The following is an 88,364-nucleotide window of genomic DNA, read 5'->3' as shown; positions in this document are numbered from 1 at the left end:
CCTATTCGAACCATTTAATATATTCTTCTGGACATTCCTTTATTTCTTGGTCAAATGATATCCAGCCGATTCAACAGCAGAAGTGATTTCCTCTTCCGTAGCACTTGTAGTCTGTACGGTCAACAATTTGTCTTGGGAGGCAAAGTCAACAGACCAATCGGTCACGCCATCCACCTTATCCAAAAATGGTTTTACGGTATTGGCACACCCACTGCACTTAATATTTGATTTGAATTGTAATGTACTCATGTTCATCGATTTTAAATTAGAAAATTACTATAGTTTAATCGTTTTAAGCCTCAAACTGTTCAATACGACCGATACACTGCTAAAAGCCATAGCGGCACCAGCTATCATCGGATCTAACAAAAATCCATTGATCGGATACAGCAGCCCTGCAGCTATAGGAATTCCAATGATATTGTATATAAAGGCCCAAAAAAGATTTTGCCTTATACCTATAACGGTCTTATGGGAGAGCTTCAACGCTTTGGGAATGGCATTTAAATCAGAGGTGATCAAGGTCATTTTCGCGACATCCATGGCAATGTCGGACCCTTTGCCCATCGCGATACTGACATCTGCTTGGGCAAGTGCCTGCGAATCATTGATACCATCGCCCACCATGGCGACCACCTTTCCACTTTCTTGAAGCCTTTTCACAAAATCAGCTTTCTCTGATGGGAGTACTTCGGCTTCATAGCTTTTGATACCCACCTGTTGTGATACGGCTTCGGCGGTCATCTTGTTATCACCGGTCATCATGTAAACTTCCATACCATTCCCCTGCATTTCCCGTATGGCTTCCTTTGAGGATTCCTTTATACTATCCATAATGGTCAAAATCGCCTTCACCTTGCCTCCACCGCCAAAGTATATGACCGTTTTGGCCTCCTGCTCTAACCCTTCGACCATGTGCCCCAGGTTGTCATCCATGGCGATTCCTTTTTCGACCATCAACTTATGATTGCCCACAAGGTATAGGGTTCCATCCAATGCCTCAGCGCGAACACCTTTTCCTGTAATACTATTGAAGTTCAAAATTTCGACCGGATTTACCTTTCTATTTTTTAAAAAGGAGACCACGGCTTCAGCCAAGGGATGTTCGGACTGTCCTTCCATGGCATATAAAATTTGCTCCAGGGCCCTGTGATCGGTCACATGGTCCGCAAAGACCATATCGGTCACCACAGGCTTTCCTTCAGTTATGGTACCCGTTTTATCCAGGACAATGGCATTCACTTTGTAACCCAACTCCAGGCTTTCCGCATCTTTGATGAGAATATTGTGGTCGGCCCCCTTGCCGATTCCCACCATGATGGCCGTGGGGGTTGCCAAACCCAGCGCACAGGGACAAGCTATTACCAATACGGCAACTGCGGTCAACAGTGCATGGGTAAAAGCGTCCTCACCTCCCAGGAACATCCAGGTGATAAATGTCACCAGTGAAATCGTCATTACCACGGGAACAAAAATACCGGCAATCCTGTCCACCAATTTTTGTACGGGCGCCTTGCTCCCCTGTGCTTCCTGCACCATCTTGATGATCTGGGACAAAAGGGTCTCCCCTCCCACCCGGTCAGCTACAAACTGAAAGCTTCCTTTTTGGTTTACGGTACCGGCAAAAACTTTTTCATCCTTTGTCTTTTCTACAGGGACGGGTTCGCCCGTGATCATACTTTCATCAACATAGGAACTTCCTTTGGACACCGTTCCATCCACAGGGATTTTCTCTCCCGGTCTGACCAAAATCGTTTGACCTACCTTGACCGAAGAAATAGGGATTTCCCTTTCCTCCCCATCTGCTATCACCTTTAAGGTCTTGGGCTGCAACCCTATCAATTTCTTTATGGCGGAGGATGTATTTGATTTCGCCTTTTCTTCCAATAATTTCCCCAATGAAATAAAGGTGATGATCACTGTGGCCGCCTCATAATATACATGGGGTTCCATGCCTTTACTGAGCCAAAATTCAGGAAAAAAGGTATTGAATGCACTGAACAAAAAGGCAATGCCCGTACTGAGTGCGACCAAGGTATCCATATTGGCCTTACCGAATCTGGCCTGTTTGAGGGCATTTATGAAAAAACTTCGGCCAAACCAGAACAGGATAGGAACGGCAAGTACCAACGAAATCCACCTACCCAGGACCCAATCCATAAAAAACATCCCCAGAAGGAAAATGGGAAGTGTCAAAATAGCGGACCAAAGGGTTCGCTTTTTTATGGATACATAATGCTTTTTCGAAAGCTCTTCCTGTACTTCGGTAGGATCCTCGGCATCCACAATTATATCATAACCGATTTGACGTACCGCATTTTGAAGATCGCTTAGGTCCATAGCACTGTCATACTCCACAAGGACCGTACTATTGGCAAAGTTGACACTGGCATTGTAGACCCCTTCCGTATGGCCCAGCATGGATTCCACGCTGGATGCACAGGCAGCACAGGTCATTCCAGTGACCGGGAAAGATTTTTTTGACACCGTCTTCGCTTTCCTTTCGGTGTCCTCAATAATATCGATTGCATCCATTTTCTACTCCGATTTGTATGGTACAAATTTCAGAATAGACCTAAAATGCACTGTTACGTTATTTACTGAAAGAGTTGTAGAATTTTCCGAAAAATCAACCTTTACCTTTCTTCGTCAAGTACTTAACCTTAATTGGTGAGTGGTTTTTAGAATTCGGCAACATCTATGAGATCAGGTTCGCCCACGTCAATCTTTTTTGGAGAATTTGCCCCGATCAGTTTAGAATATATTCGATAGGACAAACCATTGTAGTGAACTTGGGGCAAAACGAAAGCATTGGTAGTAAGTAATCGCCTCTCATTCGGCCAGATTCTTTGTTTCTTCGCTAAGCGATCCCTCGAATTTAGGAATAGGCCGCTTTTCTTTCCCAGCTTCGGTTTCCACTATTCCATTTTCCTTGATGTCGTTTATCAACCATTGCATTTCCATTATCTCCCTGCGTTGTGCCTTGATAATTTCATTGGCAAGCTCCCGTACCCTGACATCTTTTATTTGAGAACGTTCACTGGTCAAAATAGCAATGGAATGATGGGGTATCATTCCTTCCATGTAGTCGACCCCTGATACGGTAACCTGACTCCTGACCAGCCATATCCCACCTGCAATCAACAAAACACCCAAGGCTAATATTGACATGTTCTTGCGTCGGTCTTTATACATCTGTAGCATATATAGCAGCATAATAATGATCATCGATCCCCCCATGATCAAAGTCATGAAAAATCTAGTCTCACTATACCAAAAGTGATCAATGATTTGATATGAGTGGGTGTACATTAAAAAAAACATGGCGACCATTGAAGTACCAATCATCGCAAAAAACTTTAAATAATTATTGGATTTCCTTTGACTATCTTCCATTGTGCAAATTTTATCTGGTTATTGTGATTATTCCTTGACTTTCGAGTATTGTATTGTTCCATTCCAATTATAGGCCTGACAATTTACCTGTCCCAGTTATCGTATATCGGTTTAATTGGCTTTGTTCATCGCTTGTATTTTATATTGACCCCCCTTATTTTCCAATGCCTTTTGTAGATTTTCAAGGGGGACCTCAAATTGCGACTCCACTGTAGCTTCTGCGTTTTTTAGATTGACCGCTACATCGGCTACACCGGCCACATTGAAAAGAGCTTCTTCAACGTGCCCCCTACAGCCATCACAAGTCATTCCTTCTATTTGGTATCTTCTTTTCATGTTGTGATCATTTTTTATTTTAACAATTTTACACCTAGAATCAACAATGTTGGTTCCAACACGTATGGGAAAAGTAACATTTTCTGTATAGGGGCGTTGTTTGAAAAAAACAAACCTTGACCCATTTGCGAAGAAAGGTGTTTTTTAAATAGCGTTTAGGAGGCTGGTTCCTTGGGAAGGTATTGCGCCCTTAATGGTTGAGGTTAAATATCATCAAGCGATATTCTATTTTGAATGGCACTTTTCTTAAATTGTGTAGGTGTCATTCCAGTTACTTTTTTAAATTGGTTGCTTAAATAGGCAACGCTGCTATAGTCCAATTGAAACGCTATTTCCTTTAAGCCCAATTCGTCATAAACAAGAAACTCTTTGATCTTTTCAATCTTTTGGTTGATGATATATTGCTCCAAGGTAATGCTTTCCACCGCGGAAAACAGCGAACTAAGATACTTATAGTCAAGATGCAATCCATCGGAAAGGTATTCGGGCCATTTGACCTTTTCCATGGGTCCGGTGTAATGTATCGCCTCAATCACTAGGTTTTTGATCTGTTCTATCAACTGACCCTTACGATCGTTGATGATCGTAAATCCAATTTTCTCAAGTCGTTCGTTGAGACCTTCCCGTTTTTCAGGCGTGATTTTCCCATTGAGGGTGATTTCACCCAACGACACATTCATATAGGGAATGCCCTCATCGTCCAAAATACCTTTGACGGCCATGATGCATCTCGGACAGACCATGTTTTTGATGTACAACACATCTTTCGATTTACTGGACCCAACTTCCATATCATGCAGTGAATTTCCACAGGGCCTTCAAAAAAATGACGACCACTGCCAATATAACGATCAATATCAAGGCCAATATGCCAAGGATTTTCATTCTTTTTTCCTTTCTATTCTTGGCCGGGTCCCGTTTCCTTTTCGCCAGCCCCCTTTTTTTCTTTCGTCTTTGCCTCCTAAGTTCGCTCATTTTTCCAAAAATGATTCAACTGGTTCAATGGTCAACTATTTGCTCCTCACAGGAGTCCTTTGCCAAATAAGTTTGAACTATCGCCTTTTCCATAATTTTCTGATTGTTGGCGAGCTGACATACCACAACAAGAATCCGCTCAAAACGGTAATCAATCCCATCAGGGAAAAAATCCGTAAAACCATGGTGTTAAAATCGTCCCGTCCCTCATAGTCCATGGTATGGGTCATCCACAAAAAATCGAACCATCTCCAGGACCGATGTCTTACATGTTGAAACGACCCATCGGTCTCTGAGACATACGCTTTAAGGTTTTCATCCGTTTCATAGGTGATCACATAGGCCGGTAATGGACGTCCACGATACTCGTGCTGCCCACCTGTTTGGGTGAGTCTTTCAACACTTTTGACCTTAAGTTCGGGCAACATATAGTGTGAAGCAACGGCCAAGGCCTGTTGTTCATCGATACCCTTTTTGATCTCCCCCGTTTGTGCATCCATCAAAACCCCACCATTGATCCAATAATAGGGACTCCCCCCTATATTTCTCATTTCCAAAGATTTGATTTTAACGTTCCCGTGTCCATTGGGAGCAATTAAATTCCCAAATTCTGACTGGTCCGGATGCTCCTTGATGAATTGATCTCCATGGATCTCGTCAATGTCCGTCCAACTAAAATATAGTCCACTGATGGTCCACATTAGGAACTGGATCCCAATAAATAGGCCAAGATATCTATGTATCTTTCTGACCTTCATCGATGTTTTTCTTCCGACCATTAGTTCTTCCCGTTGTTCCGTGAGGAGTTATGCATCTTTACAATTTTCCAATCCCCATCCGTTTTTTTAAGGATGGTGGTGGCAACCCCTTTTCTGCTGATCGTTTTGCCCTCACCTCCATTTTCCGATTTTAGGCCAATGGTATAGACATAGCTTTCCGTAGTAAAGGCAAAGGGTAGCTCCACCTTCACTTCAATGGTATAATCCGAGAACCTAAAACTGTTGAAATGTCCAAGTTCTGGACCTATATGATGGTCGTGATAATGTTGATAGGTGCCTTCCACGCCCCCGGATTCAAAAACTTCGGAATCTTCCGCAAAAAGCTCCAAGGTACCTTCCGTGGTCAAGTTTTGCAGTGCTTCTTTATAGCTTTCCAATATCCTCAGCACAGCGGCCCTGTCCTGGTCTAGGTTTTCCTTGTTAGGGTTTGTTTGGCCAAAGCTTGTCCCTGTGAGAAATACGGCCATTAGAAAAATCTGTAAAGTAATACGTTTCATTGGTTTGTTTTAGCATTGTTTAGGTTAGTATTTATTGTATGATAAAGGCTCCCAGGGCAATCGAAATGACGATCCCATACAGGATATGGGCCAACCATTTTTTTAAAATGGCCTTTTTCGACTGGACAGGTCCATTGTCACGACAACAATCTTTCATCTTCTTTTCCATTAGTGCCTGACAAGGGAAGGGAACGATTAACTAACTAACTCACCAACCAATCAACTTTGGGTGTTCCCCTCCCTTTCAGGACTTTATTTCCTTATTCATAGTAACCGGACATGACCAACAACAATAGCAATATCGTTTGTCCCGGTTTTAGGGTGATTTCCATGTCATTTTCAATTATCCAATTCTTCCATTAGATCATTTACCAAGGTCAATATCCGTTCTTTCTCTTCCACCGATAATTTTGCATCCTTATGGATCAGGGTATAGGAAGATAGGGGCATCTTATCGTCTTCGATCTGACTTGCGATGGACTTTAGTTTGCTCCTTTTTCTTCGATCCGAATAGTCGCCCCATTCATTGAAATTGAGTTCTTCCTTTCCCTCTTTTATGTGTTCTTCCAAAAACCAGGCGATGGGTTGGACCTTATTGTACCACGGGTATTGGGTGTTGTTACTGTGGCAATCATAGCAAGATACCCGCAAATCGTGTTCGATATCCTTGGCAACCTGGTTCACCGACATGAAGTCCGTATCGGGAACCACATCGCTCAAGTTGGGATCTGTGGGCACAAACTGGATGCCCACAAATCCCAACAGCACTACCAATACTATGATTTTCAGTACTTTCATTTAATTGATTTCCTTTTGCACCTTACCACAGGTCAACATCTTACTTCCAAAAAATGGATTCTGGATTTCGCTGCTTGCGCTGAGCCACGTTCCTCCTTGGTTGTTGTTGTACATGGGGCAGAATTGTTGGTACAAGGTTTTGGAAGTCCCGGTTATGGCAATAAAATCGACCATATCCTTGCCCAGTCCCTCAAAGTGTTCCCGTTGGTGACCGATATCACTTTTGGCGATATGCTCCCCATGTTCCTTGGCCACTTCAATGATATCGGACAGCTCCTTCTGTTGCTGTTCATCGTATCCGCTGATATCAAAGCTGCCCAAGGCACTGGCCAAGGCTTGGCCCGATTTGGCCGCTTCATCCTTATTGTCCGCCACCAGGGCATCCTTCAGTTGGAGGTAGCTATCGATCACAGATGTGCCCTGTGCATCGGACGAACCCATATCATGGTCCATGGTCCCGTGGTCCATTTCCCCCGCAGAGCTCTCATGGTGATGGCCCTCTTCCGTTCCCATCTCCATATGGGCTCCTTCCTTGTCATTTGTTTCCTTCTTACCGTCCTTACAGGAAATCACGGTAATGGTCAAAAGCGCAATGGCAATTGTACTTAATGTAACTGTTGTTCTTTTCATTGTAATTGATTTTAAGATTAATTCCTCATTTTGATTGCCCAGGGTCGGCATATTTGTATTATCCCCCATTATTGTTGCTATTTTAATTTTTTCATCTAATTTTCCATTTCTCCCACGCAGGCACTCTACCCTTATTCTTCCTCGACCGTACGCTTTTTCCCCAAAAACAATCGTTCCCCGAAAAAAATAAGCACCATCAATACCAGGGCAACAATGACCACCAAAAGATCACTACCGGCCTTTGACCAAATAAAGGCGCCCAACACCAGTACATCCAGCACAAGGGCCGTAATGAGGATAATGGGATTTGCACCGATTTCCTTTCGTAGATTGTTTAGGACCCCCCAATGGATCCCGATATCCATGATCAAATAAAAGATGGCCCCCAATGCAGCGATCCGGCTCAGATCGAACAACATGGTGAGCCCTATGGCAATCACCACGGTATACACCAACATATGTTTCTGTATGTCCCCGGGAATCCCAAAATGTCGATGTGGTATCAATTCCTTTTCAGTGAGCATGGTGGTCATCCGGGAAACGGCAAAAATGCTGGCAACGACCCCGGAAACGGTGGATATGATCGCCAGACCAACGGTGAACCAGACCCCATATTTTCCAAAAGCGGGTCTGGATGCCTCGGCCAGCGAATAGTCCTTGGCCGCAATGATTTCCTGGATGGAAAGATTGGAAGAGACCGCAAATGCCACCATGAGATAGACCAGGGTACATATCACCAAAGAAATGACAATGGCCCGTCCCACGTTACGTTTGGGATCGACGATCTCATCCCCACTATTGGTAATGGTGGTAAAACCCTTATAGGCCAATATCGACAGTGCCAATGCCCCCAAATAATCCACCAGGGAATGCTCGGTCAAGGACTGGGAAGGAACGACCTGATCAAAGGTAAATCCAGCTGCCCAAAGGCCACCAATGGCAAAAACCGCTATCCCGCCGATTTTTAGTATGGCCATGACCAAGGACGATCCCCCGATAGCTTTGTTTCCCATCACATTGACAATAAAGGCTGTGATCAACAACAATACCCCAAGGATCGGGGGCCAGAATCCTTTCGACTCCACATCAAAAAGCTCCAATACGTAGGTCCCGAACGTCCGGGCCACCAAACTCTCATTGATGACCATGGAAAGGGCCATCAGCAGTGCACCGGTAGCGGTCCAGGCCGTTTTACCGTAAACCTTTTTGAGGTACATGCCAATGCCCCCGGCAGAGGGGTAGGTATTGGACATTTTGACATAGGTGTAGGAACTGAAACCTGAGATGACTGCCCCGATTAAAAAAGCAAAGGGAAACCATTGGCCGGAGAGTTCGGCAACCTGACCCAAGAGCGCAAAAATTCCCGCACCGATCATCACACCGGTTCCCAAAGCAATGGTATTGGTCAGACTCAGGCTATTTTTTTTGTATTCTGCCATTTAAAAACGGGCTAGCAGGCCTCCGCCCCAACCATATCGGTTGTTGTAATTGGCCTGGATTGAAAAATTACGTGAAAGGATATAGGAGGCCCCTACCAGCCATTGGGTCTCACTTTCATAGGATGAATTCCCCAAATCGTTGACCCATCCAAAATCGGCCCGAAATTCATATTCCCCCTCGAGGAAAATCCTGGGAAAAAGCAATAGTTCCCTATCCAACCTTATTCTTGGACGCAGCTGGTGGTCCATACTCACATCCATATTAAAGCGGTATGGGGTAAAATACTTGACCCCTATCAGTCCCACTGTATTGAAACGGTCATAGGAATCAGGGATGGAGGTTTCCGTGTTTACCCCTGCATAGACCCGTACCCAGTCATTGAGATACCTGTTATAATTGACTTCCACCTCGGCATTTTGGTCGTAGTCAAATTCTGCCCGTACCCCAAATTCATTCCTGATATTACTTGAAACAAGGAAGAGTTCATTAAAATTGGAACCCAATCTGGCAGCACCCCAAGCATAATAATGGTCAGTTTCATCTACCAACTTTTGAACAGGAAAATCCTTCATCCTCAGATCCCTTGGGGTATCATAACTGAAAACCCTGGCCATGCCCCCCATCATGTGGTAGAGGATATGACAGTGGAAAAACCAATCCCCGTACTCTTCATTATAAAATTCGATGACCACTTTCTGCATGGGCGGCACATTGACCGTATGTTTCAAGGGTGACTTTTCACCATTCTCATTGATGACCCTGAAATAATGCCCATGGAGGTGCATCGGATGGTGCATCATGGTCAGGTTGTTGAGGGTGATCCGGGTTACTTCCCCACCTTTGATCTTGATCTTATCGGTTTCTGAAAGTGGCACACCGTTCATACTCCAGATATACCGTTGCATATTTCCCGTCAGGTTCAACAGAATGTCATTGACGGGCAGATCGGCATTATAGGTAGTACTTTCCTTTGCTTTTAAGAAGTCATAGTTGAAATACGTTTTACGGGTATCGTAATCAAAAGCTGAAGTGTCTTTCTGCATCATTGGCATAGTCTGAACCATAGGGTTTTCCATCTTGTCCTTATGTCCGGTGGATTTCATTGACGTTGAATCCTTTTCCATTCCTGCCATATCCCCCATCTTTTTATCCATCTCCATGTGCCTATGATCTTCATTCGCATTCATAGGCCTTTTATCATCCATCTTCGCAATGGGTTTATCCTTTTGACCGCTCATTTCGGTCTTATCCATCGACATCCCATTGTGCATACCCATATCCATGCTGCCATCCTTCATGTCCATCTGCATCCCATACTTTTGCATCAAATATTCGGGTGTATTTTTCTTCTTGTTGCCGGCCATTGCCGGAGCTCCCATTTTCATGTCCATTTGGGCCATTTGTTTCATCATCGCCACTTTGTCGGGCCTATCGATGGTCGTTGCGGGAAAAAGCGTTCCCTGCCCTAAATGCAACGAGGTATGCCCGGAGCCGTCCTGTGCCGTGGCCGTTACCTCCAAAGTGCCTTCAGGAACGGTCACGATGACATCATAGGTCTCGGCAATGCCAAAAAGAAAACGACTTTTGGAAACAGGCTCCACATCGACACCATCCCCGGAAACCACCATGGGGTTACCGCCACCGAAATCCATCCAATAATAGGTGGAGGCAGAGGCATTGACGAACCGGAGCCGCACTTTTTCCCCTGGTTTGAAATCAGGGTATTCGGCCAATGTTTTCCCATTGGTCAAAAATGCGGGGTAGTAGATATCCGCAATATCCGCTCCTTCCATACGATCTCGCCAAAATTTGAGTTGTGCACCTAGTGCACCTTCCTTGATGACCCTGCTCAAGGGCACCGCGGTCCCTTTTTTGACCTGGTACCACTCGTTTCCCCGTTTAAGGTTTCGGAGCACGTTCATGGCCTTTTCGTTCGTCCAATCGGAGAGCACCACGACCAAATCCTTATCGTAGTCCAACGTCTTTTCCTTGGGATGGATCAGTATCGAGCCATACACCCCCTTTTGCTCTTGCAGCATGGTGTGGGAATGGTACCAATAGGTACCTGATTGGTTGATCGGAATCCGATATTGGAAAGTTGTGCCAGGTTCTATGGGCGGTGTGGTCAAATAGGGAACCCCGTCATAAAAATTGGGCAAGATCAATCCATGCCAGTGTACGGAGGTTTCCACATCCATCTTATTGGTCACGTTGATCAGGGCGAAGTCACCCTCGTTGAATTCCAAGACCGGTCCCGGAATACTCCCATTGATGGTCATTGCATCGGCAGTGACCCCACCGAGGGTCAATTTGTTCTGTTCCAGTACAAGATTGTATTCCCGAACGGGTCTACCTTCCTCTTTTCTGTCCTCACCATTTGTCCCCACTTGCCCAAAAACATGGGTCGTCAAGGCAGTTAGGACAAAAAACAAGATTTTAGATTTCAATATTTTCATCATTCATTCATTTACATTTGTTCAATTACATTTCATCGGTGATTTCACCGCAGGTCAACATAGCCTCTCCGAAATAGGGATTTTTGATCTCTTTGGTCGTACTCAACCAATAGGCACCTTTGTTGTTATCGGCCATCGGGCAAAACTGTTCGTATATCTTTTGATCGACCCCAAAAAGCTTGACACCTTTGGATAGATGGGCGGACAGATGTTTAAAATGATCGCGTTGGGCTTTGATATCCGATATCTTTGAAATGGAATTCGCCGAATTGGAGATTTCCTTCGATATCGTCATCCAATGGCCGTGCGCCTTTTTGTCCGTCAATTGTTTCATATCCACATGTTCCAAGGCCGACAACACTTTTTTTGCAGCGGCATTGGACTTGGCGGCATTATCATTGACAAGCGCATCCTTTAACTCCAAGTAGGCGCTCAACACCTGTTTTAATTGGTTTTTAAAAGTCGCTGTCGCCGTCATTCGCTGGTTCATATCAGAATGGTCTGTTTTGTTTTCCAAGCCGGGATCCCCCATATCCATTTCCGAATGATCGCTACCGCCTGTACCCTTGTCATCCCCCATCTTCATGCCTCCGTGGTTATGTCCCGTCATGGCGGGCCCACCTTCAGGATTCATCATGCTCGGTTTCCCGGCCAATTGGGCCGCCGCGTCGATACTAAAGGTCCCGTTTACCGCGATCTCATCCCCTTCTTGCAGCCCCTCCTTGACAATGAAACCATTTCCCAACGATGGTCCCAAGGTGACATCGCGCAACACAAAATTCACCCCATTGGACGTGGTATTCTTGATGTATACCACAGAACGTTCCCCGGTCCACATCACTGCCGACTTAGGAATGGTTATCGCTTCTGATGCAATGGGCTGTTTTGCTTTTACGGTTCCGGAAGCGAACATTTCCGGCTTTAACCTTAAACCGGCGTTCCCGATCTCGATTCTGGCCTTGGCAACCCTAGTCATGGGATTGATCACCGGGTCGATATAGGAAATCCTGCCTTTGAAGTTTTCGCCCGGGAGCGAGGGTATGGTAAAGACCACTTCATCGCCTTTTCTTACCCAGGGCATGTCGGACTCATAAATATCGAACAGTACCCAAACGCTGTTCAGGTTGGCAATTTGATATAATGCCTTGCCCTTGTTGACATAGTCGCCAAGGTTTACCATTTTTTCGGTAACGTAGCCTGAAACATCGGCATGTATCGGCAATTCCTCCTTAACGGTCCCGGATTGAAGTATCTGTGCGATTTGGTTGTCGGAAAGCTTCCAGTTTTTTAATTTTTCCTTGGCGGCATTAAAAAACTGCGGTTGGGTGTCCGCCACCTTTCTTGCTTCAAAAAGTTCCTCTTGTGCAGTGACCAGGTCAGGGGAATAAATATAGGCGATGATCTGCCCCTGCTTGATGTACTCCCCTGTAAAATTGACCATTAGCCGTTCCACCCTCCCGGGAATATGGGAAGATTGGGAATAGATCGATCGTTCATCCGCTTCCACCGCTCATTTCAAGTATATCGGCAAAATCACAGGGACAAAGCTCACCTTCCTCGTTCAACCAGAAAAGTATCTTTAACCGAGTTTCGTTACCGGCCAGGGCTAGCACTTTGCTGATTTCGACAATTGTCTCTGAGTTTGTTCCCAAGGTTTCGCGACAACGTATTAGCTGCTTTTGGTCGGCCTCGTCGCGTGCTCAACTTAATTCAAGTGCCATAGTATTGTTTTTGAAAAAAATATAATTATTTAAGCAAATACTAAAATAATATTCTCCACCATTGCTCTTCCAAAATTACACTTTACTTAAATACATTCTACCCGATATTAAATCAAAGTAGCTATGTAAAATATTTTATTAAAAATAGGTGCTGAATCCAAAATACCATGTGGCCGTTCTTGAGGCAGGATTGTTGAGAATATCCTGTTGCCACTGGTATCTGTAGTTGATCCTTAGAACGGTCTGTGGTGCGGGCCTAAAGCTTATTGCAGGTGTAATTGCGAATAAATCATCCCCAACATTCGTATTGGTCTGGGCAAACCTGCCAATGTTGTAGTCCACATAATCCGTTCTGAGCGACAGGTTGAGTACGGCATTTTCCCAGTCCAATACTTCGGTCTTTAGTACCGGTTGGACAATATCCACAAAAAAACCAACTTGCCGATCACCAAACTGCTGGGTAAAAGTGTCCGGAACATCGACCCATATGTAGGCCATTTCACCGATAAACCTTGTCCCCGTTTTTTTAATGGCAGTATTTAAATCCAGGGCAAGAACATCTACCCTCCCTGATTGTGTATCAACCTGAAGCCCGTCAACTTCTTTCCTATTGTAGGCCCCACCCATATAAGAAATGCCCAATTCCCCTAATTTTCTATGCTTAATGGCCAACTTTCCATTGAGGAGCGCATTTCCGCTAAAATTCTCCTCGAATCGCGAGGAATTCTCCTTGACCGAAGCCAAAAATGTTCTTTCTCCCTCTTTATCTATAATGCTTGTATCAAAGCCATTGGTGAGGTATGCTTCATAGCCCAAGGTCCAAGCTTCCTTATATGCCTTTCCATATATCCCAAATCCGGCATTGGAGAAAGTGGCGGGCAACAAATTGGTGCTGACATCTGGCCGCTCGACAAACTCCCATTTTGGTCCGTCGTGATTTTGATTAAAGGAACCTATTGGATTCAGTACGATGCCTCCCCTAAGGTTCAACAAGGGGTGCAAAGCAATGTCCATGGAGGCGAATTCAATGGCAATTTCCTCTGTCCCGTTTTCAAATTCCAATTCGGTCAAAAACTTAATGCGCTTTGAAATAGAAGCCGAGACAAAAAGGGTCAATCTTCGGGCCTGAAAAGAAAGCCCCTCGGACAATCCGTCCTCAATACTGTAGATTGAGTTCGCCTCTAGATAACCGCCCAGATTGACTGGAAATTTATCGAAAGTTAGAAAAGGACGGTCATAAACCGCATCCATATTCATCGATTCCTTAATACTGTCCCTGTCGCTAGTTTGCGAGCTAAGGGTTAAAACGTAAATGTTCATTAAAGCAAGGGCTGCATATATTTTACGAACCATGCACATAGATATTTTCATTATCGGCGGTTGTTTCAAATGATTTTAGGTTTTCTTCGGCCGGCCCTTCTAAAACCCTGCCTGAACGGTCGAACTCACTGCCATGACATGGACAGTTGAATATGCCGCCGCCAATGTTGAGTTCACAGCCCCTATGGGTACATTGCATCAAACTGGCCAGATAATTACTGTTTTGTGTTTTGAATATTCCGATGGGGTATCGCATGGAATCGCTCTGGATGACCACAAAATCACGTTCAATCTGCTTTCCCCCTTTCACCTGTTGAAACTCCCCCTTTGAAACTCGTAGCACTCCCCCTTCTTCAACGAAGGATGCATAATACAGGCCTGCGCAACTACCGAGTAAAGCGGAGGAAGCTGGCAGGACTGCTATCAGATATCCAAATTGTTTAATAAAATCTTTTCTATGCACTTATAGGGAATTAATGAATTTTATCAGTTGTGATTTTTCTTTTGGGGTCAGGGACAAATACTGGGCTTTTGAATTATCGGCCTCACCGCCGTGCAATTCAATGGCCTCCTCAATACTCGAAGCCCTTCCATCATGTAACAACAAATCCGAGTAGGGATGAAATTCCTTAAAGGATAACGATTCAATTGGGGAAAATCCTGTGGTCAACGTGGGTGTGTGACAGACAGCACATTGTACCGATTCAAAGAGTTCTTTTCCAGCAATGACATCGGGGTCTGTTTGATTTCTGGGAATTGGTGCTTTTAAGGTTTTAAGGTAGAAAACGACATCGTTCAAGGTTTGGGTACTAATTTCAAGATCCTCTTCAAGTCCACTGAACGGGTCAATGGGGTCATAAAGAGATGTAATCCCTATGTCCTGGTTATATGCGCTGACGCTTTGGTGCAACAAATCATAACTACCCGCTTTCTTTCCAAACCTGAAGATATAATTGTTGCCCTGGGGAACACTATTATTCCGAATCTTGGTGAATTCAGGAGGAATATTGTAGTGAGGTCTTCCACTAATACCGTCTTGATTTGCATCAGAAGGGTCTGCGAGAGCCAAAATATTCGCGTCAGGGACAGCATCCAACAAACCCAATCCCGTTACCGCCGGAGCGACCAAAATGGAAAATGGGAAGCCTTCAGGCACGGTCTCCGGTTCAAAACCCGGTATGGCTTTATTTTGAATTTGGTTCCTGCCATCACCGAAGGATAACATCGAGGGTAAGTTCAAGTCATTGTTACCGAATCTGATTAGTTGATTGAAAGGATGACCCTTGCCATCCCCTGAATGGCAACTTGCACAGCTGGTGCCAACAAACAAGGGGCCAAGACCTTTTTCAACCGTGAAAACATCATCGTTAAAAGCTATATCCCCTGCTAAAAACAGTTGTTGCTCGCTTAAGGACAATCCGTCCAATGGCCCGTCCAACAGCTCAAATTCCATAGGTTCTTCCGGACCCAAATTTTCACAGCCAAATAGAGCGATTAAAGACAGGCCAATAAAGAAATGAATGATTTTAGACATTACTATAATGATATTTATTCCAAATAAAATATATTTTTAGATAAGTCTAAATATAGATGTAAAATTCTTCAATAAAGAAGTGGTTAAACCTTAAAGGGTTTGTTGATTTAATTATGAAAATCCCGTACTGTGGGAAATGTCGGTTGGCCAGAATGAAAATTTATATTTCGATATTTACTATGGGCTTATGCCCACTTCATCCGCTGCAACCGCACCGCATTAAAAATCGCCAATAACGCCACGCCCACATCCGCAAAGACTGCTTCCCACATGGTAGCCAATCCACCTGCGCCCAGAATGAGCACGATAATTTCGCATAGTAAGCTATACCTAATATTTACTAGAGTATCACATAGGTAGAAAAGCTACTTAACTATCAGCAGTGGGGCCTTGGAGGCATACAGCATTTTTTTTCTTAGCCCCTTTTTGAAAAGTGCCTCAAAAAATCCGTGTTCCCTGTAAAGCAAAACCAATAGGTCTATTGGGGTTTCAGTCAAAAATTCATCGATACCCTCTTCGGGTTTGTCTTCCTCGATAACTGTAAAGAACCATTGCTTAGGTACAAGAAGTTTGCCAAATCTTTCACGAATAAATGCTTTCTCCGGCACTCTTTCCTGTTTGTCCGCTATATGTACAAAGTGCAACTGTGCATTATAGTTTTGCAATAATCTGGACAATATTTCAAAATCTATTCTATTATCCATACTATCCGTATCCACTGCGACCCCGATACGCTTATATGCAGTATAGCTGGCATCTTCAGGTACGGCCAGTACTGGACAAGGCGCCTTTTGTGTCACCTTTTCGGTAACGGTTCCAATAAAAATTTCATCAAATCCCGAAGCCGTGCCCTTGGTACCCATAACGACAAGACTGGTATTCATTTCCTTAGCCAGGCCAGAAATCACATCGACCGTTGCCCCGAAACCGACAATTGCTTGAAATTCCAACTTGTCCAGTTCAGGAAAGCCTCTTAGAAACTTATCCAATTTTTCTTTATTGAGTTTTTCTTGTGATGCTGTGGTATCTGTTACATTGTGTGCCATAGTTGCCATCCCGATGGGCGTACCGGATGGATATGCCACTGAATAGGCGTGGACAAAAACCAGTTTTGATTTCAATTTTTGTGCTAGCCCAATTGCGTAGCTCACCGCATTTTCTGAAACCTGTGTGAAATCTACGGGTATTAAAATTCCTTTATCTTTCATATCATTTTGTTTTTATTGATTTGACTTCATTAATCTTTCTTTTTAGGTTTAATTATTCAATTGAAAAGCAGGTAAAAACCATATAGAATGGCATCTAAAAAGGCAATTGTCAGCACCGCAAGGAACATTGCCACAAAAACCAACAAGCAATACCCTTTCTCCTTTCTGGTTCTTACTTTCCTGTTTATTGAATTCCCCTTTTTTTCCTCTAGTCTCCGCTTTCTTCTTTCCCGTGACATATTATACTGTGCTTTACTAAAATCAACGCACCAATGCTATCCCCTAAGGTCATAAAACCATTCTTCTGCACGTTTGATTCCCTCCGTAATGGCCTTCTCACGAGAATACCCATTCTCCTTTACCAATTCTTGTGCAATTTTGAGGGCCTTCTTCCGAACTGACGGCTGTAGGCCATCAAGTTTTGTTTTGAAATCTTCAAATGTCCAGTCCATATTGTATACTTTTTTTAGAGCTTTCGCCCTTCCATCTCTGCTTTTACAATGCCGCGTTCAAGGGCTTCCTCCTTGGAGCATTGGTTTGTCGTATAGTATTCTTTAGCATACTTTACGGCCAATTTGTGGATGTTTTCATCCAGCATATTGAGCCTCATCGAGCAATCTTTAAAAAGTTCGTCTTTCATCTATCAAAAAAGTTTCAACACGTAAAAAACCATGACCAGTAAATAAACTATATATGCCGCATCAAATACAAAAATCTGCCAACGAGAGAAACCGTGCAGTTCCTTGCTTTGATGCACAAATAGTGTGTAAAGCAGTGGCATAAGCCCGACAAAGGCCAGGTTGACCCAGAACAGTTCAAAGTCCTCAATGGGGGTGGTTACCAAAGCCAGCGGAAAAAATGCCACCGTCATCGTTACGGCATTGTCTGCAATAACACTGGTGGTGCCCGCTGTCACCTCGCCCCCTTTTACCACGCTCCAGGTCTTGAATATTTCCGGTGCCGTGGTCATTATGCCCGTGATGAAAAGGCCTCCCACGATTTCAGAAATATTTAGGGCAGAAACAATATTTTCGGTCGCCTTCACTATGAAAAAAGCGCCAACTGCTATCGCAAAGGCCCCGGCAATCGATAACCAGACCTGTTTTTTGTTCCATTCTACTTTTTTGCCCTTTTCCTTGCCTTTTATGATTGCGTGGGTCAAGAACGCAGCATAGGCCGCCAGCATAATCCACCCGTCCACAGGTTGCAGGCCACGCCAGGGCTTTGGCAGAGTTAAAATGGCCACAAGGGCGATAATGCCCAGATAAGGAAGGGACAGTACGGAAACCGAACGTTTGTTCAACGCCAGAATGTTTTTATCAAGATGTTCTTGATGTTCCTTGTTGTTCTTGAATTGTTTCCTGGAAGCAAAATAAGCTATGGTCACCATCAAGGGAATGGAAATAATATTGGAACCCAATAAGTTGCCCAGGCCAATATCGGAAACGTCCCGTGCCGCACTGGTTATATTGATGGCAACTTCAGGACTGGCCGTTACAAGGGCAAGAAAAGCGGCTCCAGCGGATGCGGTAAGCCCCCATTGCTTGCGGAGCAACTTTAAAGGAGTCAACAATCGATCCGCACCCCAGTGTGCTGCCCAGGCCGCTAGGCCCAAAACGAGTACCCATGGCCATATGTTCATAATTCTGTCATTTTAACATTTCTCTCTTTGCTAGGTTCGATATGGATGTGCACGTCAAGTATCTCGGAATATGACCTGAACAATCTCTCCTTTACTTTGTGTGCAATATCATGGCCCTCGGTCACAGTTAATTCCCCATCGATCCAAATATGCATATCGATATGAAAGGCCGTTCCCATCTTTCGGGAATGGCAGCGCTCTACCCTTACCACTTCAGGAACGGCTTCGGCCAGTCGGATAACCTCATTTCGAAATTCGGGCTCCACAGCTTCGTCCAGCAACTCCCTTACCGATGACCTAGCTATTTTATAGGCATTGAACAGAATAATGCCCGCTGCAATGAGTGCCGCGAAATCATCCGCTATCTCAAACCCTTCGCCACCGATCAATGCTATGGAAATCCCTATAAAAGCGGCTATCGACGTAATGGCATCACTCCTATGGTGAAATGCATCGGCCTTGACGGCCGAACTATTGATTTCATCACCTGTTTTCATGACATAGCGATACAACGCCTCTTTCGTGAGGACAACAAATACCAGTATGAAGAGTGTGAAGGGTGCAGGAGTTTTGTGGGGTACCAGAATATGGTCGATGCTGTCCCTTATGATTATACCACCTGCAATGGTTAGGGCTATGGCAATACCCACCGCCACCAGGGCCTCTATCTTACCGTGTCCGTAGGGATGGTTTTCATCCGGTGGCCTTGACGACCATCTCAACCCGGCCCATAATAGTGCGGATGTCAGCACATCCGCCCCGGATTCGATCGCATCGGCAATAAGGGCATAAGAATGCCCGAACACCCCGCCCAAACCTTTGATCAATGCCAATAATGCACTGATCAAAATACCTACGAGGGTAGTTTTGAGTCCTATTCGGGATATGGCATTTGGATTCCTTTCCAAAATCTTTCTTTTGCTATTTCTTTTCTTCCCAATACGTTATTTGGACAATTTTAAAATTCTAATGGCCCCACGCATCACAAAGGCAAATACAATACCGCCTATGACCAAATCGGGCCATTTACTGTCTAAAAAATAAACCAGCACCCCTGCCAGTATTACCCCGCCGTTCACAATAATGTCGTTTGAGGTAAAGATGGCACTTGCCTGCATATGCGCTTCCTTGCTTTTGGCCTTGTTTATCAACCATAGGGAAACGAGGTTGCCGATAAGGGCGAAAATGGAAACGATAATCATCCATTGGAACAAAGGGGTTTCGCTACTACTCAAAAACCTTCTCACGACTTCCGAAAATCCCAGCAGGGCCAACGCCATCTGAAAATAGCCACTGAATTTCGCCACTTTCTTTTTTCTGGAAATAGCGCCGCCTACGGCAAAAAGGCTCAATGCATATACAATGGAATCGGCCAGCATATCCAGTGAATCGGCAATTAGACCCATCGAGGAAGAAATCCAACCCGTAGTCATTTCGATAACAAAAAAACCAAAATTGATGTACAAGACCCACCAGAGTATCTTCTTTTGTTTGGTCTCATCTTCAGTATTAGGTGCTTCCGCCTTTTCTGTTCCCAAAAGTTTTTCCCCCAACTTTAATGCACCCAATTCCACGTTTATTTCTTGGGCATTCCCTTGATGGTACACATCTAATTTCCTATTCGGAATGTCAAAGTCCAGATATTTGATTTGAGGATTTGACTCCAGTTTCATCCGTATCATCTGTTCTTCTGAAGGGCAATCCATTTGACTTACCTTAAAAGTGCTTTTGTTTATAGTGGACATTTAAATAATCTGTATTAAATTCTACGTTTGGTCTTTTAAATCTTTACTTACTATGGGATTCCATATATTTTTCCAAAATCGATTTTAAGCTCTCCAAATAATCAGCGAACGATTTAATGGTCGGTTTTGCTTCATCATCTACGGGAATCGTTATGGGGTTCTCATCCAAATACCGATAGAGTTCGGGATATTCGTGTTCAATCCTTAGGGTCAATTCGTTGATTTCTTGGGTTAGTTTTTGAATTTTCTTCATCTTCGTTTTTTTTATAATTTTATATATGCAACGCCCTGTCTTCGGTAGCAGCCAAGCAGGCTTCCTTAAAGGTTTCTGAAAATGTGGGGTGTCCGTGGGACATTCTGGCAATATCCTCTGCCGCTGCCCTGAATTCCATCGCCACGACAGCTTCCGTATAACTATCGGCTATGCGCGGACCTATCATATGAACGCCCAAAATTTCATCGGTTTCCTTGTCTGCAATCACTTTTATAAAGCCATCGGTGTCCATACTTATCTTGGCCCGTGCATTGGCCTTAAAGGGAAACGTGCCCGTTTTTATAGCCCTTCCTGCTTCTTTAAGTTCCTCTTCGGTAAGTCCCACGCCGGCTACTTCGGGCTGTGTATAGACAATGTTTGGTATGAGGGAATAATTGATGTGCGGCTTTTGTCCCGCAATGCGTTCGGCCACAAAAACACCTTCTTCACTGGCCTTATGGGCGAGCATCGCACCTCGGACTACATCTCCAATGGCATAGACCCCTTTTACATTGGTTTCCAGGTTATCGTCTACTTTTATTTGTCCTTTTTCGTTGGTTTCCACTCCCACGTTTGCAAGGCCCAAGCCTGATGTAAAAGGTTTTCTCCCAATGGCCATCAGGCAATAGTCGCCTTCCAACTGCATTTCCTTGTCGTCTTTCCTGTTCTGTGCCGTAAGGGTTACTTTATCATCTGCTGCCACAGCTTTTGTGACCTTGTGTTCCAGATAGAACTCGATATCTTGTTTTCTTAGGGACCTGTACAATTGATGCCCTACGGATTTGTCCATTGTATAAATAAGCCCATCAAAATACTCTACGATGGAAACCTTTGAACCTAACCTGGCGAAAACCGAACCTATCTCGACCCCAATGACACCACCTCCAACGACCATCAAGTGTTTGGGGATTTCTTTAAGGGCAAGCGCTTCCGTAGAGGAAATAATCCTTTTTTTATCTATTTCTATGTTGGGCAAGGATGCAGGTTTTGACCCGGTGGCGATGACCATTTTATCGGTTTCTATGGTTTGTGTTTTGTCCTCGCCCTTAATTTCAATGGTGTTTTTGTCCTTGATGTTTCCGTGGCCTTCATAAACGGTAACCTTGTTCTTTTTCATCAGGTAGGCTACCCCGTTGATGATTTCCCCCACGACGTCTTGAACCCTTTGGTTCATTTTTACAATATCTACATTCGCCTCCTTGACATCAATGCCGAAATCCTCGAATTGGTGTTTGAGCTTGTGGTAATGTTCCGATGCTTCCAGCCAGGCTTTTGAAGGGATAACAACCCACGTTAAGGCAAGTGCCGCCAAGGGTACTGTACCTTTCGATTATGGCCACTTTAAAGCCCAGTTGTGCAGCACGTATGGCACACATGTAGCCACCTGGACCGGAACCAATAATTGTTATATCATATTTTTCCATAATTGTATTTTTTTGGTTAAATAAGGTGGAAGAACCTTGAACTTGCCTCTTGGGCGCAAGGGTTCAAAGTTCTGGAACTCCCACCTGTTATTTTTCCTTACATTTCACGCATATCCCTTTTAATACCAAGTTGACATCGTTTATTTTATAATCACTTGGTAAACTTTCTTCCGGTATTTTATTTGGCAAACAGATTGTTTTCTTACATTCGGTACAATGAAAATGCAGATGTAAATCCGAACCATATTTACCTTTAACGTTTTCATCAGAAATTGCAAATTTTGCCACTCCGGTTCCATCATTAATCTGATGAATAAGTCCCTTCTCCTCAAAAATCTTAAGGTTGCGATAAAAGGTCGTTCTGTTTGCTGTCTTATTGGTTTCGCTCTTTTCGGCAAAGACCTTTTTTAAATCGGAAAAGGACACGGCACTTTGCTTCCTTCTCAGATACCTGTATATCTTGGACCTCATTTGAGTAGGGCGAATACCGTGACTTGACAATATTTTTTCCGTTTTGTTCATTTTTTAATCTTGATTCAAAGGCAATCTCCTTTATTGGATTTATTTTTTATAGGCGAGCAAACGCAATGCATTGACCACCACTACCAACGTAGAGCCTTCGTGAACCGCCACGGCTATGCCGATACTTGCCCAGCTCATTATGGTCGCAGGAATTAAAAGGGCAACAACCCCCAAGCTAACCCATAAGTTTTGCTTGATTATCGCCTTCGCTTTTCTGCTCAAACCGATGGCAAAAGGCAAGGTTTCCAGTTTGTCTGCCATTAGTGCTATATCTGCGGTCTCTAAAGCCACGTCGCTTCCCGCCGCACCCATTGCAATACCAACGGTACTGTTTGCCATAGCAGGGGCATCATTGACCCCATCACCTATCATTGCCAGTTTATTTTCCTGTTCCGCAAGTTTTTTGATGGCCTCCACTTTTTCTTCGGGAAGCAGACTTCCGCGAGCTTCGGTCAAACCGATTTCCTCGGCTACAGCGTCGGCTACTTTCTGGTTGTCGCCGGTAAGCATTATCATTTTCTTGATGCCTATTTCCTTTAGTTGGGCAAGGGTTTCCTTGGCTTTTTCCCGTGGCGTGTCCATTAGCCCCAGCATCCCTATAAATTCATTGCCCCTTTTTATTAGCATCGTGGTCTTTCCTTCCCCTTCAAGCGCTCTTACCTTTTCTGATACATCGCTGGGAACACCTTTATCAATATCCTCAAAAAGCTCAAGGTTGCCTATGTAAATGGAATTCCCTTGATAGTTTGCCTTTATGCCCTTGCCCTGTACGGCTTCCAAATCATCGGCATCGGGAATTTTGGTGTCCTTCCCAAGCCGCTCCATCCCATCCCTTACAACAGCCTTTGCCAGGGGATGGTCACTCAGTTCCTCAACCGCAATCGCGATTTCCAACAGTTCCTTTTTATCTATACTGCCAAAACTTTCGACGTCGGTAAGCTTTGGTTTTCCTTCGGTAAGTGTTCCCGTTTTGTCAAAAGCGAGAGCGGTAAGTACCCCTAAGTCTTCCAAGGGGCGACCGCCTTTTATCAAAACCCCGCCTCGTGCTGCTCTTGCCACACCACTCAATACAGCAGATGGCGTAGAAATGGCCAGGGCACAAGGACTGGCTGCCACAAGTACCGCCAGGGAACGGTACAGGCTTTCATTCCACGTTTCATCGATGACCAAAAAAGCAAAATTTAATACTATGACCAATAAGATTACCGATGGCACGTAGTACCGCTCAAACTTGTCTGTCAATAATTGTGTGGGCGATTTTTGGTCCTGGGCCTCTTGAACCATAGTGACCAAGCGGTTGAGGGTAGAATCTTTTGCCTCTTTAATCACCTTTATTTCGAGGGTATTGTTGCCATTGATAGTTCCTGAAAATACACGGTTCTCGTCGGGAATATCGCTTTTTGCTGTATATTCCTTATCGGGATTTTCTATTGGTGTTTTGTCCACTGGAACGCTTTCCCCGGTAATGGGTGACTGGTCTATACTACTATTGCCCTTTACAATAACACCATCAGCAGATATTTTACTGTTGGGGCGTACCACGATAGTATCACCTATCTGTAACTCTTCTATACCGACTTCAACGGTATCGTCATCCTTCTTTAATAGTGCGGTTTTAGGCGCAAGGTCTGTTAACGCTGCAATGGATTTCTTGGCCTTGCCCATTGCATAGTTTTCCAGTGCGTGACCCAAACTAAACAGGAACAGCAACAAGGCACCTTCTGCCCATTCGCCCAAATAGGCGGCTCCTGCAGCTGCGACCAGCATCAGGAAATCGATTTCAAATCCGCCCTTGGAAATCTTGACGATGGCCTCCTTCAAGGTAAAATAGCCACCGAAAAAGTAGGCCGCAATATAGAGCCAAAAAGGAATGTTTTCTGAAACCCCGGTAAATTTCTCCAATAGGAAACCCGTAATTAGTGTGACCCCGCTTAAAATAGCAAAATAGAGTTCGGTGTTTTTGCCGAAGATGCCGCCGTGGTCGTGGTTGTGGCCATCGTCTTTGCTGTGTTTTTCCTTGTCTTTCATATTATTAATGGTTTTGTTATCGTTAATTAAGATTTAATCCAGTTTTGGGCTTGTAATTTGTTAAAGGTTAACATTTTTGCTATTTCCAATTCATTTTTTGCAAACGTATTGCATTGAGAATGGCAACGAACGAAACACCTACATCGGCAAACACAGCCTCCCACATCGTAGCCAAACCGATGGCACCCAAAATGAGAAAAATCCCTTTTACCCCAAAAGTAAGACCAATATTTTGCCATACGATACGGCGTGTTGAGCGTCCAATTTGGATTCCTCGGGCCATCCTGCTCGGCTGGTCGGTCTGGATGATAACGTCTGCGGTCTCTATGGCCACATCGCTGCCCAAACCACCCATTGCAATACCCACATCACTGGCTGCGAGCACGGGTGCATCGTTGATGCCGTCGCCCATAAATGCTACCGTGGATTCAGGTTGTTCCTTGAGCTTTTCGACCTCGTTGAGCTTATCTTCGGGTAGCAAGCCGCCTTTGGCCCAATCAATATTCAGTTCCTTGGCAACTTGTTGGGTTATGGAATCCTTGTCTCCAGAGAGCATTATGATTTTAGCTATTCCGGCCACCCGAATCTGTTGAATGGTGTGATGCGCGTCTTCCTTAAGTTCATCGGCAATGGTCACATAGCCTGCGAATTTTCCATCGATGGCGACCATCACTATAGATTCGACTATCACATCGGTTTCAGGTGGAACATCAACACTATTGGAAGTCATCAATGCTTTGTTGCCGACCAAGACCTGCTTATGGTTGACTGTGCCCTTTAATCCCTTACCGGCAACTTCAGAAACTTCGGATGCCTTAAAATCAGTACCGTCCGCTTTGTATTCCAGAATTGCCTTTGCAATGGGGTGGGTAGATTGTTCTTCCATCGCCATCAGGTATTTCATAAATTCCACTTCCGCAAAAGCGGATGTATTTATCACTTCCTTAATCTTAAAGACCCCTTTGGTAACGGTTCCGGTTTTGTCCATCACCACAGTATTCACTTTGGTCATTGCATCGAGAAAGGATGCACCTTTGAACAGGATTCCGTTGCGCGATGCCGCACCCAGACCGCCGAAATAGCCCAGTGGAATGGAAATGACCAAGGCACAAGGGCAGGAAATCACCAAGAAAATTAAAGCTCGGTATAGCCAATCCCTAAACACATATTCATCGACAAAAAAGTATGGTAACAAAGTGAGTCCGATAGCAAGGAAAACCACGATGGGCGTATAAATCCGTGCAAACTTCCTAATAAATAATTCGGTCTTTGATTTCCGGGCCGTGGCATTCTGTACCATCTCCAGAATACGGGCGATGGAACTGTCCTTGAATTTCTTGGTGGTTTCTACTTCGATGACACCGTCGAGATTGATGCTTCCCGCAAAGACTTTTTCGTTCTGTGTTATGGTGTCGGGTTTGCTTTCGCCAGTAATGGCAGCTGTATTGAGCGATGCTTTGTTTGATAGCAGTTTGCCATCCAATGGGATTTTTTCGCCCACCCGTACCTGTATCTTCTCGCCAATATTGACCGTTTCGGGATTGACGGAAACGAAGTCCCCATTACGATAGACCAATGCCTCGTCCGGTCGTGCATCCAGAAGTGCCCTAATGTTTCCTTTGGCACGGTTTACGGCAGCATTTTGGAACAGTTCGCCCACGGCATAGAACAACATCACGGCAACGCCCTCTGGATATTCGCCTATGGCAAATGCTCCCAAGGTTGCGATGGACATCAGGAAAAATTCTGTAAAGAAATCGCCATTTTTAATACTTTCCCATCCCTCCTTGATGACGGGAAAGCCAACAGGGATGTAAGCCACCGTGTACCACACAATCCTGACCCATCCCTTAAAGAAAGGAAAGGCATCGAAATAGTCAATGGCAATACCAACTATGAGCATCACAAAGCTGAAAATTGCCGGTAAATAGGTTTTGAGCTTTTTTTCGGTTGCTGAAATTACAGTGGACTGTTTCCCTTTTAGCTCCCGTAGCTGTAGTTTTTTCTTTTTCATCCTTTTGTTGAGACCCAGGTCATTGCCTGCTCTTTATTTTTACTATCAAAAAATTTAACTTCAGACTTTATGAAAAAATCAGTTGCCTTCGCGGCCCATTCCTGCCATTTTTTATTGCCCACAAAGGCCATCTTGCCATAATCTCCCAAATGAGCCGAATCAATCTTTAGGTCTTCCCAAAAGCCTTTAAGGGTATAGCCTTTTAAATCTTCCATTTCAAAATAGAAATCCACTTTATGCCCTTTTTCTATGATGTTGTGGATAAGCGGATGCATCTTTTCCATATCCTTTTCCGTAAGTTTCCCGCTGATTTTAGCGGCAATAAGATGTTCTTGTTCTAAGTTTATTATCTGTAACATATTTGTATATCTTTATATTAATCTATTTAAAATATTAGTGCGTTGTATGTGCAAATATCCATTGGCCTACACTTACTTTTCTTAATTATAAAGCGCCTTCTCTTTTCCTAAGTGCAAGATGGCTTCGGGCAAATCGAGTTCGCGCGTTCCGTTGCCCGTTCTAATATAAAACCGTGACCTCCCGTCTTGACTTAGATAGACTGGTGTTTTGGCCGGGTCTATTTCTATGTAGCACACGTCATTTTCTCCATATCTGTAAAAAGATACATTTACAGCCGTACATAAATGGGTTCCCAATTTTAAAGATATCAACTGCATCAGGTATTGCTCAAAACCATCTGTACCCGGTTTTTTCAAGGTGTCAAAATCCTGGTTTAGACCGAGGATGTTGCCGTTATCGTCTACTCCTATAAGCAAATTACCACCGTTGGTGTTCATAAAACCCGCTATGGTCTTGATAATTACAAATTCCAACTGTTTATTCACTTTGGATTGACGTAAATCCCATCGCAGACTTGATTTGAACTCCACCAAATCATTCTCGCCTTTTTTAATGAGTTCCAGCAGGGTTTGCCCATCCATCCGTTTCCTGTTCAGTTGAAAAATCTTTTTTCTGAAAAAGACCATCAAGGCAAGGCTGCTTCCCAATATTCCGAACAACAGGTTTTTAAGGACTTGGTCAACATCGGTAAAACCCCATACGGTTTCAAAAGCCTCGCCAAGATAGCTTGGCCAGTGACCGGAATCGCCCGACCGGTCAAAGAGAAAAAGGGATAGGCCCAAGGGTTGCAGTATAAAGACCCCAAAGGCAAAGCCTGCCAAAAGCCATATCCCTATTTTTCTTCTTTGCATAGATAACGGTGTTATGGTCGTTCGGTCAAAAGCAAAACACTGTTATTTTTTGTCCTTTAACAGGAACGTCTTGCGTTTCTCAAACTCCTCTTCGTCGATTTCGCCGCGGGCGTACCGCTCCCTCAGGGCTTCCATTGCCCTGTCCTTTCTGTTTTTCTGTCCCGGTGTGGGGTAGGGAATCAGGAATATCCAGAAGATGAGGATTATCCATAACCCCCACCATATCCAGTGCATTCCCCCAAAATACCAATCGTCCATCATAATTTTCTAGATTTAAAGATTCATGTTTCAGTTACTATTGCTATTGCTTGTTTGTTCGAGCCAGTTGTTGGCCATGTTTCCATCTTCAGGTCCGAAATATTTTATGTGGGCTTCACTAAACGGCAATAGCGATTCGGTAAACCGTTCTTGCCATGTTTTTTCGCCCACCAAGGCTATTTTCTTAAGCCGTGCTTCTTCGGGAAAGGAAATATCCAACCTCTCACCGCTGCTTTTCTTCACTCCTTTTTTGCGAGGCTCCATTTCCATATACCAAGCGGGCAGTTCATTGCTTTTCAAATGTTCATTCAGGGCCTTGACTAAGGTCGCCCCATCATCGGCATCCAGCTCTTGATCTGCGATGGTATATAAGATTTGGTCTTTTTTATAGATTGCTATCATCGTCGTATTCTTTTGATATTATTGTCCTTAAAGGTTACTCCAAATTGCCATTGCATTTATTGCATACTCCCGTTACGACCAGATTGATATCCTCTGCCATATATCCTTGGGGCAGGTTTACCTGCGGGATTTTACGGTCGGTCAAACAAACGGTCTCGTTGCACCGGGTGCAATGAAAATGCAGGTGCAGGTCGTTGCCCACCTCACATTCACAGTCTTCCTCACAGAGCGCATATTTCATAATGCCCGTACCGTCCTCTATTTGATGTACGATGCCTTTTTCCTCAAATGTTTTCATCGTCCGGAAAAGGGTACTCCTTTCCGACTTCTCGAAGAAACTCTCCAATTCGCCCAAACTGATGGCCACCTCGTTTTCCAGTAACTTTTTATAGGTCAACAGACGCATCGGGGTGGGTCGTATTCCCTTGCTCTCCAATTTTTTGACGATTTTTTCCATGTGCGATGGGTCAGAGGTCGTACCGTTTTAAGGATTCCCCCGTTTTGATCTGGAAGGCATCCTCAATATCCGATAAATAGATGATACCGTCCCCTGGGTCGGGCGTTTTACCGTTTTCCGTAATAATATCGATTGCCGATTGTGCTTCTTCATTTTGACATACCAGCTCCACTTTTACCACCGGACTATCGGTTACGTGAAAATCCAATGAGGGCTTCGCGCCTTTTGCTTTGAATGCTCCAGTACCCTCCGCCTGTGAAAGCGTCATACTTTTAAAACCTTTATCGCTAAGGGCTTCGATGACCCTTTGTATCCTGTTCGGTTTAACAAATGCTTTTATTTCTTTCATTTTTAAAATGTTTAAATTTTTAATCGATTTTGAACCGAGCCTGTTCTTTAATTTTTAACTAACTAAATTAAGTCGATAAACAAACTCGGAATCAAAATCCTTGATTTTTAGAGAATTAATGTCCGTGCTCCAATTCGCCTTTCACCATTTCTGAAGAAAGAGTATAGGCCCCATTTGTTACTATTTTGATATTTTCGGGTGTTCCTGCAGGCAGGTTAACTTCAACAAACCCCAGATCGTTGACCCCCGTGCTCACGGGGATGCGTTTATATTTCATTTTATTTTCAACAGGTTCTTCATCCTCATCCATGATGAAGATATAAGACTGTTCACCTTCCTGGACAATAGCTTCCTCGGGAACAGCAAAGCCTGATTTTTCTCCTTGTACAATTCTTCCCTCCACATACATTCCGGGCAAAAGGTCCTTGTCTTTATTCTCGATATCTGCCAATACCTCTATGGCCTTCGGATCGCTCTCAAACGTCTGCCCTATGGAACGCACGGTGGCCTTTAACAATTCATTAGGTTTTGAGGCTGTTGAAAAATAAATCTGTTGTCCCTCCTTGACCTGCTTGATGTCCTTTTCATATACTTTGAAATTGACATAGATTTTCGAATTATCGCTTATCGAGAACATTTTGGATTGTGGGGCCACATAATCGCCCAGGCTTACCATTACTTCGCCCACATAGCCACTAATGGGCGTAATAATGGGGATGGCAGAATAGATCTCCCCTTCGGCCACTTTGGAAGGGTCCAGTCCCAACAAGCGTAGTTTGGACTTTAGGCCGTTTACACTGGAAGTGGTGGAACGAAATTTGGATTGCGCCATTTGGAATTCCTTGCCAGAGGAAACCCCTTTGTCATAGAGGGTCTTTTTGCGCTCAAAATCCTGCTTTAAAAATACCAGTTCGTCATTCTTTTCCTGGTATTCCTGTTGCATGGCGATGATATCCGGGTGTTCTATATAGGCCAACACCTGTCCCTTGCGCACAATGTTGCCCGGTACTACCTTGATCGAGCTAACATTTCCACCAATAAAGGGACTAATGTTTGCCCTGTCCTGTGGGAAGAGTTCGAGTGTTCCTGTTACCTTAATGTTGTTCCCTAAATTACGTTCCTCCAGAGGTTTCGTTTCCAGACCGATGGTTTCGGCCTGTTGTTTTGTAAGTTCAACAACACCTTCTTCCCCTTCTTCCCCTTCGTGGCCACCTTCTTCTTCGTCGTGACCCTCTTCTCCGTGCGCATCTTCTCCAGGTGCTTCGGTTTTTGATACGCCTTCCGTTTCGTTATGCCCAAGCTCGGATTTTGGGGCATCGTTACAGCTCAGAAACATAAGTGTCAATAATACGGTACTAACTAATAGTATATTCTTCATTTTTCTTTCTTTTTAAGATTATAGATTGCCCAATTGATATTGTATCTCAATGGCCTGTTGGTTATATTGGTTGATGAAATCCAAATGGTTTATTTTGATGTTGATGGCACTGTTGAGGATGGTGATATAGCTAATGTAGTCTATCTCACCTTCCTTGTTTGCCAGTTCGGCAGTGGTCAACTGTTCCTCTGCCAGTGGCAGTGCCGCTTCTTCATAGTACCTCAACGACTTCAACGTTTTGTCCTGGGCTTTGTACAGTTGGGAGACCAGGCTCTCGGTGGTCGCCTTTTGTGTCAAATACTGGTTTTCGGCCACCATGGCATCTGCCTTGGCCGCCCTTACCCTATTTTTTTGCGGAAGGAACCACAAAGGGATGCTGATGCCCGCCTGATAGGCATTGAACCCCGTAACATCATTATACTTGAGATTGTCATAGCTCAGGCTGAACTTTGGCAGGAACTGGGATTTTTCGACCTTTACGTTCGCTTTGCCCACTGCAGCGTTCTGAAGGTCGAATTGCAGCAACGGGTTATTGCTTATATCCAAAGTGTCCACAACCGATATTGGGTTTATGATCCCATAAGGCCCATCCATCGTATCAATGGAACCATCGATTCCCAGATATTGCTTCAATGCCCTTTTGGCAATCTCGATATCATCATAGGACTGTTGCTTTAACACCTGTATTTGTTGGTACTCCGAGGTAGCCGAAATATAGGCGAGTTTTCCGGTCTCACCGCTATCGTACCTTAATTTGGCCGCGCTTTCAAAATCGGCATAAATGCTGTCCAGCCGCTCGGCAAGCTTCAGGCGGGCCTTATTGTAGGCAATCTCATAATAGGCCTGCATCACATCCCGTACCAGCTGCTGCTCACTAAGGTCATAGAATTTCTCGCCCAGCTTGGTGCGTTCCTTATAGAACCTGGATTTTGAAAACCCGGAGAGCAGGTCAATGTTGCCCTGTTGTACCCCGAAGGTACGCAGATTTCCCTGATTCAGGCCTTGGTCTTCCCTGCCGGCATATAGAAACGTGCTGCCCAGGTCAAAACTGGTGCCCTTCAAGGCCTGTTCCCTGTCTATGAACGCTTGTCCTTCCTTTAGGGTGGGATAATTTTCCCTTGCCATTACTATAGCTTCATCTAAAGTCAAGGTTTGAGCGATGGGATTGTTTTGGGCCGATAGGTTACCAGATGATAAAAATCCTCCAACCAACAATAAAACTGGAATGATGGCTTGGCTTTTTTTGATATAACCCGTATCGTCACCATTATTTCTACGCTCCTTACGGGATTCCAACCAACTATAAAGTACCGGGACTACCACCAATGTTAAAAAGGTTGCCGTAATCAAGCCACCAATAACAACGGTTGCCAATGGTCGCTGCACTTCTGCACCACCGGAAGTAGAAATCGCCATTGGGATAAAGCCCATAATGGCCGCCGTTGCCGTAAGCAATATAGGGCGCAAGCGCTCGTGGGTTGCCTCGTAGATCCTGTCTTTTAAATTTGTCATACCACTTTCTTTTAAATCATTGAATTTGTTTATCAGTACCAGTCCGTTCAATACTGCAACACCAAAAAGCACGATAAATCCGACTCCTGCGGAAATACTGAATGGCATTCCCCGTATCCAAAGGGCAAACACGCCACCAATGGCTGCCAGGGGTACTGCCATATAAATCATTACCGACTGTGAGAACGAGCTCAAAGCAAAGTAGAGCAATATGAAAATTAGGAACAGTGCAATAGGCACTACGATCATTAATCGGTCGGTCGCCCTTTGAAGGTTCTCAAAAGAACCGCCATAGGTTATATAATACCCCGGGGGCAGTTTCAACTGGGCATCGAGCTTTTGCTGAACCTCCTCGACCATGGACTTGACATCCCTGCCCCGAACGTTTACCCCCACATAGATTCGCCGGTAGGTATTGTCCCTGGAAATCTGCATGGGCCCGGGTTTATAGCTGATGTCCGCCAATTCCTTTAGGGGCACTTGGTTACCACTGGGCAGGTCTATATACAGATTTTTAAGGTTGTTGATATCCTTTCGATAGTCCTCGGCCAGACGGATGACCACGTCAAAGCGCTTTTCGCCCTCGAATATGACACTTGCCGATTCCCCTGCGAAGGCGGCACTCACATAATCGTTGAGCTTGTCAATGGTAACCCCGTATTGCGCCATCTTTGCCCGGTTATAGACAACGGTCATCTGTGGCAGGCCACTGGTCGCTTCCGCCCGTACATCACCAGCGCCATCTACGGTTTGTATGATTGCCGCCATTTCCTGTGCCTTTTCGGCCAGAACATCCAGGTCCTCACCATAGATCTTGATGGCAACATCTTCCCGGACACCCGTCAACAGTTCATTGAAACGGAGCTCTACGGGTTGGGTAAACACGAAGTTCACCCCCGGGATAACCGAAATCTTTTCCTTTATTTTTTCTATGAGTTCTTCCTTGCTCTCCGCACTGGTCCATTTGCTCTTATCCTTTTCAAGGATGATGTAACTATCGGCAATGTCCATGGGCATGGGGTCGGTAGGGATTTCGGCCACCCCGATCCTCGAGATCATGGTCTTCACTTCGGGAAATTCATTTATCAAGTTCTGAAGTTTTTTTGAAGCTTCAATGGATTCGGTAAGGCTACTGCCCGGTTTTATCAGGGCCTGCATGGCAATATCGCCTTCATCCAGCTTTGGGATAAATTCACCACCCATAGTGCTGAATATAAATCCTGCGATTGCCAGTAAAGCAACTGCCCCTAAAACAATACCAGCCTTAAAACGCAATGCAAACGACAGCAATGGCTTATAGGCTTTGTTCAACCCTGCCATGATTTTATCACTGAACCTATCGATACTATTTTCAAATTTGGCAAACCAATGGTCCTGGTTTTTTGCAGGTTTCAGGAACAAGGCCGAAACCATAGGTACGTAGGTAAGGCATAGGATAATCGCCCCAAGTACGGCAAAACCAAAGGTAAATGCCATGGGACGGAACATTTTTCCTTCAACTCCGGTAAGGAAAAGGATTGGTGTAAATACGATAAGAATGATAAGCTGACCGAAAAAGGCAGAGTTCATCATCGTACTTCCCGATTCGTATGCCATTTCGTCCATTTCGGCCTGACCTATCGCTGCTTTTGATTTTTTCATCCGTTGATGGATATGCAATACCATACCTTCCACGATAATGACCGCACCATCCACGATAATCCCAAAATCGATGGCACCAAGGGACATTAAATTTGCCCATACGCCGAACTGTTTCATCAGGATAAATGCGAAGAGTAATGATAACGGGATTACCGAAGCGGTAATCAATCCGCCACGTAAACTCCCCAAGAGCAGTACAAGCACAAAGATCACAATCAATGAACCTTCAATCAAGTTCTTCTCTACCGTACTTGTGGTCCTGGCTATAAGTTCGGCACGGCTTAAGAACGGTTCAATATAAACGCCCTCGGGAAGCGATTTTTGTATCTCGTCAATTCGTTTTTCTACATTATTGATCACATTACTTGGGCTTTCTCCCTTTAACATCAAAATCTGACCTCCCACGGATTCGTGGCCATCTTGGGTAAACGCCCCATAACGTACCTGATTCCCATAGCCCACTTTCTGAGCGATATCACGTACCAGAACAGGTGTTCCATTTTGGGTAGTAACCACCGTATTTTCCAAATCTTCAAGGCTACTGGCCAAACCTTCGCCACGGATAAAGTTGGCCTGATGGTTTTTTTCAATATAGGCACCGCCTGTATTGGCATTGTTCACCTTAAGGGCTTCAAAAACCTGCCCCATGGTAATGCCAAAACTTTTTAGTTTGTCAGGGTTTATGGCCACTTCGTACTGCTTCACATAGCCCCCAAAAGCATTGACCTCGACCACACCGGGCACTAATGCCATTTGGCGTTTAACAATCCAATCCTGAATGGTACGAAGTTCCATTGCATCGTATTTATCTTCGTATCCTTCTTTTACCTTTAAGGTGTATTGGAATATTTCGCCCAGACCCGTAGTAATGGGTGCCATAAAAGGCGTACCAAAACCTTCGGGAATTTCCCCGGCGACTTCGGTCAATTTTTCTTGCACCAATTGCCGGGGAAGATAGGTGCCTGCTTCGTCCTTAAAAACAATGGTAACCACGGACAGCCCAAAACGAGATACCGAACGCAGCTCGATAACGTCAGGAAGGTTGGCCATTGCCAATTCTACAGGATAGGTAACAAATTGTTCAATATCCTCAGTACCTAAATTTGGGGCTACTGTAATAACCTGTACTTGGTTGTTGGTAATATCGGGGACAGAACCCAGATTTATAGTGGCCATAGACCAAATGCCCGTACCTACCAGTGCCACTATGAAGAGCCCAATAATAAACTTGTTATTAATGGAAAATGAAATGATTTTGTTAATCATAGTAAAAGTATTAATTCAGTTTAAACATCGCAATGCAATGAGATACAATGCGTTTATAATGTGATGCTTATTTTGAAAAGCATCACGTAAGGATATAGCTATCCTTAAAAAAACTGAATTATACTTTAGGTGGTTGGAAAAGCGATTCCAAATATCTGGAAGTGAAGTTTACTTTATATAAGTTAAACTGTTCTTTCCCTTCAAACTTTAATAGATTAATTAAAGCCGAATTGTTGTTCGCAATAATTAATACTAAAGGGTGGCAACATTGCTGATGGGAATGGATTGGTGTTTTCTGCTTACCAGAGTCATTATGGTGCCTTTCAGCTTTTGCTACGTTACCAAAGTAATCTTCAACTACATATTCAAGGAAAGAGTCACCATAAACTTTATGGTCTTGGTAATGGATTAGGATGCTTGAAATTTCTTTAATGGGTCCACAAAAGTCCATATCAATACTAATTCCCTGAAAAAAGAATAATAGCGACATTGATATGGAAAAAAGTGTTTTCATAAATTTCAACAAAGGTAAGAATTAATCGATGCACAGGTTGTGCAAAAACTTGAAAGCAGGGATAAAAGGTTTCATGAAGCACTAAAAACTAGTTATTCTGCAGATCCATAAATCTTTTGAGGGCGAAATAGGCTTTCCATAGGATAGGTCATATATATATATTATATCGTAAGATATCAGACATAAAATTGAGTGCCAAGAAATATATTTATAATATGATTGCCAAAAATTTCAAATTGCAAATATAACAATGATTACGTGCGACTGGGTTACAAAAGAACTTCAAAAATAGGGTAAGGTTTCAAATAGTCACTAAAATTAATAAACTGAAAAGGCTGAACAATAAGACAATAAGATTTCTAATAATATTAAAATTCTCCGTGCTTCCATCTCTCACTTTATCCATCAATGGACTACAAATCGTGTGCCTTACAAAAGTTATTACAGATTTGTTTATTTTCCCTTTGTTCTTTTTTGATGTTATTTTAAACAGAACTAGGTTTAATTCAATTCCCGCCTCGCCTTCTGATGCCCCTTCAAGGGTTATTGTTCCACTTGTAAAAGGAGGTAGACAGTCGTCCAAGTCCTTTTCGCTTGGGTAAACCGCCCTACGGATATCCTCTACAAGCAAACGTAATGGTTCGCTATTTTTCCTGAGTTCGCGAAGTCTTTCTTCTTCTGTAAACCGTCCATATTGAGCTGAAATTGGTACTGAAAAAAAGCAAAAAATGAGAAATAAGAGTGGAACGTGGCTTTCATATTCGGTAATTTTTAAATATTCAAAAAATTAGGGAAGCCAATTTTAGGGTAAGAAATACACACACCTCATTTTGAGTGGCTTTTAAAATGGGGGAGTTTTCCAATTTAGAAAATTTATTTGAGACCCCATTACAGGAAATCCACATAAAAACTGTGGTTTTCCCCTGTGTATATTTGCAAATGAATGCCCCGCATTACTTCAATCTCTTTGAAATTTTGATTATCATTGGTGAGAATAAAGTAATCACTCATTAGAATTACCTCTCGAAATCGAACTAATATCGAACTAATAAAAATATAATTAAATACAGTTAAATCAATATCAGTTATTTAATATAAAATAGACGATATACAGAATGGATATATACCTGCTTTAGCATTAACTGTTCGGAGGCCTATAATGGAGCAAGCTTGGAACAGGTCGAGATCCGCATTTTCAACAGACAGGACAATCGTTGGGATACCAAATTGTTGAACTACAGCGAAGCCAAGGGAAGTGGTGTCGACAGGTATTTTGAGATGGAGACCGAACCGCGTGAAAGTAGATTGAAATACCTAGATCAGCCTTATGAAGTAAGGGTACGGGACAGTGATGGGCAATGGAGCGATTGGACTTTTGGCTCCGTGGTAAGGGTATAAAATTCATTAATGGGCTATGCCCCACTTATTCAATATCTGAATCAACACCGTTTGTAAGTATATGTGATAACGACATCCTGATCATCCAAAAAATCATCCTGTTCCAGTACAAGACGGTTCTTGGTAAACTCTATGATTCGCATATCATTTCTGTTCTCGAAGCGTAGAATTTCGTTATTGATCAACTCATATTTGTCCGATTCCACCGTACTATATGGGTCAACTTCACCACAGAAAAGACCATTTTCATTAATTCTAAACTCGTTTTTTTCTCCAATTGCCCCTTCTGTAAAAAAGATTAAGTTGTCTTTAAGACATTGACGAATTTCGTTTGTGTTATATAGGTCAATGTTTACGGTCCCGTCACCATTGATATCAACGGCAGTATCGGAATCAATAGCCTCATATTCCCATTGGCCAAAAAGTGCCTCCTTCCTGTCATTAATTGAAACGTCATCATCTTTGCTACAAGAAGATATTACCAATATCACTCCAACTGTAATTGTGTATTTTCTCATGAGGCCAGATTTGGGATATAAACAAAGATATAAAAATAAGCCCTTCTAACTTTATCTTTTAAGAGGCATTGACGAATTCATAAAATGATTTCAGTTTATGTTGACTGTTTTTGGGAACTTCTTTCAACATAACCTATCACAATATAAAGAATTGTTTATCCTATGTATCTTTTTATATTGAGGACAGATCTCTTGCAGAGTTTATAACCAGACAAGCTCCAGAATATTATGCTTAGAACATTTTCTCAGGGTGGATTATATTTTATGTCTTAATGCAAAAAATTAAAATCAAAAAATCATTATATTATATTACATTTAAAATCGAATTATGCGGTTCGCAAATAAGTAAACAATGAATCACAAGTTCTTTTCAATATCGGATAGAATCAAAAGGGTTGTTGGACTTCCATAATTGATGAGCCTGTCCACAAAGTCCTGCAAATGTTTTTGGTCCCGCAGAATTGCTCTAATATGGATATTATACGGGCCGGTAATCCTATACGCCTCCTCCACTTCAACAAAGTCATGGATTTCCTCCAAAAAATACTTTAGTTTTCCATCGAAAATCTTTAGAAGGATAAAGACCTCCATCCCATATCCCAACAAGGCATAATTGACCTTGAGACTGTACGATTCGATTATGCCTAAATCTTCCAGCTTTTGAATCCTTTCCCTCACAGATGAAGGCGAAAGTGAAATGATTCTGCCGATTTCGGCAAATGAATACCTAGAATTCTTTCTCAGAAGACCAATTATTCGGTTATCTATTCCATCAACCATCTTTTCAACATATTTTTTGTCAAAATAACGCATATTCAATTAAATATACCTGTTTTCTCCAATTTTTCAATTTTTAAACCATTTTACAACCCACTAGCTTAGCCGTTCAATTTCTGGAACATGGATTTATTTTCACTTATTACTTTGACCATAGGTATTTTTGCAGGGTTTTATGTTCAAAGTGCCATGGGATTTGCAGGTTCTCTCATTGCACTTCCCATCTTATTATTGAAGTTTCAATTACCGGAGGCCATTGCCTACATTTCCCTATTCTATGTATTTTCAAGTATTTTCCTAATTTACAGGGAATGGGTTTTCATTGATAAAAAAACAATCCTTGACCTTTCCATAACATCAATTGTAGGGGTTGTTTTAGGGGTTTTGGTCCTCTCATATTCCAAGCCATTCTTTTTAAAAAAAATGCTTGGTGCCTTTATACTCGCATACGTGTTGTATTCCCTTCTAGGTAAGCGAGAATCGAATCTGGGGAATACCAGTATTTTAGGTCTTGGTATTTTGGCAGGTTTTTTCTCTGGGATATTCTCCACTGGGGGACCATTGTATATCATCTGCGTGGAGAATAGGATCAAGGAAATCAATACCATAAGGGCCACGATGATTGGCATTTTAGGACTTGTTACCCTTACCAGAATACCAACCTTGGCCTTAAATGGCATTTTAAATTTTGAGCAATGTAAATACGCCGCGATTATTTTTCCCATTTTCCTTTCCGCCCAGTTTTTGGGAAGAAAAACGTTCAAAAAATCAGGAAAGGCCCATTATAAAAAGAGCATCCTGTTTTTGCTAATGGTTTCAGGACTTTCATTATTATTCTAGTATAAAGAACAAAATTCATGTCCTGTAAAAAAATGATGGAAGAAATCCATTAACAACTAACGGTAGGATTGGCAAAAATTTGAATCAACTATAACCCTATCGGGGTCTATGAAGGATTGAACCTAGAACGATTCGTCATCACTTTGATCTGAAACCGATTACAGTGAACAAAATTTGAAATTTCTCATACAACTTTTCCTTGAGGATTTTATATGCATTGGAAAGATGGCCTTCCACGGTTTTGATGGAAATGTTGAGATAATCTGAAATTTCCGCATTGGTCAAACCTTCCTTTTTGCTCAAGACCAATACTTGTTGACATTTCTTGGGCAACAAGTCAATCTCCCTATCCATCAATTCAATCTTTCTGGATAGGTTTTCTTGGTGATCCTGTTGTGAAAGGGTTTCCATGGTCTCCGAATAGGTCCTCTCGAAAAAATAGGTTTCCTTTCTGTACTTTTTTACATGATCCAGGAATTTATTCTTCAATGAAAGATAAAGCCACCCCCTAAGAACCGTTTTTGCATTCAAAGTTTCCCTTTTTTGCCATAGTCCAAAAAAAGCTTCTTGGACCAAATCCTTGGCCAACAATTCGTCCCTACATAAACTTTTGGCATAAAAAAAGAGTTCGTTGTAATAAAGCTCAACAACCTTCTCGAATTCCTTTCGACTGCCCTTTTGGATTGCGATTAAATCAATATTTTCCCCGATATCATTGGAATCCATTGCACCTATCTTCTAAGTCCGATCAATATTATCAATATTTTTTGATTAAAACCAAGGGTTTGTCAATTTCAGATCGTTTAACAAATAACATTTTGGTAATCCGCATTTAACGATAATGAAAAATAAACATATCAAAAAAATTATTTTCAATTTCTTTGAAAACCCTTCAAACCCGGATGAAATTGAGCAATTGGCCCAATGGGTCAAGGACAATCCTTCTTCCTTTAAGGAATCGGCCGAGCTTCACTATTTGATAACACGGTCCCTAGGTCAGGAAAATGCCGAACAGTACAAAAAGGAATTACTGTCAAAATTTGACCTTTTAGTCAGGTCCAAAAGAAAAAGAAGACAGGCTTGGTTGCGGTATGCTGCAATTTTTATCGGGCTTATCGGAATATCAACATTGCTTTTGTTAAGAAACAATAGCCCAAAGACCGTTGGCCAACAGGAAGTCACCATTGTCCTGGACAATGGTACGACCAAGGAACTATCGAACAAGGATGCCTCAATTGTCACGCGTTCAAACAATATCATTGCTGAACAGGATGGATCTAAGATTGTATACAAAAAAGTTAGCATTGAGAACGATGATTTGGGCGAACCCTTGGTATACAATACCCTCAACGTACCCTATGGGAAGAAATTCGAGATTGTGCTTTCCGATGGAACCCAGGTCTATCTCAATTCCGGTTCTTCCTTGACCTATCCCACGGCATTTTATGCTTCGGGACCAAGGGATGTGGAATTGACAGGGGAAGCATATTTCACCGTAGAATCCGATTCCTTGCGCCCTTTCAGGGTCAAAACAAGGGAGTTGGACACTAAAGTTTTGGGCACTCAATTTAACCTATCCAGCTATCCCGATGACGAAACCGTTCAAGTGGTCTTGGTGGAAGGCAGTCTCTCGGTCAAAAGGAGCAATGGTTTCGAAGCATCACATCTCCTTTTAAAACCGAACCAAATGGCATTCTATTCCAATGGTCATAAAGAACTTCAACTGACCGATGTGGATGTCAGCAGGTACATTGCCTGGAAGGAAGGCATCCTGTATTTCAAAAACGAAGATTTCATCCACATTACCAAAAAATTGGAGAGGCACTACAATGTGGCCATCGAAATAAGGGGGGACCTTCTTAAAAGTGAACGGTACACGGGTCGCTTCAAAACGGAAACTATTGAAGAGGTCCTACAAGGATTCCAAAGAATCAAGGATTTTGCCTATAAGATAACCAACGATAAAATAATACTAACTCAGAAAAACAACTAACGCCTATGAACTAAACCTAAAAAAGAACCAGGAATTGCGGGAACAATCCCTGGTTTTCAAACAATTCAAAAACTGAATGACCAATTTTTAAACCATATCAAAAGTATGAAAAACACACTATGCAAAAGCTATTTTAGTGCTAAAATAGATTTGAAAATGAAAATTTCCGCCCTGTTTTTATTGGTTGCACTGTTCCAACTCAATGCCAATAATTCATATTCTCAAAAATTCGTTTCGATGAAAATGGAAAATGCATCCATAGCATCCGTTTTCGAAAAAATTGAGGAGAGTACCGATTACAATATCCTATACAAAAATTCCACATTGGATTTGAACAAAAGGATTTCGGTGGATGTGGAAAAAGTTAAAATCGATGTCCTGATGGACATTATCCTTGCCGAAAGCAATATTTCTTATGAAATCAGGAGAAAGTTGATCGTCCTTGTAGAAAAGGAAAATGAACCGGAAAAGATCAGCACCCAATCAGAAAAGGCATCGAAGCCAAATTTCATTAACATCACAGGAACCGTTACTGATGAGAACAACTCCCCCCTACCTGGGGTCAGTATTGTCATTAAGGGGACAATAAAGGGGGTCTCCTCCGATTTCGATGGAAACTATGCCATCGATGCCTCCCAAGGAGACATTTTGGTATACTCCTATATTGGTTACCAAACCAAGGAAATAACCGTAGGGAACAATCCCGTCGTCAATGTGACCATGGTCCCCAGTGTCAGTAATTTGGATGAAGTTATCGTAACGGCCATTGGTACCAAGCAACTAAAGGATGAATCAGGTTCCACAAGTTCCACTATCCAATCCGAGAACATTGCCAAATCTGGGGAAGCCGGGGTTATCAATGCATTGGCAGGTAAGGCATCAGGGGTACGGATCGGCAAATCCAATGGTGACCCAGGGGCTGGATCTTCCATACAGATCCGCGGTGCGAACACCATTCAAGGTGCCAGTCAGCCTTTGATCATTTTGGATGGTATTCCCGTGAGCAATGACAATATTGGAGGCGTCACCCTCAGCCAACAATCGCGATTGGACGACATCAATCCAAAGGATATCGCCTCAGTTCAGATTTTGAAAGGTGCATCAGCTGCTGCCCTTTGGGGTTCCCGTGCTGCAAATGGGGTTATTGTGATTACTACAAAAAGTGGTCAATTGGGTCAAAAGCCAACCATACAATATACTTTTTCACAATCCTATGATTATATCAATGTAAGAACTCCTCTTCAGAACTCCTTTGGACAAGGACGTAATGGAGTTTTTAGTACTTCTTTTGCAGAATCCTGGGGCGACAAAATCACAGACCGCTCAGGTGAGCCCGATGACTTGGATACATCCGGAGCATCTTTTTTGTCAAGCACAACCGGCAATCGATATTATCCCGTAATTTCAAAAAACTCAAGAGAAACATTTACTGATAGTAATTATGACAAGGTTTTTCGTATTGGAACCTTTTCACAACACAATGTATCCGTAAATGGCGGAGGGCAAAGAGCCTCTTACTTTTTTAGTTATGAGAATTTGGATCAAAAAGGAATCATCAAAAATTATGATTACAAAAGACAAAATGTTAGGTTGAACACCAAGTTCCAAATGACAGATTGGTTGAGTTGGAACAATAGAGTATCCTTTACCAACACTAGATCGAATCGTATTGAACAGGCCGGGGAAACAACCAACGGTATCCTTTTAGGGCTTTTAAGGACCGCACCTGATTTTGATATTACAGACTATATCGGAACCTACACGGCATCCAACGGAGACATCATCACAAATCGACAAAGGTCCTATAGACGCCAATTGGGAGAATCTGAAAATCCCATTTACAACAATCCCTTATGGACTTTAAACGAACAAAAAGCACCCAATGATGTCAACCGTTTCATCATCAATCCCGAGTTGACCATTGACCCTGTCAATTGGCTAAAAGTCATTTTAAGGGGCGGTCTGGATTATTATACGGATGCAAGAAGTCAATTTTATCCAATCGGTTCGGCTAGTGGCCTTCGAAGTAGCGGGTATTGGAGTCAGACGGATATTAACAGCAAGGAGTTCAATTTAGATGGAATTATAGTTGCTACACATGACTTTAGCAATGATTTAGGGGTATCCGCCACGTTCGGTGTTAACTTCAATGATCGGAAAAGAGTTATCAATACAAATACAATAAGTCCTTTTGCCGTTGATTCAAGGTTACCCACACCAGATCTCAATCCAGATCAAGCGGCCAGTTCTTGGAATCGTAATCTTCAGCATATTCGCTCAAACCGTGGTTATGGTATTTTGGGAATAAATCTTTATGGTCAATTGTTTTTCAATTTTTCAGGAGCCTTGGAAGCCTCTTCAACCATAAAAGGGAGTTTTTTCTATCCTTCAGTAGACCTTGCCTGGCAGTTCAGTGATCTGGTCGGTTCCTCTGATTTCCTGAGTTTTGGAAAGCTTAGGGCAGCTTGGGGAAAGGTAGGGATTCAACCGGCTCCCTATAAATTCGAGACTTTGGCCACAACAGGATTTTCAAACTTCGGAGGAAGTTTTATGGTCGATTCGGAAAAAGGAAATCCAAATCTGAAACCAGAGATTAAGACAGAGTGGGAAGTTGGTACCGATTTACGGTTCTTTAAAGACCGAGTGGGATTAGGGTTTACCTATTATAGAAATGAAACCAAGGACATCCTCTTTGCCGTCAAAGCCAATCCGAGTTCCGGTTTCAACTTTAACTATAAGAACGCCGCGGTCATCGAGAACAAAGGTCTTGAAGTCGATCTTACTGGCAAGTTGATCGAAACCGATGACCTCAAACTTTCGATCAACACCAATTACAACAACAACGAAAATATGGTTGTGGATATTGCTGGAGCCGAAACCGTGGATATTGGAGGAACATCAAAAGCCGTCAAGGGATATCCGATGAGTTCCTTTTTCTTGCCAGGAACCCTAAGAAATGAGGACAATAGTTTGGCTTTGGATGCCAACGGTTTTCCACAATTGGATACGGAAAGCCGCGTACTCGGAGATCCAAATCCCGATTGGAGGGGAGGCATCGGCATGCAACTAAACTTTAAAGGTCTTGACTTCAGCTTCTTGTTCGAACATTCCCAAGGTGGCGATTTCATTAATAGAACACGAGTGGTATTATATGGGTTTGGCGTACACAAGGATGTAGCCCAGGAGGTTACCCTAACAGAGGACCTTGTCAATGTCAATGGAGATGTAATCCTAGCCGGAACCACGGTAAGGGGGAACATTGCCGACTTTGGTGGTGGGGATGTTCTATTGGATGAATCTTGGTATCGCGGTATCGGAGGTGGCCTTGGTTTCAACAAGACCAATGACCTGTTCATCGAGGATGCCACGTGGACCAAGCTCCGTAACGTGACCCTTGGGTATACATTTTCAGGCCTTAAGTTGAGTAAAAAACTGGCATTGGATTCGTTCCGGATATCGGTGACGGGACGGGATTTGATTCTATGGACCGGTATCAAGGATGTGGACCCAGAGACCAATAACTATGGTGTCAGCAATGCCTTCGGAATGAATTACTTCAACAATCCCGGAACACGTTCGATTTTGTTTAACCTTCAAGCCAATTTCTAAAACCTAATAATCATGAAATCAACATATATACAAATTCTTTTGATTTTCACGGCTTTCGTTTTTTTTGGTTGTGAAAAAATGGTCGAAGATCTCAACGAAAATCCGAACCAATTAACTTTAACAGATATTGACGCAGGTCTTTTCCTAAACGGCGCGGAGCTTTCAAACATCGGCATCCAATTGGGGGCCTATAGTAGAATGGCGGGTTATTGGTCCGGACAACTGACCGGTTTTGAACAAGTGGAACTGGAAAGATATCAATACAATGTCGCCAACAATACCTTTGATTGGGATGGCTACCAAAATGTTTTGACGCCAGTGCGGCAAATACAGGACAGAGCTGTGGACAACCCCCTATTATTGGGTATCTCCAAGGTAGTAGAAGCTCATTTGGTGGGTACTTATGCTTCCTTGTTCGGCGATATCCCATATTCTCAGGCATTGGGTGATATAGAAAACCCTGAATTCGATGACCAACTCTATGTTTTTGAACAGTTACAGATACTGTTGGACAGTGCCATCGCCGATTTAGAGGGTGCTGCCGGTTTTGGCGTTCTGGAGGATTACATCTTCCAAGGAGACCGCGACAAATGGCTCGAATCCGCATGGACCCTTAAAGCTCGTTACTTTATGCATACCAAAGCATATGGCGAAGCTTATAGTGCAGCCTTGAACGGGATTTCCACTAGTGATAACAACATGATGTTCAATCCCCTTGACGTTACGGGGCAAAACGCCACCAAAAACAAATACTACATTGTTTTGGCCGGTAGCCCGAACACAGGGACCGGGGACAGTTATTTGATGCAGCTATTGGACGATACCAGTGGAATCTCCCGAAACAATGCCAAGACCGATGAAACGGCCAGGCGCCAGTACTATGTCATCGACCAATCGGATGCGGACGGAAATCTGGGTGTAGCACAGGAACTTGAACCACAGCCAATGATCACATTTCAGGAGAATATGCTCATATTGGCGGAAGCGGGTGCCCGTACCCAAAGTTTCGAAATTGGTTTGGGACATTTGAACGAGTTGCGTGCCTATCTGAATACCGGAAGTTTCCTAAATGCGAATTTTTCCGCCGAACCCTATTTATATGAAGCCTATGTGGCCGGGGATTTCAATTCCGGTGGCATGGAAAATATAGACGGGACAGACCCGAATACTGCCTTGCTCAGGGAAATCATCGAAGAACGATATGTTTCTGGCTTTACCACCTATATGCCATTCGATGATGCGCGCAGACTCCGAAAGAATGATTCGGACGTAGCGGTGCCTTTTCCTTTGAACGTACCGACCAGTACACAAAACGTGGAGCGTATGTTGTATCCCCAGGACGAGGTCTTGTCAAATCCTGCGGCCCCGGCAGATCCTGGTTTATATGAACCTACCAAAGTCAATCAATAATTGAAAAATTAAGTCACCGAAAAATGCATAGGGATCTATTTTTTCAAGGAAAGATTGGGAAAAACATGCTCATTTGCCTTCTAGTTGCCACTGCACTTCTTCAAGTGCAGTGCGCTGGTGGCAAAAGCACATCGGACGGTTCGGACAAAAAGGCTTTGTCCGAAGGACGGAAAATATTCGAGGACAGCTGGCTGGAAACCGTCAAGGGCAACATCCCTTTGGTTATCAGTGCCCCACATGGGGGCACCATATCTCCTGAGGAGATCAAGGACAGGGATTGTGGCGCGAAGGTAATGGACAACAATACGGTCGAGCTCGCACTGGAAATAGAGAATGCGTTCAAGGTCCATGGCAAAAAACCATACCTGGTCATTGCCCGATTGGCAAGGAGTAAGATCGATTTTAACCGGGACCTGGAGGAGGCCACCTGTGGAAACCCACAAATGGAGTATACCTGGAGACAATATCACAAGCATATCGAGGAGGCCTTGGATGCGGCCATCAAAAAATACGGATATGCGATGTACATCGACCTTCACGGCCAAAGCCATAAAGTAAAACGTTTGGAGTTGGGGTACCTACTTAGGACACCTGCCCTCAAGGAACTAAGGGAAGGGGAAAGTTCCGAGTCTGAAATTGGCGGAAACACTTCGGTACGGAACCTATTAAAGGGTAACCCACAATTGGGACTCAACCAACTCTTGACCGGGGAAAACGCTTTCGGAACCCTTATGGAACGAGCCGGTTTCCCTGCGGTTCCAAGCCAAGGCGACCCCTATCCCAAGGAGGGCGAGCCCTACTTCAACGGAGGATATAACACTAGAAGATATACCGCTTACGACCACCCCAAAGTTTTCGGGATGCAGATAGAGGCCAATTTCCAAGGGGTCCGTGACAGTGAGGAGAACCGGAAAAACTTTTCCAAAGCCTTTGCGGAATCCATCACTACTTATTTGGACTTTGTGGAATCCTATATGGACTGAAACAAAATTCAGTGCCCGGGATTTTTCCCTAGAGGCAATAACTGACCGATAAGCCGGGAAGAATCCAGTACAATAGGGTTTACAGAATATCGCATTCTGTGAAAATTAATTAATCAATAAAGCTGCCCTTATCTATCAATTCAAAACAAGTAAAAATAGAAACTTAGGCCTTATCGTATGGGGTCTTCAACACATTGCCATAAATATTTGAATTAGTAGTTTGTTGAGTTGGATTGGATAAAGGGTAGCTTTTCATAATAATAATCTTGAAAAAAGAAACATCATTGGAATCGTACTTCAATTCCTTTCGAAGAAATATTATCGGTATCGACGAAAATATCGAAACCCCTTTTGGGACCAAAAAGATCGTCTATGCGGATTGGATCGCGAGCGGTAGGTTATATGGCCCCATAGAGGATATCATGAAAAAAAAAATCGGTCCCTTTGTCGGGAACACCCATTCCGAGACCACTTTTACCGGGAAATTGATGACCAATCTTTACGAGGAGGCTAAACACCGGATCAAGGAACATGTCAATGCCTCCGAGGAAGATGTCATTATTACCACTGACACCGGTATGACCGGGGTGCTCTGCAAGTTTCAGCGTATTTTGGGGCTAAAGCTCCCAGAAAAGTTCAAGAATTCCCTCTCGATTCCAGAGACCGAAAGACCTGTCGTTTTTTTGACCCATATGGAACACCATTCCAATCAGACGACCTGGTTGGAGACCATGGCCGATGTCGTATTGTTACAGCCTACAGAAGACCTGTTCGTCGATACACGCCAATTGCGCAGGGAACTTCGTAAATATGGGGACCGAAAACTCAAGATCGGTTCCTTTACGGCCTGTTCCAATGTCACGGGGGTGGGAACCCCCTATTATGAGTTGGCTGAAATCATGCATGAACACGACGGGTACTGTTTTGTGGATTTTGCCGCATCAGCACCCTACGTCCAGATTGATATGCACCCGGAGAACAAGGCAAGGAAATTGGATGCCATTTTTTTCTCCCCACATAAGTTTTTAGGGGGGCCTGGCAGTTCAGGCGTTTTGGTTTTCGACAAGGCGCTTTACAAGAACCGGATTCCGGACAATCCAGGTGGTGGAACGGTAAAATGGACGAATCCTTGGGGGGGGCACAGTTTTTTTGAAAGTATTGAGGCCCGGGAAGATGGTGGAACGCCTGGATTCCTACAGACCATAAGGACAGCCCTATCGATCGCTCTGAAGGAAAAAATGGGCATAGAGCAGATCCGGCAACGGGAAAATGAACTTACCAGAAAATGTTTCGAGGAGTTGCCCAAGATCAAGGGCTTGCATGTATTCGCACCGGAAGTCAGGTACCGCTTAGGAGTCTTTTCCTTTTATGTGGAACATCTCCATTACAATCTGGTGGTCCGATTATTGAACGACCACTATGGAATCCAGGTCCGGGGCGGCTGTTCCTGTGCCGGCACCTATGGACACATACTATTGGAGGTCACCCAAGAACGATCACGGCACATTACCGACCAGATCGAGCACGGGAACCTTAAGGACAAACCTGGGTGGGTCCGTCTCTCACTCCATCCCACTATGACGGATGGGGAACTGGACCTTATACTGGATGCACTTCGCGAAATAGCGGAGCATGGTGCTGAAATGGCCAAAGCATATGATTACGATCCAATGAGCAATACCTTTTACCACAAGTCCGAATCCAACCAAAGACTGGACCTAGACCAATGGTTTGAAATCTAAAACCAAATAAATCATAAAATCACCAACAATGAAGATAAAAAAAACCTTTGGATACCTCTTTTTGTTAGGTATCATGCTATCCATGGGGAGTTCCTTCGCACAGGAGACCTTTCCCAAAAACGATGTCCTCGATGCGCGCCCGGACAGGGTGGCCCTCACCCATGCGACCATCGTCACAGCCCCAACGCAAGTTTTGGAGAATGCGATGTTGGTCATCCAAGACGGTAAGGTCGTTTCGGTACAAGCGGGGAACCAGGTACCCAACGGCTATCTGGAAATCGATCTCAGCGGACGTTATATCTATCCCTCTTTTATAGACATGTTTGGGGAATATGGGCAACCCGAGGTAAAACGTCCCCCATTCAGGAACCCTGTTCTCAGTAGGGAACAGATACAGTCCAATACCAAGGGACCCTACAATGCCAACGAGGCCATAAAATCGCAATACAACAGTTCCGAAAACTTTACCGTGGACAAAAAGCTTGCCTCCAAATGGAGGGCCCAAGGATTTGGTGCCGTAGCGTCCATCAGAAGGGATGGAATTGCACGGGGAACCGCTGCCCTAGTAGCCCTAGGCGAGGATACGGAAAACAATTTGGTCATCAATTCCAAGGTGGCCGACCATTACTCTTTTGACAAGGGCACCTCGACCCAGGACTATCCCATTTCCGCTATGGGGACCATTGCCCTTTTGCGTCAGACCTTTTACGATGCCAAGTGGTATGGGGCACAAACCGACAGCCCTTTTTCGGACCTGTCGTTGGATGCCATGCTGGTCAATGGGAACCTGCCCAAAATCATGGAGGCCGATGGTTGGTTGACCGCCTTAAGAGCCGATAAAATAGCGGATGAATTCGGGTTCGAGTTCATTATAAAGGGAGGCGGAGACGAATATCAACGGATTATGGAAGTGAAGGACATGAAAGCTCCGATGATCATTCCGATCGACTTTCCCAAGGCCTATGATGTGAGTGACCCCTACATCACCAAGAAAATCACCTTGGCCGATCTTAAGCATTGGGAACTGGCCCCTACAAACCCGGCATCTTTGGAAAAGAACAGCATACCCTTTGCCATCACCTCCTTTCCACCTGAAAATCTTCCTGACTTCTTGAAAAATCTGAGAAAATCAGTGGCGTATGGCCTGAGCAAAACGGCTGCACTCTCCTCTTTGACCACCGTTCCGGCCAAATGGTTGGGCGTTGACCAGGATATGGGCACTTTGGAAGCCGGTAAAATGGCCAACTTCATCGTTACGGACGGTGATCTTTTTGAACCGGGCACTCAAATTATGGACAACTGGATCGAAGGGAAACCCTATGTGGTAAACGAACCCATTTCCGAATCCATCCTTGGGGAATACGATTTATCCGTAGGTGGCTTAAAGGCCGTATTGTCCATTATCGGAAAAGGCCCTAAGTACCAAGCCGAATTGACATTGACCGATGGATCAAAGGAAAAGGTGGAATTTAAAATGGACGGGGATCTTCCTGTCCTTAAATTCACGGTCAAGGGAAGCCAATACAATCTGAAAGGTTGGACCAAACAAGAAAAGGGAATGACCGTGCTTAACGGTACTGGCACCCTGAACTTTGGGGAGGACCAACCTTGGACCGCCCGGATGAAAGAAAAAGGAAGGGGCACCTTGGGAGCTCAAAAGATACAGGATAAGGGTCCTGTCGACTTGGGTGAGGTATTCTATCCATTCTTGGCCTTTGGCAGTCCGGAAAAGATTGCATCCCGATCCATTTTAATCACCGATGTCACCGTTTGGACGAACGAAGATGAAGGAATCCTCATGGACACGGACGTGCTTCTTGAAAATGGCAAGATTGCCAAGATCGGGACCGATCTCAGTGCCAAGGATGCCTTGGTATTGGACGGTACGGGCAAGCACCTGACCCCTGGAATCATTGATGAGCATTCCCATATTGCCTTGGGCGGTATCAATGAAATGGCACCAAATTCGGGAATGGTCCGGATGCAGGACGTGATCGACCCCGATGACCCGGGCATTTATAGGGCTTTGGCCGGGGGCGTCGTTGCGGCGCAGCTCCTACATGGATCTTCGGATCCCATTGGGGGCCAGTCCGCCCTAGTAAAATTCAAATGGGGGGAGGATGCCAAGGGATTGTTGATCCAGGGCGCTGACCCCTTCATAAAATTTGCCCTTGGAGAGAACGTGAAACGTTCAAAAAACAACGTATCCATACGATTTCCAAGGTCCTTGATGGGCGTGGAACAATTTTATACCAATGCCTTCACTGAGGCCTTGGATTACAAAAAGGAATGGGATGCCTATAGAAGCTTGGGCACAAAGGAAAAAAGGACCGCAGTGGAACCCCGTAAAAACATTCTTCATGAGACCATGTTGGAAATCTTGGAGAAAAAACGGTTCATTACGGCCCACTCCTACCAGGATAAGGAAATGTTGATGTTGATGGAGGTCGCGGAGCGGTTTGGTTTTGCCCTGAACACGTTCACCCATGCATTGGAGGGCTATCGGATCGCGGACCGAATGAAGGAACACGGGGTCGGGGGCAGCACATTTTCCGATCGTTGGAACTATAAATGGGAGGCTAGGAACGGGACCCCGTACAATGCCCCCATCATGGACCGTGAAGGTGTGGTCACTGCATTGAACTCCGATAGCGGTGAAACAATGCGACACTTGAACCATGAGGCAGCAAAGATGGTCAGATATGGGGGGCTCACACCAGAGGAAGCCCTTAAAATGGTCACCTTGAACCCGGCAAGGCTCTTGCACCTGGACGATACCATGGGAAGTATCAAAGTCGGTAAATCCGCGGATGTTGTCCTTTGGACAGGAGATCCACTGTCGCTTTATTCCAAACCTGAAAAGACCATCATTGAAGGGGCCATTTATTTTGATCTGGCCAAGGATGCGCAGTTGCGCAGGGAGAATTCAAAAGAGCGTGCCAGACTCCTCAAAAAAATGGAAGGGTTGGAAGGCACCGAGAACGTATCAACCAGAATATCCTTGGAACGGTTGGAATTCCATTGTGAGTCCTTGGAGATGCAGTACTAAATAATCAAGAACATGAAAAACAAGACATTGTATACGATATTGACCATGATACTGATCCTTTCGAGCCTTTTGGAAGGATTGGATGCCCAGATTCTTCCGATGGTTGCCAAGGAGCAGGAAACTCCCATCCTTTTGGTTGGGGGGACCGTCCATACCGGAGATGGCCGGGTACTGGAGGACACCGCGGTCGGATTTGACAAGGGGACCATTACCTTCTTGGGCAAAGCCTCTGATCTGGACGCCAATGGGATCGATTATAAGATCATAGACATAACCGGACAACAGGTATATCCGGGTTTTATCCTTTTGAATTCCATTATCGGTATCAACGAAATCAGTGGCGTTCCGCATACCAATGATACCTTGGAGGAAGGGGATTATCTTCCCAACCTACAAACAGTCTACGCCTTTGATATGACATCAACTTTTCTTCCACCTTTGCGGTTCAATGGGGTTCTTTACATTGAATCGATTCGATCAAGAGGTGTCATTCCAGGCACCTCATCGGTAATGTCCTTGGATGGCTGGAACTGGGAGGAAGCCGTATTCAAAAGGGCTGCGGCCATACACCTCGATTGGCCCTCTGCCCTATCGAGTTATTATGATGCCGAGACGAACAGCAGGATGCTCCGCCCCAATACTTCTTACGAAAAGATTACCGGTGAACTGGAAAAATTGTTCTCCGATGCCAAGCAATACGAACAAATGCCCACTGCCCAAACCAATTTGAAGTTGGAGGCCTTAACGAATCTGTTCCAAAAAGAAAGGGTACTTGTCATCCATGCGAATGAACCCAAGGAAATCATACAGAGCATCACCTTTGCCAAGTCCTTTGGCATTGACCAAATCTCCTTGGTGGCCTCTGAGGGTTCCCTGGAAGTTGTCGATTTTCTCAAGGAAAACCAAGTTCCGGTGATTGTACCGCCTACCTACAACCTCCCCAGAAACGATGATATGGACTATGATGCCTTTTATGGTTTGCCAACAAAATTGCAACGGATGGGCATCGAGGTATCCATGTACCATGTGGGATCGTTGTCCAACTCCATCAATCTGCCCTTTTATGCGGGAACATCGGTGGCATTTGGGATGAAAAAGGAGGAAGCCCTGAAAACCATTACTTTGCATCCCGCAAAAATTCTGGGAATTGACGATAAGCTGGGGTCCATTGCCATGGGCAAGACAGCCAGTCTATTTGTGTCCAAGGGGGATGCACTCGATATACAGACCAATGCGTTGACCTTGGCATTTATTGGCGGCAAGCAGATCGATTTGGAAGGACCACAACAATTGGACTACAAACGCTATTCCTCCAAATTAGGCCAGAACGAATAGATAGATGGGAAAAATTGAAGCAACGATAACCGGAATCAGTGACTGGATTTGGGGATTTCCCCTATTATTGCTGTTGGTGGGTGGCGGAATATATCTTTTGGTGTATTCCAGGTTATTGCCGTTCAAGCATTTCTGGCATGCCCTTCAGGTCATCAGGGGAAAGTACGAGACGGCCTCGAATGTTGGACAGATCAGTGCTTTCAAGGCATTGACCACAGCCTTGTCCTCCACCTTGGGCATGGGCAATATTTCAGGGGTGGCCCTTGCCATTACGATGGGTGGGCCTGGTGCCCTTTTCTGGATGTGGATCAGTGCCTTGATCGGGATGGCGACCAAATATTATACCTGTTCCCTTTCCGTCATGTACAGGGGTACCGATGATTCGGGGGAATCTCAAGGGGGGCCCATGTATGTCATCGTCAATGGTCTAGGCAAACCATGGAAACCCCTGGCCATTTTCTTTTCAATGGCAGGGATCTTTGGCTCACTTCCCATTTTTACGGCAAACCAGTTGACCCAGGTCGTCGTGGAAGTGATGCCCCTCTCGTTTATGGGACCATCCAAGGACCTGACCCTTTCAATGGTGGCGATCGTAATCTGCTTTTTGGTGGGTCTGGTCATATTTGGGGGAATCAGGCGCATAGCAAACCTGGCCAGTCGACTGGTCCCTTTTATGGTCACTTTGTATTTTTTATCTGTTAGCTATATTTTGGTGGTCAACCATGGTAGGATCATTCCGGTCCTAATGGACGTATTTAGGGATGCCATGACCGGCGATGCGGTGTTGGGGGGAAGTCTGGGTGCCATCATCATTATGGGGGTACGAAGGGCCGCCTTTTCGAATGAGGCAGGTATCGGCACCGCTCCCTTGGCACATGGTGCCTCAAAGAACACCGAACCGATCAAGGAAGGACTGGTAGCGATGTTGGGGCCCTTTATCGACACCATAGTGGTATGTACCTTGACCGCCATTGCCATCTTGGTCACGGGAAGTTGGCAGCGTTCGGACCTCAGTGGTGTGTCCATTACTTTGGAAGCTTTCGTTTCTGCCATGCCTGTAATAGGTGCCCCGTTGTTGATCTTTATCGTGGCCATATTCGCATTGACCTCTTTGTTCACCTATTCCTATTATGGATCGAAATGTGTGGTATTCCTGTTTGGAGCCAAATATCGGAACATCTATAACTACCTGTATATCGCGGGCATATTCCTTGGCTCGGTTTCCTCCTTGGCCGGTGTCGTGGGCATCATCGATATCAGCTTTGCCCTAATGTCCATCCCCACCATGGTTTCGGCGATTTTATTGGCACCGCGCATCAATGCGGCCAACGCATCCTATTTCAAGAAAATTGAACTGCAAAAACAACTAGCTTAAAAATCCTATTATGAAAAAAATCTTTGTACTCCTAAGCCTGTTGGCCATAGCGAACCTATTTGGCCAAGAACAACGGTTCCAGGGCCAACCCCCTGTGAATGCCGTACCAACGGATTCCAAACCGGTCCAAAAGCAATGGAAGGGACAGTTTGCCTTTCCGGATCAAGGTATAACCTTCTCCAATGAGTTCGACGGTGCCCGGTTGAACGGCTTGGTCCAGAACAATGACAGTACCTATACCCTATTGATCACTTCGGAGAACACTCCGATCAATACCAGTCCGTGGTATGCGTTCAAGGTTTGGGGAAAGCGTCCTATGACCATTGATGTATGGCTGACCTATCAAGCGGACAACAAACACAGGTACTATCCAAAGCTCAGCCATGACGGAGTGCACTGGACCGCATTGGATTCCCTTCGTTATGTTGAGATTGGTAAGGGAGAAAAGGCCTTTGGCCCCGGCTCCTTGCCTGAAAAGGTCAAAATGCGATTGGAAGTGGGCCCGGATACACTCTGGGTCGCTGGACAAGAATTGGAAAATTCGGCCCGGGTAAATGCCTGGATGGACAGTATTTCCCAGAAAAAGTTCGTGACCAAGAACACCATTGGAAAGAGCCGTGAGGGCCGGAACCTCAATTTGCTCAGCATTGGCGATACGGACTCCAAAAATATGATTATGATCATTTCCAGACAGCATCCCCCTGAGGTAACAGGGTACCTGACTATGAAATCCTTTGTGGAGACCCTTTCCTCGAATACCAAATTGGCCAAAAAGTTCCGAAAGGAATTTACCATCTATGTGGTCCCCTTGATGAACCCTGACGGGGTCGACAATGGGTTTTGGAGACATAATACCGGTGGAATAGACCTCAACCGGGATTGGGCCAATTTTAACCAACCGGAAACCTCTGCGGTCAAGGATTTCATGGAAGGGATGGTCGAGAAGACCCAAGGGAAGTTCTATTTCGGCATAGATTTCCATTCCACTTGGGATGATATTTACTATACCGTGGATCCGGAACTCCATGGAAACATGCCCAATTTGGTCTCCACCTGGCTGGATGGCCTAAAGAAGCGCATCGAGGGATATGATCCCAATATCAAGCCTAATGGGGATTTGGTCCCTACCACGGTATCAAGGAACTATTTCTTCGTAAAACATGGTGCCGAGGCCTTGGTCTTTGAGGTCGGGGACAATACCCCAAGGGATTTTTTAAAGGAAAAGGCGGAGAAGGGCGCCGAAGCACTTATGGAGATCATGTTGGAGCGTATCAAGGACATTCCCTGACCCGGACAAAAGAGCAAAACCCGGAATCCAGAAAAGCAACATTAAGTACCTTAAAAATAAACCCATGAAAAGAATGCTATATTTTCTTCCCTTACTACTATTTACCCAATGTACCCGTGAGTTACCTGCCGAACCGACAGGTTTGGTCACGGAAAATGCCATGGTCGTCTCTGCACGTAGGGAAGCTTCGGAGATAGGCGTTGAAATCATGAAAAAAGGCGGGAATGTTTTCGATGCCATGGTAGCCACCGAACTTTCCCTAGCGGTGGCCTACCCTTTTGCGGGAAACCTCGGGGGCGGGGGATTTATGGTCTATCGCAAGAGTAATGGTGAAGTGGGAAGTATCGATTACAGGGAAAAGGCTCCATTGGCCGCCCATAGGGACATGTATCTCGACTCCCTGGGCAATGTCATACCTGGGCTGAGCACATCTGGGGGAACCGCCGTAGGTGTCCCAGGTACCGTGGCCGGGGTTCTGGAAGTCCACAAGAAATTCGGAAAACTGCCCCTCAACAAAATCATGGAACCCATCATTGCCTTGGCGAGAAAAGGGGTCGTGGTGACCGAAAAACAGGCCAAAAGATTAGAAGGTACCCGAAAACGATTCATTGAAGCTAATAGTGACAGCACCAAGTTCGCGACCGTGTACAAAGCTGGTGATACCATCAAATACCCGGCATTGGCCACCACCTTGGAAAAGATCATGAACGAGGGACGTGATGGGTTCTACAAAGGGGAGGTAGCCCAAAAAATAGCGGCCTATGTACAGGCAAAGGGAGGTGTGATCACGGAGGAGGATCTCGCTAGGTATGAGGCCAAGTGGAGATCGCCCATTGTATTTGACTACAAGGACATCAAGATCATCTCAATGGGTCCCCCCAGCAGTGGTGGTATGACCATGGATCAGATCTTTACCATGATAGCACCCTATGAAATAGCTAGCTATGGCCACAATTCGACAAGGGCCATCCAATTGTTCACCGAAGCTTCCAGAAGAGCCTATGCGGATCGGAACCATTACCTTGGTGATCCCGATTTCGTGGACATTCCCTATAAGGGGCTCATGGACGTTGACTACTTAAAGTGCAGAATGGCCGATTTTACTTTTGATAGGGCCACCTTGTCCTCGGAAGTAGGCCATGGAACGGTGGAAATTGTGGAAAGCAGCGAGACCACCCACTACTCCATTATCGATGCGGAGGGCAATGCCATCAGTGCGACCACGACCCTGAACGGTGGATACGGTTCCAAACTTTATATTGATGCCTTGGGATTTTTCCTGAACAATGAAATGGATGATTTCAGTACCAAGCCCGGTGTTCCCAATATGTTCGGTCTTCCTGGCTCCGAGGCCAACAGTATTGCACCCGAGAAACGAATGTTGAGCAGTATGTCACCGACCGTAGTGGAAAGGGACGGCGAGCTTTACATGGTCGTCGGCACCCCTGGAGGTTCCACGATCATCACGGCCGTGGCCCAGACCATACTCAATGTCCACGAGTTCAATCTCAGCATGCAGGATGCCGTGAACGCTCCGCGGTTCCACCACCAATGGATGCCCGATGTAGTCGTGTTCGAACCCGAAGGCTTTCCTTTGGAAACCATTGAAACCCTAAAGGCAAAAGGCTACCAAATCAATGAGGGCAGGACCCGGATCATAGGAAAGGTAGACGCCATCCGAGTGCTGGAAGACGGCAGACTTGAGGGCGGGGCGGACAAACGAGGGGACGATACCGCTGCGGGATATTGACCACCCAGAGAACCAAACCCTACTTGGTAAAACGCATACTGATGATTTTTGAGACCATTGACTTTACGTATCCTATACACCTTCAAGGTAAGGGAATTTACCCATGAAAGATTGAAACGTTCTTCCTCAAATATCGCTTACCCTTTATATTCCTGATTGATATCCCTTTAATTTAAAAGCCAAAGACACCTTGGGGCGATTACAAACAAAAAATTGAACTTTACATATTATAGTAAAGGAATTTTCAAAAACCAATAAATTCAATTATTGGTTGCGGTTTATGGAAAATCACGATATTCAACCAATGGTATCCACTTCCTTGATTAGGTATCCAACGTTAGAAAAATGCATTGAAAGAAGGTAAACAAGCCCAAAAGCTATCAAAATTCCCCAAAAAATGCCCTGTATATCCACCGCAAAGTGAAAACCCATGATTCCAAAAGCAATAGGAATCATAGCTAACAATGCAACAATTATCCATCTACCAACGACCAAAAGTATAACTGGTAACAGTTCCACCACACCCACTGTTGGCATTATAAATTTATTGGCCAATAGTCCTTTGTAAACAGCAATGGACTCCTCGGTCATCACACGGTCGTGAGGCAGAAATCCAAAAAACTTATACAATCCGAATAGGATCAAGGTAACCCCCAATCCTATTTGAACCATTTAATCTATTCTTCTGGACATTCCTTTTATTTCTTGGTAAAATGATATCCAACCGATTCAACGGCAGAAGTGATTTCCTCTGCTGGATAGTGGGTAGGTAGAGATAAGTAGATTAAAGATTTGCATTTCGTGTCCTTGTTTTGGTCTACTATTTGATCTACATTATACATTCTCCCATTTTATTTTTGTGAGTCTATTTGATATGGACAGAATTATTTCCAAAATGCTTTCCTCTTTTGGCAATTTTCCATAAACCAAATACTCAAACTCATTGCGATAGGTATCTTTAAGTTGGTTCCATGTTTTTTCAGGTTCTTTGAAAATCAATGCTTGTTTTGGGTGGTACTTTAACCAATCATTGTTGTTCTTAAAACTTTGCGTATCATCATGGGCTACCCTTAGGAGCATTTTATCAAATGCACCCGAATTGAAAAATCCTAGAACCGTTTCATCCTTTAATAATTGATGAATATCGTATACATGCCTAATTTTGTTGTTCAAATCCTCAATTGGGTTTTTAGTATGGGAAAACCGGACCAAACTCATTATTTTTTCGCAAAGTGTTCTTTTGACATCCAACACAAGTACTTCAAAGGGTAATAATCCATAAGTCTCTGCTAGTTTGGTTTGGTTTGAGTCAACCATCATTTCATAGATATACGTATTGACGACCTTCTTAATATATGGTTCAAAGTGACCTAACCACGTAGCTTCAACAATGATAGTATCCCTTACTTGTCCAAAATCGCCCTCAAAGATTTTGGGATAGTTATAGGCAATCTTTCTTATCATTCCCATTTTATTGGTGATTCCATCAATATCCACCTCCTCGAATGGTTCTACTATTTCCTTGGTTATTCTTTTAAGCTTGTTCTTTAATTGGCTCCCCGTCTCTTCTTCCCTGCGCAATACTACCAAATCAATATCTTCACTAAAACGGTCAATGTATTTAAAACACTTTGACAAAGCTGTACCCCCCTTAAATATGGCCTCATCTTTGTTTGCACTTTCATAAATGAGCTTTAGGGCATAGCATATCCAATAATCCTTTTCCACGTAAATTTCTAGAATATCCATACGTTGGGCAGTTGCCCTTATCGCCTCAGCAAAGAGTTCACTATTAGTGTGCAGATTCATACGATATTCCAATTTGGTTGTGTTGTCAATGTGGTATCACGCAAATTATATCTATAGATAGTAAGTGGATTAAGTGAGTTTTTCAATTCTTTTATATCGATTGCCACATCAAGTTGTTCTAATAGTGCTCCCAACAAAGCCCTTACCCGTGGTGGGTACAAGAGAGCATACTTGATGAGTACATCCAATTCTTTGGGTGTCATTTTCCCTAAACGTCTTAAAAAAATAAGAATAGCGGATTTTTTATCAACATCCGGAATGCTATTAAGGTCTTTCATGGCATCCAAAAAACCCAACATCCTATAATTTTTATCAGTAACGGGTGCGTAGCTCTTTACGGGCTTTGCTTTGATGCCGCCTCTATTAATATATATGCGCTTTTCGGCACTTGCTATTTTGTATAGTGACGGTATTTGGGTAGTCAGGTTCAACTGATTGTACAAAGAGGTTCCGGTTATATAGGCTATTCGCTTACCATCTTCGTATAAATATGGTCTTAGAATATCCTCTTCCCTTGGCTTTAGTTCTCCAAAAACCGTTACATTGGGTTTGTAAAAAATGCCTTTGGACAATTTTCTTATAATTCCTTTTTTTTGTAGTCGTTCCAAGGCCTTTGCAGCGGTTACATATTCTTCTGACCGAATAGGTAAATCGGCATAACCAAAAGTACTGTCCTTCGGGAGTTCCGCTATTTTATCCGCTATTTTTTTCGCAATTGTCATTACAATGCAAAGATATCCAAATAAATTACATGTCAAGTTTTATGCGCAAAAAACTTGACATATTGATTAAAAAGATTATTCGATGATCCGCCTTGATATTAATTAGTCACAAGATATTATTGGTATAGGTTTTTAACAAACCACTCAATATGTTACTAGAAATTTCTCTTTGATGTGAACATACATTCCTCCACCATCCCTTATATTTTCAAAAATAGAGGCAATAGGAAATACACCGCAATGGCCAACACAAGAATGGAAATTAAATTCATTAAAAAACCAGTACGTACCATATCGGGGATTCTAAGGTAGCCCGATCCAAAGACCACCGCATTTGGGGGCGTTGCCACTGGAAGCATAAAAGCACAGGAAGCGGCAGTGGTACAGGCAACCATCAACACGAACGGATCAACATCCAAGGTCACCGCCAATGGTGCCAAAACAGGCAACATCATGGCCGTAGTGGCCAAATTCGAGGTGACTTCCGTCAAAAAATTTATGCAGGTTATGACCAATAATATCAACGTAAGCAAGGGTAATCCATCAAAGAATGTCATTTGTGAACCCAGATAAATTGCCAACCCACTAGTCTCAAAACCACTAGCGATGGCCATTCCTCCACCAAACAACAGAATTATCCCCCAAGGAATCTGAACAGCTTCTTCCCATTTTATCATCTTCCTACCCTTTCCAGCAGGCAAAATGAACAAAACAAGTGCCGCTCCAATGGCTATTATGGTATCATCTATCCCAGGAACAATCTTTTGTAATAAGAACGACCGTGTTATCCAACAGAGTGCGGTAAGAACAAAAACGGCCATAACAATCTTTTCTTCCCTTTTCATAGGTCCCAGTTCCTGTATAAGCCTATGGATCTCTTCCCTTCCCCCAGGAAATCTTCCTTGCCGCAACGGGTAGGCAATCCGCGTAAGGTATAGCCATGCCAAAATCAACAGTAGAATCGATATCGGAAGTCCAAACTTCATCCATTGCCAAAAACTGATATCCAACCCATAGGCCTTCTGTACAAAACCGGCGAAAACCAGATTGGGTGGGGTACCTATCAATGTTGCTATCCCTCCAATGGATGCCGAATATGCGATGGAAAGCATCAGCAACTTGCCAAAAACAGCATTTTCGTCCTTGGCGGTCCGTGGATTGTCCTTTAACTGTTTTACAATGGATATGGCCATCGGCATTACCATCACTGCAGTGGCCGTGTTCGATATCCACATGGAAAGAAACGCAGTAGCCACCATAAATCCTAATACAATGGTATACATATTGGTACCAATGGCCCTTATGATATGCAATGCGATTCTCTTGTGCAGGTTCCATTTTTCTATGGCCATTGCCAACATAAACCCACCCATGTACAAGAAAACATATTTATGGCCATAGTTAGCTGTGGTTTCCTCTAGGCCCAGTGCCCCCAACATGGGAAACAAAACAATGGGAAGCAGCGCCGTGGCAGCTATCGGAAGCACCTCCAAAATCCACCAAACACCTATCCATAAGGTAACGGCCAAGATATCCCTTCCTTGGGAGGAGAGACCCTCCCCGCTAAAAAAGAAATGAATGAGAAGAAACAGAATCGGACCAAGTAAAAGGCCCATACGTTTATATGACATGTTTTTTGAATTGATTTGGTATGGTTATATAAAAAAGAGGCGTTGATCTATGATCGAACCGCCTCTTTTCGCAAAGATTACAAGATTTAATTCATATGTTCCTTGTCCATCCAGTACAACAGGTAAGGAATGTTATAGGCATGGGTCCATCCAAATACGCGAAGTCCTTGATTGGTTTCCCAATTGGTAAAGCTCTTTTTACTTTTTGGCAAATAGGAAATCTTGACCAGATCTTCGCTAAAAGCTTCCGCATTTTCATAGGACGCTGGTTCTTTGGGCAGTTCTCCGATCATTAGTACTTTGGCTCTCTCAAGAGCTTCATTCAGATACACTTTTTCCCCACTGAACTCATATCCTATCAACAATGGATATATGGTCGCCAAATATGATTCCATCTCATGGTTCAAGGGAGGCACATCCCTGACCCAGCGAGCATGTTTCAAAAGAGCTTGTCTCACGGTTTCATCACCGGTTATCTGTTGGTACTTATAAAGTCCTTGGGCAACATAGGTCTGACTATACCCATATCTATCCAAGAGTAGGTTTCCTCCCTGACGTTCCTGGAATTCCAACATTAACTTGACCCTATCGTCCAGTTCGTCCTTATACTTTTGGAGCTTGGTGGCATCGTACAGTTCAACAAGGTTTAAAACGGATAGATATAACCTTCTTCCCCTTAGATCATGCTCCCCCCATATTCTGTTGATATAAGTATCCCCAGTCATTCTGGCCACTTCGAGGGCCCTATGGTCGGCAGAAAGGTAATATGATGCAATCCAACCTTGTATCCATACATGGGCACTCAAAAGAGCATACCAGTGTTCATTGGCATGCCTTCTTCCTATGCCCAAATAGGGGGTGGACTTGGGTTCATCCTCATAGTTCCAGAAGTCTATGGCATCATTTATCTCCCCATAATAGGTTCTTTTTTTGGGCCAATGCACATTGTCCACATCCATGGTATGCCTACTCATGGCTTGGGCCAAATTATAATATTTGGAGTCTCCTGTCCGCATAAAGTTGGTCCAGAGCATGAAGTCCACTGTGGGTTCATTATTGGTCCATTGTACCCATTTTCCATTAAAGTAGTAACTTTTCCCATCCCCATAGTTGAAAATCCCATACCACGGCTCATGCTTTTGGTTATAGGCCCACCATTGGTATTTATATTGCAGGGCGTTCTCAAATTCCGGATGCTTGGATGAAAAAGGGGCCATATTACCGTATGCCTTGGATTGGGTATACCACTCAGGTGTGGCATGCGCCACTGGGTTTTCGATGATATAATCCATCTTTTTCCCTACTTTATCCATAGCATCGTTGTTGTGGAAGTAATAGACAAACTCTGTGGTCTTGGTAATCCCTTGGGCAAAATTGCCCAACATGCCCCCATCCGGTTCGGTATTATGTCTAGCAAAGTTCATGGGACCGTTTTCCTTGGGCCAAACACTGCCCAAAAGAGTTCCATTGGCAGGATCGACCTCAATCCCTTTGGGATATTCCTTCATAAAGTTTTTAATCCCAACGCCTACTCCTCGTTTTCCGTCGGTAACGTTGAGCCATCCTTTAGCCCTTTCCACTATTGCTTTACTTTCTTCCCCTTCTGAAACAGTGGCCCTAAATTCCAAAGCCGTATCGGGATTGTTCCCATCGTCCTCCTTTTTGAAACCGTTGAGGTACAAACTTCTTAAACTGGTGCTCTTTCTCCTTGCCGGGCCTTGTTGTAAAAGTTGAACTGGGGATTCCCCATTGGCAGCGATTTCCTCCAGAAAAGTATTGGCTTTGTCTTCTTTCCAGCTTCCTTCATATAGAGGCATTGAAACATTTACTTCATTATCCAGATGGTATTTAAGCTGAAGCCCACAGGCTGCAATTTGATCATTGGGCTGAGTCCAACCCATATCGTTCTCAGTGTTCTCCGTTACGATTATCTTATTTTGTGTGGCAATATTGGCATGTTCCCCTTCTTGTGGTTTATGTTTGTCCGGGATTCCTGTATAGGTCATGGTATGCAAAACTTTTATGTAGCTTTTTCCCGCATAGGCGTGCAACCAAATGGTAAAAGGGGACAGATTGTTATCCGATCTGCTATAGGTATAGGTTCCTTCTATCCGGAATATACTGTGCATCGGGCCAGATCCTTTCTCCCTGAACACCTCATTTATCACCGCTTTCGAAGTATCTATTCCGGCATCATCCAAAAGATCGAGAAAAGAACCCCTATTTTTTCCTGGTGAAGAAACAATGAGCTCCTCCTTATCAAACTTTCCATCTTTGTTGGAATCCAAAAACACTTCATCCAAAAAACCATTCCCTTTTTTATGTATGGAGAAGGACAAAGGCCCTGTATTCACCTCTATCCCACCTTGGGGCCGCATGTTGTTCATGGAAACAATCTTTTCTTTGGGAAGTATGGGTATTACAGAATCACCATATTCCAATATGTATTCTGAGTCTTTTTCGGAGAAAAAGAAAACCCATACCCATTTAACACTTTCGTCGGTTGGCCCCCAATTGCTCACTTCTGTGGTTTGACAAGGAATCTCAGTACCTCGGGATGTCAACAGACGTAGATGGTCCACCGAATGGAGTGTACCTTTTGGAAAAGGAATTCCAAGGGTTATTGGTGCACCTTCTTTATTGTTCTCTATGGTAATGTTGACCTGCTTGCCCTTTTCTGGGGTCCCACAGGATTTAAGCAAAAAACATGTAAGTAATATTAAAGCTAGTATTCTCATTTGTGCAATACGATTATACATTTTACAGACACAATGCAGCCGCGCCCAATATGGGAGCATCCATTAAGTCTGATGTTTCAATTTTTGTTTGTTCCAATTGTTTTTGATAAGCAAATGAAATTAAGGTTTCATGCATCGATTCTTTAAAAAACGCATATGCCTTGCTTATGGATCCGCCAAGGACTATGGCTTGGGGAGCATACATATAAAGAATGGCCTTGATGGCTTCTCCTAGATGAACTCCGTATTCCTTGTACGCCTGTAGAGCTAACTTATCTTTATCCATGGCCTTCCTGAATAAGGCTTTGGCCGACTCCCCGTATTTTTCATCAAAGAAAAAACTACCTGCATAATGCTCCATAATCCCATCCTTATAAGGAATCATACCTACTTCCCCCGCTCCGCACAGTACGCCATTGTATAGCTTTCCATCCACCAAAATGCCCATACCCAATCCTGTTCCCAATGAAAGCGCTACACAATTCGAATATCCCATGGCTTTCCCAAAATGCTTCTCGCCCAACGCGAAACAGTTGGCATCGTTGTTAATATGGACAGGCACATTGTACCGATCTTGAACTTTTCTTCTCAAAGGAACTTTTGTCCAAGATGGAATGTTTTGTACATCATATACCATTCCTGAATCTGGATCTACTACCGCGGGAACACCTATACCTATGGCTCGAATTGAATCAGTCATAAGCTCATCAATGGCCCCAAACACCTTATTGAGGGCAATTTCCTCTGAATCATCTCGATTTACTTCAATGAGATGGGTATCCACTATTCTGTTTCCCATCACCCTGCCCGATTTGATCTTAGTTCCACCTATATCAACCCCAAGAACCTCTGCTCCAATCCCTTTCACTGTTCCTTCTTTAAGCTTATCGTCTTATTATTTACCAAGGGTTTGGCCCAAAAGCCGATGGAAAGAATAAATGCCAAGGGCAGTATCAGAAAAAACATTCCAGATTTCAGGGTCAACATTTCACCCAGCCCCCCTACCATAAATGGAATGACCGCCCCACCTGCTATACCGGTACATAAAATTCCGGACAACGAACCATGGTGTTCCTTTACCGAGTTGAGCGCCAATGAAACTATAATGGAATACATTACCGAAATAAAGAATCCTACCATTGGAAAACCTATCAATGCCATTTGGGATGAGCCTGTCAAGGCCAAAATAAGACAGACTATGGTTATGGATGTTGCGAAAATCAACAGTTTCCGGCTATCCATAAACTTCAACAATAGAAGGCCCAGCAGACATCCTACCGTCAACATGGCCCAAAAATAGGATACAGTGTCAGCTCCTGTGGTTTGTGGGTCAAGTCCGTGGTATTCGGATAAGAATTGGGATATCCAATTTCCAACACCTTGTTCCGTACCCACATAACAAAACATCCCTATAAAATACAGTAAGGTCCATTTGTTTTTCAATAAATCCCAATAGGAGCTTTTGTCCCCTGCCCTTTCCTCCTCAGTCTTTTCAAACTTTGGATATTTGGTAAAAAAAACATAGAAAAACAACAAAAGGGATATTCCGGCAAACACAATATAGAGCGAGGCCCAAGGCAAATCCTCAGGCACCCATCCCCGCAACATGTCTGCAATCATATCGTTGGAAACCTCTTCCTTGTTCACCAAGTATTTATAGAGATAAGGACTTAAAAAAGACGCTGACCCAAACACCAATTGCGCCAGTACCGAGTTGAAGGCAAAATGTTCCTCACCTCCGGCCACGCGTAACATGGGATTAATAATGACCTGAAGGACCGCCATACAACAACCCAGTATAAATAGTGTAATACTGAACACGCTGTACTGTGGGGTAAGGGCAAAGCCCATAGAGGCAATGGCCATTACCAGAAAGGATACGGACAGTAAGGTCTTCTCACTAAACCTTTCGGAAAGGAACCCTGCAGGTATGGACATGATCCCATATGCGATAAAGAATGTAAATGGCAGTAGGCCTGTCAAAGTCAGACTTAGATCAAAACTACCCTTAACATCCACTATTATGGAGTTCAGTATGTTGGTGATGAAGGATATTACAAAGAATACGATCATTACCAACCCAATGATGTGAAAATATCTTTTGGTTGTGGCCTTGTTGTGCTCCATTTTTGGTTGGTTATTTTAATCTTGGGGTTCCAAATATTGGTCCACTCCTATTCTGTACCCAGCATGGGGAACAATTCCTTGATTTCTTCTTCGGTCGGTTGTTTTCCATACTCGCAAATCTCAAAGAACTCCACCTGCTTTACTTTGGAGACATCCACGTTGGGATACCACTTCTTTACGACTTCCAAAGTGCCGGCATCGGGTTTTCTGTTCATCCATCTGTCCTTCAGCCATGCCAGTCTTTCCTTTTCTCCTTTGGGAATGGTGGCAAGGTCCATTCCATTGGTCCATGGCAACCATTCGAACATTTGTGAATCGTGGGCCGCCAAACCTTTGACTTTGGTATCGATCACATCATCCACTATCACCGCAATGTCTTTTTGGAATGGGTATGGCTTTTTAAAGTGGTCGCTCATGTATAGAAAAACTGGATTCTTTTTAAGGGGTGGTGTGTCCGGAGCTACGTTGGGCACAATGTTCATGTAGGCTGCATCTTGTACAACGGAACCTGCATTTCTATGATCGGGATGATAATCATTGGGTCTCAACCCTAAAACGATATCAGCGTTCCAGCCACGTATTCTTCGGATTACCTCCAGTCGAACGTTCAAAGTGGGAAACAGCTCCCCATCATGGTTATCCAGAACTTCGTATTCCGCAATACCCAAAGCTTTGGCCGCATCCTTGGCCTCTTGTCTGCGCTTTTTGGCCAATGGCCCTCCTCCCATGCTTTGGTGGCCTGCGTCTCCGTTGGTCAACGCCAAAAATTTCACATTGTGGCCCATTTTTGCAAAGAGTGCTGCAGTACCCCCGAATTTTGAGTCACAGTCATCAGGGTGTGCCCCAATGGCTATAATATTGAGTACTTTTTTTTCTTGTGCCTGGATGGTTGCAAAGGCAAAGCAAAGGCAAATTGCCATCATTAATTTTCTCATCGTATAATCTATATTAGGTTCCTTAAAAATTTAATAATTGTGATTTTGGTCGATTCTTTTAAAGCAACTTTATGAAACGGACCCCTGTCCTTTTTGACAATGGCACCCATAGCATCATAAGTAGGGATTCATGGTCTTTTGGGGCGCTACCAATCAAACTAACTTAAATAATGAAAACACATTATAACGTAATCAAAGTCATTGCTTAGTTCTGTACAAAATTTGGGTTAATGTCCATCTCACGTTGTGGGATATAGAAAAACTCCCTTGTCCCGGTGATGAAGGGTTCAGCATCCTGGATTTTATCCACCATACCAAAGCGTTTTAAATCTGGCCATCTATGGTTCTCAAAAGCAAGCTCCACTCTTCTTTCCTGCAATAGTTTTTCTTCGAAGGTTCCTGGAGTGGAGGCATCAATATCGGGAAGATTTACCCTATTCCTAATCTCATTGATCAAATCATAGCTTTCGGGTGTTTCCCCCAATGCTTCGGCCAGCATAAGAAGTACATCTGCATATCTAAAAACCACAAAGTTGGTATCGGAATCGTTTTCAATTGCCAAATCAGATCGGTACTTTTTGATGTACCTAGCTTCTATGGTCTCTCCTTCCAAATCCACATAAGAATCCCCCATCGATATATCATACCGAAGGTCACCGTCCTCATATGCCTCCAACATGGAAACCGTAGGTCGGTTTCGCCCAAATCCTGAGCCTGTTTGCAAATCGGTACTGGGTGAAAAATCGTTGGTAAAAAGGCTTCCTTGTCCAATCCCCCCACTGATGTATTGCACCTCAAAAATGGATTCCGCATTGTTCTCATTGGCCACACCCCATAAATCGGCATAGTCTGGAAGCAGTTCATATCCATAATTGGCTATGATTCTCCGAAGTACCGTTTCAGCAGCAGAATCTTCACCCAAGGTCAGCAATACCTTGGCCAAAAGAGTAGCAGCCGCTCCCTTTGTTGCTTTTCCCACTTCACTGCCCGAGTAAGAAACCGGTAAGGCATCTTCGGCCGCGGTCAGGTCCGTGACCAATTGTCCCAAAATCGTGTTTTGGTCGACCTGTGTCAGCTCTTCCCCAGAGATATATGGTGTAAGCTGTAAAGGGATGTTTCCAAAACCGATGGCCATATGATAGTACACCAATGATCTAATGAACAGTGCTTCTCCTGTGACCCTGTTCTTTAGGGAGGCATCCATTTCCACATTAGGTATCCGTTCCAAAATCACGTTGCAATTGGCAATCACCTTGTACGATTCACTCCATGCGGAAGTAATCTGCTCGTTCAACGCATCTTCGGTAAAGGAATTGATTTCGGTGTATTGACGTGCCAACCCTGTGGCATCCGGACCTTGATCGGTATTATCGCTTCGCATCTCGAACATGGTCCAATACCCCCTTCCATAAATTCCTGTGCTTTGAAGCCCTGAATAACTTGCATTGATGGCCACTTCAAAATCATCCGCAGAATTATAGAAATCGGCTTCATTCCTATTGGATACTGGTGCAAGGTCGGTAAAGTCTTCACTACATCCGGCGAATAGAACCGTGCATAGTATTATATATAGAACTCGTTTCATGTTTTCCATTTTTTAGGTTAGAACTTTAAGTTTACTCCTAGGGTAAAGGATTTGGTCAATGGAAATGCTCCATAATCCTCGCCCGGGGTTAAACTGTTCGTGGTAATACTACTCACCTCTGGGTTGTAACCAAGGTAATCGGTAATCGTAAAAAGATTTGTTCCCGTAACATAGAACCTAAGTTTCTGGATGTTGCTTCCAAAAAGATTATTGGTTGGCAATGTATAACCCAAGGTCACATTCCTCAATCGGATATACGACCCATCCTCTACTTGGAAAGAAGACGGTCTGTTGTTATTTCCATGATTTCCAGATTCTCTGTCCGCCCGTGGAATCGACCCGTTCCCAGGGTCGGAAGGCGACCTCCATCGTTCATTGAAAATGGCATAGGAATTAAAATTGGCCTCCCCGTTCTTCATATGTCTTGAGGTAAGGTTCAAGATCTCATTCCCTTCGACTCCTTGGATCAAGAAGCTCAAATCTATGTTCTTGTACTTGAACCTATTGTTTACCCCCCAGGTAAAATCCGGAAAATAACTCCCGGTAACCGTTCTATCATCTGGAGTGATCTCTCCGTCCCCATCAATGTCCTTGAACTTGAAATCACCGACACCTGGATCAGGAGCCTGGGTATCCAGGGGAGCACTATCTATTTCTGCCTGTGATTGGTATATACCGTCCACTACATATCCGTAATAGCTTCCTATCGGGTCTCCTACCCTTGTTACGTGGCGTACACCGGCACTACCTGAAGAATAAATGGGTTCGTTTCCTTCATTGAGCGAAAGCACTTCATTCTTATTGGTTGAAAAATTGATATCCGTATTCCACGTAAAATCTCCTACAAAATTCTTGGTGCTCAACGCAATCTCAAATCCCCTGTTTTGTACTTCACCAAGATTTCTCAACGTAGTTTCAAACCCAGATACCGAGGAAATGGCAACATTCAACAACAAATCTCTGGTTTTTGTATCGTAGTAATCGGCCAAAAGAAAAACTCGATTGTTGAACAATCCCAGTTCAATACCTGCATCAATCTGTTCCGATTTCTCCCAAGTCAGATTGGGATTGGGAATGGTACTCTGGACCAAACCGTTGATTTCATTTCCTCCCAAGTTATAGTTTTGGGGGGATAATAGGCCAACGGCCCCATAATTGGGAATCTCAAAGTTACCCGTCTGCCCCCAACTCAATCTAAGTTTTAGCTCGGAAACGGTTTCTGACCCGACCAAGAACGATTCTTCGTTCAATCGCCATCCAACCGAGAAAGAAGGAAAATATCCCGTTTGGTTATTCTTTCCGAATCTGGATGATTTATCGGAACGAATCGTACCGGTAAACAAATACTTGTCCTTGTAACTGTAGTTGACCCTGAATAGAGAGGACAATAACGACCACTGTTCCTTTACAGAGGTGCCACCAAACACCTGTCCCCCACTGATGGTGGGAACCAAATCATCCGGATAGTTGTTGGCCAATACCTGTTTCAATGTCAAATTGTCCTTTTGGGCGGTATATCCCAAAACAGCATCCAAGTAATGGTCTCCAAATTCCTTTTTCCAATTGAGGGTATTCTCCCAAAGCCAATTGGTCTCTGTGGAAGATGATGCCTGTCCATACGGGTTACCATCCGCCGAATTTCTGTACAACAATGTGTTGGCACGGTAAAAATCCTGATTGTACAAATTAATGTATGCCCCTCCGAAGGTCTTAAAACTCAACTCCGGTAAAATATCGTAAGTCAATGCAAGGCTTCCCCTTGTCTGAAATTGGAATATTTGGTCATCCACGGCTTCGATGATTGCCAAAGGATTACTTGCCGTTGTGGTCCCACCTCCCAAATAGGATTGGTTGTTCAGTTGGTTTATGGTACCGTCAGGATTGTATGGACTCACTGTTGGAGAATGCACTATGGCTGAATAGACGATACCTGGAGGCGTGGCAAAATAAGGTGAAGATGCCGGTACCCGTTGGTTTTCGGTAACGGTCGGGGCCAATCTTACATCCAAGTTCAACTTTTTGGCAAGTTGGGAATTTAGGTTCAGCAGTACGGAGTACCGCTCAAACTTCGCCTTATCTATAACCCCGGTTTGGGAAAAATAGCCCGTGGATACATAAAAACTTGTCTTGTTCCTTACCGGTGATGCGTATGAAAAATTGTAACTCTGAACTATCCCGGTCTTAAAGATAAGGTCTTGCCAATCAGTATCCGTACCATCCCAGTTAACAAAGGATTCCGGTAGTTCGTAGTTGGCATTCCCTCTATCTCCGGGTCCTATGGGATCATTGATGGAAGCTCCATCAACAGAGGCCAGATAATTGTTGTTCCTGGCATCCGTAGTATAGTCTATCAATTCTTGGGCATTCATCAAATCCAACTTATTGGCAACGGACTGTATGCTCACATAAGAATCAAAAGAAAATACTCCTTCTTCAGAGTTGGACCCTTTCTTGGTGGTGATCAAAAGAACCCCATTACCTCCCCTAGATCCATAAATAGCTGCGGCACTTGCATCCTTGAGTACTTGAATGGATTCAATATCATTTGGATTTAGCGTAGCCAATGGATTAATGGTCGGGGGTTGGAACGTAGCCCTTCTATTGGCAACACCTCCCAACTGACTTGATGAGGTAAGGTTACGCGAAATAGGGATTCCGTCCACAACAAACAATGGGTCGTTTCCCGCAGAAATAGAACCTGAACCACGCACCCTAATGTTAGGGGCCGCTCCTGGTTCACCGGAGACTTCCTGTACCTGCACACCGGAAACTTGGCCGATCAGGGCACCTTCCGGGGTCAGTGCGGGAACCTCAACAATGGTTTCTGGGGTAATGGAGACTACAGAACCTGTCACCTTGGTTTTGGCCAATGTTCCATACCCCACTACCACAACTTCTTCAAGGGCAGCGGCATCCTGTTCCATGGAAACCGTGATGGAGGTCTGTCCTGCCACATTCACTTCTTTGGGTCTATACCCAATATAGGTTACTTGGATTTCGGTAACACCTGCTGGCAATGTAATGGTAAATTTCCCGTCAAAATCGGTAGTTGTACCCACTGTGGTCCCTTTGGCCACAATACTTGCCCCCGGCAAGGGCATACCTGCTTCGTCCAGAACCGTACCCGAAAGGTTGGACTGCGGCTTTGGTGCATCAATTCTTTTCTGGGGAACTAAATTGGGCAGTGGCCCCTTGTCTTTGTGCTTCACCACAATTTGCCTTGCGATCACCTCAAAGTACAGGTCCGTATCCTTGAAAAGTTCTTTCATGAAATCTTCAACACAAAGGTCTTTGCGGGATATGGATACCTTATGGTTCAGGTCAACATCGGAAGCTTCATAGAAAAACTTGTATCCGGTTGATTCTGTAATCATTTCAAATACATCCCCTAGCTTCGTATTCTCAAAGCTTATGGCAACAATATCCTCTTGCGTACATGATGCCGCTTTCAAATGGCCGAATATAAACAGTAAGAAAAAACAGCATAATATTCTTCTACCGACCTTTGGCGACAAAGCATGGATAGTTTTGGTTTTTTTCATAATTCTTTTAGTCTAGTTAGTTAAGTATTCGTTTTTTGGTCTACTGGTTCTTCAAATCATAAGCACTATTGTTTGTTAGGTTCTTTTATTGTTATTGTTTTTCCTTCTTTTTGATAGCTGAAGCGGGTATGGGTCTGAATTGTTTTCAAAACCCGGTCTATGTCCTCCACATCGAACATTCCCGTGAATCTTCGCTCACCCAATTCTTCAAATTGGTTTATAATCCGTATGTTATACTGACGCTCCAGCTTTTTTATAATGTTGGACATCGCCTCGTTTTCAAAGGTCAATATGCCTTTGGTCCACGACACATATGAAGAAACATCCACATCTTCCACAACAAAACCACTCTCCACATCAAGTAGCTTTGAAGCTTTTTGTGAGGGCTTTAGCATTTGTGGGGTTTTGGAGGTATTTACATCAACTTCCCCAACTCCTACCGAGCCTTCTACCAAAACCACTTCCGCCACTCCATCCTCTGTATAAGCGGATACATTGAACACTGTACCATACACTTGGGTATATATTGTATTGGTTTTGACAAAAAACGGTTGTTCCGGGTTCTTGGCCACTTCAAAAAAGGCTTCTCCCTGCAAATACACCTCTCTTTTGTCCTTCCCGGAAAAACTAGCCGGATAGCTCAATGTAGACCCCGAATTCAACATGACCACGGTACCATCTTGTAGGGTTACCGAGAGCTTTTTCCCATAAGGGATCTTCAGTACATTGTTTTTTTCCACTTTCTTCCCTTTGGTTCCATTCTTTTGGGTGAGTACTCCTTCTACCAAAGAAAAAACAGTATTTCCCTTTTTGCTTTTAATCGTTCCATTGGCACTTGGGTCTAGATTCAACACTTCACCATTCTCCAATTGCAACGTTATCATATTTAAGTCCACTCGAGGAGTCATATCCTCTTGCGGAGTACTGTATAGCAATGCAAACAAGGATGTGGATACAATTACCACTATGGCAGCCGCATATTTCCACATATCTCCGCGTACCAACAATGACCTTACCTTTTTGGAGTCATTCTCTTTTATGGTTTCCAAGAAATTTTTGAAGGCTTCCTCAGACTTCCAAGATCTGTTCTGATAATTTATCAGGAAATCTGCCTGAACATACTTTTTGAACACTTCTTGGTTGTTCCCCTTTTTTACCCACTCATACAACATTGACAATTCTTCTTGGGTAGCTTCCTGGTTGATGTATCTTGTAATAGTTCTTCTTATATCGAACTTGGTCATCGGTGAAAATTTATCTCTTTTATAAAACAGACGCAGTTTTTCAAAAAACCCTTACCTGAATTTATTTTTTTAACACAAAAATTATGGAGTATGCTTTTTTTGCCCTGAAACTTTAGAAGGAACAATTCAGGGAAAATGAACCTACAGAGAGGTTTTTAGAAGAAAATGGTCAGTTGGGCCCTAAGTCTTTTCAGTGCTTTGCCCATATGCACTTCAACAGTTTTGATGGATATATCAAGTCTCTCGGAGATCTCTTGGTATTTAAGGCCTTCCTTTTTACTCATTATAAAGACCCGCTTACACTGTTCGGGGAGGTTTTCTATTTCGGTCTCCACTCTTTTCAATCGTTCCTCAAAAAGTGAAGCATCGGTATCTGCAACTTCCAGATACGCTTCTTGTTTGAGACTCTCCAACAACTCAAATTCCTTTTTCTTTTTCCGTTTTGAGTCTATAAAGAGGTGGTAGGCTATTTTGAAGATGTAATGCTTTAGTTTGTTTTCTTGGACAACCAACCGTTCCCTGTTGTCCCATAACCTAATAAAAGTTTGTTGGGCTATATCTTCGGCGACCCTTGTACTGCCAGAGACCACCGTCATGTAATTGCACAGTTCTCTATGGTATATCCCAAAAAGGTATCCATAGGCTTCTTGGCAGCCTTCTTTCAGCTGCTCAACAAGAAGATGTTCATCACTGTATTTTTTTTGGTCCATATATTTTCGTCTTGGTCATTCAGCGCGCGACCATTGGGAATACTTCCATTGTATCACCAATACCTGTCTCACGCTCTTAACGTAGCGGTAGTTCAAGCAAAGTGGCATGAACTACCTTTATCTCAAACGAAAAAGTGCCGTTACATAAAAATCCCCCAATACAATCTTGGGCTATTTTTAATAAAGGGAAGCTGTATAAGCTCCTTATTTCAATTCTTTGATCTGAAGTGACCAATAGAATAAATACCAAAAAACGTTAACAAATTATAAAAAAATCTTTAAATGATTTGTTTTTTAAAAAAATATGAAGAGGAGCTTTGATTCCCCTATTACCCATTTCACCAATTAGCTTACTGTAACCCTATACCGAAAGCATTGGAATTGTAGATGAACTAAATCCTACTATTGTGTTTGGATGTACAACTCCGGAATAAGATTGATCATGGCTTACACACATCGGTTTCCTAAAGGGAGTTCAGCTTGATTTTTAACACGACCTATATCGTCATGTGTGCAAGTTATGAGATAGGGACGAAGCAATTACGGCCGTGTCTTCTAAAGAGGTTTGGGATATGGCAACCCCAATGGTTATAAAATATCAATAAAAAGGCTATATATCAACCTTAAAGTTAAAACCAAGGATTCCAAAAGCAATGGAGACCATGACCGATAGTGCAACGATTATCCATCTTCCAATAATCGAGCATATTCCGGATATAAGTTCGACAACACCTACCATGGACATTATAAATTCATTGGTCAGCAGCCCATGGCAAGCGAACACAAATTCTTTGATCATCACTTGGTTGTGCGGAAGAAGTTCAAAAAACATATCCAACCCGAATAGGATTAAGGTAACCCCCAATCCTATTCGAACCATTTAATATATTCTTCTGGACATTCCTTTATTTCTTGGTCAAATGATATCCAGCCGATTCAACAGCAGAAGTGATTTCCTCTTCCGTAGCACTTGTAGTCTGTACGGTCAACAATTTGTCTTGGGAGGCAAAGTCAACAGACCAATCGGTCACGCCATCCACCTTATCCAAAAATGGTTTTACGGTATTGGCACACCCACTGCACTTAATATTTGATTTGAATTGTAATGTACTCATGTTCATCGATTTTAAATTAGAAAATTACTATAGTTTAATCGTTTTAAGCCTCAAACTGTTCAATACGACCGATACACTGCTAAAAGCCATAGCGGCACCAGCTATCATCGGATCTAACAAAAATCCATTGATCGGATACAGCAGCCCTGCAGCTATAGGAATTCCAATGATATTGTATATAAAGGCCCAAAAAAGATTTTGCCTTATACCTATAACGGTCTTATGGGAGAGCTTCAACGCTTTGGGAATGGCATTTAAATCAGAGGTGATCAAGGTCATTTTCGCGACATCCATGGCAATGTCGGACCCTTTGCCCATCGCGATACTGACATCTGCTTGGGCAAGTGCCTGCGAATCATTGATACCATCGCCCACCATGGCGACCACCTTTCCACTTTCTTGAAGCCTTTTCACAAAATCAGCTTTCTCTGATGGGAGTACTTCGGCTTCATAGCTTTTGATACCCACCTGTTGTGATACGGCTTCGGCGGTCATCTTGTTATCACCGGTCATCATGTAAACTTCCATACCATTCCCCTGCATTTCCCGTATGGCTTCCTTTGAGGATTCCTTTATACTATCCATAATGGTCAAAATCGCCTTCACCTTGCCTCCACCGCCAAAGTATATGACCGTTTTGGCCTCCTGCTCTAACCCTTCGACCATGTGCCCCAGGTTGTCATCCATGGCGATTCCTTTTTCGACCATCAACTTATGATTGCCCACAAGGTATAGGGTTCCATCCAATGCCTCAGCGCGAACACCTTTTCCTGTAATACTATTGAAGTTCAAAATTTCGACCGGATTTACCTTTCTATTTTTTAAAAAGGAGACCACGGCTTCAGCCAAGGGATGTTCGGACTGTCCTTCCATGGCATATAAAATTTGCTCCAGGGCCCTGTGATCGGTCACATGGTCCGCAAAGACCATATCGGTCACCACAGGCTTTCCTTCAGTTATGGTACCCGTTTTATCCAGGACAATGGCATTCACTTTGTAACCCAACTCCAGGCTTTCCGCATCTTTGATGAGAATATTGTGGTCGGCCCCCTTGCCGATTCCCACCATGATGGCCGTGGGGGTTGCCAAACCCAGCGCACAGGGACAAGCTATTACCAATACGGCAACTGCGGTCAACAGTGCATGGGTAAAAGCGTCCTCACCTCCCAGGAACATCCAGGTGATAAATGTCACCAGTGAAATCGTCATTACCACGGGAACAAAAATACCGGCAATCCTGTCCACCAATTTTTGTACGGGCGCCTTGCTCCCCTGTGCTTCCTGCACCATCTTGATGATCTGGGACAAAAGGGTCTCCCCTCCCACCCGGTCAGCTACAAACTGAAAGCTTCCTTTTTGGTTTACGGTACCGGCAAAAACTTTTTCATCCTTTGTCTTTTCTACAGGGACGGGTTCGCCCGTGATCATACTTTCATCAACATAGGAACTTCCTTTGGACACCGTTCCATCCACAGGGATTTTCTCTCCCGGTCTGACCAAAATCGTTTGACCTACCTTGACCGAAGAAATAGGGATTTCCCTTTCCTCCCCATCTGCTATCACCTTTAAGGTCTTGGGCTGCAACCCTATCAATTTCTTTATGGCGGAGGATGTATTTGATTTCGCCTTTTCTTCCAATAATTTCCCCAATGAAATAAAGGTGATGATCACTGTGGCCGCCTCATAATATACATGGGGTTCCATGCCTTTACTGAGCCAAAATTCAGGAAAAAAGGTATTGAATGCACTGAACAAAAAGGCAATGCCCGTACTGAGTGCGACCAAGGTATCCATATTGGCCTTACCGAATCTGGCCTGTTTGAGGGCATTTATGAAAAAACTTCGGCCAAACCAGAACAGGATAGGAACGGCAAGTACCAACGAAATCCACCTACCCAGGACCCAATCCATAAAAAACATCCCCAGAAGGAAAATGGGAAGTGTCAAAATAGCGGACCAAAGGGTTCGCTTTTTTATGGATACATAATGCTTTTTCGAAAGCTCTTCCTGTACTTCGGTAGGATCCTCGGCATCCACAATTATATCATAACCGATTTGACGTACCGCATTTTGAAGATCGCTTAGGTCCATAGCACTGTCATACTCCACAAGGACCGTACTATTGGCAAAGTTGACACTGGCATTGTAGACCCCTTCCGTATGGCCCAGCATGGATTCCACGCTGGATGCACAGGCAGCACAGGTCATTCCAGTGACCGGGAAAGATTTTTTTGACACCGTCTTCGCTTTCCTTTCGGTGTCCTCAATAATATCGATTGCATCCATTTTCTACTCCGATTTGTATGGTACAAATTTCAGAATAGACCTAAAATGCACTGTTACGTTATTTACTGAAAGAGTTGTAGAATTTTCCGAAAAATCAACCTTTACCTTTCTTCGTCAAGTACTTAACCTTAATTGGTGAGTGGTTTTTAGAATTCGGCAACATCTATGAGATCAGGTTCGCCCACGTCAATCTTTTTTGGAGAATTTGCCCCGATCAGTTTAGAATATATTCGATAGGACAAACCATTGTAGTGAACTTGGGGCAAAACGAAAGCATTGGTAGTAAGTAATCGCCTCTCATTCGGCCAGATTCTTTGTTTCTTCGCTAAGCGATCCCTCGAATTTAGGAATAGGCCGCTTTTCTTTCCCAGCTTCGGTTTCCACTATTCCATTTTCCTTGATGTCGTTTATCAACCATTGCATTTCCATTATCTCCCTGCGTTGTGCCTTGATAATTTCATTGGCAAGCTCCCGTACCCTGACATCTTTTATTTGAGAACGTTCACTGGTCAAAATAGCAATGGAATGATGGGGTATCATTCCTTCCATGTAGTCGACCCCTGATACGGTAACCTGACTCCTGACCAGCCATATCCCACCTGCAATCAACAAAACACCCAAGGCTAATATTGACATGTTCTTGCGTCGGTCTTTATACATCTGTAGCATATATAGCAGCATAATAATGATCATCGATCCCCCCATGATCAAAGTCATGAAAAATCTAGTCTCACTATACCAAAAGTGATCAATGATTTGATATGAGTGGGTGTACATTAAAAAAAACATGGCGACCATTGAAGTACCAATCATCGCAAAAAACTTTAAATAATTATTGGATTTCCTTTGACTATCTTCCATTGTGCAAATTTTATCTGGTTATTGTGATTATTCCTTGACTTTCGAGTATTGTATTGTTCCATTCCAATTATAGGCCTGACAATTTACCTGTCCCAGTTATCGTATATCGGTTTAATTGGCTTTGTTCATCGCTTGTATTTTATATTGACCCCCCTTATTTTCCAATGCCTTTTGTAGATTTTCAAGGGGGACCTCAAATTGCGACTCCACTGTAGCTTCTGCGTTTTTTAGATTGACCGCTACATCGGCTACACCGGCCACATTGAAAAGAGCTTCTTCAACGTGCCCCCTACAGCCATCACAAGTCATTCCTTCTATTTGGTATCTTCTTTTCATGTTGTGATCATTTTTTATTTTAACAATTTTACACCTAGAATCAACAATGTTGGTTCCAACACGTATGGGAAAAGTAACATTTTCTGTATAGGGGCGTTGTTTGAAAAAAACAAACCTTGACCCATTTGCGAAGAAAGGTGTTTTTTAAATAGCGTTTAGGAGGCTGGTTCCTTGGGAAGGTATTGCGCCCTTAATGGTTGAGGTTAAATATCATCAAGCGATATTCTATTTTGAATGGCACTTTTCTTAAATTGTGTAGGTGTCATTCCAGTTACTTTTTTAAATTGGTTGCTTAAATAGGCAACGCTGCTATAGTCCAATTGAAACGCTATTTCCTTTAAGCCCAATTCGTCATAAACAAGAAACTCTTTGATCTTTTCAATCTTTTGGTTGATGATATATTGCTCCAAGGTAATGCTTTCCACCGCGGAAAACAGCGAACTAAGATACTTATAGTCAAGATGCAATCCATCGGAAAGGTATTCGGGCCATTTGACCTTTTCCATGGGTCCGGTGTAATGTATCGCCTCAATCACTAGGTTTTTGATCTGTTCTATCAACTGACCCTTACGATCGTTGATGATCGTAAATCCAATTTTCTCAAGTCGTTCGTTGAGACCTTCCCGTTTTTCAGGCGTGATTTTCCCATTGAGGGTGATTTCACCCAACGACACATTCATATAGGGAATGCCCTCATCGTCCAAAATACCTTTGACGGCCATGATGCATCTCGGACAGACCATGTTTTTGATGTACAACACATCTTTCGATTTACTGGACCCAACTTCCATATCATGCAGTGAATTTCCACAGGGCCTTCAAAAAAATGACGACCACTGCCAATATAACGATCAATATCAAGGCCAATATGCCAAGGATTTTCATTCTTTTTTCCTTTCTATTCTTGGCCGGGTCCCGTTTCCTTTTCGCCAGCCCCCTTTTTTTCTTTCGTCTTTGCCTCCTAAGTTCGCTCATTTTTCCAAAAATGATTCAACTGGTTCAATGGTCAACTATTTGCTCCTCACAGGAGTCCTTTGCCAAATAAGTTTGAACTATCGCCTTTTCCATAATTTTCTGATTGTTGGCGAGCTGACATACCACAACAAGAATCCGCTCAAAACGGTAATCAATCCCATCAGGGAAAAAATCCGTAAAACCATGGTGTTAAAATCGTCCCGTCCCTCATAGTCCATGGTATGGGTCATCCACAAAAAATCGAACCATCTCCAGGACCGATGTCTTACATGTTGAAACGACCCATCGGTCTCTGAGACATACGCTTTAAGGTTTTCATCCGTTTCATAGGTGATCACATAGGCCGGTAATGGACGTCCACGATACTCGTGCTGCCCACCTGTTTGGGTGAGTCTTTCAACACTTTTGACCTTAAGTTCGGGCAACATATAGTGTGAAGCAACGGCCAAGGCCTGTTGTTCATCGATACCCTTTTTGATCTCCCCCGTTTGTGCATCCATCAAAACCCCACCATTGATCCAATAATAGGGACTCCCCCCTATATTTCTCATTTCCAAAGATTTGATTTTAACGTTCCCGTGTCCATTGGGAGCAATTAAATTCCCAAATTCTGACTGGTCCGGATGCTCCTTGATGAATTGATCTCCATGGATCTCGTCAATGTCCGTCCAACTAAAATATAGTCCACTGATGGTCCACATTAGGAACTGGATCCCAATAAATAGGCCAAGATATCTATGTATCTTTCTGACCTTCATCGATGTTTTTCTTCCGACCATTAGTTCTTCCCGTTGTTCCGTGAGGAGTTATGCATCTTTACAATTTTCCAATCCCCATCCGTTTTTTTAAGGATGGTGGTGGCAACCCCTTTTCTGCTGATCGTTTTGCCCTCACCTCCATTTTCCGATTTTAGGCCAATGGTATAGACATAGCTTTCCGTAGTAAAGGCAAAGGGTAGCTCCACCTTCACTTCAATGGTATAATCCGAGAACCTAAAACTGTTGAAATGTCCAAGTTCTGGACCTATATGATGGTCGTGATAATGTTGATAGGTGCCTTCCACGCCCCCGGATTCAAAAACTTCGGAATCTTCCGCAAAAAGCTCCAAGGTACCTTCCGTGGTCAAGTTTTGCAGTGCTTCTTTATAGCTTTCCAATATCCTCAGCACAGCGGCCCTGTCCTGGTCTAGGTTTTCCTTGTTAGGGTTTGTTTGGCCAAAGCTTGTCCCTGTGAGAAATACGGCCATTAGAAAAATCTGTAAAGTAATACGTTTCATTGGTTTGTTTTAGCATTGTTTAGGTTAGTATTTATTGTATGATAAAGGCTCCCAGGGCAATCGAAATGACGATCCCATACAGGATATGGGCCAACCATTTTTTTAAAATGGCCTTTTTCGACTGGACAGGTCCATTGTCACGACAACAATCTTTCATCTTCTTTTCCATTAGTGCCTGACAAGGGAAGGGAACGATTAACTAACTAACTCACCAACCAATCAACTTTGGGTGTTCCCCTCCCTTTCAGGACTTTATTTCCTTATTCATAGTAACCGGACATGACCAACAACAATAGCAATATCGTTTGTCCCGGTTTTAGGGTGATTTCCATGTCATTTTCAATTATCCAATTCTTCCATTAGATCATTTACCAAGGTCAATATCCGTTCTTTCTCTTCCACCGATAATTTTGCATCCTTATGGATCAGGGTATAGGAAGATAGGGGCATCTTATCGTCTTCGATCTGACTTGCGATGGACTTTAGTTTGCTCCTTTTTCTTCGATCCGAATAGTCGCCCCATTCATTGAAATTGAGTTCTTCCTTTCCCTCTTTTATGTGTTCTTCCAAAAACCAGGCGATGGGTTGGACCTTATTGTACCACGGGTATTGGGTGTTGTTACTGTGGCAATCATAGCAAGATACCCGCAAATCGTGTTCGATATCCTTGGCAACCTGGTTCACCGACATGAAGTCCGTATCGGGAACCACATCGCTCAAGTTGGGATCTGTGGGCACAAACTGGATGCCCACAAATCCCAACAGCACTACCAATACTATGATTTTCAGTACTTTCATTTAATTGATTTCCTTTTGCACCTTACCACAGGTCAACATCTTACTTCCAAAAAATGGATTCTGGATTTCGCTGCTTGCGCTGAGCCACGTTCCTCCTTGGTTGTTGTTGTACATGGGGCAGAATTGTTGGTACAAGGTTTTGGAAGTCCCGGTTATGGCAATAAAATCGACCATATCCTTGCCCAGTCCCTCAAAGTGTTCCCGTTGGTGACCGATATCACTTTTGGCGATATGCTCCCCATGTTCCTTGGCCACTTCAATGATATCGGACAGCTCCTTCTGTTGCTGTTCATCGTATCCGCTGATATCAAAGCTGCCCAAGGCACTGGCCAAGGCTTGGCCCGATTTGGCCGCTTCATCCTTATTGTCCGCCACCAGGGCATCCTTCAGTTGGAGGTAGCTATCGATCACAGATGTGCCCTGTGCATCGGACGAACCCATATCATGGTCCATGGTCCCGTGGTCCATTTCCCCCGCAGAGCTCTCATGGTGATGGCCCTCTTCCGTTCCCATCTCCATATGGGCTCCTTCCTTGTCATTTGTTTCCTTCTTACCGTCCTTACAGGAAATCACGGTAATGGTCAAAAGCGCAATGGCAATTGTACTTAATGTAACTGTTGTTCTTTTCATTGTAATTGATTTTAAGATTAATTCCTCATTTTGATTGCCCAGGGTCGGCATATTTGTATTATCCCCCATTATTGTTGCTATTTTAATTTTTTCATCTAATTTTCCATTTCTCCCACGCAGGCACTCTACCCTTATTCTTCCTCGACCGTACGCTTTTTCCCCAAAAACAATCGTTCCCCGAAAAAAATAAGCACCATCAATACCAGGGCAACAATGACCACCAAAAGATCACTACCGGCCTTTGACCAAATAAAGGCGCCCAACACCAGTACATCCAGCACAAGGGCCGTAATGAGGATAATGGGATTTGCACCGATTTCCTTTCGTAGATTGTTTAGGACCCCCCAATGGATCCCGATATCCATGATCAAATAAAAGATGGCCCCCAATGCAGCGATCCGGCTCAGATCGAACAACATGGTGAGCCCTATGGCAATCACCACGGTATACACCAACATATGTTTCTGTATGTCCCCGGGAATCCCAAAATGTCGATGTGGTATCAATTCCTTTTCAGTGAGCATGGTGGTCATCCGGGAAACGGCAAAAATGCTGGCAACGACCCCGGAAACGGTGGATATGATCGCCAGACCAACGGTGAACCAGACCCCATATTTTCCAAAAGCGGGTCTGGATGCCTCGGCCAGCGAATAGTCCTTGGCCGCAATGATTTCCTGGATGGAAAGATTGGAAGAGACCGCAAATGCCACCATGAGATAGACCAGGGTACATATCACCAAAGAAATGACAATGGCCCGTCCCACGTTACGTTTGGGATCGACGATCTCATCCCCACTATTGGTAATGGTGGTAAAACCCTTATAGGCCAATATCGACAGTGCCAATGCCCCCAAATAATCCACCAGGGAATGCTCGGTCAAGGACTGGGAAGGAACGACCTGATCAAAGGTAAATCCAGCTGCCCAAAGGCCACCAATGGCAAAAACCGCTATCCCGCCGATTTTTAGTATGGCCATGACCAAGGACGATCCCCCGATAGCTTTGTTTCCCATCACATTGACAATAAAGGCTGTGATCAACAACAATACCCCAAGGATCGGGGGCCAGAATCCTTTCGACTCCACATCAAAAAGCTCCAATACGTAGGTCCCGAACGTCCGGGCCACCAAACTCTCATTGATGACCATGGAAAGGGCCATCAGCAGTGCACCGGTAGCGGTCCAGGCCGTTTTACCGTAAACCTTTTTGAGGTACATGCCAATGCCCCCGGCAGAGGGGTAGGTATTGGACATTTTGACATAGGTGTAGGAACTGAAACCTGAGATGACTGCCCCGATTAAAAAAGCAAAGGGAAACCATTGGCCGGAGAGTTCGGCAACCTGACCCAAGAGCGCAAAAATTCCCGCACCGATCATCACACCGGTTCCCAAAGCAATGGTATTGGTCAGACTCAGGCTATTTTTTTTGTATTCTGCCATTTAAAAACGGGCTAGCAGGCCTCCGCCCCAACCATATCGGTTGTTGTAATTGGCCTGGATTGAAAAATTACGTGAAAGGATATAGGAGGCCCCTACCAGCCATTGGGTCTCACTTTCATAGGATGAATTCCCCAAATCGTTGACCCATCCAAAATCGGCCCGAAATTCATATTCCCCCTCGAGGAAAATCCTGGGAAAAAGCAATAGTTCCCTATCCAACCTTATTCTTGGACGCAGCTGGTGGTCCATACTCACATCCATATTAAAGCGGTATGGGGTAAAATACTTGACCCCTATCAGTCCCACTGTATTGAAACGGTCATAGGAATCAGGGATGGAGGTTTCCGTGTTTACCCCTGCATAGACCCGTACCCAGTCATTGAGATACCTGTTATAATTGACTTCCACCTCGGCATTTTGGTCGTAGTCAAATTCTGCCCGTACCCCAAATTCATTCCTGATATTACTTGAAACAAGGAAGAGTTCATTAAAATTGGAACCCAATCTGGCAGCACCCCAAGCATAATAATGGTCAGTTTCATCTACCAACTTTTGAACAGGAAAATCCTTCATCCTCAGATCCCTTGGGGTATCATAACTGAAAACCCTGGCCATGCCCCCCATCATGTGGTAGAGGATATGACAGTGGAAAAACCAATCCCCGTACTCTTCATTATAAAATTCGATGACCACTTTCTGCATGGGCGGCACATTGACCGTATGTTTCAAGGGTGACTTTTCACCATTCTCATTGATGACCCTGAAATAATGCCCATGGAGGTGCATCGGATGGTGCATCATGGTCAGGTTGTTGAGGGTGATCCGGGTTACTTCCCCACCTTTGATCTTGATCTTATCGGTTTCTGAAAGTGGCACACCGTTCATACTCCAGATATACCGTTGCATATTTCCCGTCAGGTTCAACAGAATGTCATTGACGGGCAGATCGGCATTATAGGTAGTACTTTCCTTTGCTTTTAAGAAGTCATAGTTGAAATACGTTTTACGGGTATCGTAATCAAAAGCTGAAGTGTCTTTCTGCATCATTGGCATAGTCTGAACCATAGGGTTTTCCATCTTGTCCTTATGTCCGGTGGATTTCATTGACGTTGAATCCTTTTCCATTCCTGCCATATCCCCCATCTTTTTATCCATCTCCATGTGCCTATGATCTTCATTCGCATTCATAGGCCTTTTATCATCCATCTTCGCAATGGGTTTATCCTTTTGACCGCTCATTTCGGTCTTATCCATCGACATCCCATTGTGCATACCCATATCCATGCTGCCATCCTTCATGTCCATCTGCATCCCATACTTTTGCATCAAATATTCGGGTGTATTTTTCTTCTTGTTGCCGGCCATTGCCGGAGCTCCCATTTTCATGTCCATTTGGGCCATTTGTTTCATCATCGCCACTTTGTCGGGCCTATCGATGGTCGTTGCGGGAAAAAGCGTTCCCTGCCCTAAATGCAACGAGGTATGCCCGGAGCCGTCCTGTGCCGTGGCCGTTACCTCCAAAGTGCCTTCAGGAACGGTCACGATGACATCATAGGTCTCGGCAATGCCAAAAAGAAAACGACTTTTGGAAACAGGCTCCACATCGACACCATCCCCGGAAACCACCATGGGGTTACCGCCACCGAAATCCATCCAATAATAGGTGGAGGCAGAGGCATTGACGAACCGGAGCCGCACTTTTTCCCCTGGTTTGAAATCAGGGTATTCGGCCAATGTTTTCCCATTGGTCAAAAATGCGGGGTAGTAGATATCCGCAATATCCGCTCCTTCCATACGATCTCGCCAAAATTTGAGTTGTGCACCTAGTGCACCTTCCTTGATGACCCTGCTCAAGGGCACCGCGGTCCCTTTTTTGACCTGGTACCACTCGTTTCCCCGTTTAAGGTTTCGGAGCACGTTCATGGCCTTTTCGTTCGTCCAATCGGAGAGCACCACGACCAAATCCTTATCGTAGTCCAACGTCTTTTCCTTGGGATGGATCAGTATCGAGCCATACACCCCCTTTTGCTCTTGCAGCATGGTGTGGGAATGGTACCAATAGGTACCTGATTGGTTGATCGGAATCCGATATTGGAAAGTTGTGCCAGGTTCTATGGGCGGTGTGGTCAAATAGGGAACCCCGTCATAAAAATTGGGCAAGATCAATCCATGCCAGTGTACGGAGGTTTCCACATCCATCTTATTGGTCACGTTGATCAGGGCGAAGTCACCCTCGTTGAATTCCAAGACCGGTCCCGGAATACTCCCATTGATGGTCATTGCATCGGCAGTGACCCCACCGAGGGTCAATTTGTTCTGTTCCAGTACAAGATTGTATTCCCGAACGGGTCTACCTTCCTCTTTTCTGTCCTCACCATTTGTCCCCACTTGCCCAAAAACATGGGTCGTCAAGGCAGTTAGGACAAAAAACAAGATTTTAGATTTCAATATTTTCATCATTCATTCATTTACATTTGTTCAATTACATTTCATCGGTGATTTCACCGCAGGTCAACATAGCCTCTCCGAAATAGGGATTTTTGATCTCTTTGGTCGTACTCAACCAATAGGCACCTTTGTTGTTATCGGCCATCGGGCAAAACTGTTCGTATATCTTTTGATCGACCCCAAAAAGCTTGACACCTTTGGATAGATGGGCGGACAGATGTTTAAAATGATCGCGTTGGGCTTTGATATCCGATATCTTTGAAATGGAATTCGCCGAATTGGAGATTTCCTTCGATATCGTCATCCAATGGCCGTGCGCCTTTTTGTCCGTCAATTGTTTCATATCCACATGTTCCAAGGCCGACAACACTTTTTTTGCAGCGGCATTGGACTTGGCGGCATTATCATTGACAAGCGCATCCTTTAACTCCAAGTAGGCGCTCAACACCTGTTTTAATTGGTTTTTAAAAGTCGCTGTCGCCGTCATTCGCTGGTTCATATCAGAATGGTCTGTTTTGTTTTCCAAGCCGGGATCCCCCATATCCATTTCCGAATGATCGCTACCGCCTGTACCCTTGTCATCCCCCATCTTCATGCCTCCGTGGTTATGTCCCGTCATGGCGGGCCCACCTTCAGGATTCATCATGCTCGGTTTCCCGGCCAATTGGGCCGCCGCGTCGATACTAAAGGTCCCGTTTACCGCGATCTCATCCCCTTCTTGCAGCCCCTCCTTGACAATGAAACCATTTCCCAACGATGGTCCCAAGGTGACATCGCGCAACACAAAATTCACCCCATTGGACGTGGTATTCTTGATGTATACCACAGAACGTTCCCCGGTCCACATCACTGCCGACTTAGGAATGGTTATCGCTTCTGATGCAATGGGCTGTTTTGCTTTTACGGTTCCGGAAGCGAACATTTCCGGCTTTAACCTTAAACCGGCGTTCCCGATCTCGATTCTGGCCTTGGCAACCCTAGTCATGGGATTGATCACCGGGTCGATATAGGAAATCCTGCCTTTGAAGTTTTCGCCCGGGAGCGAGGGTATGGTAAAGACCACTTCATCGCCTTTTCTTACCCAGGGCATGTCGGACTCATAAATATCGAACAGTACCCAAACGCTGTTCAGGTTGGCAATTTGATATAATGCCTTGCCCTTGTTGACATAGTCGCCAAGGTTTACCATTTTTTCGGTAACGTAGCCTGAAACATCGGCATGTATCGGCAATTCCTCCTTAACGGTCCCGGATTGAAGTATCTGTGCGATTTGGTTGTCGGAAAGCTTCCAGTTTTTTAATTTTTCCTTGGCGGCATTAAAAAACTGCGGTTGGGTGTCCGCCACCTTTCTTGCTTCAAAAAGTTCCTCTTGTGCAGTGACCAG

At 44.0% G+C, this 88,364-nt stretch carries 80 protein-coding genes and 1 pseudogene; 12 read left to right on the top strand and 69 right to left on the bottom strand.

Translation table 11 applies throughout. The features are described 5' to 3' along the window. Positions 1–39: 39 nt before the first annotated feature. From D2V05_RS08860 to D2V05_RS08680, 39 genes and pseudogenes are all read right to left on the bottom strand, one after another. Positions 40–249, bottom strand: coding sequence for a heavy-metal-associated domain-containing protein (locus tag D2V05_RS08860; protein ID WP_051947607.1), 210 nt, complete (start codon positions 247–249; stop codon positions 40–42). A gap of 27 nt (positions 250–276) precedes the next feature. Continuing rightward, complete coding sequence (locus tag D2V05_RS08855; RefSeq protein ID WP_119647235.1) at positions 277–2,535, bottom strand: heavy metal translocating P-type ATPase; 2,259 nt, start codon at positions 2,533–2,535, stop codon at positions 277–279. A 297-nt stretch (positions 2,536–2,832) separates the two neighbouring features. After that, positions 2,833–3,171: a DUF305 domain-containing protein gene (locus D2V05_RS19830; protein WP_234414759.1), complete on the bottom strand. Its 339-nt coding sequence runs from the start codon at positions 3,169–3,171 to the stop codon at positions 2,833–2,835. A 336-nt stretch (positions 3,172–3,507) separates the two neighbouring features. Beyond that, positions 3,508–3,732 carry a heavy-metal-associated domain-containing protein gene (locus D2V05_RS08845; protein ID WP_036383512.1) on the bottom strand — a complete coding sequence of 75 codons (225 nt, stop codon included), beginning with the start codon at positions 3,730–3,732 and terminating at the stop codon, positions 3,508–3,510. Between the two features lie 203 nt (positions 3,733–3,935). Beyond that, entirely contained in the window at positions 3,936–4,523 is a 588-nt protein-coding gene (locus D2V05_RS08840; RefSeq protein WP_036383511.1) for a helix-turn-helix domain-containing protein, read from the bottom strand. A 1-nt stretch (position 4,524) separates the two neighbouring features. After that, on the bottom strand, positions 4,525–4,707 hold the full coding sequence (locus tag D2V05_RS08835) for a hypothetical protein (protein ID WP_072882342.1): 183 nt from the start codon (positions 4,705–4,707) through the stop codon (positions 4,525–4,527). A 77-nt stretch (positions 4,708–4,784) separates the two neighbouring features. After that, positions 4,785–5,486 carry a PepSY domain-containing protein gene (locus D2V05_RS08830; protein WP_119647234.1) on the bottom strand — a complete coding sequence of 234 codons (702 nt, stop codon included), beginning with the start codon at positions 5,484–5,486 and terminating at the stop codon, positions 4,785–4,787. Then, positions 5,486–5,983 (bottom strand): YybH family protein, encoded by a 498-nt coding sequence (locus D2V05_RS08825; protein WP_072882341.1) that lies wholly within the window; start codon positions 5,981–5,983, stop codon positions 5,486–5,488. Before D2V05_RS08825 ends, D2V05_RS08830 begins: the two co-directional genes overlap by 1 nt. A 31-nt stretch (positions 5,984–6,014) precedes the next feature. Further along, entirely contained in the window at positions 6,015–6,140 is a 126-nt protein-coding gene (locus D2V05_RS19895) for a hypothetical protein (protein ID WP_262706548.1), read from the bottom strand. A 182-nt stretch (positions 6,141–6,322) separates the two neighbouring features. Continuing rightward, positions 6,323–6,781, bottom strand: a complete 459-nt coding sequence (locus D2V05_RS08820; protein ID WP_036385864.1) for a heme-binding domain-containing protein — start codon at positions 6,779–6,781, stop codon at positions 6,323–6,325. Next, complete coding sequence (locus tag D2V05_RS08815; protein WP_119647252.1) at positions 6,782–7,411, bottom strand: DUF3347 domain-containing protein; 630 nt, start codon at positions 7,409–7,411, stop codon at positions 6,782–6,784. 131 nt (positions 7,412–7,542) lie between these two features. Then, the gene (locus tag D2V05_RS08810) at positions 7,543–8,850 is read right to left on the bottom strand and encodes an APC family permease (RefSeq protein WP_036385867.1); all 1,308 of its coding nucleotides are present in this window, start codon (positions 8,848–8,850) and stop codon (positions 7,543–7,545) included. Next, the gene (locus tag D2V05_RS08805) at positions 8,851–11,307 is read right to left on the bottom strand and encodes a multicopper oxidase domain-containing protein (protein ID WP_036385870.1); all 2,457 of its coding nucleotides are present in this window, start codon (positions 11,305–11,307) and stop codon (positions 8,851–8,853) included. It abuts the gene before it with no gap. 25 nt (positions 11,308–11,332) lie between these two features. Next, on the bottom strand, positions 11,333–12,814 hold the full coding sequence (locus D2V05_RS08800) for an efflux RND transporter periplasmic adaptor subunit (protein ID WP_119647251.1): 1,482 nt from the start codon (positions 12,812–12,814) through the stop codon (positions 11,333–11,335). Next, entirely contained in the window at positions 12,801–12,959 is a 159-nt protein-coding gene (locus D2V05_RS08795) for an ArsR/SmtB family transcription factor (protein ID WP_203583825.1), read from the bottom strand. Before D2V05_RS08795 ends, D2V05_RS08800 begins: the two co-directional genes overlap by 14 nt. A gap of 207 nt (positions 12,960–13,166) precedes the next feature. Next, entirely contained in the window at positions 13,167–14,381 is a 1,215-nt protein-coding gene (locus tag D2V05_RS08790) for a hypothetical protein (protein WP_225604827.1), read from the bottom strand. Further along, positions 14,371–14,811, bottom strand: a complete 441-nt coding sequence (locus D2V05_RS08785; RefSeq protein ID WP_036383492.1) for a QcrA and Rieske domain-containing protein — start codon at positions 14,809–14,811, stop codon at positions 14,371–14,373. Before D2V05_RS08785 ends, D2V05_RS08790 begins: the two co-directional genes overlap by 11 nt. Then, complete coding sequence (locus D2V05_RS08780; RefSeq protein WP_051947306.1) at positions 14,812–15,882, bottom strand: di-heme oxidoredictase family protein; 1,071 nt, start codon at positions 15,880–15,882, stop codon at positions 14,812–14,814. 365 nt (positions 15,883–16,247) lie between these two features. Further along, the gene (locus tag D2V05_RS08775; RefSeq protein WP_036383490.1) at positions 16,248–17,090 is read right to left on the bottom strand and encodes a universal stress protein; all 843 of its coding nucleotides are present in this window, start codon (positions 17,088–17,090) and stop codon (positions 16,248–16,250) included. 275 nt (positions 17,091–17,365) lie between these two features. After that, positions 17,366–17,542, bottom strand: a complete 177-nt coding sequence (locus D2V05_RS19670; RefSeq protein ID WP_162987829.1) for a hypothetical protein — start codon at positions 17,540–17,542, stop codon at positions 17,366–17,368. A gap of 14 nt (positions 17,543–17,556) precedes the next feature. Further along, complete coding sequence (locus D2V05_RS19665) at positions 17,557–17,730, bottom strand: hypothetical protein (RefSeq protein ID WP_164732281.1); 174 nt, start codon at positions 17,728–17,730, stop codon at positions 17,557–17,559. Between the two features lie 3 nt (positions 17,731–17,733). Continuing rightward, the gene (locus D2V05_RS08765) at positions 17,734–18,732 is read right to left on the bottom strand and encodes a sodium:calcium antiporter (RefSeq protein WP_036383486.1); all 999 of its coding nucleotides are present in this window, start codon (positions 18,730–18,732) and stop codon (positions 17,734–17,736) included. Then, positions 18,729–19,640 carry a cation diffusion facilitator family transporter gene (locus D2V05_RS08760; RefSeq protein WP_081894367.1) on the bottom strand — a complete coding sequence of 304 codons (912 nt, stop codon included), beginning with the start codon at positions 19,638–19,640 and terminating at the stop codon, positions 18,729–18,731. Before D2V05_RS08760 ends, D2V05_RS08765 begins: the two co-directional genes overlap by 4 nt. Positions 19,641–19,676: 36 nt before the next feature. Beyond that, on the bottom strand, positions 19,677–20,477 hold the full coding sequence (locus D2V05_RS08755; protein ID WP_036383482.1) for a cation efflux transmembrane domain-containing protein: 801 nt from the start codon (positions 20,475–20,477) through the stop codon (positions 19,677–19,679). A gap of 43 nt (positions 20,478–20,520) precedes the next feature. After that, positions 20,521–20,730 carry a hypothetical protein gene (locus tag D2V05_RS08750; RefSeq protein ID WP_036383480.1) on the bottom strand — a complete coding sequence of 70 codons (210 nt, stop codon included), beginning with the start codon at positions 20,728–20,730 and terminating at the stop codon, positions 20,521–20,523. 19 nt (positions 20,731–20,749) lie between these two features. Next, a pseudogene (gene lpdA / locus D2V05_RS08745) lies at positions 20,750–22,154 on the bottom strand (dihydrolipoyl dehydrogenase). Positions 22,155–22,241: 87 nt separating this feature from the next. Continuing rightward, complete coding sequence (locus tag D2V05_RS08740; protein ID WP_036383475.1) at positions 22,242–22,676, bottom strand: Fur family transcriptional regulator; 435 nt, start codon at positions 22,674–22,676, stop codon at positions 22,242–22,244. 39 nt (positions 22,677–22,715) lie between these two features. Continuing rightward, positions 22,716–24,704 carry a heavy metal translocating P-type ATPase gene (locus tag D2V05_RS08735; protein WP_051947305.1) on the bottom strand — a complete coding sequence of 663 codons (1,989 nt, stop codon included), beginning with the start codon at positions 24,702–24,704 and terminating at the stop codon, positions 22,716–22,718. 79 nt (positions 24,705–24,783) lie between these two features. Then, a complete protein-coding gene (locus tag D2V05_RS08730; RefSeq protein WP_036383473.1) occupies positions 24,784–26,718 on the bottom strand; it encodes a heavy metal translocating P-type ATPase in 1,935 nt (644 codons plus the stop codon). Then, positions 26,715–27,077 (bottom strand): SpoIIAA family protein, encoded by a 363-nt coding sequence (locus D2V05_RS08725; protein WP_036383471.1) that lies wholly within the window; start codon positions 27,075–27,077, stop codon positions 26,715–26,717. Before D2V05_RS08725 ends, D2V05_RS08730 begins: the two co-directional genes overlap by 4 nt. Before the next feature lie 81 nt (positions 27,078–27,158). Beyond that, the gene (locus D2V05_RS08720) at positions 27,159–27,929 is read right to left on the bottom strand and encodes an AlbA family DNA-binding domain-containing protein (protein ID WP_036383468.1); all 771 of its coding nucleotides are present in this window, start codon (positions 27,927–27,929) and stop codon (positions 27,159–27,161) included. 42 nt (positions 27,930–27,971) lie between these two features. Next, positions 27,972–28,190 carry an SHOCT domain-containing protein gene (locus D2V05_RS08715; RefSeq protein ID WP_036383466.1) on the bottom strand — a complete coding sequence of 73 codons (219 nt, stop codon included), beginning with the start codon at positions 28,188–28,190 and terminating at the stop codon, positions 27,972–27,974. A 27-nt stretch (positions 28,191–28,217) separates the two neighbouring features. Next, positions 28,218–28,589, bottom strand: coding sequence for a SpoIIAA family protein (locus D2V05_RS08710; RefSeq protein WP_036383464.1), 372 nt, complete (start codon positions 28,587–28,589; stop codon positions 28,218–28,220). A 34-nt stretch (positions 28,590–28,623) separates the two neighbouring features. Then, the gene (locus D2V05_RS08705) at positions 28,624–29,046 is read right to left on the bottom strand and encodes a Fur family transcriptional regulator (protein ID WP_036383462.1); all 423 of its coding nucleotides are present in this window, start codon (positions 29,044–29,046) and stop codon (positions 28,624–28,626) included. A gap of 10 nt (positions 29,047–29,056) precedes the next feature. Beyond that, complete coding sequence (locus D2V05_RS08700; protein ID WP_036383461.1) at positions 29,057–29,395, bottom strand: P-II family nitrogen regulator; 339 nt, start codon at positions 29,393–29,395, stop codon at positions 29,057–29,059. 115 nt (positions 29,396–29,510) lie between these two features. Beyond that, entirely contained in the window at positions 29,511–30,773 is a 1,263-nt protein-coding gene (locus tag D2V05_RS08695; RefSeq protein ID WP_036383460.1) for an efflux RND transporter periplasmic adaptor subunit, read from the bottom strand. Between the two features lie 18 nt (positions 30,774–30,791). Then, on the bottom strand, positions 30,792–35,192 hold the full coding sequence (locus D2V05_RS08690; protein WP_036383459.1) for a CusA/CzcA family heavy metal efflux RND transporter: 4,401 nt from the start codon (positions 35,190–35,192) through the stop codon (positions 30,792–30,794). 118 nt (positions 35,193–35,310) lie between these two features. Beyond that, on the bottom strand, positions 35,311–35,706 hold the full coding sequence (locus tag D2V05_RS08685; protein WP_225604828.1) for a hypothetical protein: 396 nt from the start codon (positions 35,704–35,706) through the stop codon (positions 35,311–35,313). A 301-nt stretch (positions 35,707–36,007) separates the two neighbouring features. Further along, positions 36,008–36,337: a hypothetical protein gene (locus D2V05_RS08680; RefSeq protein ID WP_036383457.1), complete on the bottom strand. Its 330-nt coding sequence runs from the start codon at positions 36,335–36,337 to the stop codon at positions 36,008–36,010. A gap of 539 nt (positions 36,338–36,876) precedes the next feature. Here D2V05_RS08680 and D2V05_RS08675 point away from each other — a divergent pair. Continuing rightward, a complete protein-coding gene (locus D2V05_RS08675; protein WP_119647249.1) occupies positions 36,877–37,104 on the top strand; it encodes a hypothetical protein in 228 nt (75 codons plus the stop codon). A gap of 41 nt (positions 37,105–37,145) precedes the next feature. On the opposite strand, the gene D2V05_RS08670 is transcribed toward D2V05_RS08675, so the two are convergent. Then, complete coding sequence (locus D2V05_RS08670) at positions 37,146–37,622, bottom strand: hypothetical protein (RefSeq protein ID WP_119647248.1); 477 nt, start codon at positions 37,620–37,622, stop codon at positions 37,146–37,148. A 357-nt stretch (positions 37,623–37,979) separates the two neighbouring features. Continuing rightward, the gene (locus D2V05_RS08665; protein WP_072882442.1) at positions 37,980–38,402 is read right to left on the bottom strand and encodes an Lrp/AsnC family transcriptional regulator; all 423 of its coding nucleotides are present in this window, start codon (positions 38,400–38,402) and stop codon (positions 37,980–37,982) included. A gap of 120 nt (positions 38,403–38,522) precedes the next feature. On the opposite strand from D2V05_RS08665, the gene D2V05_RS08660 reads away from it, so the two are divergent. Next, positions 38,523–39,239: a sulfite exporter TauE/SafE family protein gene (locus tag D2V05_RS08660; RefSeq protein WP_119647247.1), complete on the top strand. Its 717-nt coding sequence runs from the start codon at positions 38,523–38,525 to the stop codon at positions 39,237–39,239. A 138-nt stretch (positions 39,240–39,377) separates the two neighbouring features. On the opposite strand, the gene D2V05_RS08655 is transcribed toward D2V05_RS08660, so the two are convergent. Next, complete coding sequence (locus D2V05_RS08655; protein ID WP_119647246.1) at positions 39,378–39,965, bottom strand: RNA polymerase sigma factor; 588 nt, start codon at positions 39,963–39,965, stop codon at positions 39,378–39,380. Positions 39,966–40,080: 115 nt separating this feature from the next. Here D2V05_RS08655 and D2V05_RS08650 point away from each other — a divergent pair, with 115 nt between their 5' ends. The 10 genes from D2V05_RS08650 to ggt all read left to right on the top strand — a co-directional run bounded on the left by D2V05_RS08650 (position 40,081) and on the right by ggt (position 57,773). Further along, the gene (locus tag D2V05_RS08650) at positions 40,081–41,232 is read left to right on the top strand and encodes a FecR family protein (protein WP_119647245.1); all 1,152 of its coding nucleotides are present in this window, start codon (positions 40,081–40,083) and stop codon (positions 41,230–41,232) included. A 156-nt stretch (positions 41,233–41,388) separates the two neighbouring features. Next, entirely contained in the window at positions 41,389–44,841 is a 3,453-nt protein-coding gene (locus tag D2V05_RS08645) for a SusC/RagA family TonB-linked outer membrane protein (RefSeq protein WP_183114809.1), read from the top strand. Positions 44,842–44,853: 12 nt separating this feature from the next. Beyond that, positions 44,854–46,251: a SusD/RagB family nutrient-binding outer membrane lipoprotein gene (locus D2V05_RS08640; protein ID WP_119647243.1), complete on the top strand. Its 1,398-nt coding sequence runs from the start codon at positions 44,854–44,856 to the stop codon at positions 46,249–46,251. Between the two features lie 65 nt (positions 46,252–46,316). Beyond that, positions 46,317–47,234: an N-formylglutamate amidohydrolase gene (locus D2V05_RS08635; RefSeq protein ID WP_127137025.1), complete on the top strand. Its 918-nt coding sequence runs from the start codon at positions 46,317–46,319 to the stop codon at positions 47,232–47,234. Positions 47,235–47,500: 266 nt separating this feature from the next. After that, positions 47,501–48,976, top strand: coding sequence for an aminotransferase class V-fold PLP-dependent enzyme (locus D2V05_RS08630; RefSeq protein ID WP_119647241.1), 1,476 nt, complete (start codon positions 47,501–47,503; stop codon positions 48,974–48,976). A gap of 28 nt (positions 48,977–49,004) precedes the next feature. After that, positions 49,005–52,025 carry an amidohydrolase family protein gene (locus D2V05_RS08625; RefSeq protein WP_119647240.1) on the top strand — a complete coding sequence of 1,007 codons (3,021 nt, stop codon included), beginning with the start codon at positions 49,005–49,007 and terminating at the stop codon, positions 52,023–52,025. Between the two features lie 12 nt (positions 52,026–52,037). After that, complete coding sequence (locus tag D2V05_RS08620; protein WP_119647239.1) at positions 52,038–53,360, top strand: amidohydrolase family protein; 1,323 nt, start codon at positions 52,038–52,040, stop codon at positions 53,358–53,360. A 4-nt stretch (positions 53,361–53,364) separates the two neighbouring features. Next, positions 53,365–54,735 (top strand): alanine/glycine:cation symporter family protein, encoded by a 1,371-nt coding sequence (locus D2V05_RS08615; protein WP_119647238.1) that lies wholly within the window; start codon positions 53,365–53,367, stop codon positions 54,733–54,735. Positions 54,736–54,745: 10 nt separating this feature from the next. Beyond that, positions 54,746–56,023 carry a M14 family metallopeptidase gene (locus D2V05_RS08610; RefSeq protein ID WP_119647237.1) on the top strand — a complete coding sequence of 426 codons (1,278 nt, stop codon included), beginning with the start codon at positions 54,746–54,748 and terminating at the stop codon, positions 56,021–56,023. 64 nt (positions 56,024–56,087) lie between these two features. After that, on the top strand, positions 56,088–57,773 hold the full coding sequence (ggt, locus tag D2V05_RS08605) for a gamma-glutamyltransferase (RefSeq protein ID WP_119647236.1): 1,686 nt from the start codon (positions 56,088–56,090) through the stop codon (positions 57,771–57,773). Positions 57,774–58,070: 297 nt separating this feature from the next. Here the strand turns inward: ggt and D2V05_RS08600 are convergent, their stop codons facing one another. The 27 genes from D2V05_RS08600 to D2V05_RS08475 form a co-directional block, all read right to left on the bottom strand. Continuing rightward, positions 58,071–58,364, bottom strand: coding sequence for a hypothetical protein (locus tag D2V05_RS08600; RefSeq protein ID WP_036383534.1), 294 nt, complete (start codon positions 58,362–58,364; stop codon positions 58,071–58,073). A 243-nt stretch (positions 58,365–58,607) separates the two neighbouring features. Then, a complete protein-coding gene (locus tag D2V05_RS08595; RefSeq protein WP_036383532.1) occupies positions 58,608–59,582 on the bottom strand; it encodes a nucleotidyl transferase AbiEii/AbiGii toxin family protein in 975 nt (324 codons plus the stop codon). Continuing rightward, positions 59,579–60,304, bottom strand: coding sequence for a DUF6088 family protein (locus D2V05_RS08590; RefSeq protein ID WP_036383530.1), 726 nt, complete (start codon positions 60,302–60,304; stop codon positions 59,579–59,581). Before D2V05_RS08590 ends, D2V05_RS08595 begins: the two co-directional genes overlap by 4 nt. 200 nt (positions 60,305–60,504) lie before the next feature. After that, a complete protein-coding gene (locus D2V05_RS08585) occupies positions 60,505–61,920 on the bottom strand; it encodes an SLC13 family permease (RefSeq protein WP_235855418.1) in 1,416 nt (471 codons plus the stop codon). 101 nt (positions 61,921–62,021) lie between these two features. Beyond that, the gene (locus D2V05_RS08580; RefSeq protein ID WP_225604829.1) at positions 62,022–64,637 is read right to left on the bottom strand and encodes an exo-rhamnogalacturonan lyase family protein; all 2,616 of its coding nucleotides are present in this window, start codon (positions 64,635–64,637) and stop codon (positions 62,022–62,024) included. A gap of 58 nt (positions 64,638–64,695) precedes the next feature. Then, positions 64,696–65,541: an ROK family protein gene (locus D2V05_RS08575; RefSeq protein ID WP_225604830.1), complete on the bottom strand. Its 846-nt coding sequence runs from the start codon at positions 65,539–65,541 to the stop codon at positions 64,696–64,698. Next, positions 65,538–66,800, bottom strand: a complete 1,263-nt coding sequence (locus D2V05_RS08570; RefSeq protein WP_036383526.1) for an MFS transporter — start codon at positions 66,798–66,800, stop codon at positions 65,538–65,540. Before D2V05_RS08570 ends, D2V05_RS08575 begins: the two co-directional genes overlap by 4 nt. Positions 66,801–66,847: 47 nt before the next feature. After that, on the bottom strand, positions 66,848–67,735 hold the full coding sequence (locus D2V05_RS08565) for a PIG-L deacetylase family protein (protein WP_036383524.1): 888 nt from the start codon (positions 67,733–67,735) through the stop codon (positions 66,848–66,850). Between the two features lie 205 nt (positions 67,736–67,940). Continuing rightward, positions 67,941–69,320, bottom strand: a complete 1,380-nt coding sequence (locus D2V05_RS08560; protein WP_036386573.1) for a RagB/SusD family nutrient uptake outer membrane protein — start codon at positions 69,318–69,320, stop codon at positions 67,941–67,943. Between the two features lie 17 nt (positions 69,321–69,337). After that, entirely contained in the window at positions 69,338–72,862 is a 3,525-nt protein-coding gene (locus D2V05_RS08555) for a TonB-dependent receptor (RefSeq protein WP_036383522.1), read from the bottom strand. Positions 72,863–72,927: 65 nt separating this feature from the next. Then, a complete protein-coding gene (locus D2V05_RS08550; protein WP_051947309.1) occupies positions 72,928–74,106 on the bottom strand; it encodes a FecR family protein in 1,179 nt (392 codons plus the stop codon). A 155-nt stretch (positions 74,107–74,261) separates the two neighbouring features. Further along, positions 74,262–74,816 carry an RNA polymerase sigma factor gene (locus D2V05_RS08545; protein ID WP_036383520.1) on the bottom strand — a complete coding sequence of 185 codons (555 nt, stop codon included), beginning with the start codon at positions 74,814–74,816 and terminating at the stop codon, positions 74,262–74,264. 610 nt (positions 74,817–75,426) lie between these two features. Next, complete coding sequence (locus tag D2V05_RS08540) at positions 75,427–75,696, bottom strand: DoxX family membrane protein (RefSeq protein ID WP_036383518.1); 270 nt, start codon at positions 75,694–75,696, stop codon at positions 75,427–75,429. 25 nt (positions 75,697–75,721) lie between these two features. Next, entirely contained in the window at positions 75,722–75,931 is a 210-nt protein-coding gene (locus tag D2V05_RS08535) for a heavy-metal-associated domain-containing protein (protein ID WP_051947607.1), read from the bottom strand. 27 nt (positions 75,932–75,958) lie between these two features. Further along, positions 75,959–78,217, bottom strand: a complete 2,259-nt coding sequence (locus tag D2V05_RS08530) for a heavy metal translocating P-type ATPase (protein ID WP_119647235.1) — start codon at positions 78,215–78,217, stop codon at positions 75,959–75,961. 297 nt (positions 78,218–78,514) lie between these two features. Next, on the bottom strand, positions 78,515–78,853 hold the full coding sequence (locus D2V05_RS19825) for a DUF305 domain-containing protein (protein WP_234414759.1): 339 nt from the start codon (positions 78,851–78,853) through the stop codon (positions 78,515–78,517). Positions 78,854–79,189: 336 nt separating this feature from the next. Then, positions 79,190–79,414 carry a heavy-metal-associated domain-containing protein gene (locus D2V05_RS08520; protein WP_036383512.1) on the bottom strand — a complete coding sequence of 75 codons (225 nt, stop codon included), beginning with the start codon at positions 79,412–79,414 and terminating at the stop codon, positions 79,190–79,192. A gap of 203 nt (positions 79,415–79,617) precedes the next feature. Further along, positions 79,618–80,205: a helix-turn-helix domain-containing protein gene (locus D2V05_RS08515; RefSeq protein WP_036383511.1), complete on the bottom strand. Its 588-nt coding sequence runs from the start codon at positions 80,203–80,205 to the stop codon at positions 79,618–79,620. A 1-nt stretch (position 80,206) separates the two neighbouring features. Continuing rightward, positions 80,207–80,389, bottom strand: coding sequence for a hypothetical protein (locus tag D2V05_RS08510; protein WP_072882342.1), 183 nt, complete (start codon positions 80,387–80,389; stop codon positions 80,207–80,209). Positions 80,390–80,466: 77 nt separating this feature from the next. Next, a complete protein-coding gene (locus D2V05_RS08505) occupies positions 80,467–81,168 on the bottom strand; it encodes a PepSY domain-containing protein (RefSeq protein WP_119647234.1) in 702 nt (233 codons plus the stop codon). Beyond that, positions 81,168–81,665 (bottom strand): YybH family protein, encoded by a 498-nt coding sequence (locus D2V05_RS08500; RefSeq protein ID WP_072882341.1) that lies wholly within the window; start codon positions 81,663–81,665, stop codon positions 81,168–81,170. The genes D2V05_RS08505 and D2V05_RS08500 overlap by 1 nt, the downstream gene beginning before the upstream one ends. Before the next feature lie 31 nt (positions 81,666–81,696). Continuing rightward, positions 81,697–81,822, bottom strand: coding sequence for a hypothetical protein (locus tag D2V05_RS19890; protein ID WP_262706548.1), 126 nt, complete (start codon positions 81,820–81,822; stop codon positions 81,697–81,699). 182 nt (positions 81,823–82,004) lie between these two features. Beyond that, complete coding sequence (locus D2V05_RS08495) at positions 82,005–82,463, bottom strand: heme-binding domain-containing protein (RefSeq protein WP_036385864.1); 459 nt, start codon at positions 82,461–82,463, stop codon at positions 82,005–82,007. Continuing rightward, on the bottom strand, positions 82,464–83,093 hold the full coding sequence (locus D2V05_RS08490) for a DUF3347 domain-containing protein (protein ID WP_119647252.1): 630 nt from the start codon (positions 83,091–83,093) through the stop codon (positions 82,464–82,466). Positions 83,094–83,224: 131 nt separating this feature from the next. After that, on the bottom strand, positions 83,225–84,532 hold the full coding sequence (locus tag D2V05_RS08485) for an APC family permease (RefSeq protein WP_036385867.1): 1,308 nt from the start codon (positions 84,530–84,532) through the stop codon (positions 83,225–83,227). Next, complete coding sequence (locus tag D2V05_RS08480; protein ID WP_036385870.1) at positions 84,533–86,989, bottom strand: multicopper oxidase domain-containing protein; 2,457 nt, start codon at positions 86,987–86,989, stop codon at positions 84,533–84,535. It abuts the gene before it with no gap. Between the two features lie 25 nt (positions 86,990–87,014). Further along, positions 87,015–88,364, bottom strand: a 1,350-nt coding sequence (locus D2V05_RS08475) for an efflux RND transporter periplasmic adaptor subunit (RefSeq protein WP_119647233.1), incomplete at its 5' end; no start/stop codon positions are given.

The organism is Flagellimonas pelagia (genome assembly GCF_003584135.1).
Classification (GTDB): Bacteria; Bacteroidota; Bacteroidia; order Flavobacteriales; family Flavobacteriaceae; genus Flagellimonas; species Flagellimonas pelagia.
Note: the sequence above shows the minus strand (reverse complement) of the source record. Positions and strands in the feature narration are given on the sequence as shown.

Coding starts and splice junctions, on each gene's coding strand:
- D2V05_RS08860 (WP_051947607.1), bottom strand. CDS start 249: ATGAGTACATTACAATTCAAATCAAATATTAAGTGCAGTGGGTGTGCC.
- D2V05_RS08855 (WP_119647235.1), bottom strand. CDS start 2,535: ATGGATGCAATCGATATTATTGAGGACACCGAAAGGAAAGCGAAGACG.
- D2V05_RS19830 (WP_234414759.1), bottom strand. CDS start 3,171: ATGTCAATATTAGCCTTGGGTGTTTTGTTGATTGCAGGTGGGATATGG.
- D2V05_RS08845 (WP_036383512.1), bottom strand. CDS start 3,732: ATGAAAAGAAGATACCAAATAGAAGGAATGACTTGTGATGGCTGTAGG.
- D2V05_RS08840 (WP_036383511.1), bottom strand. CDS start 4,523: ATGGAAGTTGGGTCCAGTAAATCGAAAGATGTGTTGTACATCAAAAAC.
- D2V05_RS08835 (WP_072882342.1), bottom strand. CDS start 4,707: ATGAGCGAACTTAGGAGGCAAAGACGAAAGAAAAAAAGGGGGCTGGCG.
- D2V05_RS08830 (WP_119647234.1), bottom strand. CDS start 5,486: ATGGTCGGAAGAAAAACATCGATGAAGGTCAGAAAGATACATAGATAT.
- D2V05_RS08825 (WP_072882341.1), bottom strand. CDS start 5,983: ATGAAACGTATTACTTTACAGATTTTTCTAATGGCCGTATTTCTCACA.
- D2V05_RS19895 (WP_262706548.1), bottom strand. CDS start 6,140: ATGAAAGATTGTTGTCGTGACAATGGACCTGTCCAGTCGAAAAAGGCC.
- D2V05_RS08820 (WP_036385864.1), bottom strand. CDS start 6,781: ATGAAAGTACTGAAAATCATAGTATTGGTAGTGCTGTTGGGATTTGTG.
- D2V05_RS08815 (WP_119647252.1), bottom strand. CDS start 7,411: ATGAAAAGAACAACAGTTACATTAAGTACAATTGCCATTGCGCTTTTG.
- D2V05_RS08810 (WP_036385867.1), bottom strand. CDS start 8,850: ATGGCAGAATACAAAAAAAATAGCCTGAGTCTGACCAATACCATTGCT.
- D2V05_RS08805 (WP_036385870.1), bottom strand. CDS start 11,307: ATGAAAATATTGAAATCTAAAATCTTGTTTTTTGTCCTAACTGCCTTG.
- D2V05_RS08790 (WP_225604827.1), bottom strand. CDS start 14,381: ATGGTTCGTAAAATATATGCAGCCCTTGCTTTAATGAACATTTACGTT.
- D2V05_RS08780 (WP_051947306.1), bottom strand. CDS start 15,882: ATGTCTAAAATCATTCATTTCTTTATTGGCCTGTCTTTAATCGCTCTA.
- D2V05_RS08775 (WP_036383490.1), bottom strand. CDS start 17,090: ATGAAAGATAAAGGAATTTTAATACCCGTAGATTTCACACAGGTTTCA.
- D2V05_RS19670 (WP_162987829.1), bottom strand. CDS start 17,542: ATGGACTGGACATTTGAAGATTTCAAAACAAAACTTGATGGCCTACAG.
- D2V05_RS19665 (WP_164732281.1), bottom strand. CDS start 17,730: ATGAAAGACGAACTTTTTAAAGATTGCTCGATGAGGCTCAATATGCTG.
- D2V05_RS08765 (WP_036383486.1), bottom strand. CDS start 18,732: ATGAACATATGGCCATGGGTACTCGTTTTGGGCCTAGCGGCCTGGGCA.
- D2V05_RS08755 (WP_036383482.1), bottom strand. CDS start 20,477: ATGTCCACTATAAACAAAAGCACTTTTAAGGTAAGTCAAATGGATTGC.
- D2V05_RS08750 (WP_036383480.1), bottom strand. CDS start 20,730: ATGAAGAAAATTCAAAAACTAACCCAAGAAATCAACGAATTGACCCTA.
- D2V05_RS08740 (WP_036383475.1), bottom strand. CDS start 22,676: ATGAACAAAACGGAAAAAATATTGTCAAGTCACGGTATTCGCCCTACT.
- D2V05_RS08735 (WP_051947305.1), bottom strand. CDS start 24,704: ATGAAAGACAAGGAAAAACACAGCAAAGACGATGGCCACAACCACGAC.
- D2V05_RS08730 (WP_036383473.1), bottom strand. CDS start 26,718: ATGAAAAAGAAAAAACTACAGCTACGGGAGCTAAAAGGGAAACAGTCC.
- D2V05_RS08725 (WP_036383471.1), bottom strand. CDS start 27,077: ATGTTACAGATAATAAACTTAGAACAAGAACATCTTATTGCCGCTAAA.
- D2V05_RS08720 (WP_036383468.1), bottom strand. CDS start 27,929: ATGCAAAGAAGAAAAATAGGGATATGGCTTTTGGCAGGCTTTGCCTTT.
- D2V05_RS08715 (WP_036383466.1), bottom strand. CDS start 28,190: ATGATGGACGATTGGTATTTTGGGGGAATGCACTGGATATGGTGGGGG.
- D2V05_RS08710 (WP_036383464.1), bottom strand. CDS start 28,589: ATGATAGCAATCTATAAAAAAGACCAAATCTTATATACCATCGCAGAT.
- D2V05_RS08705 (WP_036383462.1), bottom strand. CDS start 29,046: ATGGAAAAAATCGTCAAAAAATTGGAGAGCAAGGGAATACGACCCACC.
- D2V05_RS08700 (WP_036383461.1), bottom strand. CDS start 29,395: ATGAAAGAAATAAAAGCATTTGTTAAACCGAACAGGATACAAAGGGTC.
- D2V05_RS08695 (WP_036383460.1), bottom strand. CDS start 30,773: ATGAAGAATATACTATTAGTTAGTACCGTATTATTGACACTTATGTTT.
- D2V05_RS08690 (WP_036383459.1), bottom strand. CDS start 35,192: ATGATTAACAAAATCATTTCATTTTCCATTAATAACAAGTTTATTATT.
- D2V05_RS08685 (WP_225604828.1), bottom strand. CDS start 35,706: ATGAAAACACTTTTTTCCATATCAATGTCGCTATTATTCTTTTTTCAG.
- D2V05_RS08670 (WP_119647248.1), bottom strand. CDS start 37,622: ATGAGAAAATACACAATTACAGTTGGAGTGATATTGGTAATATCTTCT.
- D2V05_RS08665 (WP_072882442.1), bottom strand. CDS start 38,402: ATGGTTGATGGAATAGATAACCGAATAATTGGTCTTCTGAGAAAGAAT.
- D2V05_RS08660 (WP_119647247.1), top strand. CDS start 38,523: ATGGATTTATTTTCACTTATTACTTTGACCATAGGTATTTTTGCAGGG.
- D2V05_RS08655 (WP_119647246.1), bottom strand. CDS start 39,965: ATGGATTCCAATGATATCGGGGAAAATATTGATTTAATCGCAATCCAA.
- D2V05_RS08650 (WP_119647245.1), top strand. CDS start 40,081: ATGAAAAATAAACATATCAAAAAAATTATTTTCAATTTCTTTGAAAAC.
- D2V05_RS08645 (WP_183114809.1), top strand. CDS start 41,389: ATGAAAATTTCCGCCCTGTTTTTATTGGTTGCACTGTTCCAACTCAAT.
- D2V05_RS08640 (WP_119647243.1), top strand. CDS start 44,854: ATGAAATCAACATATATACAAATTCTTTTGATTTTCACGGCTTTCGTT.
- D2V05_RS08635 (WP_127137025.1), top strand. CDS start 46,317: ATGCTCATTTGCCTTCTAGTTGCCACTGCACTTCTTCAAGTGCAGTGC.
- D2V05_RS08625 (WP_119647240.1), top strand. CDS start 49,005: ATGAAGATAAAAAAAACCTTTGGATACCTCTTTTTGTTAGGTATCATG.
- D2V05_RS08620 (WP_119647239.1), top strand. CDS start 52,038: ATGAAAAACAAGACATTGTATACGATATTGACCATGATACTGATCCTT.
- D2V05_RS08615 (WP_119647238.1), top strand. CDS start 53,365: ATGGGAAAAATTGAAGCAACGATAACCGGAATCAGTGACTGGATTTGG.
- D2V05_RS08610 (WP_119647237.1), top strand. CDS start 54,746: ATGAAAAAAATCTTTGTACTCCTAAGCCTGTTGGCCATAGCGAACCTA.
- ggt (WP_119647236.1), top strand. CDS start 56,088: ATGAAAAGAATGCTATATTTTCTTCCCTTACTACTATTTACCCAATGT.
- D2V05_RS08600 (WP_036383534.1), bottom strand. CDS start 58,364: ATGACCGAGGAGTCCATTGCTGTTTACAAAGGACTATTGGCCAATAAA.
- D2V05_RS08595 (WP_036383532.1), bottom strand. CDS start 59,582: ATGAATCTGCACACTAATAGTGAACTCTTTGCTGAGGCGATAAGGGCA.
- D2V05_RS08590 (WP_036383530.1), bottom strand. CDS start 60,304: ATGACAATTGCGAAAAAAATAGCGGATAAAATAGCGGAACTCCCGAAG.
- D2V05_RS08585 (WP_235855418.1), bottom strand. CDS start 61,920: ATGGGCCTTTTACTTGGTCCGATTCTGTTTCTTCTCATTCATTTCTTT.
- D2V05_RS08570 (WP_036383526.1), bottom strand. CDS start 66,800: ATGGAGCACAACAAGGCCACAACCAAAAGATATTTTCACATCATTGGG.
- D2V05_RS08565 (WP_036383524.1), bottom strand. CDS start 67,735: ATGAGAAAATTAATGATGGCAATTTGCCTTTGCTTTGCCTTTGCAACC.
- D2V05_RS08560 (WP_036386573.1), bottom strand. CDS start 69,320: ATGAAACGAGTTCTATATATAATACTATGCACGGTTCTATTCGCCGGA.
- D2V05_RS08555 (WP_036383522.1), bottom strand. CDS start 72,862: ATGAAAAAAACCAAAACTATCCATGCTTTGTCGCCAAAGGTCGGTAGA.
- D2V05_RS08550 (WP_051947309.1), bottom strand. CDS start 74,106: ATGACCAAGTTCGATATAAGAAGAACTATTACAAGATACATCAACCAG.
- D2V05_RS08545 (WP_036383520.1), bottom strand. CDS start 74,816: ATGGACCAAAAAAAATACAGTGATGAACATCTTCTTGTTGAGCAGCTG.
- D2V05_RS08540 (WP_036383518.1), bottom strand. CDS start 75,696: ATGGTTCGAATAGGATTGGGGGTTACCTTAATCCTATTCGGGTTGGAT.
- D2V05_RS08535 (WP_051947607.1), bottom strand. CDS start 75,931: ATGAGTACATTACAATTCAAATCAAATATTAAGTGCAGTGGGTGTGCC.
- D2V05_RS08530 (WP_119647235.1), bottom strand. CDS start 78,217: ATGGATGCAATCGATATTATTGAGGACACCGAAAGGAAAGCGAAGACG.
- D2V05_RS19825 (WP_234414759.1), bottom strand. CDS start 78,853: ATGTCAATATTAGCCTTGGGTGTTTTGTTGATTGCAGGTGGGATATGG.
- D2V05_RS08520 (WP_036383512.1), bottom strand. CDS start 79,414: ATGAAAAGAAGATACCAAATAGAAGGAATGACTTGTGATGGCTGTAGG.
- D2V05_RS08515 (WP_036383511.1), bottom strand. CDS start 80,205: ATGGAAGTTGGGTCCAGTAAATCGAAAGATGTGTTGTACATCAAAAAC.
- D2V05_RS08510 (WP_072882342.1), bottom strand. CDS start 80,389: ATGAGCGAACTTAGGAGGCAAAGACGAAAGAAAAAAAGGGGGCTGGCG.
- D2V05_RS08505 (WP_119647234.1), bottom strand. CDS start 81,168: ATGGTCGGAAGAAAAACATCGATGAAGGTCAGAAAGATACATAGATAT.
- D2V05_RS08500 (WP_072882341.1), bottom strand. CDS start 81,665: ATGAAACGTATTACTTTACAGATTTTTCTAATGGCCGTATTTCTCACA.
- D2V05_RS19890 (WP_262706548.1), bottom strand. CDS start 81,822: ATGAAAGATTGTTGTCGTGACAATGGACCTGTCCAGTCGAAAAAGGCC.
- D2V05_RS08495 (WP_036385864.1), bottom strand. CDS start 82,463: ATGAAAGTACTGAAAATCATAGTATTGGTAGTGCTGTTGGGATTTGTG.
- D2V05_RS08490 (WP_119647252.1), bottom strand. CDS start 83,093: ATGAAAAGAACAACAGTTACATTAAGTACAATTGCCATTGCGCTTTTG.
- D2V05_RS08485 (WP_036385867.1), bottom strand. CDS start 84,532: ATGGCAGAATACAAAAAAAATAGCCTGAGTCTGACCAATACCATTGCT.
- D2V05_RS08480 (WP_036385870.1), bottom strand. CDS start 86,989: ATGAAAATATTGAAATCTAAAATCTTGTTTTTTGTCCTAACTGCCTTG.